This is a genomic window from Geoglobus ahangari, assembly GCF_001006045.1.
Classification (GTDB): Archaea; Halobacteriota; Archaeoglobi; order Archaeoglobales; family Archaeoglobaceae; genus Geoglobus; species Geoglobus ahangari.
The window spans coordinates 980,959-1,090,033 of record NZ_CP011267.1 but is presented as its reverse complement, the minus strand read 5'-3'; the positions used below and the strand labels follow the sequence as shown (position 1 = coordinate 1,090,033).

At 54.5% G+C, this 109,075-nt stretch carries 120 protein-coding genes, 7 tRNA genes, 1 other RNA gene and 3 pseudogenes (2 of these 131 running past the window's edge); 58 read left to right on the top strand and 73 right to left on the bottom strand.

What is annotated here, in order from left to right; genetic code table 11:
* The 5 genes and pseudogenes from nrfD (GAH_RS06390) to GAH_RS06370 form a co-directional block, all read left to right on the top strand.
* A protein-coding gene (gene nrfD, locus GAH_RS06390) for an NrfD/PsrC family molybdoenzyme membrane anchor subunit (RefSeq protein WP_048095450.1) crosses the window boundary here: on the top strand, window positions 1–1,099 show its 3' portion. Its footprint begins 89 nt before the window's first position; the window shows 1,099 of its 1,188 coding nt (coding positions 90–1,188); its start codon lies off the left edge, out of view; it ends in the stop codon at window positions 1,097–1,099.
* A 151-nt stretch (window positions 1,100–1,250) separates the two neighbouring features.
* A pseudogene (katG, locus tag GAH_RS06385) lies at window positions 1,251–3,439 on the top strand (catalase/peroxidase HPI).
* 57 nt (window positions 3,440–3,496) lie between these two features.
* Window positions 3,497–4,195, top strand: a complete 699-nt coding sequence (locus tag GAH_RS06380) for a DUF72 domain-containing protein (RefSeq protein ID WP_048095449.1) — start codon at window positions 3,497–3,499, stop codon at window positions 4,193–4,195.
* Between the two features lie 25 nt (window positions 4,196–4,220).
* Entirely contained in the window at window positions 4,221–4,913 is a 693-nt protein-coding gene (locus tag GAH_RS06375) for a DUF554 domain-containing protein (RefSeq protein ID WP_048095447.1), read from the top strand.
* A gap of 5 nt (window positions 4,914–4,918) precedes the next feature.
* Window positions 4,919–6,283 (top strand): alkaline phosphatase family protein, encoded by a 1,365-nt coding sequence (locus tag GAH_RS06370; protein ID WP_245604107.1) that lies wholly within the window; start codon window positions 4,919–4,921, stop codon window positions 6,281–6,283.
* Window positions 6,284–6,326: 43 nt separating this feature from the next.
* Here GAH_RS06370 and GAH_RS10375 read toward each other — a convergent pair whose 3' ends face one another.
* From GAH_RS10375 to GAH_RS06350, 4 genes are read right to left on the bottom strand one after another with little or no spacing between them, the layout of a single operon-like run.
* Window positions 6,327–6,800 (bottom strand): TorD/DmsD family molecular chaperone, encoded by a 474-nt coding sequence (locus GAH_RS10375; protein ID WP_052747793.1) that lies wholly within the window; start codon window positions 6,798–6,800, stop codon window positions 6,327–6,329.
* Between the two features lies 1 nt (window position 6,801).
* Window positions 6,802–8,067, bottom strand: a complete 1,266-nt coding sequence (gene nrfD, locus GAH_RS06360) for an NrfD/PsrC family molybdoenzyme membrane anchor subunit (protein WP_048095438.1) — start codon at window positions 8,065–8,067, stop codon at window positions 6,802–6,804.
* Window positions 8,051–8,797, bottom strand: a complete 747-nt coding sequence (locus GAH_RS06355) for a 4Fe-4S dicluster domain-containing protein (protein ID WP_048096798.1) — start codon at window positions 8,795–8,797, stop codon at window positions 8,051–8,053. Before GAH_RS06355 ends, nrfD (GAH_RS06360) begins: the two co-directional genes overlap by 17 nt.
* 14 nt (window positions 8,798–8,811) lie before the next feature.
* The gene (locus GAH_RS06350) at window positions 8,812–11,508 is read right to left on the bottom strand and encodes a molybdopterin-dependent oxidoreductase (RefSeq protein WP_048095430.1); all 2,697 of its coding nucleotides are present in this window, start codon (window positions 11,506–11,508) and stop codon (window positions 8,812–8,814) included.
* 182 nt (window positions 11,509–11,690) lie between these two features.
* Between GAH_RS06350 and GAH_RS06345 the strand changes: the two genes are divergently transcribed.
* From GAH_RS06345 to GAH_RS06315, 7 genes are all read left to right on the top strand, one after another.
* Window positions 11,691–12,329 carry a PAS domain-containing protein gene (locus GAH_RS06345; protein WP_048095428.1) on the top strand — a complete coding sequence of 213 codons (639 nt, stop codon included), beginning with the start codon at window positions 11,691–11,693 and terminating at the stop codon, window positions 12,327–12,329.
* A gap of 66 nt (window positions 12,330–12,395) precedes the next feature.
* Entirely contained in the window at window positions 12,396–13,892 is a 1,497-nt protein-coding gene (locus tag GAH_RS06340; RefSeq protein ID WP_048095426.1) for a 2-isopropylmalate synthase, read from the top strand.
* Window positions 13,889–14,641 (top strand): YchF/TatD family DNA exonuclease, encoded by a 753-nt coding sequence (locus GAH_RS06335; protein ID WP_048095423.1) that lies wholly within the window; start codon window positions 13,889–13,891, stop codon window positions 14,639–14,641. The genes GAH_RS06340 and GAH_RS06335 overlap by 4 nt, the downstream gene beginning before the upstream one ends.
* 20 nt (window positions 14,642–14,661) lie before the next feature.
* Window positions 14,662–15,168 (top strand): TIGR00288 family NYN domain-containing protein, encoded by a 507-nt coding sequence (locus GAH_RS06330; protein WP_048096797.1) that lies wholly within the window; start codon window positions 14,662–14,664, stop codon window positions 15,166–15,168.
* The gene (locus GAH_RS06325; RefSeq protein WP_048095421.1) at window positions 15,152–16,069 is read left to right on the top strand and encodes an ATP-grasp domain-containing protein; all 918 of its coding nucleotides are present in this window, start codon (window positions 15,152–15,154) and stop codon (window positions 16,067–16,069) included. The genes GAH_RS06330 and GAH_RS06325 overlap by 17 nt, the downstream gene beginning before the upstream one ends.
* 14 nt (window positions 16,070–16,083) lie before the next feature.
* On the top strand, window positions 16,084–17,646 hold the full coding sequence (locus GAH_RS06320; protein WP_048095420.1) for a flippase-like domain-containing protein: 1,563 nt from the start codon (window positions 16,084–16,086) through the stop codon (window positions 17,644–17,646).
* Window positions 17,643–19,469, top strand: coding sequence for a DUF2298 domain-containing protein (locus GAH_RS06315; protein ID WP_048095418.1), 1,827 nt, complete (start codon window positions 17,643–17,645; stop codon window positions 19,467–19,469). The genes GAH_RS06320 and GAH_RS06315 overlap by 4 nt, the downstream gene beginning before the upstream one ends.
* On the opposite strand, the gene GAH_RS10715 is transcribed toward GAH_RS06315, so the two are convergent.
* The 15 genes from GAH_RS10715 to GAH_RS06245 form a co-directional block, all read right to left on the bottom strand.
* Entirely contained in the window at window positions 19,454–19,600 is a 147-nt protein-coding gene (locus tag GAH_RS10715) for a hypothetical protein (RefSeq protein WP_156967408.1), read from the bottom strand. The two genes, GAH_RS06315 and GAH_RS10715, sit on opposite strands and share 16 nt — an antisense overlap.
* A gap of 73 nt (window positions 19,601–19,673) precedes the next feature.
* On the bottom strand, window positions 19,674–21,086 hold the full coding sequence (locus GAH_RS06310) for a radical SAM protein (RefSeq protein WP_048095417.1): 1,413 nt from the start codon (window positions 21,084–21,086) through the stop codon (window positions 19,674–19,676).
* Window positions 21,083–21,568: an acetolactate synthase small subunit gene (gene ilvN, locus GAH_RS06305; RefSeq protein WP_048095416.1), complete on the bottom strand. Its 486-nt coding sequence runs from the start codon at window positions 21,566–21,568 to the stop codon at window positions 21,083–21,085. The genes GAH_RS06310 and ilvN overlap by 4 nt, the downstream gene beginning before the upstream one ends.
* 3 nt (window positions 21,569–21,571) lie before the next feature.
* Window positions 21,572–23,236: an acetolactate synthase large subunit gene (locus GAH_RS06300; RefSeq protein WP_048095415.1), complete on the bottom strand. Its 1,665-nt coding sequence runs from the start codon at window positions 23,234–23,236 to the stop codon at window positions 21,572–21,574.
* 162 nt (window positions 23,237–23,398) lie between these two features.
* Window positions 23,399–25,087: a Na(+)/H(+) antiporter subunit D gene (locus GAH_RS06295; protein WP_048095413.1), complete on the bottom strand. Its 1,689-nt coding sequence runs from the start codon at window positions 25,085–25,087 to the stop codon at window positions 23,399–23,401.
* Between the two features lies 1 nt (window position 25,088).
* Entirely contained in the window at window positions 25,089–25,334 is a 246-nt protein-coding gene (locus GAH_RS06290) for a hypothetical protein (protein ID WP_048095411.1), read from the bottom strand.
* Window positions 25,331–26,803, bottom strand: a complete 1,473-nt coding sequence (locus GAH_RS06285) for a monovalent cation/H+ antiporter subunit D family protein (protein ID WP_048095409.1) — start codon at window positions 26,801–26,803, stop codon at window positions 25,331–25,333. Before GAH_RS06285 ends, GAH_RS06290 begins: the two co-directional genes overlap by 4 nt.
* The gene (locus GAH_RS06280) at window positions 26,800–28,287 is read right to left on the bottom strand and encodes a monovalent cation/H+ antiporter subunit D family protein (RefSeq protein WP_052747792.1); all 1,488 of its coding nucleotides are present in this window, start codon (window positions 28,285–28,287) and stop codon (window positions 26,800–26,802) included. The genes GAH_RS06285 and GAH_RS06280 overlap by 4 nt, the downstream gene beginning before the upstream one ends.
* Complete coding sequence (locus GAH_RS06275) at window positions 28,284–28,685, bottom strand: sodium:proton antiporter (protein WP_048093523.1); 402 nt, start codon at window positions 28,683–28,685, stop codon at window positions 28,284–28,286. The genes GAH_RS06280 and GAH_RS06275 overlap by 4 nt, the downstream gene beginning before the upstream one ends.
* Window positions 28,672–29,130, bottom strand: coding sequence for an MnhB domain-containing protein (locus GAH_RS06270; protein WP_048095407.1), 459 nt, complete (start codon window positions 29,128–29,130; stop codon window positions 28,672–28,674). Before GAH_RS06270 ends, GAH_RS06275 begins: the two co-directional genes overlap by 14 nt.
* Window positions 29,123–29,929, bottom strand: a complete 807-nt coding sequence (gene mbhE / locus GAH_RS10370; RefSeq protein WP_052747790.1) for a hydrogen gas-evolving membrane-bound hydrogenase subunit E — start codon at window positions 29,927–29,929, stop codon at window positions 29,123–29,125. Before mbhE ends, GAH_RS06270 begins: the two co-directional genes overlap by 8 nt.
* The gene (locus GAH_RS06260; RefSeq protein WP_052747789.1) at window positions 29,913–30,461 is read right to left on the bottom strand and encodes a Na+/H+ antiporter subunit E; all 549 of its coding nucleotides are present in this window, start codon (window positions 30,459–30,461) and stop codon (window positions 29,913–29,915) included. Before GAH_RS06260 ends, mbhE begins: the two co-directional genes overlap by 17 nt.
* Window positions 30,458–30,769, bottom strand: coding sequence for a monovalent cation/H(+) antiporter subunit G (mnhG, locus tag GAH_RS06255; RefSeq protein ID WP_048095405.1), 312 nt, complete (start codon window positions 30,767–30,769; stop codon window positions 30,458–30,460). Before mnhG ends, GAH_RS06260 begins: the two co-directional genes overlap by 4 nt.
* The gene (locus tag GAH_RS06250) at window positions 30,751–31,032 is read right to left on the bottom strand and encodes a monovalent cation/H+ antiporter complex subunit F (protein ID WP_048095403.1); all 282 of its coding nucleotides are present in this window, start codon (window positions 31,030–31,032) and stop codon (window positions 30,751–30,753) included. Before GAH_RS06250 ends, mnhG begins: the two co-directional genes overlap by 19 nt.
* 109 nt (window positions 31,033–31,141) lie before the next feature.
* Window positions 31,142–31,216, bottom strand: a tRNA-Arg gene (locus GAH_RS06245).
* A 105-nt stretch (window positions 31,217–31,321) separates the two neighbouring features.
* On the opposite strand from GAH_RS06245, the gene GAH_RS10365 reads away from it, so the two are divergent.
* On the top strand, window positions 31,322–32,146 hold the full coding sequence (locus tag GAH_RS10365; RefSeq protein ID WP_052747788.1) for an AAA family ATPase: 825 nt from the start codon (window positions 31,322–31,324) through the stop codon (window positions 32,144–32,146).
* Here the strand turns inward: GAH_RS10365 and purB are convergent, their stop codons facing one another.
* Complete coding sequence (gene purB / locus GAH_RS06235; protein ID WP_048095402.1) at window positions 32,147–33,499, bottom strand: adenylosuccinate lyase; 1,353 nt, start codon at window positions 33,497–33,499, stop codon at window positions 32,147–32,149.
* Window positions 33,500–33,541: 42 nt separating this feature from the next.
* Entirely contained in the window at window positions 33,542–33,721 is a 180-nt protein-coding gene (locus tag GAH_RS06230; protein WP_048095401.1) for a hypothetical protein, read from the bottom strand.
* Window positions 33,722–33,805: 84 nt separating this feature from the next.
* On the opposite strand from GAH_RS06230, the gene GAH_RS06225 reads away from it, so the two are divergent.
* From GAH_RS06225 to GAH_RS06215, 3 genes are all read left to right on the top strand, one after another.
* Window positions 33,806–33,878 (top strand) — tRNA-Val (locus tag GAH_RS06225).
* A 70-nt stretch (window positions 33,879–33,948) separates the two neighbouring features.
* Window positions 33,949–34,317, top strand: a complete 369-nt coding sequence (locus GAH_RS06220) for a cell division protein SepF (protein ID WP_084632315.1) — start codon at window positions 33,949–33,951, stop codon at window positions 34,315–34,317.
* Window positions 34,314–34,925: a ZPR1 zinc finger domain-containing protein gene (locus GAH_RS06215; protein WP_048095399.1), complete on the top strand. Its 612-nt coding sequence runs from the start codon at window positions 34,314–34,316 to the stop codon at window positions 34,923–34,925. Before GAH_RS06220 ends, GAH_RS06215 begins: the two co-directional genes overlap by 4 nt.
* On the opposite strand, the gene GAH_RS06210 is transcribed toward GAH_RS06215, so the two are convergent.
* Genes GAH_RS06210 through GAH_RS06190 form a run of 5 tightly spaced genes read right to left on the bottom strand, consistent with a single transcriptional unit; the run spans window position 34,890 to window position 38,507 of the window.
* Window positions 34,890–35,852: a NapC/NirT family cytochrome c gene (locus GAH_RS06210; RefSeq protein ID WP_048095398.1), complete on the bottom strand. Its 963-nt coding sequence runs from the start codon at window positions 35,850–35,852 to the stop codon at window positions 34,890–34,892. The two genes, GAH_RS06215 and GAH_RS06210, sit on opposite strands and share 36 nt — an antisense overlap.
* Window positions 35,849–37,003, bottom strand: a complete 1,155-nt coding sequence (nrfD, locus tag GAH_RS06205; protein ID WP_048095396.1) for an NrfD/PsrC family molybdoenzyme membrane anchor subunit — start codon at window positions 37,001–37,003, stop codon at window positions 35,849–35,851. The genes GAH_RS06210 and nrfD (GAH_RS06205) overlap by 4 nt, the downstream gene beginning before the upstream one ends.
* Window positions 37,004–37,708, bottom strand: a complete 705-nt coding sequence (locus GAH_RS06200; protein ID WP_048095395.1) for a 4Fe-4S dicluster domain-containing protein — start codon at window positions 37,706–37,708, stop codon at window positions 37,004–37,006. It abuts the gene before it with no gap.
* A 9-nt stretch (window positions 37,709–37,717) separates the two neighbouring features.
* Complete coding sequence (locus GAH_RS10360) at window positions 37,718–38,185, bottom strand: cytochrome c3 family protein (protein WP_052747787.1); 468 nt, start codon at window positions 38,183–38,185, stop codon at window positions 37,718–37,720.
* A 31-nt stretch (window positions 38,186–38,216) separates the two neighbouring features.
* Entirely contained in the window at window positions 38,217–38,507 is a 291-nt protein-coding gene (locus GAH_RS06190; protein ID WP_048095393.1) for a hypothetical protein, read from the bottom strand.
* A gap of 255 nt (window positions 38,508–38,762) precedes the next feature.
* Here GAH_RS06190 and GAH_RS06185 point away from each other — a divergent pair, with 255 nt between their 5' ends.
* Window positions 38,763–39,797, top strand: a complete 1,035-nt coding sequence (locus tag GAH_RS06185; RefSeq protein ID WP_048095391.1) for an S-methyl-5-thioribose-1-phosphate isomerase — start codon at window positions 38,763–38,765, stop codon at window positions 39,795–39,797.
* On the opposite strand, the gene purF is transcribed toward GAH_RS06185, so the two are convergent.
* The 3 genes from purF to GAH_RS06170 are packed head-to-tail and all read right to left on the bottom strand — an operon-like array spanning window position 39,798 to window position 41,586.
* A complete protein-coding gene (gene purF, locus GAH_RS06180) occupies window positions 39,798–41,168 on the bottom strand; it encodes an amidophosphoribosyltransferase (RefSeq protein ID WP_048095389.1) in 1,371 nt (456 codons plus the stop codon).
* 7 nt (window positions 41,169–41,175) lie between these two features.
* On the bottom strand, window positions 41,176–41,355 hold the full coding sequence (locus tag GAH_RS06175; RefSeq protein WP_048095388.1) for a 50S ribosomal protein L37e: 180 nt from the start codon (window positions 41,353–41,355) through the stop codon (window positions 41,176–41,178).
* 9 nt (window positions 41,356–41,364) lie between these two features.
* Complete coding sequence (locus GAH_RS06170) at window positions 41,365–41,586, bottom strand: LSm family protein (protein ID WP_048095386.1); 222 nt, start codon at window positions 41,584–41,586, stop codon at window positions 41,365–41,367.
* Between the two features lie 67 nt (window positions 41,587–41,653).
* On the opposite strand from GAH_RS06170, the gene GAH_RS06165 reads away from it, so the two are divergent.
* Complete coding sequence (locus tag GAH_RS06165) at window positions 41,654–42,124, top strand: DUF1947 domain-containing protein (RefSeq protein ID WP_048095384.1); 471 nt, start codon at window positions 41,654–41,656, stop codon at window positions 42,122–42,124.
* 93 nt (window positions 42,125–42,217) lie between these two features.
* Here the strand turns inward: GAH_RS06165 and GAH_RS06160 are convergent, their stop codons facing one another.
* Window positions 42,218–42,883, bottom strand: a complete 666-nt coding sequence (locus GAH_RS06160) for a phosphoglycolate phosphatase (protein WP_048095382.1) — start codon at window positions 42,881–42,883, stop codon at window positions 42,218–42,220.
* Between the two features lie 45 nt (window positions 42,884–42,928).
* On the opposite strand from GAH_RS06160, the gene GAH_RS06155 reads away from it, so the two are divergent.
* From GAH_RS06155 to GAH_RS06120, 8 genes and pseudogenes are all read left to right on the top strand, one after another.
* Window positions 42,929–43,765 carry a tetrahydromethanopterin S-methyltransferase subunit H family protein gene (locus GAH_RS06155; protein WP_048095380.1) on the top strand — a complete coding sequence of 279 codons (837 nt, stop codon included), beginning with the start codon at window positions 42,929–42,931 and terminating at the stop codon, window positions 43,763–43,765.
* Complete coding sequence (locus GAH_RS06150; protein ID WP_048095378.1) at window positions 43,758–45,218, top strand: DUF2193 family protein; 1,461 nt, start codon at window positions 43,758–43,760, stop codon at window positions 45,216–45,218. The genes GAH_RS06155 and GAH_RS06150 overlap by 8 nt, the downstream gene beginning before the upstream one ends.
* Window positions 45,219–45,250: 32 nt before the next feature.
* Window positions 45,251–45,655 carry a pyridoxamine 5'-phosphate oxidase family protein gene (locus tag GAH_RS06145; protein ID WP_048095376.1) on the top strand — a complete coding sequence of 135 codons (405 nt, stop codon included), beginning with the start codon at window positions 45,251–45,253 and terminating at the stop codon, window positions 45,653–45,655.
* A 50-nt stretch (window positions 45,656–45,705) separates the two neighbouring features.
* Window positions 45,706–46,278, top strand: a complete 573-nt coding sequence (locus GAH_RS06140; protein WP_052747786.1) for a 4Fe-4S binding protein — start codon at window positions 45,706–45,708, stop codon at window positions 46,276–46,278.
* A gap of 22 nt (window positions 46,279–46,300) precedes the next feature.
* Window positions 46,301–47,128: a TatD family hydrolase gene (locus tag GAH_RS06135; RefSeq protein WP_048095375.1), complete on the top strand. Its 828-nt coding sequence runs from the start codon at window positions 46,301–46,303 to the stop codon at window positions 47,126–47,128.
* Window positions 47,129–47,216: 88 nt separating this feature from the next.
* Window positions 47,217–48,055 (top strand): annotated as a pseudogene (locus GAH_RS06130) (FTR1 family protein).
* A 23-nt stretch (window positions 48,056–48,078) separates the two neighbouring features.
* Window positions 48,079–50,337: a DEAD/DEAH box helicase gene (locus GAH_RS06125; RefSeq protein WP_048095373.1), complete on the top strand. Its 2,259-nt coding sequence runs from the start codon at window positions 48,079–48,081 to the stop codon at window positions 50,335–50,337.
* Window positions 50,334–50,675 carry a hypothetical protein gene (locus GAH_RS06120; protein ID WP_048095371.1) on the top strand — a complete coding sequence of 114 codons (342 nt, stop codon included), beginning with the start codon at window positions 50,334–50,336 and terminating at the stop codon, window positions 50,673–50,675. Before GAH_RS06125 ends, GAH_RS06120 begins: the two co-directional genes overlap by 4 nt.
* Window positions 50,676–50,688: 13 nt before the next feature.
* Here GAH_RS06120 and GAH_RS10895 read toward each other — a convergent pair whose 3' ends face one another.
* The 6 genes from GAH_RS10895 to GAH_RS06090 all read right to left on the bottom strand — a co-directional run bounded on the left by GAH_RS10895 (window position 50,689) and on the right by GAH_RS06090 (window position 54,670).
* A complete protein-coding gene (locus GAH_RS10895) occupies window positions 50,689–51,240 on the bottom strand; it encodes a hypothetical protein (RefSeq protein WP_218915463.1) in 552 nt (183 codons plus the stop codon).
* A 34-nt stretch (window positions 51,241–51,274) separates the two neighbouring features.
* Complete coding sequence (locus GAH_RS10790) at window positions 51,275–51,865, bottom strand: hypothetical protein (RefSeq protein ID WP_048095367.1); 591 nt, start codon at window positions 51,863–51,865, stop codon at window positions 51,275–51,277.
* Between the two features lie 100 nt (window positions 51,866–51,965).
* Window positions 51,966–52,655, bottom strand: coding sequence for a KaiC domain-containing protein (locus GAH_RS06105; protein WP_052747785.1), 690 nt, complete (start codon window positions 52,653–52,655; stop codon window positions 51,966–51,968).
* On the bottom strand, window positions 52,652–53,398 hold the full coding sequence (locus GAH_RS06100) for an RAD55 family ATPase (RefSeq protein WP_048095363.1): 747 nt from the start codon (window positions 53,396–53,398) through the stop codon (window positions 52,652–52,654). The genes GAH_RS06105 and GAH_RS06100 overlap by 4 nt, the downstream gene beginning before the upstream one ends.
* Window positions 53,398–53,958: a hypothetical protein gene (locus GAH_RS06095; protein ID WP_156967407.1), complete on the bottom strand. Its 561-nt coding sequence runs from the start codon at window positions 53,956–53,958 to the stop codon at window positions 53,398–53,400. The genes GAH_RS06100 and GAH_RS06095 overlap by 1 nt, the downstream gene beginning before the upstream one ends.
* Window positions 53,933–54,670 carry an RAD55 family ATPase gene (locus GAH_RS06090; protein WP_245603985.1) on the bottom strand — a complete coding sequence of 246 codons (738 nt, stop codon included), beginning with the start codon at window positions 54,668–54,670 and terminating at the stop codon, window positions 53,933–53,935. The genes GAH_RS06095 and GAH_RS06090 overlap by 26 nt, the downstream gene beginning before the upstream one ends.
* Before the next feature lie 123 nt (window positions 54,671–54,793).
* Between GAH_RS06090 and GAH_RS06085 the strand changes: the two genes are divergently transcribed.
* Window positions 54,794–54,867: transfer RNA gene (locus GAH_RS06085), tRNA-Pro, on the top strand.
* A gap of 10 nt (window positions 54,868–54,877) precedes the next feature.
* Here GAH_RS06085 and GAH_RS06080 read toward each other — a convergent pair.
* On the bottom strand, window positions 54,878–55,594 hold the full coding sequence (locus tag GAH_RS06080; RefSeq protein ID WP_048095357.1) for a MinD/ParA family ATP-binding protein: 717 nt from the start codon (window positions 55,592–55,594) through the stop codon (window positions 54,878–54,880).
* 118 nt (window positions 55,595–55,712) lie between these two features.
* On the opposite strand from GAH_RS06080, the gene GAH_RS06075 reads away from it, so the two are divergent.
* Together GAH_RS06075 and GAH_RS06070 are read left to right on the top strand one after the other, a co-directional pair.
* Entirely contained in the window at window positions 55,713–56,636 is a 924-nt protein-coding gene (locus GAH_RS06075; protein WP_048095355.1) for a DUF7490 domain-containing protein, read from the top strand.
* Entirely contained in the window at window positions 56,615–56,821 is a 207-nt protein-coding gene (locus GAH_RS06070) for a hypothetical protein (protein WP_048095353.1), read from the top strand. The genes GAH_RS06075 and GAH_RS06070 overlap by 22 nt, the downstream gene beginning before the upstream one ends.
* Here GAH_RS06070 and GAH_RS06065 read toward each other — a convergent pair.
* Window positions 56,818–58,098 carry a TrpB-like pyridoxal phosphate-dependent enzyme gene (locus GAH_RS06065; protein ID WP_048095349.1) on the bottom strand — a complete coding sequence of 427 codons (1,281 nt, stop codon included), beginning with the start codon at window positions 58,096–58,098 and terminating at the stop codon, window positions 56,818–56,820. The genes GAH_RS06070 and GAH_RS06065 overlap by 4 nt on opposite strands.
* A 182-nt stretch (window positions 58,099–58,280) precedes the next feature.
* Between GAH_RS06065 and GAH_RS06060 the strand changes: the two genes are divergently transcribed.
* The 4 genes from GAH_RS06060 (at window position 58,281) to GAH_RS06045 (ending at window position 61,541) form a co-directional block, all read left to right on the top strand.
* A complete protein-coding gene (locus tag GAH_RS06060) occupies window positions 58,281–58,457 on the top strand; it encodes an indolepyruvate ferredoxin oxidoreductase subunit alpha (RefSeq protein WP_048095347.1) in 177 nt (58 codons plus the stop codon).
* A gap of 60 nt (window positions 58,458–58,517) precedes the next feature.
* A complete protein-coding gene (thiC, locus tag GAH_RS06055) occupies window positions 58,518–59,804 on the top strand; it encodes a phosphomethylpyrimidine synthase (protein ID WP_048095345.1) in 1,287 nt (428 codons plus the stop codon).
* 69 nt (window positions 59,805–59,873) lie between these two features.
* Window positions 59,874–59,958: transfer RNA gene (locus tag GAH_RS06050), tRNA-Leu, on the top strand.
* Between the two features lie 41 nt (window positions 59,959–59,999).
* Window positions 60,000–61,541, top strand: coding sequence for an amino acid permease (locus tag GAH_RS06045; protein ID WP_048095343.1), 1,542 nt, complete (start codon window positions 60,000–60,002; stop codon window positions 61,539–61,541).
* On the opposite strand, the gene GAH_RS06040 is transcribed toward GAH_RS06045, so the two are convergent.
* The 3 genes from GAH_RS06040 to GAH_RS06030 form a co-directional block, all read right to left on the bottom strand.
* Window positions 61,538–61,720 carry a hypothetical protein gene (locus GAH_RS06040; RefSeq protein ID WP_048095340.1) on the bottom strand — a complete coding sequence of 61 codons (183 nt, stop codon included), beginning with the start codon at window positions 61,718–61,720 and terminating at the stop codon, window positions 61,538–61,540. The genes GAH_RS06045 and GAH_RS06040 overlap by 4 nt on opposite strands.
* A 49-nt stretch (window positions 61,721–61,769) precedes the next feature.
* A tRNA-Leu gene (locus GAH_RS06035) sits at window positions 61,770–61,852 on the bottom strand.
* A 117-nt stretch (window positions 61,853–61,969) separates the two neighbouring features.
* A tRNA-Tyr gene (locus GAH_RS06030) sits at window positions 61,970–62,072 on the bottom strand.
* Between the two features lie 127 nt (window positions 62,073–62,199).
* Here GAH_RS06030 and GAH_RS06025 point away from each other — a divergent pair.
* On the top strand, window positions 62,200–62,724 hold the full coding sequence (locus tag GAH_RS06025) for an HD domain-containing protein (RefSeq protein WP_048095339.1): 525 nt from the start codon (window positions 62,200–62,202) through the stop codon (window positions 62,722–62,724).
* A 46-nt stretch (window positions 62,725–62,770) separates the two neighbouring features.
* Window positions 62,771–64,624: an ATP-dependent protease LonB gene (gene lonB / locus GAH_RS06020; RefSeq protein ID WP_048095337.1), complete on the top strand. Its 1,854-nt coding sequence runs from the start codon at window positions 62,771–62,773 to the stop codon at window positions 64,622–64,624.
* Here the strand turns inward: lonB and GAH_RS06015 are convergent.
* The 4 genes from GAH_RS06015 to GAH_RS05995 all read right to left on the bottom strand — a co-directional run bounded on the left by GAH_RS06015 (window position 64,607) and on the right by GAH_RS05995 (window position 68,785).
* Complete coding sequence (locus tag GAH_RS06015) at window positions 64,607–65,350, bottom strand: alpha/beta fold hydrolase (protein ID WP_048095336.1); 744 nt, start codon at window positions 65,348–65,350, stop codon at window positions 64,607–64,609. The two genes, lonB and GAH_RS06015, sit on opposite strands and share 18 nt — an antisense overlap.
* A gap of 23 nt (window positions 65,351–65,373) precedes the next feature.
* On the bottom strand, window positions 65,374–66,264 hold the full coding sequence (locus GAH_RS06010; protein ID WP_052747783.1) for a DUF166 domain-containing protein: 891 nt from the start codon (window positions 66,262–66,264) through the stop codon (window positions 65,374–65,376).
* A 41-nt stretch (window positions 66,265–66,305) separates the two neighbouring features.
* The gene (rqcH, locus tag GAH_RS06005) at window positions 66,306–68,237 is read right to left on the bottom strand and encodes a ribosome rescue protein RqcH (protein ID WP_048095333.1); all 1,932 of its coding nucleotides are present in this window, start codon (window positions 68,235–68,237) and stop codon (window positions 66,306–66,308) included.
* Between the two features lie 251 nt (window positions 68,238–68,488).
* Window positions 68,489–68,785, bottom strand: coding sequence for a nucleotidyltransferase family protein (locus tag GAH_RS05995; RefSeq protein ID WP_084632311.1), 297 nt, complete (start codon window positions 68,783–68,785; stop codon window positions 68,489–68,491).
* Window positions 68,786–68,949: 164 nt separating this feature from the next.
* Between GAH_RS05995 and GAH_RS05990 the strand changes: the two genes are divergently transcribed.
* The 8 genes from GAH_RS05990 (at window position 68,950) to GAH_RS05955 (ending at window position 77,688) form a co-directional block, all read left to right on the top strand.
* The gene (locus GAH_RS05990; RefSeq protein ID WP_048095330.1) at window positions 68,950–69,873 is read left to right on the top strand and encodes a replication protein A; all 924 of its coding nucleotides are present in this window, start codon (window positions 68,950–68,952) and stop codon (window positions 69,871–69,873) included.
* On the top strand, window positions 69,870–70,541 hold the full coding sequence (locus tag GAH_RS05985; RefSeq protein WP_048095328.1) for a hypothetical protein: 672 nt from the start codon (window positions 69,870–69,872) through the stop codon (window positions 70,539–70,541). The genes GAH_RS05990 and GAH_RS05985 overlap by 4 nt, the downstream gene beginning before the upstream one ends.
* A 1-nt stretch (window position 70,542) precedes the next feature.
* The gene (locus tag GAH_RS05980) at window positions 70,543–71,661 is read left to right on the top strand and encodes a pyridoxal phosphate-dependent aminotransferase (protein ID WP_048095327.1); all 1,119 of its coding nucleotides are present in this window, start codon (window positions 70,543–70,545) and stop codon (window positions 71,659–71,661) included.
* A gap of 30 nt (window positions 71,662–71,691) precedes the next feature.
* Window positions 71,692–71,940 (top strand): phosphoribosylformylglycinamidine synthase subunit PurS, encoded by a 249-nt coding sequence (gene purS / locus GAH_RS05975; protein ID WP_048095326.1) that lies wholly within the window; start codon window positions 71,692–71,694, stop codon window positions 71,938–71,940.
* A gap of 1 nt (window position 71,941) precedes the next feature.
* On the top strand, window positions 71,942–74,236 hold the full coding sequence (gene purL, locus GAH_RS05970) for a phosphoribosylformylglycinamidine synthase subunit PurL (RefSeq protein ID WP_048095324.1): 2,295 nt from the start codon (window positions 71,942–71,944) through the stop codon (window positions 74,234–74,236).
* 5 nt (window positions 74,237–74,241) lie between these two features.
* The gene (gene purQ / locus GAH_RS05965; RefSeq protein ID WP_084632415.1) at window positions 74,242–75,075 is read left to right on the top strand and encodes a phosphoribosylformylglycinamidine synthase subunit PurQ; all 834 of its coding nucleotides are present in this window, start codon (window positions 74,242–74,244) and stop codon (window positions 75,073–75,075) included.
* Window positions 75,076–75,078: 3 nt separating this feature from the next.
* Window positions 75,079–75,906 carry a DUF362 domain-containing protein gene (locus GAH_RS05960; RefSeq protein WP_048095322.1) on the top strand — a complete coding sequence of 276 codons (828 nt, stop codon included), beginning with the start codon at window positions 75,079–75,081 and terminating at the stop codon, window positions 75,904–75,906.
* 174 nt (window positions 75,907–76,080) lie between these two features.
* Complete coding sequence (locus GAH_RS05955; protein ID WP_052747782.1) at window positions 76,081–77,688, top strand: molybdenum cofactor synthesis domain-containing protein; 1,608 nt, start codon at window positions 76,081–76,083, stop codon at window positions 77,686–77,688.
* Here GAH_RS05955 and GAH_RS05950 read toward each other — a convergent pair.
* Complete coding sequence (locus tag GAH_RS05950) at window positions 77,664–79,037, bottom strand: phospholipase D-like domain-containing protein (protein ID WP_048095320.1); 1,374 nt, start codon at window positions 79,035–79,037, stop codon at window positions 77,664–77,666. The two genes, GAH_RS05955 and GAH_RS05950, sit on opposite strands and share 25 nt — an antisense overlap.
* Window positions 79,015–79,941 carry a GTP cyclohydrolase MptA gene (gene mptA, locus GAH_RS05945; RefSeq protein WP_048095319.1) on the bottom strand — a complete coding sequence of 309 codons (927 nt, stop codon included), beginning with the start codon at window positions 79,939–79,941 and terminating at the stop codon, window positions 79,015–79,017. Before mptA ends, GAH_RS05950 begins: the two co-directional genes overlap by 23 nt.
* Window positions 79,942–80,077: 136 nt before the next feature.
* Between mptA and GAH_RS10355 the strand changes: the two genes are divergently transcribed.
* Window positions 80,078–80,575, top strand: coding sequence for a type IV pilin (locus GAH_RS10355; RefSeq protein WP_052747781.1), 498 nt, complete (start codon window positions 80,078–80,080; stop codon window positions 80,573–80,575).
* A 122-nt stretch (window positions 80,576–80,697) separates the two neighbouring features.
* On the opposite strand, the gene GAH_RS05935 is transcribed toward GAH_RS10355, so the two are convergent.
* The gene (locus tag GAH_RS05935; protein ID WP_048095317.1) at window positions 80,698–81,312 is read right to left on the bottom strand and encodes a KaiC associated regulatory domain-containing protein; all 615 of its coding nucleotides are present in this window, start codon (window positions 81,310–81,312) and stop codon (window positions 80,698–80,700) included.
* A gap of 6 nt (window positions 81,313–81,318) precedes the next feature.
* Complete coding sequence (locus GAH_RS05930) at window positions 81,319–82,170, bottom strand: KaiC domain-containing protein (protein WP_048095315.1); 852 nt, start codon at window positions 82,168–82,170, stop codon at window positions 81,319–81,321.
* Between the two features lie 92 nt (window positions 82,171–82,262).
* Between GAH_RS05930 and GAH_RS05925 the strand changes: the two genes are divergently transcribed.
* From GAH_RS05925 to GAH_RS05920, 3 genes are all read left to right on the top strand, one after another.
* Window positions 82,263–82,553 carry an ArsR family transcriptional regulator gene (locus tag GAH_RS05925; protein ID WP_048095313.1) on the top strand — a complete coding sequence of 97 codons (291 nt, stop codon included), beginning with the start codon at window positions 82,263–82,265 and terminating at the stop codon, window positions 82,551–82,553.
* Between the two features lie 38 nt (window positions 82,554–82,591).
* An RNA gene (ffs, locus tag GAH_RS10560) (signal recognition particle sRNA) lies at window positions 82,592–82,903 on the top strand.
* A gap of 58 nt (window positions 82,904–82,961) precedes the next feature.
* On the top strand, window positions 82,962–83,756 hold the full coding sequence (locus GAH_RS05920; RefSeq protein WP_048095311.1) for a DMT family transporter: 795 nt from the start codon (window positions 82,962–82,964) through the stop codon (window positions 83,754–83,756).
* Here GAH_RS05920 and GAH_RS05915 read toward each other — a convergent pair.
* Window positions 83,753–85,657 carry a type II secretion system F family protein gene (locus GAH_RS05915; protein WP_048095309.1) on the bottom strand — a complete coding sequence of 635 codons (1,905 nt, stop codon included), beginning with the start codon at window positions 85,655–85,657 and terminating at the stop codon, window positions 83,753–83,755. The two genes, GAH_RS05920 and GAH_RS05915, sit on opposite strands and share 4 nt — an antisense overlap.
* A complete protein-coding gene (locus GAH_RS05910) occupies window positions 85,641–87,197 on the bottom strand; it encodes a type II/IV secretion system ATPase subunit (protein WP_048095307.1) in 1,557 nt (518 codons plus the stop codon). The genes GAH_RS05915 and GAH_RS05910 overlap by 17 nt, the downstream gene beginning before the upstream one ends.
* A gap of 184 nt (window positions 87,198–87,381) precedes the next feature.
* Here GAH_RS05910 and GAH_RS05905 point away from each other — a divergent pair, with 184 nt between their 5' ends.
* Complete coding sequence (locus GAH_RS05905; protein ID WP_048095306.1) at window positions 87,382–88,026, top strand: Yip1 family protein; 645 nt, start codon at window positions 87,382–87,384, stop codon at window positions 88,024–88,026.
* On the opposite strand, the gene GAH_RS05900 is transcribed toward GAH_RS05905, so the two are convergent.
* Window positions 88,023–88,328: a DUF5611 family protein gene (locus GAH_RS05900; RefSeq protein WP_048095305.1), complete on the bottom strand. Its 306-nt coding sequence runs from the start codon at window positions 88,326–88,328 to the stop codon at window positions 88,023–88,025. The genes GAH_RS05905 and GAH_RS05900 overlap by 4 nt on opposite strands.
* Before the next feature lie 50 nt (window positions 88,329–88,378).
* On the opposite strand from GAH_RS05900, the gene GAH_RS05895 reads away from it, so the two are divergent.
* The 4 genes from GAH_RS05895 to GAH_RS05880 are packed head-to-tail and all read left to right on the top strand — an operon-like array spanning window position 88,379 to window position 90,874.
* Entirely contained in the window at window positions 88,379–89,095 is a 717-nt protein-coding gene (locus GAH_RS05895; protein ID WP_048095303.1) for a proteasome assembly chaperone family protein, read from the top strand.
* A 5-nt stretch (window positions 89,096–89,100) separates the two neighbouring features.
* On the top strand, window positions 89,101–89,490 hold the full coding sequence (locus tag GAH_RS05890; protein WP_048096785.1) for a DUF473 domain-containing protein: 390 nt from the start codon (window positions 89,101–89,103) through the stop codon (window positions 89,488–89,490).
* Window positions 89,491–89,494: 4 nt separating this feature from the next.
* The gene (locus tag GAH_RS05885) at window positions 89,495–89,842 is read left to right on the top strand and encodes an Mth938-like domain-containing protein (RefSeq protein ID WP_048095301.1); all 348 of its coding nucleotides are present in this window, start codon (window positions 89,495–89,497) and stop codon (window positions 89,840–89,842) included.
* Window positions 89,843–89,875: 33 nt separating this feature from the next.
* Window positions 89,876–90,874: an L-threonylcarbamoyladenylate synthase gene (locus tag GAH_RS05880; protein WP_048095299.1), complete on the top strand. Its 999-nt coding sequence runs from the start codon at window positions 89,876–89,878 to the stop codon at window positions 90,872–90,874.
* Here GAH_RS05880 and GAH_RS05875 read toward each other — a convergent pair.
* Genes GAH_RS05875 through GAH_RS05850 form a run of 6 tightly spaced genes read right to left on the bottom strand, consistent with a single transcriptional unit; the run spans window position 90,871 to window position 94,076 of the window.
* The gene (locus tag GAH_RS05875; protein WP_048095297.1) at window positions 90,871–91,398 is read right to left on the bottom strand and encodes an NIP7 pre-PUA domain-containing protein; all 528 of its coding nucleotides are present in this window, start codon (window positions 91,396–91,398) and stop codon (window positions 90,871–90,873) included. The genes GAH_RS05880 and GAH_RS05875 overlap by 4 nt on opposite strands.
* A complete protein-coding gene (locus GAH_RS05870; RefSeq protein ID WP_048095295.1) occupies window positions 91,365–91,796 on the bottom strand; it encodes a hypothetical protein in 432 nt (143 codons plus the stop codon). Before GAH_RS05870 ends, GAH_RS05875 begins: the two co-directional genes overlap by 34 nt.
* A 35-nt stretch (window positions 91,797–91,831) precedes the next feature.
* Window positions 91,832–92,245, bottom strand: coding sequence for a DUF1641 domain-containing protein (locus GAH_RS05865; protein WP_048095293.1), 414 nt, complete (start codon window positions 92,243–92,245; stop codon window positions 91,832–91,834).
* Between the two features lie 6 nt (window positions 92,246–92,251).
* The gene (locus GAH_RS05860) at window positions 92,252–93,391 is read right to left on the bottom strand and encodes an NAD(P)/FAD-dependent oxidoreductase (protein ID WP_048095291.1); all 1,140 of its coding nucleotides are present in this window, start codon (window positions 93,389–93,391) and stop codon (window positions 92,252–92,254) included.
* A 25-nt stretch (window positions 93,392–93,416) separates the two neighbouring features.
* On the bottom strand, window positions 93,417–93,656 hold the full coding sequence (locus tag GAH_RS05855; RefSeq protein ID WP_048095288.1) for a sulfurtransferase TusA family protein: 240 nt from the start codon (window positions 93,654–93,656) through the stop codon (window positions 93,417–93,419).
* 27 nt (window positions 93,657–93,683) lie between these two features.
* Window positions 93,684–94,076 carry a DsrE/DsrF/DrsH-like family protein gene (locus GAH_RS05850; protein ID WP_048095287.1) on the bottom strand — a complete coding sequence of 131 codons (393 nt, stop codon included), beginning with the start codon at window positions 94,074–94,076 and terminating at the stop codon, window positions 93,684–93,686.
* Window positions 94,077–94,216: 140 nt separating this feature from the next.
* Between GAH_RS05850 and GAH_RS05845 the strand changes: the two genes are divergently transcribed.
* Window positions 94,217–94,981 (top strand): ATP/GTP-binding protein, encoded by a 765-nt coding sequence (locus GAH_RS05845; protein ID WP_048095285.1) that lies wholly within the window; start codon window positions 94,217–94,219, stop codon window positions 94,979–94,981.
* Here the strand turns inward: GAH_RS05845 and GAH_RS05840 are convergent.
* The 11 genes and pseudogenes from GAH_RS05840 to GAH_RS10935 form a co-directional block, all read right to left on the bottom strand.
* A complete protein-coding gene (locus GAH_RS05840; protein WP_048095283.1) occupies window positions 94,978–95,244 on the bottom strand; it encodes a MoaD family protein in 267 nt (88 codons plus the stop codon). The two genes, GAH_RS05845 and GAH_RS05840, sit on opposite strands and share 4 nt — an antisense overlap.
* 29 nt (window positions 95,245–95,273) lie before the next feature.
* On the bottom strand, window positions 95,274–96,332 hold the full coding sequence (locus GAH_RS05835) for a 4Fe-4S binding protein (RefSeq protein ID WP_048095281.1): 1,059 nt from the start codon (window positions 96,330–96,332) through the stop codon (window positions 95,274–95,276).
* Between the two features lie 132 nt (window positions 96,333–96,464).
* Window positions 96,465–97,553: a histone deacetylase family protein gene (locus GAH_RS05830; protein WP_048095279.1), complete on the bottom strand. Its 1,089-nt coding sequence runs from the start codon at window positions 97,551–97,553 to the stop codon at window positions 96,465–96,467.
* Window positions 97,550–99,049, bottom strand: coding sequence for a hydantoinase/oxoprolinase family protein (locus GAH_RS05825; RefSeq protein WP_048095277.1), 1,500 nt, complete (start codon window positions 99,047–99,049; stop codon window positions 97,550–97,552). Before GAH_RS05825 ends, GAH_RS05830 begins: the two co-directional genes overlap by 4 nt.
* Window positions 99,050–99,091: 42 nt before the next feature.
* On the bottom strand, window positions 99,092–99,733 hold the full coding sequence (locus GAH_RS05820) for an N-glycosylase/DNA lyase (protein WP_245603984.1): 642 nt from the start codon (window positions 99,731–99,733) through the stop codon (window positions 99,092–99,094).
* On the bottom strand, window positions 99,726–99,890 hold the full coding sequence (locus GAH_RS05815) for a 30S ribosomal protein S27e (RefSeq protein WP_048095275.1): 165 nt from the start codon (window positions 99,888–99,890) through the stop codon (window positions 99,726–99,728). Before GAH_RS05815 ends, GAH_RS05820 begins: the two co-directional genes overlap by 8 nt.
* Before the next feature lie 4 nt (window positions 99,891–99,894).
* Window positions 99,895–100,173: a 50S ribosomal protein L44e gene (locus GAH_RS05810; protein ID WP_048095274.1), complete on the bottom strand. Its 279-nt coding sequence runs from the start codon at window positions 100,171–100,173 to the stop codon at window positions 99,895–99,897.
* Window positions 100,170–100,724 carry a hypothetical protein gene (locus GAH_RS05805; RefSeq protein WP_245603983.1) on the bottom strand — a complete coding sequence of 185 codons (555 nt, stop codon included), beginning with the start codon at window positions 100,722–100,724 and terminating at the stop codon, window positions 100,170–100,172. Before GAH_RS05805 ends, GAH_RS05810 begins: the two co-directional genes overlap by 4 nt.
* Complete coding sequence (priS, locus tag GAH_RS05800) at window positions 100,724–101,788, bottom strand: DNA primase catalytic subunit PriS (RefSeq protein WP_048095273.1); 1,065 nt, start codon at window positions 101,786–101,788, stop codon at window positions 100,724–100,726. Before priS ends, GAH_RS05805 begins: the two co-directional genes overlap by 1 nt.
* Before the next feature lie 23 nt (window positions 101,789–101,811).
* Entirely contained in the window at window positions 101,812–102,651 is an 840-nt protein-coding gene (locus GAH_RS05795; protein WP_048095272.1) for a DMT family transporter, read from the bottom strand.
* Window positions 102,644–103,187, bottom strand: a pseudogene (locus GAH_RS10935) (molybdopterin-dependent oxidoreductase). Before GAH_RS10935 ends, GAH_RS05795 begins: the two are co-directional and overlap by 8 nt.
* Before the next feature lie 72 nt (window positions 103,188–103,259).
* Between GAH_RS10935 and GAH_RS05785 the strand changes: the two are divergent.
* From GAH_RS05785 to GAH_RS05765, 5 genes are all read left to right on the top strand, one after another.
* Window positions 103,260–103,916, top strand: coding sequence for an aspartate/glutamate racemase family protein (locus tag GAH_RS05785; RefSeq protein WP_048095271.1), 657 nt, complete (start codon window positions 103,260–103,262; stop codon window positions 103,914–103,916).
* Between the two features lie 35 nt (window positions 103,917–103,951).
* Entirely contained in the window at window positions 103,952–104,824 is an 873-nt protein-coding gene (gene argB, locus GAH_RS05780; protein ID WP_048095270.1) for an acetylglutamate kinase, read from the top strand.
* Window positions 104,825–104,828: 4 nt separating this feature from the next.
* The gene (locus GAH_RS05775) at window positions 104,829–105,593 is read left to right on the top strand and encodes a sugar phosphate isomerase/epimerase family protein (RefSeq protein WP_048095268.1); all 765 of its coding nucleotides are present in this window, start codon (window positions 104,829–104,831) and stop codon (window positions 105,591–105,593) included.
* 8 nt (window positions 105,594–105,601) lie between these two features.
* Window positions 105,602–106,105: a GNAT family N-acetyltransferase gene (locus tag GAH_RS05770; RefSeq protein WP_156967404.1), complete on the top strand. Its 504-nt coding sequence runs from the start codon at window positions 105,602–105,604 to the stop codon at window positions 106,103–106,105.
* Window positions 106,106–106,175: 70 nt separating this feature from the next.
* A tRNA-Ile gene (locus tag GAH_RS05765) sits at window positions 106,176–106,250 on the top strand.
* A 104-nt stretch (window positions 106,251–106,354) separates the two neighbouring features.
* Here the strand turns inward: GAH_RS05765 and GAH_RS05760 are convergent.
* The 4 genes from GAH_RS05760 to GAH_RS05745 form a co-directional block, all read right to left on the bottom strand.
* Window positions 106,355–106,759, bottom strand: a complete 405-nt coding sequence (locus GAH_RS05760) for a type II toxin-antitoxin system VapC family toxin (protein WP_048095263.1) — start codon at window positions 106,757–106,759, stop codon at window positions 106,355–106,357.
* Window positions 106,749–106,970 (bottom strand): antitoxin VapB family protein, encoded by a 222-nt coding sequence (locus GAH_RS05755; protein ID WP_048095262.1) that lies wholly within the window; start codon window positions 106,968–106,970, stop codon window positions 106,749–106,751. The genes GAH_RS05760 and GAH_RS05755 overlap by 11 nt, the downstream gene beginning before the upstream one ends.
* Before the next feature lie 71 nt (window positions 106,971–107,041).
* On the bottom strand, window positions 107,042–107,782 hold the full coding sequence (locus tag GAH_RS05750) for a hypothetical protein (protein ID WP_048095260.1): 741 nt from the start codon (window positions 107,780–107,782) through the stop codon (window positions 107,042–107,044).
* Window positions 107,783–107,841: 59 nt separating this feature from the next.
* Window positions 107,842–109,075, bottom strand: partial view of a bifunctional L-myo-inositol-1-phosphate cytidylyltransferase/CDP-L-myo-inositol myo-inositolphosphotransferase gene (locus GAH_RS05745; protein WP_048095258.1) — the 3' portion only. 26 nt of this gene lie beyond the right edge of the window; 1,234 of the gene's 1,260 nt are visible here — the last part of the coding sequence; its start codon lies beyond the right edge, outside the window; it ends in the stop codon at window positions 107,842–107,844.

Sequence of the window (109,075 nt, the reverse complement as noted above, 5' to 3'; positions counted from 1 at the left end):
CGTGTACCCGTACATAACAGGGCTCGTCGCCGGAGCGTTCATAGTCGCCTCGCTTGAGAGGATATTCAGGGTCGAGGAGGTCAAACCCACCTACAGGCTCGCCCTGCTCACAGCACTCGCGTTTCTGATAACCGCACCGATGCCGCTCATCGCCCACCTCGGACACCCAGAGAGAGCTCTGGAGATAATGTTCACGCCAAACACATCCTCAGCGATGGCAATGTTCGGGTTCGTCTACGCATGGTACCTGCTCGTCGTGCTTCTCATCGAGATATACTTCGACTACAGGAAGGACATAGTGACGTGGGCGAGGGAGAGGAGAGGAATCAGGGGCGCGATTTACAGGATCCTCACCCTCGGAGACTACGACATAAGCGACAGCGCAACGAGGAGGGACGAGAAGATAGTGAATGTCATAACTGTGATCGGTCTGCCTTCAGCGGCATTCCTGCACGGATACGTCGGGTTCATATTCGGCAGCGTGAAGGCGAACCCGTGGTGGAGCTCCCCGCTGATGCCCATAATCTTCCTGTTCTCGGCGATGGTTTCTGGAATTGCGCTGGTGCTCGCGATTTACGTCATAAGCTCAGTCATCAGGGGTGTCTCTCCGGACGTGAGGTGCGTTGACAAGCTCGCCAGCTACCTGCTCTACTCCTACATCCTCGACCTCGGCCTCGAGTTCGTGGAGTTCAGCCACGTCTTCTACACGAGGGAGGAGGGTTTCGAGGCAATACTGGCGCTGATAAACGAGAAGCTGTTCTTCAGCATGATAGTCGTGCAGGTGATTGTCGGAGCCATTGTGCCCGTCGCGATGATAGCCGTGGCAAAGGTGTTCAGGATGCCGGACAGGGCGAGGGTCGCTGTGTACACAGTGTCCGCGATTCTCACGCTGGTAGGCGTGTTCGCGATGAGGTGGAACGTGGTCATAGGCGGGCAGATACTGTCAAAGACCTTCAGGGGCTTCAGCTACTACGTCATGCCGCTGCTCGGCCCAGAGAGTGCCTCGATAGCCGCGGCGATAATGGTGGTTCCGCTGGTGATACTCTACGTGCTCGTGAAGATACTGCCGCCGTGGGAAGAGAGGGCTGAGACGGCATAAACTTTCCCCCAATTTTTTAACCAGATTTTTTAATGAAACCCTTCCGGCCATTCTGACAGGCAGGGCTTTCACCGAGACTTTGGAATCAGAAATCTTTTATAGTTGAAATTTCAAAACGTTGTTTATCGAAATTCGAAAGTGGTGTTTCGAAATGAAGGAAAAAATGGACAAACCAAGGAAAAGATGGATTACGGACTGGTGGCCAAACAGGCTGAACCTCAAAATTCTGAGGCAGAATCAGCCCGGCGCCAACCCCTATGGGGAGGGTTACAACTATATCAGAGAGGTCGCAGAGCTCGACGTTGATGCGGTAATCAGAGATCTGAAAAGGCTTATGAGGAACTCTCAGGACTGGTGGCCCGCAGACTTTGGACACTACGGGCCACTATTCATAAGGCTCGCCTGGCACAGCGCCGGCAGCTACAGGATTTTCGACGGGAGAGGGGGTGCGAGAGATGGTAGCATTCGCTTTCCGCCAAGAATAAACTGGCCGGACAACATAAACCTCGACAAGGCGATAAGGCTGCTCTGGCCGGTGAAGAAGAAGTATGGAAGGAGATTGTCATGGGCCGACCTGATAATCCTCGCCGGCACGGTTGCCCTTGAGGACATGGGCGTGAAGATCATCGGGTTCGGACTTGGCAGGGAGGACATATACGAGCCAGACGAGAGCCCGGACTGGGGAGAAGAGGAGGAGATGCTGACAGGAGAGAGAAGGTACGAGGAGGGCAAGCTAAAGGGGCCGTACGCCGCTACCGAGATGGGGCTGATATACGTCAACCCTGCAGGACCCGGAGGTGTGCCTGATCCGAAGCTGTCGGCCCAGGAGATAAGGGCGGTTTTTGCCAAGATGGGGATGAACGATGAGGAGACCGTGGCCTGATTGCAGGCGGCCACTCCTTCGGGAAGTGCCATGGCGCAGCCCCGGACAGATACCTCGGCCCTGACCCGAGTTCGTCGCCTGTAGAGTATCAGGGACTGGGCTGGAAGTTTGACCACAAGACAGGAAAGGGGCCTGACACGTTCACATCCGGATTTGAGCTTACATGGTCGCCCACGCCAACAAAGTTCGCGATCATGTACCTCAAACTGCTTTTTGACTACGAGTGGGAGATAGAGACCAGCCCGGCAGGAAAGGCCCAGTGGGTGGCCAAGGACGCTCCCGAAATAATTCCGGATGCACACGATCCCAACAAAAAGCACAGGCCGAGGATGCTAACTGCCGATCTGGCGCTGAGGTATGATGAGAGGTACGCCAGAATAGCCAGAAGATTTCTGGAGAACCCTGAAGAGTTCGAGAGAGCATTTGCGAGGGCATGGTTCAAGCTGACGCACAGGGACATGGGGCCGAAGCGGTGCTACGCTGGGCCGTATGTTCCTGAGGAGGAATTCATATGGCAGGATCCCCTTCCAGAGAGGAACCACGAGCTAATAGACGAGATGGACGTGGAGGGGCTGAAGAAACAGATCCTCGAGTCGGGGATGAGCGTATCCCAGCTCGTCTACACGGCATGGTCTTCTGCTGCGAGCTACAGAAACTCCGACAGGAGGGGTGGAGCCAACGGAGCGAGGATAAGACTGCATCCGATGAGGACGTGGGAGGTGAACCACCCGGAGGATCTTGAAAGGATAATATCCAAGCTCGAGAAAATCCAGCAAGAGTTCAACGAGGAGCAGGAGAGAAAGGGCAGCGGCAAGAGGGTTTCCCTCGCAGACCTCATAGTCCTCGGAGGGTGTGCCGCCGTGGAGGTTGCTGCAAAAAGGGTAGGCCATGACGTGCACGTTCCGTTCACGCCCGGTAGAGTAGACGCCACACAGGAGCAGGTTGAGGTGGAGTTCTACGAGAGGATCGAGCCATTTGCCGACGGATTCAGGAACTACTTCAGATACCCTGAGACCATAGACGAGGCAGACATCTACACAACACCCGAGTACTTCCTCGTCGACAAGGCCCACCTCCTGACACTCACGGTTCCGGAGATGGTCGTGCTCGCTGGAGGGTTGAGGGCGCTGGGGGCAGTTTACGGATACAGCAATCACGGCGTCCTCACCAACAGGCCTGAGACCCTCACAAACGACTTTTTCGTGAACCTGCTGGACATGAGCGTGGAGTGGAAAGCGAGAGATCAGCACAGATACCTGTTCGAGGGATTCGACAGAAAAACCGGGGAGGAGAGGTGGATCGCAAGCAGGGTGGATTTGATATTCGGTCACCACGACGAGCTAAGGAGCGTTGCCGAGGTCTACGCTGCCGATGATGGAGAAGAGAGGTTTGTCGCTGACTTCATCAGGGCATGGGACAAGGTCATGAACCTCGACAGGTTCGACCTGAGGACCTGACAGTTCTGAGCCCCGAAGAGCAACCTTTTTCTCTTTTTTGACAGATTCAAATCTGCAATGATAAGGGTTGGCTGCTGCGGTTTTCCAACCTCTATGGAAAAGTACTTCCAGATGTTCGATGTCGTTGAGGTCCAGAAGACGTTTTACAAGCCTCCAAGGCCAGAAACTGCCGCGAGGTGGAGAGAAACTGCAGGAGAGGGATTCGAGTTTACGGTGAAGGCGTTTCAGGTCATAACCCATCCCCCGTCCTCCCCAACGTACAGGAAGGCGAGGCTGAAGGTGGATGATGGCGGATTCTTCAGGCCGGTAAAGGCCGTCTTTGACGCATGGGAGAGAACGAGGGAGATCGCCAAGGTGCTGGAGTCGAGGATCGTAGTGTTTCAGACCCCAAAGTCGTTCAGGGAAAGCGAGGAGAACATAAGAAACATGAAGGAGTTCTTCAGCTCAATTGAAAGGGAGTTCGTGTTCTGCTGGGAGCCGAGGGGGTGGAGGAGCGAGAGGGTGAGGGAGGTTTGCGAGAGGCTCGACCTCGTGCATGTTGTCGATCCATTTGTCGAGAGGAGCGTTTACGGTGAGCTGAGATACTACAGGCTGCACGGGTTCAACTACAAGCACAAATACAGCGACGAGGAGCTGGAATGGCTTGCAGAGAGGGTGAGGGGAGAGAGGGGGTGCTACGTGATGTTCAACAATGTTCACATGCTCGACGATGCGACAAGATTCTCCAGAATTCTTGAGGGTTTCGAAAGGAAATAAATAGCCTGACGGACAAGGGGTTGCAATGATCGGCACGCTGATAAACGTCGCCTCCATTGTCGTCTTCAGCCTCATCGGGATAGCCATAGGGTCGAGGATTGGAGAGGAGATGAAGGAGTACCTGATGAAGGTTCTCGGCGTGGTTGTCCTGATCATCGGCATTGAAATGGCCTTCAAAACCTCAAACTTCGCCCTTCTAACGGTCACGATACTCGTTGGTTCAGCTATTGGCAGTGCGATGAGGATAGAGGAGAGGCTCGAGGACTTCGGCATGAGGATAGAGAGGAGGTTCGAGGGGTCGAGGTTCGCAGAGGGGTTTGTCGCCTCCACGATACTGTTCTGCGTTGGCTCGATGGCAGTGATAGGGCCAATACAGGAGGCGCTAACCGGGGACTTCTCCCTGCTCATAACGAAGGCAATGCTCGACGGCATAGCCTCCCTCGCCCTCTCCTCCGCCCTCGGAATTGGTGTTGCGTTCTCTGCAGTTCCAGTTCTGCTCTACCAGTCGTTCTTCTTCTTCGCAGCCTTGGGCGTGAGGGAGTACGCCACGGACTTCCTGATCTCCGAGCTAACCGCGGTCGGAGGAGTGATGATTGCCGCCATAGGAATAAACCTGATGAGGCTGACGAACATGAAACCCGGAAACATGCTTCCAGCACTCGTCATCCTGCCAGTTGTGCTCAAGCTGTTCTCACTCGCAACGCAGGTGATGCCGTGAAGGTGATGCTCACCGTCATCATTGACGGCGTGAACAGGGAGGTTTACGAGAAGCTCCTCAAGTCGGGGAAGCTTCCGGCTATAGAGGAGCTCACGAAGAGCGCGGTGAACATCAGGAACTGCTACTCCTCTTTTCCATCCGCCACCGTCACCGGGCACACGTCCATAGCCACCTCCTCCCTGCCATCAACCCACGGAATAGTGGGGCAGGCATGGTTCGATAGAGAAAGGAGAGAGTACATAGGCTACGATTTCGAGATAACGATGCCTGACAACTGGATTGACGCCAAGGCCAACCTGAACGACAGACACATCCTCGGAGAGACGTGGTTTCACAGGGCGAAGAGGATGGGCTTCAGGACGTTCAGCGCAGACCTCGTCAGAAAGGGTGCCGACCTGAAGATGAGCTTCATACTCCCGGGGGAGGATAGAGACATAGCGATCCCGAAAAAGCTCTTCTTCCTGAGGAGGTTCGCGAAGCACACCTCGGTCAAGAGAGCCAGCGTGGCAAAAAAGCTGCTCCTCAAGGCTTTCCCATTCCACGTCCTGCAGCACGAGGTAGTTACGAGAAACGCAATCAAGGCCGTTAAGGCAGGGTACAACTTTGGCATAGTGTGGTTCATGGAAACAGATGCGTCAAGCCACATATACGGGCCGGAGAGCATGGAGGGGATTGAGGGGAAGCCCTACATGTACGACTCCTTCGAGGACGCCATGAGGGACGCGGACGAGGAGATAGCGAAGCTTAAGAGGGCGCTCAGGGACTACGAGCTCTACATAAACATAACCACCGACCACGGCCAGAGCAGGCTCTGTGAAAGCGAGGACTGCCACGTCAGCCTTTCTGCAGAGATGGAGGAGCAGGGAATAAACGCGTTCACGAGGATAGATCCCCATGAATACGAGACGAGGGTTGGCAGGAAGGCACAGGTCGTCGTTGCACCGAGTGGCCCGAGGATGGCCCACATATACCTGCTCGACCGGGGAATTTCCGTGGACGTTCAAGACTTCCTGAGGGACTGCAGGGCCGTGGAGTTCGTGTTCTGGAGGGAGGGCAGGGAGATATTCGTGGATGATGGCAGGGAGGTTTCAAGACTCGAGGAGTATGAGTTTGGCAAAGACTATCCGAGGGCCGCTGAGAGGGTGAGGGGGCTTCTGGAGAGCGAGAGGAGCGGGGACTTCGTGGTCACCGCAAGGAAGGGGTACGAGTTTCAGGTGTCGAGCTACAAGGGTGCGCATGGCGGGCTGAACGCTGAAGACTCGACAGGCTTTGCAGTGATTCACGGCAGCAGATACAGGGAGGAGTGGATGGAGGAAGGGCTCATAACCGATGTCCTCAGAATCGCCTTGAGCAGGTTCGAAAACTCCTGAAAACGAGTGAGAAAAATTAAAGGTTTTGAGCAGGAAGTTCCGCTCAGAACTCCTTCAGCAGCTTCTCCAGCTCCTCGGCGAAAGGCCCGTAAATCCCCGAGTTCTTCCTGACCCTCTCCGTGAACTCGAAGACCCACTCCTTCATCCTTCTCGCGAACTCCTCGTCCCCCGTGAGGGCGAGGAACTCCAGCTCGACGCTTATGTGGTCTGGCGGCTCACCCTCGAAGCTGTACTCGAGCCCGTGGTTCCTGTAGATGTCCTCCACCTCTATGCTCGCGTTCCCGTATAGAGAGCCCTCGCGGTAGTAGGATTCGTAGGGAGGGCAGGTCAGCGTGGGAAAATCGGTCACGAATAGCCTCGTGTACTCAGTCTGAAGCTCCTCAAGCGTGTGAGACCTCAGACTTTCAACGAGGTGGGCATACTCCGGAAGGTGAGACGCGAGAGCCTCAATCTCCCCGAGCGTCTTTTCGGAAGGGTAGGAAAAAACAAGGGAAAAAAATCTGAACTTCTCGTTCATCTCATTCCCTCACAGGCAGCGCCCTCAGCAGTCCGAGGAAGACGAAGGATATCAATGCGAACACTCCGACGGTTATTGCTATCTCAACCGGCGATGGGACGTAGTTCCAGTAGGAGACGAAGATCGGCTGCGGGTTGAAGAGGGTTCCCCTGACCTCTCCGACGGCTATTGGATACTGCCACTCGAATGACTCGCCGGCCATGACAACCGGCACCCTGAACGGGATCAGGTTGTATGCTGGAGGGATAAGCAGGTACCTGTGCGCGAGGATACCTATGTTGACTGCGAGGCTTCCGGCAACGAGCCCCTGAACGCTGTCGTACTTCTTCGCGAGGATGATGATGCCTGCAAGCAGGAATATCGCCTCGATGGCGTGTATGTGCAGGTAGTCCCTGAAGACGAGCATGAGCGCGTCATACTCCTTGCCGTTGTCCCACCACTGCCTGATGAAGAAGTCGTTGTAGTACATGAAGAGCAGCGCCACGGCAGAGAATGCAGAGATCTTCGCAAGAAGCCTGTAGGTCGGCTTCAACTCGTCCTTGAACCCGTAGACTATCAGGGACGCGATTATCACGACCGCAGGTCCGGCTGTGAGAGCTGCGGCGATGAACGTTGGTGCAAGCAGACCTCCGTACCACCATGGCCTCGAGAGCTGGGTCGCGAGAACCCATGCGGTGACTGTGTGTATGAGGATGGCGAACGGCAGCGCTATCGGCGCGAGCATCTTAGCCCTTCTCTCCGACTTCCTCCTCAGCATCTCGAGCTGCTCTGACGTGAGGTTGGGCTTCTTCAGGATCGTGCCAACGAGCGGAAGGCTGATTCCCCTCTCAGCGATCCTCGGCTCGAGCTGCACGTACGTGTAGACTGCAGAGAGGAATGCGTAGGTCGAGAGGACGAGGAAGTCCCAGGGAAGCAGCGACTTGGGGTTCGGATAGAGGAACATGTTGAATATCCTGTCCGGCCTTCCGATGTCGGGCAGAACCATGATCATTGCCGCGACAGCGAAGATGAACGCTGAGAGCGAGGCAACCGGAGCTATCGGCTTGAGCTGCTTGACACCGAAGATGTTTATTGCCGATGAAACAACAAGACCACCGGCTGCTGTACCGACGTAGAATGCCCACATGGCAATGTAGAGTCCCCATGAGAACGGGTTCCTCATGTTGGTCAGTATGAGTCCCTTCTGGAGCTGGTAGATGAACGCCACTATTCCGATTATCGCGAGTACTCCGAGTACTCCCATCGCAAGATCATATTTCCTTCTCATACCTCACACCTCCTCTACCCTCCTTCCTCGCAGGAGGTATGTAAAACACCTTGGGCTCGGTGCCAAGGTCCTCGAGCAGCCTGAAGGCAGACCTGTCCTTCAGAACCTTCGAAATCTCGCTGTTGGGGTCATCAAGGTCGCCGAATATTCTCGCGTTCCCCGGGCACCCCCTGACGCATGCCGGAGCGAGGCCCTGATCAACGAACTGCACGCAGAACGTGCACTTCTCAACAACGCCCCTCGGCCTCTTCTTGGTGTAAACCAGCCTTCCGTCCTCAGTTCTGTGATCCTTCGGGTAGCCGTACTTGTAGTCCTTGTCCGCGAACCAGTTCTCGTCGAAGCCTGCTCTCTCGAACCCCTGCCTGAAGTTCTCGTCCGGGTCCTGCCAGTTGAACTGCCTGACTCCGTATGGACAGGCGGTGATGCAGTACCTGCAACCGATGCACCTCTCGAAGTCAACGAGGACGAGCCCGTCCTCCCTCTGCCATGTCGCTCCGACAGGACACACCTTCACACACGGAGCGTTCTCGCAGTGCTGGCATGGAACCGGCAGAAAGACCTCAGAGAGGTTAGGATACTCTCCCACTGGAACCATGTGCTCCTTCGAGCCAACGGTCTCGACCCTCTGCCACCATGTGCCCGGTGGCTGGGCGTTGACCATCTTGCAGATCACGGCACAGCTCCTGCAGCCTATGCAGCGGTTGAGGTCAATAACCATGCCGTACCTCACCATCTGCACTCACCTCACACCTTTCTAACATCACACGCGCACTCATTCCATGCCGTCGTGGGCTCCCAGATTCCCGGCACGAAGTAGGCGAGGTGCACCGCCTTGATCCACGGGAAAGTCAACGTGTTATAGGAGTCGCCCCTGAGATACCTGCTCCACCAGCCCTGCTCGAAGATGATGACCCTCGGGTGGATTCCGGGGTCTATGACCGCGTAGCCCCTCACCTTGCCCCTGTCGTTGTAGACCTCCACCAGATCTCCGGGCTTGATTCCCTTCTCCTTCGCAGTTTCGGGGTTCATCCAGACCCTCGGCCTGAAGTCCTGGAGCTCGAGCATCGTTATGTTGTTGCTGTGCGTTGAGTGCACCCTGTAGAGGGCGTTTCTCGTTATGAAGGCGTACTTGTACTTGTTCTTGGCCTGTGGGTTGACCTTGTACTCCGTATCGACAAACGGATCCTTGTGCACCGGCAGGGTCTCTCCAAAGTCTATGAACACGTCCTCCTCCTTGTAGAACTCAATCCTACCCGACTTCACAAACCTCGCCGTCTTGGCGAGCGGTGCTGGGAATGACGGTGGCGGGAACGGCTTCTTCTCGTGAATCTGCTCCCAGAACGGGATCTGCCTCTTGTCTGGAGTCGGCAAGTTGAGCCTGATCGCTCCCTCCTTCAGCAGCCTCTCGAGGGTTATGCCCTTTGTGAGCTCGTGCTTGCCGAGCATGAGCTCGGTTGCCTTGAGGGATGCTTCGTGGGCTATCTCCCTCGCGAGCTTAAGGCTCCAAGTTCCGTTCTTCCTCGCGTTCTCCTCCTTCTCGAAGAGGGCCGGGTCTGGGTAGAACTCAGCGATCTGAGCCTTTAGCTCCTCGTCATTCCACTTCGCCACCATCCTCTTCGCCAGCTCCTTGAATATCCAGATCTCGGGCATGCACTCGAACAGTGGCTCTATGGCCGGCTGCTGCATCTGGACGTACGGGTGCAGGATCGTGGCGGTCAGCTCGTACTTCTCATACCAGGCAACACCCGGAAGGACAACATCCGCCCACTTGGTTGAAGTTGTGGCCTGGAAGTCTATCGCGAGGATGAACTCCAGCTCTCCGGACTTGGCCATCTCCTTGAGTTTGTTGGCCATGTTGTGCTGGTCGAACGGGTTGTTCCACCCGAACACGAAGGCCTTGACATCGTTCTTCGGATACGGGGTCTCGCGGTTGTACTTCTTGAACTCTTCGCTCTGCCTGTACTCCTTGTTCATCCAGAGCAGGTATGTAACCCAGTTGGTCTTCCTGCCCTTGAACAGCCACCACATGCCGAGCGGCCAGCGAATCTTGAACTGTCCCGCATAGGTCGAGATTCCGGCACCCGGCTTGCCGATGTTCCCGGTCAGGGCGACGATCAGGGCGAGAGCCCTTCCCTTCAGATCGCCATGGAACCACTGGTAGTTGCTCGCACCGTAGATTATGTGGAGCGGCTTTGTTGTGGCCATCTCTCTGGCGATTCTCCTGACCAGCTGGGCGTACTCGGCCTTGTCCCTGCCAGGCGGTGTGATGATCTCCGCAACCCTCTCGGGGGTGTACTCGTTCGTGACGAGCTCCTTGATCATCTGGAAGACCGGCTTGACCTTGACAGTGGTTCCGTCAACGAGCTCAACCTCGAACTCTCCCTCAAGCGCCGGTTCAAAGTCCCTCTCGAGGGTCTCCGGGTTGACGATCTTGAGCCTGCCCTCGTTGACGTCGTAGACCACGAACAGATCTCTGTACTCGGGGATCTCCTTTTTCAGTTTCTCAGCCTCATCCTTGAGCTCCTTGACCTCGTAAGCCCTGAGCCTCTTGTGGTTATCCAGCCTGACGAGAATCGGCATGTCCGTGTAGGACTTTATGAAGTCCTCGTCGTACAGCCTCTCGTTGATTATGACGTTCGCAATTCCCAGAGCGAATGCCGCATCGGTAGACGGGTTGATCTGGATCCACTCGTCAGCCTTTGCCGCAGTTGGGGTGAAGTTCATGTCGATCATTATCACCTTGGCGCCCCTCTCCTTGGCGATGTTCAGGAACTTGGCGTCGGGCAGCCTCGTAACAAGGATGTTCGAGCCGAAGACGGCAATGTACCTCGAGTTCACCCACTCGAGGGACTCGAACTCCTCGGTCTGGACTCCAAACGTCTGGGACCAGAACGCCGGCAGATCGCCGTTCATCGTGTATCCGTGCAGCACGCTCCAGCCGAACATGCTCGCGAGCCTTATCGCGGCTCCCTTGTGCACGTAGCCTGTTCCCGGAACCTGAATCGAGAGCGCTATGCTGTCAGGCCCGTACTTCTTCATCACCTCAACGAGCTTCTCCGCAGCGTAGTCCAGAGCCTCATCCCAGCTGACGGCCTTGAACTTGCCCTCCCCTCTCTCACCGACCCTTATGAGTGGCTTCTTCAGCCTGTCTGGACCATAGATCAGGTTGACCATCGACTGGCCCTTCAGACAGCCTCTGGGGTTGTAGTCGGACTCAGGATAGTCCGCAGCCTGAATCAGCGAGGTTATTCTCCCCCTGTACACCATCGCATGATACGCGCACGCTCCCGTGCAGTTCGGAGAGCAGGTGGATCTGACCATCTTTATCTCGTCGCTTCCAGCGCTCTGGGATGATGCGAGCTGGAAGTACCTGCTTGCAACCCCTGCAGAAATCGCTCCGAAGGCACACAATTTCACAAAATCTCTTCTCGTTACGTTCATGTTTCACCTCCTCTAAAAAGCCTCTGGATTTCCGAATTCATGCGAGAGGTTCCCAGAGTTTCACCTCCGAACCCATATTTACACCGTGGCTTTAAAAAATTTCCGATGTTTCAGTTAATTTTATGTGAGATTACGTAAAAACCCGAAAAAAATTTATATATCTGTGAACCCACTTGAATCCTGTGTCGTGGTCGCTGACAGATAAAGAGCTGAAGATTATTTCAATTCTGAAAAGCGGAAAAAAGATGAGCGCCAGAGAGGTAAAAAGAGAGCTGGAAAGTGATGGTATAAAGGTACCTTACACTACAGTCTCTTCAGCTCTTGAAAAGCTGTATAGCGAGGGAATACTCGAAAGAAAAGAGGTCAGGTCGAGAGGAAGGTATGGAAAGAAGTACCTCTATTATCTGAATGAAAATATAATGGCGCTCGATTCCTCCGACCCGCTGGCCGAAGTTATAAAAAACGTGTTCACTCCGGCAAACGTAATTCATTCAAATGATTCCGTGGCTTTTATAGACAAAAAAGGTATTCTCACGTTTTTGTACGGCAACAGTAAGATAATTAACGATAGCGGAGTTATTGGGAAGAGCGTGGAGGAGCTCCACTCAAAGGTAACCGCCAAGTTTGTCAGGCAGATTTTCGAGGAGCTGAGGAACAGGAAGAAGGACGTGTTCAGGAGAACCGTCACGCACGAGGGAAAGGAGTACGAGAAGTTTTACTGCGCCATCCGCTCGTCTGATGACGAGTTTCTGGGAGTGCTCGTCATAACCCGCCCGGCGGAGGAAAGCAAGAAGCTCCCGCCCGAGGTCATTTATCCGTAATATTAACGCGAAGGTTCGATTTTGTGAGACCATAAATTTTTATTTAGAAGCTTCAATTGTGGAAGCATGCGAACCGTCAAAGTATTCGACACCACGCTGAGAGATGGGGAGCAGACGCCCGGAATATCCTTTCCCCTGAGCTACAAGATCCAGATCGCCAAGCAGCTTGACAAGCTCGGAGTTGACATCATAGAGGCTGGTTTTCCTGCTGCAACGCAGGGGGAGTTCGATGCAGTTAAGGAGATTGCGAGCCTCGGGCTTGACTCAAAGGTTTGCGGTCTCGCGAGGCTCGTTAAGCATGATATCGACAGGGCGATTCAGGCTGATGTTGATATGGTTCACATCTTCATCTCCACCTCAAAAATCCAGATCGAGCACACGGTAAAGAAGAGCAGGGAAGAGATAGTAGAGATGGCGGTTGAGGGCGTGGAGTACATCAAGTCCCACGGGGTTGAGTGCATGTTCTCGGCCATGGACGCGACGAGGACGGAGGTCGAGTACCTCAAGACGATCTACAAGGCAGTTGAGGAGGCCGGAGTGGACATAGTTAACGTCCCAGACACAGTTGGCGTTGCAACCCCCTTTACAATGTACGAGTTGATAAGGGAGCTCAGGGAGCACCTGAAGGTTCCAATAGACGTGCACTGTCACAACGACTTTGGTTTAGCGGTGGCGAACACCTATGCGGCCGTGAAAGCCGGAGCAGACGAGGTGCAGGTGACGGTGAACGGGATAGGCGAGAGGGCAGGAAACGCGAGCCTTGCGGAGGTCGTTATGCTCATAACGGCGGTGGAGGGGCTAAAGACGAACATAAAAACGGAGTACTTGGTAGAGACTGCGAGGCTCGTTGAGAGGCTGTCTGGAATAAAGCTCCCGCCCAATACGCCGATAGTTGGCGAGAACGCGTTCAGCCACGAGAGCGGAATTCACGCGCACGGTGTGCTGAGCGAGGCTGCTACGTTCGAGCCCGGGCTCATAACTCCAGAGATGGTGGGCCACAGGAGGAGAATAGTCATAGGGAAGCACGCCGGAAGGCACCAGATAAAGAAGATGCTCGAGGATGCAGGGTATGCGGTGAGCGAGGACATTCTGACGAAGATCGTCGAGAAGGTCAAGGAGCTCGGAGACAAGGGCAAGAAGGTTACCGACTTGGACGTGATAACGCTCGCAGAGGTTCTGATGGGCGAGGTCAGGAAGGAGGAGAGGGCAATAATTCTGGACGAAGCAACTGTGCTCACGGGCAACAGAATAACCCCAACTGCAGTTATTAACGCGGAGGTGGACGGAAAGAAGAGGGTGACCTCCGCAATAGGAGTTGGGCCTGTTGATGCCGCGCTTAAGGCGGTGGCTGAGCTCGTGGGTAAGAGCATCAGGATCACGGAGTTCAGGATGGATGCGATAACTGGCGGGAGCGACGCTCTCGCGGAGGTTTACGTGACGGTCGAGGACGAGGACGGCAGGAGCTTCACCGCAAGAGGAGCCGGGGCGGACATCGTCATGGCGAGCATCGACGCGGTGATAAATGCCGTGAACTACCTGATGAAGATGAGGAAGAACAGATGATGGAACTCGCAGACGTGCACTGCCACCTGAACTTCGACAGCTTCAACAGGGACAGGGATGAGGTTATCAGGAGGGCCAAGGTCGCTGGAGTTGTCTTTCTGATAGACTCCGGCTTCGACTACACATCAAACGAGAGATCCCTGCGCGTTTCCGATAACTACGAGGGCTTCGTTTTCTCCACACTCGGATTCTCGCCGAACCGCATAGGCAAGTCCGACCCGAGGTACGTTGCAAACCAGATAGAGGAGAACAGGGACAGGATAATCGGCGTGGGAGAGGTGGGGCTCGACCTGAAGAAGGCGAAGACCAGCTACGAGCAGCAAAAGGAGATCTTCCTCCAGTTCGTTGAGCTGGCGGAGGAGCTCGAGCTCCCCCTGATAATACACGCGAGAAAAGCTGAGGAGAGAGCATTCGACCTGATAAAGAGCAGGGATGTTACGGCAGTGTTCCACTGCTACACAGGAAGCACATCTCTTGTTGGCAGGATAACAGATGCGGGGCACTACATCTCCCTCTCAACCCTTGTCTGCTTCTCGGACAACGTGAAGAGGATAGCCGAGGTTGTAGATGTCGACCACCTGCTCCTCGAGACCGACAGCCCGTTCCTCTCCCCCGTCAAGGGGAGGAACGAGCCCGCCAACGTAAGAATGGCCTACGAGACAGTTGCCAGTTTGCAGGGTGTTGGTGTGGATGAGCTCGCCATCAAGCTTATAAAAAATGCAAGGGAAGTTTTTGATGTAGACATCTGATTGCATCTTTGGTGGTGATCATGCCGATAAAACCATCCATAAACGTGTCAAAGATACAGAAGTTCAAGAAGGTGCTCTCCTCGAGGAAGGAGAACAAGAAGAAGATAGGCGTGCTCGTTGACGGCCCGAACATGCTCAGAAAGGAGTTCAACCTGAACCTCAAGGAGATCAGGGAGATCCTGTGCGAGTACGGAGACATAAAGATAGCCAAGGTCTTCCTCAACCAGTACGCCGGGGACAAGCTCGTGGAGGCCATAGAAAATCAGGGGTTCGAGCCCGTAATCACCTCGGGCGATGTTGATGTCAGGATGGCCGTCGAGGCGATGGAGATAGTTTACAACGACAGCATTGACGTTCTCGCCCTCGTTACGAGGGACGCGGACTTCAAGGCGGTGCTGAAGAAGGCCATGGAGGTTGGGAAGGAGACGATAATCATAGGCGCCGAACCCGGGTTCTCCACAGCCCTGAAGAACTCGGCAGACATAGCGATAGTTCTCAACGAAGAGGAGTATGAGGAAGAGGAGTAGGCTGTTCATCTACGAGCACGGAGTCTGCGAGGAAAAAATCCCCGACAGCATCGCTGTTGAAGGCCTTGCGATGTTCAAGAGCATGCTCAGCTTTTCCAGATACTACGACCTCGTCTCATACATCAGGCCGGAGTTCTCCGGGATGTTTCCCTTCCCCACCGAGTTCTCTTTTCGCGAGTGTCTTGAGTCGGCAGACGCCGCGCTGATAGTCGCCCCGGAAAACGACCTCACCCTCCTCAAGCTGGTCAGGGAGGTGGAGCGGGCTGGGGTGGAGAACCTCGGCTCGTCGAGCAGAGCGGTGGAGATAACGTCAGACAAGTGGAAGACCTACAGGAAGCTCAAAGGGAAGGTCAGCGTCCCCGAAACTTCACTGAAAGATCTCTCCTGTGATTATCTCGTGAAGCCAAGGGTCTCGTGCGGCGGAGAGGGGATAAGGAGAGGCGGGGAGGTTCCGAAGGGGTTCATAGCTCAGGAGCTCATTGAGGGGAAGAGCGTAAGCGTCAGCCTCCATCTTGGGGAAGACATAGAGGTTCTGAGCGTCAACGAGCAGATTCTGAGCGGCTTCGAGTACAGGGGGGCAGTTGTCCCGGGGGAGTGGAGAGATGACGTTATCGAGGAGGCTGTGAACGCAGCCTCGGAGATTAAGGGCCTTAACGGCTACGTTGGCGTTGACCTCGTGGTGGCAGATGTCCCATACGTCATCGAGGTGAACGCAAGGCTGACCACCCCAAGTGTCGCTTTCGAACTCGCCTACGGGATGAGCTACGCCGACATGCACCACAGAATTTCTGCGGGAGAAGGGCTGAGAATCACCCCGCTGAGGAGAGTTATGCTGACGAAGGGAAGAGGAGAGGGATACGTTTCCTTCAACGGCCACTCCATAATTTTAAAAACAATCTGACCAATCCCCATACAATGCTTTCAGTGATCATCCCAGCACACAACGAGGCAAAAAGACTCGAGAGGAGCGTCGAGACACTCGCAAAGTACCTTCAGGATAATTTCAGCGAGTTCGAGATAATAATAGCCGAGGATGGCTCCACGGACGGAACAGACGAGATAGCGAGAAGGCTTGCCGAGAAGTATGAATTCGTAACCCATCTGCACAGCGATGAGAGGCTGGGCAAGGGAAGGGCGGTTTTTGAGGGAATAAAGAGGGCCAGATACCCGATCGTCATCTACATGGACGCCGACCTCTCCACCGACGTCTCACACATCAAGGATCTGATCCGGGCTATCGAGAGTGGCTACGACATCGCGATCGGTTCGAGGCTCGTTAAGGGCAGCGAAACAGAGAGGCCATTCTTCAGAGAGCTTCCGTCGAGGATATACAACCTCCTCGTGCGAATTCTGCTTGGCTCGAAGGTTAGAGACCATCAGTGCGGGTTCAAGGCGTTTAAGAGGGATGTGGCTCTAAGGCTGGGAGAGAAGGTGAGGGACAACCACTGGTTCTGGGACACCGAGCTTCTCGTCCTCGCCCAGAGGGAGGGGCTGAGGGTTAAGGAGATTCCGGTCAGGTGGAGGCACTCCGACGACGGGAGCGTGAGTGTCCTTAAGACGTCTGCCTACCTCTTCTCCAGACTCCTCAGGCACTCGGAGAGGGGGTTTCTCTACTTCTCAATAGCCGTCACAGTCCTCATATTTGCCAGCCTGATTTACGTGGCCAACCCAGAGAAGCTGATGTACGCTCTCAGGAGTCTGGACGTCCGAAAAATCGGGCTGGCCTTCATGATCTACCCGCTTTCGTTCATCCTGAGAGGCGTGAGGTTCGAACTCCTCATGAAGGACATTAAAGGGGGAGTGAGTGTCTGGTACGCGGTCATGGCCACGTCCATCAGCCAGACCCTCAACGTGATAACCCCAGTGAGGATAGGAGATCTCGGCAGAGCTTACGTTTACGCGAAGAAAGACGTGCCGTACCAGACGAGCTTCAGCGGTCTCGCGGCGGAGAGGATATACGACGTCATAGCCATCCTGATAATAGCGTTCGCCAGCATAGTCTTTGTTGGCGCCGAGTACTTCGACATGCTAATTTACGCCCTCGCGTTCCTCGGCCTGATAATACTGGGGGTTGTCTTCCTGTCGAGAACGAGGGGGTACGTTGCAAGGGTTATGGAGGACGCTAAGAGCCTGATATTCTCGAGGAAGGCCGCGGTGTTCGTTCCGCTCTCAACAGCCATCTGGCTCATAGACGTCCTCGTCTGCTACATCATACTCACATCCTTCGGCCCGGTAAAGCTCTACCTCCCGGCATTCGCCGTTGCGATGGGGAATGTTGTTAAGATCTTGCCACTCACACCGGGAGGCGTGGGGACGTACGAGGCCACGCTCACCCTCATACTCTCCTCCGCCATCTCGAGTAACGAGGCGCTTGCGGTTGCGATAGCCGACCATGCGGTGAAAAACATCTCCACCCTCGTCCTCGGCCTCGCCTCGTCGGTGAAGCTTGGAGTGAGCCTGAAGGAGATGAGATCGTGATCGAAGGGATAGCCCTGCTCGTCCTCGCGCTCGTACTCCTCTCCAACACGTTTAAGGACTACCACATCTCCAAGCTACTATCCATAGTGGTCATCTCCTTCCTGACCTACGTTCTCGGCCACTTCACCAGCTTCACCACAGCATTCACACTTTCCACGATCTTTGTGGTATTCTACACGCTGTTCAGGATCGGGAGGGAGTCTTTCAGACTCGATAGAGAGAACGAAGCGGTGTTCCTGATCTCCTTTGCTTTCTTCCTGTTCCTCAGGAGCCTCGTCCCGGACATAATCGGGGCTGAGAAGTTCATGGACTCCGCTTTCCTGAATGCTGTGTTAAATGCCGACCGCTTTCCTCCCCCGGACCCGTACTTCGCTGGAAAGAGGCTGGACGTTTACTACTACTTCGGCTCCGTCATTTCAGCCGTAATAGCGAAGCTCACCCTCACTCCCCCGTGGTACGCGTACAACATAGCGATGGCGTTCGTTGGGGCGATATCGGTCTCAACCCTGCACGGGTTCCTGAGGGAGAGAGGGACTGGTGCCATTGGACTCGTTCCCCTCATAGCCGGCCCGCTGTATGCGGTTTACGAGCTCCTCAAACACCTCTCCTCAGGAAGTCTTCCGAGGTACCTCTTCTACTGGAACTCCACGAGGATAATACCAGACAGTACGTTCGGGAACGTGATAACCGAGTTCCCATACTTCAGTTTCATACACGGGGACCTCCACGCCCACGTGGTGGCGATACCGCTCAAGATACTGTTCATCGCCATCCTGTACAGGTTCTACAGGGAGAACGAGTACTCATGGGCCATACCAGTTATGAACTTCGCTCTATTTGCAACAAACTCGTGGGACGCTCCTGCATTCTTCCTACTATCCGCAGTGCTGATGCTCCTCAAGGACAGGAACTACTGGCCACACGTCCTCGCATCAGCCCTGCTGATGCTCGCCTTCAAGCTCGAGATGAGGGTCAGCGCACCCGTGTTCATAACCATGGAGTTCAGCCCCCTCTCTTCATTTCTGCTGTTCTGGGGGCTGCTGCTACCTCCCCTCTACTACAGGTACAGGGACGAGATAAGGGAGAGGCCAGCAATCCTCCTTTCTGCGATACTCTCACCTCTGATCCCGGCCTTCCTCTTCGCCCCTCCAGCGATATACTCTCTCAAGAAAAGAGAGTTCGAGGACGTGCTCGTGATTTTCGCGGCAATCTTCATCCTCGCATGTGAGTTTGTGGCAATAGACTTCAGGATGAACACGTACTTCAAGTTCTACCTGCTCTCATGGGTTCTGCTGATCCCGGCCATTTCCATGGCGATCAGGGATCTCTACCGGGAGAGGAAGAGGGTCGCCATCGTCCTGATCGCCCTCATGCTTGTCTACCCAGCTGTTGCAACGCCCGTGAGGCACTACAAGGCCGAGCTCACGCTTGACGGCCTCAGGTTCATGGAGAAAAGTCACCCCGGGGACTACGACGCGGTAAGGTGGCTGTACGGGAAGAATGCGGTTATCGTGGAGGGCGTTGAGGGGAGCTACACGTACAGCGGCAGAATTGCCTCGTTCACCGGCGATCAGGCGATCATAGCCTGGCCGAACCACGAGGTGCACTGGAGGGACAACGGTGAGGAGATAGCGAGGAGGATGGGGGACGTGAGGACCATCTACACATCGTCCTGCGAGATAGCCCTCGAGATAGCGAGATCGTACAACACCACCTACATCGTTTACGGAGAATACGAGAAAAGCCTTTACGGAGAGCAGAACTTCTCATGCATGGAGAAGGTGTTTGAGAGCAGGGGAACCGAAATCTACAAAGTGGATTGAGTGTCCAAAGCCGTGTTCAGAAAGCACACTCTTCCGTTAAAGCACACACCTCCGCTGCCCACCCAGTAGCTGCACGCATACCAGTCGCACTCGATGGGCAGCACCTTCCTCTTGTATTTCTCGCACATCATGGGAGTGAAGGGTTGTCTAATGCTGGATATATCTTTTTCTGTAAACAATGTTGCACAAGAGAAAATCAGATGCTCACCCAAACCTCTCCATGACGAGCTCAAACTCCCTCCTCAGCCTGCTCTTCCTGTACCCCATCTCAATCCTGTCCCACGGCAGCTCCTCGTCAGGAGGCAATGGCTCAAGGAACTCAGAAGCGCGCTTGAGGATTTCCGAGGGTCTCGCTCCCCCTGCGATGAGCTCTCCAACGCTCTCATCCCCCCGGGAGATTATGGTCTGCACGGCAAACCTCTCCACGCTCTCAACGTCAACGTCCGCGACTCTCCTGAGCCTCGAGAGCAGGAACTTCCTCTTCCTCTTCAGCTCCCTCAGGTTCTCCCTGACGTCCCTTTCAGGGTCTCCCCCGTAGGGCAGCCACTGAAACGGGGTGTGGGGCTTTGGCACGAGTGGGTTTGCGGAGACGCTTACCTTCTTGCCCATCCTCCTTATCCTCTCCACCATCCTAACTATCTCCTCCAGATCCTCCTGCTCCTCTCCCGGCAGTCCGAACATGAAGTACAGCTTGATCCTCTCAGCACTTTCTGCGATCTCCACCGCACTGATGATGTCATCTTCCGAGATTCCCTTGTTCAGCGCCTCCCTCAGCCTCTCACTGCCAGCCTCGGGTGCGAGGGTGAGGGTTCTCGTCCCCGAAATCAGCTCTGCCATCTCCTCGTCAAACCTGTCGGCCCTTATCGAGGACGGGGAGACCTCGAAACCCAGCTCCCTCAGACCCGAGACAATCTCCTTGAACTCCGGGTGGTCGGTGGGGGAAGGGGCGACTATGGCGACCTTGTTAGCAAGCTTCCTGTTCTCCTCCGCGAACTCGAGAATGCTCTCCGCACTCCTCCACCTCGCAGGTGAGTAAATCTGCCTCACCACGCAGAACCTGCATCCTCTCGGACACCCTCTGCCGATCTCCACGATCAGCGCTCTCCCGTAAGCTCCCTCGCCGATAATCTCGCTCCTCATCTCGCTGTCGAGCTCCACCCTCCTTCTCCTGTACGAGTGGGGAACCAGCCCCTCGACAGCCCTATCCTCAACCACGTCCAGCACAGCGTTTTCAGCCTCGCCAACGAACAGCCTGTCGAAGATCTTAGCATAGGGGAGGGGGTTCTGGATTACGCACGGCCCTCCAGCGACGCTTCTTCCGGAGAAGCCGCTTTCTCTCAGAATCCGAACCGCGTTGAAAACGTCCTCCTCATACTGGATGGAAAAGAGGGCAACCTCGAAGTCCTTGAGGGGGGTGGCGTTCTCAACACTCCTCAGCCCGTCGAACACGTCTGTGTAGAACCGCTCCGCGAGGTACTTCTCAGAGCGGTTCACCTCGAAGTAGAGCCTCTGGATTCCGAGGTTGGAGATTCCCCCAACGTACCTGTTCGGGTATACTACCGCAACCCTCCTAAGACCCTTCGAGTAGCGCTTAAAAAAAGGGTTGAACTCGGTCATTCCATTGACTTGCTGCCCCTCTGCATCGCGATCTTCCCTGTCCTCGCGACCTCCTTTATGCCGTACTGCCTCATGAGGTCGATGAACGCGTTGACCTTGTCCTCGTCTCCCGTTATCTCGATTATGAAGGACTCCCTCGAGACGTCAACTATCCTCGCCCTGAAGATGTTGGCGATCTCAATTATCTCCCCCCTCGTCTGAGGGGTCGTCGCAACCTTTATGAGGGCCAGCTCCCTCTCCACTGCGTTGCTTGAGACGTCGCTGACCTTTATGACCTCTATGAGCTTGTTCAGCTGCTTCGTGACCTGCTCTATTGTCCTGTCGTCGCCCGCAACAACTATGGTCATCCTCGAGATCCCTTCCTTCTCGGTGACTCCAACCGCGAGGCTCTCAATGTTGAAGCCCCTCCTCCTGAACAGACCCGCAACTCTCGCGAGCACTCCGGGCCTGTTCTCAACAAGCGCGGCTATGGTGTGCCTCATAACTCACACCTCCTCGTCAATAACCTCGTGCAGCGCTGCTCCGGCTGGCACCATCGGGTAGACGTTCTCGAGCCTGTCAACCCTGAAGTCTATCACCACCGGCGCGTCTATCTCGAACGCCTCCTTCAGCGCATCCTCGACCTCAGACGGCTTTTCGACCGTCATGCCAACAGCTCCAAATCCCTCGGCGATCTTCTCGAAGCTCATCTCCTTGCACCTGAGGCATGTTGCTGAGTAGCGCTCGTCGTAGAACAGCTCCTGCCACTGTCTGACCATTCCGAGGAACATGTTGTTGAGGATCACGACCTTCACGTTTATGCCGTAGTCAACGCAGGTTGCAAGCTCCTGAATGTTCATCAGGAAGCTACCGTCTCCGGCAATGTCGACGACCTGCTTGTCAGGGAACGCCGTCTTGGCACCCATCGCAGCTGGGAAGCCAAAGCCCATCGTTCCAAGACCACCGGAGGTTATGAACTGCCTAGGCCTATTGACCTTGAAGTACTGGGCGGCCCACATCTGGTTCTGCCCAACTTCCGTGGTTATTATGGCATCCGGAGCGAGCTCCCATATCTTCTCTATGACGTACTGGGGCTTGATCTTCTCGTCCTGCCTGTACCTCAGCGGGTAGGCCTTCCTCCAGCCCTCCACCTTTTCCTCCCATTCCTTCCTCTTTCTGTAGGTTATGTGCTTTATCAGCTCCCTCAGAACGAGCTTCGCGTCACCGACAATCGGCACATCGACGTCGACATTCTTTCCAATCTCGGCAGGGTCTATGTCGATGTGGATTATCTTCGCGTTGGGGGCGAAGTCGGAGACCCTGCCGGTCGTCCTGTCCGAGAACCTGATTCCAACCGCTATCAGCACATCCGCTTCCTGAACCGCGTAGTTTGCGTACTTGGAGCCGTGCATCCCGACAAAGCCGAGGCTCAGGGGATGGGTTTCCGGTATGGCGCCCTTGCCCATCAGGCTTGTGGCGACGTAAGCGGGAATCGTCTCGGCCAGCTTTGTCAGCTCTTCACTGGCGTTTGAGAGCACAACCCCTCCTCCGGCCAGAATCACAGGCCTTTCAGCTTTCGTTATCAATTCCGCGGCCTTCTTTATCTGCCTCGGATGCCCGGCGTACTTCGGCTTGTAGCCGGGAAGCTCTATCTTGTCGGGATAGTCAAACTCGACCTCGGCAACGGTGACGTCCTTAGGAAGGTCAATCAGCACTGGCCCAGGCCTGCCCGTGGAGGCGATGTGGAATGCCTCCTTGACTATCCTGAGGAGATCGTTCTCGTCAGTGACGAGGTAGTTGTGCTTGGTTATCGGCATGGTTATGCCGGTTATGTCCGCCTCCTGAAACGCATCGTTTCCGATCAGGCTTCTCGCAACCTGCCCGGTCATAACGACTATGGGCGAGGAGTCCATGTAAGCTGTGGCTATTCCGGTGACAGTGTTGGTCGCTCCCGGGCCAGACGTGGCAAACGCAACACCCGTCCTTCCTGTCGCTCTCGCGTAGCCGTCTGCAGCATGCACGGCTGCCTGCTCGTGTCTCGTGAGTATGTGCCTTATCTCAGAGTCGAAGAGGGCGTCGTAAACCTCGATTATTGCTCCTCCCGGTATACCGAAGATATGCTTCACACCTTCCTTCTCCAGAGCCTTGACAATGGCATCAGCACCTCTCATAAAACCACCCACCACTAATCAGAAGATTCAGTGTACTACTACAAGCAAAAAGAGGTTGCAGAGTTCTGCTATTCTGCTGCACTTTCGCATTGACCCATCATTCGGGTATGAATTTAAATAGTTTTTCATGCGCCCCAAAAAATACCCGAAAAATTTGGGAGGTCAGGTGGCTATGAAGAGGAGCAGGTAGACGGCGAAGACCAGGCAGACTATGAGCACGCCATAGCCAGCGCTGAGCTCCTTGAGCCTCATGCCCGCGATGGCCTTGAACCTCGACGCTGCTTCAAGGAACCTCCTGTCCAGCTCCTTTGAGAACTCCGTGAACCTGATGCTGTAGTAGATGAAGTAGTTGCCCAGAATTCTGGGCAGCCAGTCCGTGTCGAGGACGATCTTCGCCTCTCCCCTGAGCTTGTCCCTCATGAGCCAGAATGCAAAGAATGTGAAGAGCAGCAGCTGGCTCATGGCGATTACCTTGGCCGGAGCGTACGGGTGGTACTCGACAGGATACGGCAGGAGGGAGTAGAGGATCTCGTATCCGGGGTAGATTCCGAAGAAGATGTTCAGCAATGCGAGTATCGCCATCCCAGCGAGCATGTTCTTCGGCGGCTCCCTCGCCTCGATCTCCGGCTCCTTTGAGAACCACACGTTCCAGGGCAGCTTCAAACCCGTGTGCAGGAACGTTCCGACGCTCGCACCCTCGAGCAGCAGCCACACCAAGGGCAGATGAGCTTCAGCTGAGGCGTACACGGTCATGTTCTTGCTCACAAACCCGCTGAAGAGCGGGAAGGCTGAAATGGAGAAGGCTCCGACCATGTACAGCCAGAAGGTTATCGGCATGTACCTGTAAATCCCTCCGAGCTCTGTGAACTTGCTCCTGCCGGTGACGTGGATGACCGCACCCATTCCCATGAAGAGCAGGGCCTTGTACAGGATGTGGGTGAACGCGTGCGAGGTCGCTCCGTTAATCGCCATGGCGGTGCCTATTCCAACCCCCGCAACCATGTACCCTACCTGAGAGATGATGTGGTACGACAGCAATCTCCTTCCATCGTTCTCCAGAACGGCGAAGATAACTCCGTACATCGCCATTATCGCGCCGAGCCACATCAGAATCTCTTCCCCAGCAAATCCCCTCGCGAGGGTGTAAACGGCGGTCTTCGTGGTGAATGCTGTAAGGTAAACGGCCCCGGTGACAGTAGCTTCAGGGTAAGCGTCAGGCAGCCATGCGTGCAGCGGCGGGACTGCTGCGTTTATTATGAAGCCGAGCAGTATGAGGTAGTAGGCGAGGCCGGTTGATGGGCTGAAAAGCGTGAACTCCGTACTTCCAGTCTGGAGGACGTAGAGCACTATGCCTGCGAGCAGGCACAGACCGCCGAACAGGTGCCAGAGCGCATATCTGAACCCCGCATTCTCGGCCTTCTTGGTCCTCCTGAACCAGATCAGGAAGAGGGACGCGATGGCCATCATCTCCCAGAAGACGTAGAGGGTGAAGACATCACCCGCAAAAACCGCTCCGAGAGCGCTGCCAACGTACATCATCGCCGAGAAGTGCTCGAGCCTGTCTGCATGTAAAGCATAGACGTTCATAGCGATTGCCGCGAGGGAGAAGACGTAGGCAAAGACCATTGCGAGCTTGTCAACCCTCGCGAGGACGAGCTCGTAGTCGAGGAAGTGGATCTTCAGAGTTGTGAACGGGATCGAACCGAAGTAGCCAAGGGATGTCAGCAGGAGTATCGCGAGGGAGGTGAGAGGGAGCAGCAGGAATAGTATCTGCTCGACCCTCCTCGACTTTACGAATGGAATCAGGAGGGCTCCGAGGATTATGACGATGCCGGGGTGAATCCAAGCCATTTTACCTCACCTTCCCTATTCTCTCGTAGTAGTCCTCGTCCTTCATTATGAGCTTGCCAATGGACTTTGACACAACGACGAGCAGAACGCACATCACAAAGCCATAGACTGCGCTGAAAGCCGGAACCTCCCAGGAAAAGTGGTGCTTAGGATGTGCTATAAAGTAGTAGGCAATGTCCGACAGTATCAGTATTCCCGCAACTGCGTAGAGGTACTTCATCCACCTCTCTGCGCTGAGTTCGATCATATTCCACCACCCCAGACGTTGTTAACCGCAACCCTCGCCAGCTCGAAAACGTTCAGAATGTCGGGGTTCAGGAACAGGATTACCGAGAACAATGCGGTGATGGCGAGGGGCACCACCATGTACAGGTGGTAGAGTCTTCCCCTCTCGTCGTACTGACCATCGGGCTCCCTAAAGAAGGCGTTCTTGATTATCGGGAAGAAATAAACCACGTCGAGGAGCGAGGCGGCAAGTATTGCAGCGAGGGCGATCAGGTTGTTTGCATCTATCGTGCCGAGGGCTATGAACCACTTGCTTATGAACCCCGCAACTGGAGGCAAACCGCTCATTCCGAAGGCTCCGATTGAGAATGCGGCAAAGGTTACCGGCATAGCTCTCCCAAGCCCGTCAAGCTGACTCACCCTGTCCTTTCCGGAGATCACCGCTATCGCCCCGGCGCAGAGGAAGAGGGTGATCTTCATGTAGCCGTGGAACGGAATGTGCATTATCGCTCCGGCAAAGGCCAAGGGGTTCAGCATCGCCGCTCCGACGAGAATGAACGAGAGCTGGTTTATTGTGGAGTAAGCTATCCTCCTCTTCAGGTTGTCCTCCCCTATTGCGAGGATGTTCGCCACGATCATGGTGAATCCCGCTACGACCGCGAGGATTGCGCCGAGGTTGAGAGATGAGGCGAGGTCGGGGCCGTAGACGTAGTAGATGACCCTTATCACCCCGAACACTCCGGCCTTAACAACCGCGACAGCATGCAGTAAAGCGGAGACAGGAGTTGGAGCGACCATGGCTGTGGGAAGCCAGGAGTGCAGGGGCATGTAGGCGGCCTTCACGAAACCGAGCAGGTAGATGATGAAGAGAATCCTCAAGACCTCCGCTGGCCCGTTGAGGAAGCCTCCCGCCTGGAAATCCGTGGTGCCTGTGAGCCAGTAGGTTATTGCCAGCGCAACAAGCAGGGCCGCTCCAGACGGCAGGAGGTAGGCGAGGTACCTCCTTCCGCCGGATATCGCCTCGGACGTCTCTTCATGGGCAACAAGCGGGTATGTGCAGATTGTGAGGAGCTCGTAGAAGACGTAGAACGTGAGCAGGTTCTTGGAGAATGCTATGCCGAAGGCGGAGAATATTGCGACGGCGAAGCTGAAGTAGAATCTCGTCTGTGCGTGCTCGTTTAAGGCGCGCATGTAGCCTATGGAGTAGATGGAGACCAGAATCCACAAGGAAGATGACGTGATGGCGAATATCATTCCGAACGCATCAACCCTGAAGGCGAAGTCAAGCCCGGGGGCTATGTGGAAGAGCGTAACCTCGACCGGAGCTTTCATTACTTCCTTTGACAGCGGAACAATGGCGAAGAAGCTAACAATGGAGGCGATGATTGTGACACTCTCTCTCAGGTTCGGGTACCTGCCGGTGAGCAGTATCAGGAGCGAGGCAATGCCGGGAGACAGCAGGGCAATCAGCACGAGCGTCTCGGCGTTCATGGCACCACCCCTAAGGTTTTCGCAATTGAGTCGAGCATCGGCATTCCTGCACCGCTGAGCCAGAACAGTCCGAAAGCTATGGTGAGGAACGCGAGGAACAGGGCAGGTAAGAGCATCTCAGCCGGAAGCTCGTCCCTCTCCTGCTCGTGGTGATGGTCGCCCTTCATGTACATCGTCTCGATGACCCTCCAGAAGTAAACCAAGCTTAGGAGGGAGCTCGCCACCATGACAAAGATGTAGGCGATCTGCCCGGTTTCGAGGGAGGCGAGGATTATGTAGAGCTTCGTCACGAAGCCAACCGTCGGAGGGATGCCGATCATCGATATGGCTGCTATGGTAAACGCTGCTGCCGAGAAGGGCATTTTCCTTCCAATTCCGGCGAGGTCGTCTATCTCCCTGAACCCGAACTTGTAGATGAAACCGCAAGCGACCATGAAGAGCGTCGCCTTCATTATGGAGTGGTTGAGGAGGTGCACGACGGCAGCGCTCAGCCCCCACTTCGTGTGGAGGAACGTTATGGCCAGAACAATGTAACCGACGTGGGAGATGGAAGAGTAGGCGAGCATCCTCTTCAGACTCTTCTGCATTATGGCGAAAACTGAACCGAGAATTATCGCCACGGCAGCAATCCAGGCTATGAGAGTCCACACCTGAACGAACTTCTCGAGGAAGCTGACCGTGAAGACGGAGAAGACAACCCTTATCAGGGCGTAGGCGTTTATCTTGGCCATTGCGGTCGAGATCAGCACGGTGACCGCTGACGGAGAGTGCTCGTACGCGTCGGGCTGCCACGTGTGGAATGGGAAAAGGGCCATCTTTATAGCAAGGCCTATGAAGTAGAACACAAAGGAGGCCTGCACGACCCTGTTCTCGTAAACGAGGGATAGCAGGATTCTCGCATCGAGCATGTTCAGGGTGCCGGTCTCAGCATAGAGAAATGCCGTGCCGAGCAGGTAGAAAGAGATTCCCACAGTTCCGAGGATAAGGTAGTTGTACGATGCGACGAAAGCCTTCCTACCGGCCATGGCGATCAGAGCATATCCCGCAAGCGAGGCAATCTCGAGGAAGACGAAGAGGTTGAAGAGGTCTCCGGTAACGGAGACGCCGACCATTCCAGAGATCATAAGCTGCCAGAGGGTGTAGAAGTAAGGCCACTTGCTCTCCTCGACCTCCCTCTCAACAACCCTCCTTGCGTAGATGGTCGCGAGGAGGCTGAACACGAGCACCACTGACAGCATGTAGGCCCCGAGCTCGTCGATCACATACTCTATGCCCCAGGGAGGTCTCCAGCCACCCAGCCAGTACCTTATCAGCCCGTTTTTGAGGAGGTAGTCCAGCAGGATTGCGGAAAAGATGAGCTGGACGATTATGGTTGCGAGGGATATATAGTATCCCGCCCTCCTGCTGAATATACCTGATATCAGGATCGTGAAGGATGAGAGGAGCGATATCGCGACAATTACCACCGGCAGGTGCTCGATCATTCTACCATCTCCCTCAGCTCTTCTTCGTCAAGCGTCCCGAACTCCCTATAGATGCGTATCATCAGGGCAAGGGCTAAAGCGAGCGTTGCTGCTGAAACGACTATGCCCGTCAGCACGAGGACGTGGGGGACTGGATTGACGTACATGTAGCCGTGCTCTATTCCCTTCTCCCACACTATCGGCGCTGTTCCGCTTTTAAGCCCGAGCGTGTTCTCTATATCTCTCCCAACGTCGGCCATTGATATAAAGAGCAGGAATATGGCTGTCTGGAATATGCTCAGCCCAATTATCTTCTTGACGAGGTTGTTGTAGACTATCGCCCCGTACAGGCCAATCAGCATGAGCACGACAAAGCTCCAGTAGTTGTAGCGCTCGAGGAACAGCTCAATCACGTCCATCCTCATCACCCTTCCACACGAGGTCGAAGAACAGCGAGGTGAAGCTCGCAGCCACGGTCATCCCTATACCCACCTCAATCACGTCCGCGATCAGGATTCCCCTCGCAACAGTGTGGGGCACGAACAGACTGAGGAACGTTGCCGAGTAGTTCAGGAACTCCGCAAAGCCGAGACTGTAAATTATGGTCAGCATGCCGACTCCAGCGTAGATGTAGAGGCCGAAGCTCTTAAAGGCCGTGTTCCAGCTCTCCGGAGCCTTCTCCCTGCCTTTCTCTGCCCCGAAGGTTATGGCATAGAGTATGAAGGAAGCGGCAAGAATAACACCGCCCTGAAATCCGCCTCCCGCACCCTCCGTGCCGGTCATCACGTAAAAGCCGTAAAGCTGGATGAACGGGAGCATGGTTCGTATGGTCGTCTTGATAACCACGTTTATGTCATCACTCAAGGTATCCCCTCCTCAGTAGTGCTGCAACGCTAACAGCAGCTGTGAAGATGACGACCGTCTCTCCGAGAGTATCGTAGCCTCTGTAATCCGCAAGACCGGCGGTGACCATGTTGGGCGTGTTCATCTCCTCCTCGCACTTCTCCTCCCACCTGACCGGTATTGAGTACCTGTAGACCTTCAGCTCACCGTTTGACGGCTCAATGAAGTAGAGCTTCTCCAGATTGGGGAAGAACTTCTCGTTCTTCTCAATCAGCACCTCCCAGCCGTGCTCCTCTTCGTTCCACACCACCCTGTAGGTGCCGTCCTCAAGGGGCGGCCAGTTGTTGGATGTCGTGTAACCCAGAGACTCTATCCTGCTCTTGATCTCTTTCGGCAGAACGCCGCTCTCGAGTTTGGCTGAAAGCCCGCGGTCCTCGAGGCTGAATAGCTCGATCCACTTGTTGGGAGGAGATTCCGGATCTCCAAAGGGGGGCATGTCCTCGACGACGTAAATGAATAAACCTGCGAGCATGAAAACCGCCATTGCCCCGACAACGGCCTTCGAGGCGTTTATCCTGCTCGTGTCGAACCTCCTGAGCCTTGTGAGGCTCGCTACCATCAGCGCAGTTGAGGCTCCAGCACCTATCGCAGCCTCCGTGAATCCCACATCCACTGAGTTCATCTGAACGTAGATGCACGCCATGACGAACGTGTACGTGCCGAGGATGGCGATGGATGCGAGCAGATCCCTTACTATTAAAGCTGAAACCGCAGACACTATCAGGAAGATTATCAGGGCGATATCAAGCGGAACTATCATGCTGACCCTCCATAAAGACGTGAGCTATCTTGTTCTGCATCGTCTGATCAACAATAAGCGGCTCGGCTAGTTTCCTGTCTATGGCGTGAACCACAAACTTCCCCTTCTCCGGCTCAACAAGGATGGTTATCGTTCCCGGAGTCAGGGTTATGGAGTTAGCCATGAACGTCAGAGCAAGGTCACCCCTAAGCGGGGTTTCAAACTCCACGACAACCGGATCGAGAGGCATTTTCGGGTGTATGGCCCTCCACGCAACGTCCAGATTGGCGAGGACTATCTGCCAGAGCTCCCAGGCTATGTAGGGTATTGCTCTCGCGAACTTCACGTGCCACTTCCTGCTGAGGTCAAATATCACGTTCCTTGAAAGGTAGGTGGTGAGCAAAGCTGCAGCAAGACCCTGTGAGATGTGGATGGCGTTGAAGTGTCCCGGAGCGTCGGGAGAGATGGCCCAGGCTGACAGCAGAACCCAGAACCCGAACATCACCACGAACGTCAGCACCAGCGATATTCTCCTGTCAAGGTTCTCGCTCATCGGGACTCCTCCTTCTTCCACATCTTGACCCCGGTCAGATACGCGGCCTTGATCAGCGCGTGAGTGCCCACAGGATTGGCGAGCAGTATGAAGAAGGACAGGAAGAGCAGCTTGACCGAGAGGAAGGAGAACCCCTCGTACACCATGAAGCCCAGAATTATGAGCACCTCTCCGAGCGTGTCGCACTTGCCTGCCGCATGCAGCCTTGTGTAGAAGTCTGGGAATCGAATGATGCCGAGGGCTCCGGCTATCATGAAGAACACGCCGGAGAACATCAGCAAAGCCGAGACTACGTGTAGGGCTTCCATAGCTCTCCCCTTTCTATGTATTTCGCAACAATCAGCGTTCCAACAAAGTTCAGCATCGCGTAGGTCAGAGGGATGTCAATGAAGATCGGCCTTTCGAACAGGTAGCCGATGACAACAAGAAGCACCACAACCTTTGTGCCTATTACACTTGTCGCCATCAGCCTGTCGAGGGTTGTGGGCCCCCTGAAAACCCTGTACATCGTCATGAGAATTGAGACAGTTATGAGAATGCCGACAGCGAGGAAAACGTCGAGCATCTCCATAGTGGATTTTAACATCTATAATCACTATAAATAGCTTTCTAAAAGTTTCCGCGATTCAGGGGAGAAAAAGTAGCGATTTTTTGCTCGCCCGGATGAAAAATTAATCAAGCGGACCCGCCGGGATTCGAACCCGGGATCTACGGCTTAGAAGGCCGTCGCTCTATCCAGGCTGAGCCACGGGCCCCCAGAGATGGAGCTCAATCAGGATTTATGAACTTTGTGGTGGCGGATCTGAATAAAAGCGCGGAGGCGAGAAAGGAATAAAACCAGAGAGGTGGCAGACCAAGTGATGGGAGCATCTGTTCTCATAGTGGGCCTCCAGCAGCACGACTCGGGAAAGACCACGTTCGCCACAGCACTGCTCAGGTACCTCTCAGGTGAGGGGGTTGATGCGGAGTACCTGAAGCCCGTCTCGGCCTTCAACGTGTGGCGTGACTACGACGCCCTGAAGGAGAGCGTGAGGGTCGGATTTCCCGTCAGCGGGGACGTTCTGAAGGTTGCGGAGAGCGTGGGAATTTCAGAGAGGCTCGAGGAGGTTAACCCGGTATGCGTCGTAATGTCGCCTGTAGATCCGGAGAAGGTTGGCTGGAGTGGGATGGCGATGGTGTCCCTCAACACCCAGATCGTGGCGGTTAGGGTTACCGAGAGAAGCGGGAAGATCGTGCTCTACGAGGTTGAGAGGGGCTGGAACAGGTTCCCGGATTTTCTCAGCAAGGAGTGGGGTGATTTCAGTGGAGTTGACGAGGTCAGGGAGGTTGGCTACGAGGAGTTCGAGGAGATCATGTCCAGAGCGAGAGCACACTGCGACTTCTGGGTTGGAAGGGTGGCGAGGAGGCATGAGGTGAGCGTTGTAGAGTCGTCGAGCAACGTCTCAGCCCCGAGCTGCAGATCGCTCAGCGTTGACGTGGTTGTGGCAGTTACTCCCGGCAGGGTGTTCGTGGTTGACGGAGAGAGGTACTCAAGGGCGGTCGAGGTTGCAGGATACGTCAGCGACCCGTGGAAAGTCCCGGCCCTCGAGGTGCTCGAGCTTGCAAGACCTGAAAAGAGCTTTCCCACAAGCCCGGGAAAAATTGGGGAAGATGCTCTGAGAGCTGTTGCAGATTACCTGCTGTGATCACCGCCTCGATTCCAGCAGCTTCCTCGCCCTCTCAACCACCGCATCAATCCTCTCGAGGGCGGTTCCGAGGTAGTTCTCAGGCTTCAGAAGCTCCTCCACCTCATCGGGCCTGAGATACTTCAGGATCTGCTCGTCTTCGAGAACCACGTCCTTCAGAGGTCTTCTCTGCTCATAAGCTTTCATGGCGCATCTCCTCAGCATCTCGTGAGCCTCCTGCCTCGACACGCCCCTCTTCGTCAGCGCGATCATCAGCGCCTCGCTCATGTTTATCCCAAGCTGCCTCTCCAGATTCTCCCTCGCCTTTTCTGCGTCAATTTCGAGGTTTCTCATCAGCCTTATGGTCTTGGTCAGTATGTGGTCAGCAAGAACCGTCGCCTCTACGAGGATTATCCTCTCTGCAGATGAGTTGGTCAGATCCCTCTCCTCCCACAGGATTGCCGACTGGTGCTGGGGCTCAACAAAGCCCCTGATGACCCTCGCGAGCCCGCAGATCTGCTCGCTGTCTATGGGGTTCCTCTTGTGCGGCATGGTCGAGCTTCCGACCTGCTTGCTCACGTCAAACCTCTCGAAGACCTCCTGCGTCTCGCTCCTCTGCCACAGCCTCACGTTCAGGGCGATTTTCTCGAGCGTGGTGGACAGGTTGGCGAGGAACTCTACATACTCGCAGTACACGTCCCTCGGAATTATCTGGGCGCTGATCTCTGCGGGTGTCAGGTTCAGGTACCTCATCACCCTCCTCTCTATCTCGAGGCCCTCCTTTCCGAATGACGCCTGAGTCCCGACAGCACCGCTCATCTGCCCAACCAGAAGTCGCCTCTTCATCCCCTCAAGCCTCTCAAGGTGCCTCATAACCTCCGACAGCCACACGGCAAACCTGAACCCGTAAGTGATGGGGAGCGCGGCCTGACCGTGAGTTCTGCCGAGGCAGATCGTGCTCCTGTGCCTCACGGCCATGTCGGCCAGAACCTCGATCAGCCTGAGCAGCTTTGATTCGAGGATCTTGACGCTGTCCCTGAGCTGCGTCGCCACCGCAGTGTCGATTATGTCGTTCGAGGTGGCGCCGAAGTGCACCCACCTGCCAGCACTTCCGGCCACTTCTGCCACAGCCTTGACGAGGCTCATGACGTCGTGCCTGATCTCTGCCTCAATCTCCCTGACCCTCTCGGGGGATATGCTCCTTGCGTTCTTTCTCACAGCCTCGTACTCCTCCCTGCTGAGGTAACCCATTTCCGAGAGAACCCTGAGAAGAACGACCTCAACCCAGATCATCCTCTTTATCCTGCTCTCCTCGCTCCAGATCCTCTTCATCTCGTCGGTGCCGTACCTGTAGTCAATGGGGTGAACGATCATGAGAAGAGTTGGACGGGAGAATATAAAGGTTTACGGGAAAAATTAAAAGATCAATCTGTTGTCAAAGTCCTTTACCGCGTCCTTAACGCAGTAGAACTCCCTGCCGATCTTCTTGAGGTACCTGCACCTCTTTCCGGTGTACCCTGAGATGCAGAGCTGACAGTCCTCGGGATAGACCTTCTTTATGCCTATTCCGAGATTCTCTATTCGTGAGCTCAGCATAATTCATCACCATGACCTACTTGGACTTCATATCATAAAATTCTTATTCTGCAGGTCACCCCATAGTTATAGCCCTTCAAAGCCGGGTCCGTGGTCTAGTGGTTATGACGCTGCCCTTACGAGGCAGTGATCCCCGGTTCGAATCCGGGCGGACCCATGAAAATTTCTCAGAGTGCGATGTGAAAGCTTAAATACTAATTCTCCCCAAATTCATTCAGGTGAGTGTCATGGGAATTATGGAGAAGCTCTTCGGCAAGCAGGAAAGAGTTAACGTGGACGAATACGAGGAACTCGATCTCAGCGAGTTCGAAGCCGAGCTTGAGGGAGACAGCGAAACGTACATCAAGGTGGCAGAGATCACGAGCCTCAACGAGATCCCCGAGGTCAGGAGGCAGGTTTACGATGGTAACATAGTCATAGCCGACGTGGCGTTTCTGAAGCACGACAAGCTCACGCTCGACAGAGTTCTCAAGGATCTCAGGCAGCTCGCAGAGGATGTTCACGGCGACATCGTGGGGCTTGGTGAGGACTACGTGATCATAACCCCCATGGGGATAAAGATCGACAGGAACAAGATCAGAGGAACTAGGAGATGATACCCTGCCCGGTTTGCGGAGAGGAGCTTAACGTTGTAACCGCAACCTACGACACACCATATTTTGGAAAGCTGCTGATAACCTCAATAAGCTGCCGGTGCGGATTTAAGCATTCAGACTCTTTTGTCGCCGAGATAAAGGATCCGGTCAGGTTTACGATCGAGGTCAACAAGAAGACGCTGTTCTCCAAGGTAGTGAGGTCAACCTCCGGCACAATAAGAATCCCGGAGCTCGGACTCGCGATGGAGCCCGGGCCGGCGAGTCAGGGGTTCATAACCAACGTCGAGGGAGTGCTGATGAGGTTCGAGGACGTTGTTGAGATGGCCAAGAGGTGGAACTCCGACGATGCGGATGCTGTCGAGAGGTGCAACTTCATACTCGAGAAGCTCAGACTCGCCAGAGATGGAAAGGAGAGGCTCACGATAGTCCTCGAGGATCCGCACGGGAACAGCATGATAATCAGCGACGAGGCGTTTATGGAAAAAATGAGTGAAGTTGAGGCCAGATCGCTCAAGACCGGCCTGACGGTGGTGGAGATCACCGGCGAGGACTACCTGAAGAGGGTGGTGGACTCAGCTTCCGGTGGGGAAGAGACCGATGTGACATAGGTTGCACTTCTTCTCATCCACCACGGGCTTGTGCTCCGGCTTTTCGTGACATGAGACGCAGTCTATCTTGAAGCCGTTGACATGGATTGAGTGCATCTGCAGATCCGGTATCGAGACGTTGGTCACATCCCTTATATGGCATTTCTTGCAGTTCAGGCTCATGTTGCCGTAGAACCTTATGATGTTCTTGTGGCAGAACTCGCACTTGATGTCCCTCTTGAGGTGGAGCGAGTGGTAGAAGACAACGTCCTTGAAGTACACCTTGTCCGCCGGATTCTTGTGGCACGACGGGCACCCCGTGATGGGTATGCCCTCGGGAGTCTTGTAGAAGTGGCAGACGAAGCAGGTGGTGTCCTTCACGGCTATGTGGCTCCCGATGACGATCTCCCTGTGGCAGCTCACGCACTCGAGCTTGAGGAACCCTCTCTTGTAGCCGTCAAGGTGCTTGTTGTGGCTGAAGGACAGGTTCTTGTACCTGAGCGCACCGATCTCGGTTATGTCCTTGTGGCAGTGAAGGCAGTTCTCCGAAGAGATGTTGGCGGGCAGGTTCACATACGGCGGCTGCTTTGCCGTCAGAACCGAGAGAGAATGATACGCCCCTTTCAAAAAGTCCACAGGATTGCTGCCGTAGTGACAGAGGTAGCACTTCACCCCCCTGTGGGTCGACTCCTCCCAGCTGTGGAAGTAGTACTCCATCTGGTGACAGGTTGTGCACAGCTCAGGATCACTGGCGTATTCGATTGCTATCAAAACCACGTTTCCGAGGATGAAGACCCCTATCAAAAAAAGGGAGATCAGGTACTCCGGAGGTCTCTTCTTGACCTCCACCAGCCGGTCTCCTGACTTCTTGAACTCCTTTCCACACACCTCGCACTTATACTCCTTCGTGTCGTTTTCCGTCTGACAGAACGGACATACCCATTTCATAACTCAGCCCTGAACTTCTTTTCGTACGGTGGGAATAAGTATGCTACGATTGGCAGCATGGCCAGTGGTGCCATCAGTACTGCAAGTGCTGCGAACAGTCCCTCCCTTCCCCACAGCGGTGGAGTGTAGGAGACGAAGCCTCTCAGGCTGTAGTCTATCAGCTGCGCGCCTATGACCATGTTCCATCTCATCGCGAAGACGACGACGAGTATGGTAATCGAGGCTATGGCTATGAACGCCGTGTTTATCTTGCCAACGTTACACTTGTAGCAGACATACTTGAGGAACAGGAGGGCCTCGAGGGAGCCGATCACCTGAATCGCGAGTGGAATGGCGAGCTGAGTTGACGCGAGCTTGATGACCGCCCAGGCTATGTCCTCCTTGTATGCGTAGAGTATTGTGTTTATCGTTTCCAGAGCAAAGGCCGCGAGCATGAAGTAGAAGACGTAGTTGGCCACGGTCGAGATGACCTCGGGCTTCCTCTCCACCCCGTAGACTCTCGTGAAGACGAGGTATAGCAAGAGAACCATCGCACCTCCAGCAGCAAGTCCACCGAAGACAAAGCTCACCGGCAGAATCGTGGTGTTCCACCACGGGTTGGACTTCACAACACCGAAGAGGAACGAGACGTAGCTCAGACACCACGCCGCAATGAGCTCAACCCCAGTCAAGATCTTTATCACCTTCTTGTCGACCCTCCTTGCCTCGTCGCTGATGTCGTAAACGCCTAACGTAAGGATCTTGAAGAGCAGTCTAATTACCGGATTCTCCTCACTCATCGCTCTCTTGACTATATCCACCCTAAAAAGGAACCACATTTCCCCGAGCAAAGTGAATAGCTCTGTGAGATAGACTATACCGAAAACTGCCATGACGGAGCTGTAGTTTGGAGTCACATAGATCTCGAATGCCCTCTGTGGCTGACCGAGGTCGAGGAGCAGAGGCAGGAGAGCAGAGAGAACGAAGGGCAAACTCGACATCACAACAAGCTTTTCAAGATCCTTCAGCTCCTTCCTCCAGAACTCAGCTATGGCATATACCGTGACCATCCCCGTGATGATGCTGACAATGTACGGATAGACAACTATGAGAATTCCCCAGAAGACCTCGTGGTTGGGGTAAACGAATCCCTCAACTACAGTGGTGCTCACTTACCACACCTCCCATCCGATGTTTTCATAAAACACCTTGGGCCTCGTGTTGAGCTCGGGCTTCAGTATCCTGACGTTCCTCTCCCTCAGAACTTTCTGGATGTGCTCGTCGGAGATCTTTCCGAATATTCTCGCTCCTGTTGGACACACCGTCACGCAAGCGGGCTTCATCCCCCTCATGATCCTGTGGTAGCACCACGTGCACTTGTCCACAACCCTTTCGTGGTGGTTGAAGTACCTCGCTCCATAGGGGCAGGCCTGAATGCAGTACTTACACCCTATGCAGTGGCTCTTGTCGATCAGCACCACGCCCTCCTCGGTTATCCAGGTCGCGTTTACCGGACAGACCTTGACGCACGGAGGCTTGTCACAGTGCATGCAGAGCTTCGGGACGAAGTATGCCCTCAGAATCTTGTCCTTGTCTATGTCGAGCTCTTCAAACCCGAACTCACCGCCATGCGGTGACTCGACGAAGACGTTTTCGAGCTCACCATCAGACGTCACGACATACCTCTCGACCCACGTCCTGTACTTTTCCTCCGGGACGTGGTTCTCAGCCCTGCAGGCCCTAACACAGCTACCGCAGCCTATGCACTTCTCCGAATCAACAACATAAACAAAAACGTCCTCACTCTTGGCAGGTTTCATGAAAAATATGACTGCTGAACCCGCAACAACTCTCTTGATGAACTCTCTCCTCTTCATGCGATCACCTCAGATAAACCACGGGTGGTGCGGGTCGTGGCAGGCGACACACAGCCTTCCCTTCCCGTGCTCCTCCCAGTCGTACAGTATCCTTATCGTGTTGGGATCCCTGCCGATCGTTGGCTTGTGACAGCCAAGGCAGAACTCCCTTGAGTCGTCAACCTTCATCTTCGCTGCAGGGTGATCTCCGGCAGGCCCGTGGCAAGTTTGGCAGTCGAAGTTGTGCTTCCCCTGATTGCTCTTCTCGTAGATCTCAGCATGGCAGTTGCTGCAGTACTCCCTTCCCTCCGCGTGCACTGGCTTTTTTGCCAGCTCCTTCTGCTCACCACTTATCCCGTACATCCCCTCCACGCCGAGCAGCTTGTCAGCAAGTCCGGGATAAACCTCCTCTCCCATGGCGCGGAGGGCGAGAATAACAGCAACAAAGATGATAAGAATGTTAACAAGAACGAATAGCGCTCTAAACAAATGCTTCATGCATATCACCAAAAAACAAAATTAAAAAAGTTTAAGAAGTTGTCTCTTCCTTCTCGGTTGTCGAAGTGATGGTCTGTACCGCCACTGCGACCACTGAGATCGCTGTCAGTCCAACGATGCCGATCATTGAAGCGAACATCACTATTGCACCGAACCAGCCCATGTTGCCGTACAGCGCGTCTACGAGCAGCACTCCGATTATTGGGAACAGCAGTGCAAGTGTGAAGACCCCAAGGAGCTCCCACTTCTTGACGTATGACAGTAGCAGGTTAGCAATTCCTCCGAGCACGCCGACCAACACAACGATCATTACCTCATTCATATGCATTCACCTCCAATTAATACTTGGTTTTCAAAATATTTAAAGGTTTTGAAATGTTGATACAGGAAATAAGGCTGATGAAAAACCGAAAATTTAAATCAGGCGGAATATCTTCACTATTTTTCATTTAAATTATATGTTGAAAATAATTAACAACGTTAAATAACTGAATGTATTGCCGAGTATTAACAAGAAACACCGCTGCCCCACCAAGGTCAGCAAACGTAATATACCCGCAAAACCCGCACACCAGACATGAGAACGATATTCTGGGAGGAGAACGCGGTAAAGATGATAGACCAGACCAAGCTCCCGGACAGCTTCGAGATTCTCACCTGCAAAACCGTTGAGGAGCTTGGAGAGGCTATAAAGAGGCTATCCGTCAGGGGAGCTCCAGCTTTAGAGGCCGCGGGCGGTTACGGTGTAGCCCTTGCCGTTCACGAGAGGAGTTTCTCCAGCACTGACGAGCTGAAGGAGCACATCAGGAAAAGGGCAGAATACCTCGCATCAACAAGGCCCACCGCGGTGAACCTCTTCGTCGGCATAGAGAGGGTTCTGAAAAAGGCCCTCGAAGGAGAGAGCATTGAGGAGATAAGGGAGATAGCGGTCAGGGAGGCAAACAGGATTGCGGATGAGGACGTCGAGAGGAACATGAAGATGGGCGAGATTGGTGCGGAATTGCTTGAGGATGGAGACGTCGTCATGACGATCTGCAACACTGGCAGGCTCGCGACGGTTGACTGGGGTACCGCGCTAGGTGTGATAAGGAGCGCTGTTAAGCAGGGGAAAAACATCAGGGTTATCGCCTGTGAGACGAGGCCTCTGAATCAGGGATCGAGGCTTACAACATGGGAGCTCATGCAGGACGGCATTGACGTCACCCTAATCACCGACAGCATGGCAGGGATGGTTATGCAGAGGGGCATGGTGGACAAGGTGATAGTCGGGGCGGACAGGATTGTTAGAGATGCGGTGTTCAACAAAATCGGAACCTACACCCTCTCCGTGCTCGCAAAGGCTCACGGGATTCCGTTCTACGTGGCTGCCCCGAAGACGACATTTGACTGGGGTAAGGAGGCGAAGGACGTGACAATAGAGGAGAGGAGCAGGGAGGAGCTCGTGTACTGTCACATAAAGTGTAGAAACAGCCTGATAGCACCGAGGGACGTGAAGGTCTTCAATCCGGCATTCGACGCCACCCCCCTCGAGAACGTGACGGCCATAGTGACCGAGTACGGGATAATCTACCCTCCATATGAGAAAAGTGTCCCAGAAATTCTGAGGCTGTGATCAGCACCTCCTGCAACCAGCAGCCTCGCTGACATCCACGGGGTAGTCTGCGGTGAGGCATGCAAGGCAGAGATCCTCTTTTTTCATTCCCACCGCCTCGACGAGCCCGTCAAGGCTCAGGTATGCGAGGCTGTCCGCGTTTATCTCCTCCCTTATCTCCTCCACGCTCTTGCTTGAGGCTATGAGCTCCTCTCTCGTGGACATGTCTATGCCGAAGTAGCATGGGGAGATTATCGGCGGGCTCCCGACCCTGAAGTGCACCTCTTTCGCTCCAGCGTTTCTCACCATGTCAACAATCTTCCTGCTGGTCGTCCCCCTGACTATGCTGTCGTCAATCAGCACCACCCTCTTCCCATCAACGTTGCTCTTGACCGCGTTCATCTTGATCTTCACTGAGAGCTCTCTGACACTCTGGTTTGGGAGAATGAAAGTCCTACCAACGTACCTGTTCTTTATGAGGGCCTCGAGGTACTCTATGCCCGACTCCTTGGAAAAACCTATGGCAGATGTCGTCCCGCTGTCCGGGACTGGAGACACCATGTCCGCCTCAACTGGGCTCTCCCTCGCGAGTATCCTGCCTATCTTCTGCCTGACATCATAAACGCTTATCCCGTCAATTATCGAGTCGGGACGGGCGAAGTAGATGTACTCGAAAACGCACAGCGCTTTCCTGTCAGATCGCTCAACTCTAACGAACTCCATCTCCCCCTCCCTGATAACCACAGCTTCTCCTGGCTCAACGTCCCTGAGAACCCTCGCACCAACAGCATCAATCGCACAGCTCTCGCTGGCGATTACGTAGCCAAAATCCCCCTCTCCGACGATGAGGGGCTTGAAGCCGAGAGGGTCGCGGTACCCAATCAGCGTGTCGTTTATTGCCATTACGAGGGTGTAGCTGCCGCTGAGCATCTGGGAAACAGACTTGAGAGCGGAGACGACGTCGCCGTTGAGCAGCTGCTTGGATATCAGCTTTGCAATGACCTCAGTGTCAGAGTCTGTGATGAACACCGCTCCTCCATTCTCGAGCTCCTCCCTGAGCGACTGGTAGTTGACGAGGTTTCCGTTGTGGGCTATTGCAAGCGCGCCACTTTTCGTCTTCACCAGAAGGGGCTGGGCGTTCTCTATCCTGCTCTCCCCGGTGGTCGAGTACCTGACGTGGCCCACAGCTATGTTTCCCCTCATCTCATTGAGCTTCTTCTCGTCAAACACCTCGCTTACAAGCCCCATCCCCTTGTGGATGTGGATGTAGTCACCAAAAACGGCAATGCCAGCAGACTCCTGACCGCGATGCTGGAGAGAATAGAGGGAAAAGAAGGCGAGGCGGGAGGTTAGGTTCTCATCCCTGCAGAATACCCCAACAACACCACACATCTCAATCTCAGTACCTGTCCTTCTTCTTCCTGACCCAGTTGTAGCTCCTAATCCTCTTGCTCCTGCCAAATCCGCATGCAGCGCAGTAGCCCTTCCTCCTGTGGAACGAGACCCGTCCACACCTTCTGCACTTTATGTGAACGATCTTCCTGCCCCTCTTACCCATTGCAGCCGTTCCGTCAGACATTGCACCACCTCACTGCGATGGAGAAACGAAAACGACGGTATCTCCCCTAATAACCACACTCCCGAGCTTCTTGATTACCTCACCGTCCTGAATCTCCTCAGCATTGATCAGCACGAGGTTCATGTGAATGTCGTAACCGTCCAGTATCCCCCTGAACTCCCTTCCACCCTTAAGCCTTACCAGCACAGACGTGTTCAGCGACTTGTTCAGCACATCAAGAGGCCTTGCCATTTTTAATCCTCCGTGAACTTTTTATTCCCCATTGGTTCGTGTGTATAAAAAAATATCGGATGGTGCCATGAAGAGGCAGAAGCTCAGGAAGAAGGAGACCAAGAGGGTGCTGAAGGAGGTTGAGGAGAGAACCGGGGTAAAGATCGAGGGAGAACTCGAGAGAGTGGAGGTTGCCGGCAGGGTCGTGCTCCTGCTGAATGAGGAGCCGGTGCTGCTTGAGCATGACGGCAGGCACTACTTCACGGTCTACGGCATAATGAAGTTCAGGCCGGAGAGGGGAATGGTGGTCGTGGACGAGGGAGCGGTGAAGTTCGTGATGAACGGAGCGGACATCATGAGGCCCGGGATTGTAGAGGCTGACAGCAGCATTCAGGAAGGCGATTTCTGCTACGTTGTCGTTGAGAAGAAGCTGACGCCCCTCGCAGTTGGAATCGCTCTCACAAGCGGCGAGGACATGGTTGGAGACAGGGGAAAGGCTGTTGAGAACATACACCACCTGAACGACAAGATCTGGAGGTTCTTCTTCAAGAGGGAGTGAGCCTCAGAGCCGTGGAGGCTCATCACCCTTCAGAATGTTCAAATTTCATCATCGGCTGAAGAGTTTTGGAGGCTCTGAAGAAAAACGTTCTGCTCATATCAGCCCCAGAAACTCGAGGGCCTCAACAACCCCATCCCCATTGGGCTTCGACGTGACTATGTCCGCTACCCTCTTTAGCTCCACATCTGCATTCGCCACGGCAACACCTATCCCTGCAACCTCGAGCATGTCTATGTCGTTGTGGGAATCGCCGATCGCAACGAACTTCCCCACATCCAAGCCGAGGTGGTCTGCCACATACCTCAGCGCCTTACCCTTGCTGACCTCTGCATCAACGATGTGGTAGGCGAATCCGGAGTCGAGGATCCTGACGCCCATGCCCTCCACCATCCTCTCCGCCTCTTCCCTCGGAAACGTTCTTCGAAGGCAGATTTCGGACTTCCTGAAGGCATCATCTAAGAGCTCAACCTCATACCTGCTCCTGATCACCTCCAGTGCCCTGTAGCACTTCTCCTTGTCCCCAAGCACCACATCATCCCCGTCATACTCGAACCTCACAACCCCACCGTTCTCGCATATGACCGTGTCCGAGACGCCTATGAGCTTCGCAGCCGTCCTCGCGAAGCACGGCATGTTTCCGGTTGCGAGCACCACGGGAACTTTCAGCCTTCTCAGAGCCTCTACGGCCCTGCAGTTCAGGCTCCTCTTTTTATCGGTAATCGTGCCGTCAATGTCCACTGCCACGCCTTCGATCTCCATGGAAAAAACGAAACGTATTAATAATTTTAATTTTCCGCTTTTTCCATGCTCGGTCTCGATTTCAGCAGAACAGTTCTCATCGGCAGCATATTCTACTCACGCCACAGGATTGTTGAGGACCACAACAGGGGCATATTCGACAGGGAAAGGGCTGAGGAGCTCGTAAAGAGGCAGGAGGAGCTCTCGGATCACTACGGGATAGACGGAATACTGGATGTTGTCGCCGAGACTGGAGAAGCAATTGTGAAGTACCTCGAGTTCGTGGCCGACGTTTCTGACAGACCCTTCATCCTCGACGGGTATGTTGAGGCGAGGACTGCCGGGTTGAGGTATGCCATGGAGGTTGGGCTGGTTGACAGGGTCATCTACAACTCCATCAACCCGATAAACACCAAGGACGAGCTCGAGCTGATAAAGGAGGCGAAGGTGAGAAGCGCGGTCATATTCGACTACGACCCTTCCTACACATCCCCAAGCAGAAGGATACTCCTCCTGTCTGGAGACGGAAGGAAGGAGGGCCTGATATCGAGGGCCAAAAAGCTCGGAATAGAGAACATGCTCATAGACGTGGTGCCAACAGACATAAAGAGCCTCGGCGAGGTCATCGAAACCCTGCTCCTCGTGAAGTCCACTTATCCCTACCCAGCCGGCTGTGGCCCGGCAAACGTCAGCTACTACATGGCTGACTACCTGAAGGAGGAGCTCGACACACAGGTGCTCGTGAGCAGCGTTGACAGCGCCGCCCAGCTCTTCAGCGACTTTCTGCTCTACGGCCCAATAGAGAGGGCTGAGATCGCCTTCCAGAGCGCATACATCGTGGAGGAGATCAAGGAGGGTATGGGGATGAGAATACACGAGCTTCTGGGTGGTGGCCATGATTGAGGAGGTTGCCGAGAGTGCCCTGAGGCTTCAGAGGGAGGCCGTTAAAGCAATAGAGCGGCACAGGTTCGACAGGTTCGAGTTCAGCCATGCGGAGGGCTTTGTCAATGCAGTCAGAGAGATGAAGGCATTGGAAGGGCAGAGCGATGAGGCCTTCCAGCTTTACAGGAGCTCGCTGCTGATCCACTACGACACCCTCACATCCCTAACTCCAACGATCCAGCCTTTTGAAAGCGCGTTCCTCGAGTGGATGCAGACTCCCGTCGCATTTCAGAGACTCATGGAGCTTGACAGCTCATTTAAAGAGAGCGTCGAGATTCTTGCAAAAACCGTAGATGAGAACGACGAAATAATCTCGCTTGAGGCGATGAGACTTGCAAACGGATTCTACGGAGTCACATCTGCCAAGGACTTCGCAGCAATTCCCGGCTCAACCCTCAGCGTCCTCGCCAAGGTTGTGGAGTGGGCGGGGATAGACAGGGAGCACGCGAAGACGATCCTCGCAGCAAAATCATGGGGTCTGCTCACCTCCTACGTCTTTGGGGACACGTTTCTCAGGATCTTCAAGGAGACGGGAGACATAAACAGGGCGGTAAGCGCTGAAAAGAGGGCGATGAAGGAGATGCTTCTCCAGCCCGTAGAAACGCAGGTCAACATAATGAGGAGCTTCGGATTCAGCTCCTTCGACCCGGTGGAGTACTACAGGAGGTACACGGAGAAGTTCACTCCCTTCATAGACTCCGCTTTCAGAGAGGGCGTGCACCCGGCCAACATTGTGGTGCTGCCAACCCATGTAGGAGACGTTGGACACCACATAGGGTGGCAGTACTACAGCATCTGCAGGGACGAGATGAACATGGAGGTGCTGAGGGTGCACTACTCCCTCCTCGAGAATAACATCAGGAGGGCAATTGAAGGTGGGCATGTGAAGAGCATCTTCGACCTCTCGACCCTCTTCACCGGAATATCGGCCGCGTACATCTACAGGCTGCTGAGCGACGAGGGCTTCACGGCAAACATGCTCACCAGACTCTTCACCGAGCGGTTCTACCACTCCATAATGGCGAGGCAGTTCGAGAGGTACATGGTGAACGAGCTGCATGTGAACGACTTCCTTGACTTCGCCTCGAGAGGTGAGAAGATCGGAAGGGCCGGATGGAAGGTGAAGGGCTACGAGATAGACTTCACACCTCTCGCGAACTCGAGGATGCTGAACTCGGGAGAGATGTACGCCTTCCCGTTCTGCGTCACCTCGACGAAGTTCGCCTCGCTCATGAAGTTCATAGACATGCCGTGCCTCCTCGCCCCGGAGCCGCCGAGCATAACCGTGATGGTCAACGCCATAGCCATGAACCCTGAGAAAGCATTTGCACCGGTGAACCTCTGCAAGGGGTGTGCGACGGCAGAGATCCAGCCCAACAGGTGCCTGCTCTGCAAAGCTCAGAGCGTGATCTGAAAATTTTTATAATTTCCCGCAGGCTGATGTTCATGAGGCTTGAGGACATTCTCAGGATGTTCGAGGGCGACTGCTCATCCAGACTGTTCTGGATCTCCACGTGGGATGGAAAGCCCCACCTCGCCCCCGTTTGCTTCGTAAGGGTGATGGACGGGAAGATAGTCGTGGCATACAACTTCATAAAAAAGACGTCCAGAAACGTGGAAAGAACTGGAAAGGCTGCCATAGGATTTGCCGAGAGGGGTGAGGAGGGATTCTTCGGATACATGGTCAAGGGGAGAGCGTGGATGGACTACGAGGGAGAGTACTACAGGGAGATCAAGGAGTTCGTCGAGAGCGCGAGCGGGGGCAAGCGAACCCCCGTTGGGGCGCTTGTTATAGAGCCCGAGGAGGTGTACTCTCTCAAACCCGGAAACGAGAGGAAAAGGATAATCTGACCGAAGAACTTAGGGAGCAGAGTTAAACCCCGGAAGGGGAAAATGGAACCATGGAATCTGGCTTTGAGATTGTGTTCTGCAGGCAGTGCAGGAACGCCCTCTCAGACCTGAGATCAATCGAAGGAGACATCATGGCAGTTGTGTCGGAGAGCAGTTACACGGCAAGAATGAGCCACGAGAGGATAAAGGCCGGGTTCTCAGCGTGCCCCAACTCATGCTCATCCCCCCAGATCAAGGATTTTGGCGTTATAGCGTTCATAACTCCAGAGCTCAACCCCGAGCTGTGCACCTCATGCGGAAGATGTGCTGAGGCTTGCAGGGAAAATGCCATAGACTTCGATGAGTTTCCGGTTTTCAACGAGAGGTGCATTGGCTGCGGGGACTGCGTGAGAGCCTGTCCTTCCAGAGCGATTTCGGGAAAGGTGAGGCTGAGGGTGCTCGCCGGGGGCAGGCTCGGCAGGCATCCGAGGTTCGCAGAGGTGGTTGCGGTCGTGAGTGGTGGGGAGGAGGTTCTTGAGATCTTCAGAAAGGTCGTTGAGATAAGTGAAGAGCAGGGGAGGAGGTTCAGCCACATTGAGGGGTGCGTGGAGGTTCTGAGGGACAGGCTTGGGTTGAAGTTTTAAAGCGCAAGGGTCACGGATTGCCATGATCGTCACGGACAACCACATGCACCTGTACAATCACCTGAGGCTCAAGGCTCTGAAGCAGTTCAAAAACGCTGGAGGAACTCACGTCCTGCTTGTCTCCCTTCTGAGCCATCACTACGGCGTTTTTCCGAAAAGCGGAGAGGACTTCAGGGAGATCTTCGACCAGCACATCGAGCTCGTGAGGAAGGCTAATGAGATAGTCAGGGCGTATGCTGTCCTATCAGTCCACCCCGCTGAGATCACGATCCTCGCCAAGAGGTGGGGGGTGGACAGGGCGGCAGAGATAATGAAGGAGGCTCTGGAGATTGCCGGAGAGTACGTGGCAGAGGGGAAGGCGATAGCGATAAAGTCCGGCAGACCCCACTACGAGGTGAGCGAGTACATCTGGAAGACGAGCAACGAGGTCATGATGCACGCCTTTGAGGTCGCAAGGGATGCCGGATGTGCGGTGCAGCTGCACACCGAGAGCTACACAAGAGAGGGGATGGAGGAGATCGCAAGGCTTGCAGACAGGGCGGGTTTGAAAAGAGAGAGGGTTGTCAAGCACTTCTCCCCCGCCAGAGTGGACGAGTTCGAGGAGCTCGGGATGTTTCCCTCGGTTATAGCGATGGGTGACAACGTGCTGAAGGCAGCGCAGCAGGGCGACAGGTTTCTGGTGGAGACGGACTACATAGACGACAGGGACAGGCCAGGCAGCGTTCTCGGGCCAAAGACCGTGCCGAGAAAGGTGAGGGAGCTCCTGCAGAAGGGATTCGACGAGGACTTCGTGATGAGGATCTGCAAGGACAACGTCGAGAAGGTGTACGGGATAGAGCTGGAGATGTGAATCTCGGCGTTTCATTTTTTGTAGGTAATTTTAGGGCAGCCAAAAAACTTAAATAATTAGGCTCACCTAAAATTTAACGGTGTTTAAGATGATGGGGCAGTTCGTGATAACGCTGAGGGAGGGATTCGAGGCGGCGCTGCTGGTGGCGATACTCGTGGCATACCTGAGAAGGAGCGGAAAAACAGCGGAAGTGAGGTATGCATATACAGGAGCGCTGATTGCAATCGTTCTCGGCCTGATTGCCGCGCTCGGGTTGGTTCTCACCGCCGGTGCTCTGGGAGAGGAGCAGAAGGTGCTTTTCGAGGGGGCTGCGAGCTATCTTGCCGTGGCCGTTCTGACGTACATGATCGTCTGGATGTCGGGGAAGAACGTGAGGGAGGAGATCGAATCCAGGGCCAGCTCGAGAATCAGGTGGGGCATTGCTGCCATAGCCTTCGTGTTCGTGGTCAGGGAGGTCTTCGAGACCGTGCTGTTCCTCACGCCATACGCCACCAGAGATGCGCTGGAACCCTTGCAGGAGCGGGAGCGGGAATTGCCGCGGCACTTTTGCTGAGCCTTGCGGTGTTCAGGCTCGAGTACAGGATGGACATGAGGAGGTTCTTCTACGTGACCGGAATTCTGTTAGCGTTCATAGCCTCTGGCCTCGCAGGTTACGGCACACACGAGCTGATAGAGTTCGCTGAGGAGAAGGGATACAAGTCGTGGCTGTTCGAAGAGGCATACGCGCTCGGCATCGACGCCAGCAACCCCCTCCACCACAAGGGAGCGGTTGGGAGCGTACTCGCAGTGATGTTCGGATACTCTGCGAGCATGGAGTGGCTCAGGGTCTTCGTCCAGTTCGGATACCTGCTTGTCACTCTCCTCCTGATCCACAGAAGGTACAGCGCCAGCAAGGTGAGGGCTGAGAGGCCGACCCCATCCTTTTAAATACTCCCTCCCATTCTCTTCTGATGGAGTTCATCTCTCACCCACTGATTAAGCCAAAGACCGTGGAGAGAAGGGGCTACCAGCTCTCACTCGCCGCTTCAGCCCTCCTTGACAACACGCTGATAGTTCTGCCAACGGGACTCGGAAAGACGGTTGTCGCGCTCCTCGTCATAGCGTCACGCCTCCTGAACCACGACGGGAAGGTTCTCTTCCTCGCCCCGACCAAGCCCCTCGTTGAGCAGCACGCGGAATTTCTGAGAAGGACGCTGAGAATTGACGAAAGCGAGATAGTGGCGATAAGCGGGGAAACTCCTCCTGAAAAGAGGCCGGAGATTTATGGGAAAGCGAGGGTCATCGTCTCCACACCTCAGGTTGTGGAAAACGACATCCTGACCGGAAGGCTGAAGCTCGACGACTTCGTGCTCGTGATATTTGACGAGGCTCACAGGGCTGTTGGGAACTACTCCTACGTCTTCATAGCCAAGGAGTACATGCAGAGGGCAAGGAACCCCCTCATACTCGGGATAACCGCCTCGCCGGGAAGCGACATCGAGAGGGTGAGAGAAGTCATAGGCAACCTGTTCATAAAGAACCTCGAGATCAAGACGGAGTACGACCCAGACGTGAGGCCCTACGTGTCCCAGAAGGAGATAGAGTGGGTCAAGGTGGAGATGCCAGAGGAACTTCAGGCTGTGAAAAAGGGGTTCGAGAAGTCGCTTGAGATGCGCTACAGGAAATTCCAGAGGCTCGGACTCGACATAGACATCTCGAACGCAACGAAAAAGGAGCTCCTCGCCCTTCAAGAGGCCCTGCAGACTCAGGCAGGGGAGACGGGGGAGCAGGTTTATTTTGAGGCACTCTCCGTGCTCGCTGAGATAATGAAGATCCAGCACGCCATAGAACTCATAGAGACGCAGGGCGTTGATGCCCTGAAGAGGTACCTGAAGAGGCTGTTCAGGGAGGCTAAGGGAAGGGGCAGCAAGGCCTCGAAGTCGCTCTTTGAAGACCCGGTTTTCAGAGAGAGCATGATCAGGGCACTGAAGGTCAGCGTGGAGCATCCGAAGATGAGGAAGCTCATCGAGATTCTCAGAGAGCAGTTCGAAAGGAAGCCGGACTCGAGGGTGATTGTTTTTGCAAACTTCAGGGACACGGCAGACAAGCTCGTGGAGGTGCTGAGAAGGCACGGCTTCAAAGCGGAGAAGTTCATCGGTCAGGCAAACAGGGAAGAGGACAGGGGGATGAGTCAGAGGGAGCAGCTGGAGGTTCTCAACGCGTTTAGGAGCGGTGAGGTCAACGTGCTCGTCTCGACGAGCGTTGGTGAGGAGGGGCTCGACATCCCTGCAACAGACCTCGTTGTCTTCTACGAGGCCGTTCCGTCGGAGATAAGGGCGATCCAGAGGAAGGGGAGAACCGGGAGGGGCAGGGAAGGAAGAATCGTCGTGCTCATAACCAAGGGGACGAGGGACGAGGCATACTACTGGGCGAGCGTGAGGAAGGAGAAGATGATGTACGACATGCTCTACAGGCTTAGGGACGAGATACGGGCGAGAGAGAGCGACTACAGCCTGAAGAGGTTCATTCAGCTCGAAGAAGAAACTCCAAGGCTCGTGATCTACGCCGACTCGAGGGAGATGAGGAGCGGGGTTGTGAGGAAGCTCAGAGAGAAAGGTGTGGATGTGATTGTCAGGAATCTGGAGGTCGCAGACTACGTGCTGAGCGAGAGGGTTGGCGTTGAGAGGAAGACCGTGGACGACTTCCTCGACAGCCTTGTGGGCAGGGAGAGGCTGTTCTCCCAGATCATGAACCTGAAGAGGAGTTACCAGAGGCCGGTGGTGATAATAGAAGGGGAGAGCATATACGGAAGGAGGAGGGTTAACCCGTCATCCGTGAGGGGTGCAATAGCGACGATAGCGATTGACTTCGGCGTTCCCGTGATATTCACGAGGAACGAAGACGAGACGGCCGACTTTCTCGTCTCCATAGCGAGGAGGGAGCAGGAGATAAAGAAAAGGGACGTATCGCTGCATGCAGACAAGACCAAGCGCAGCTTAAGAGAGGAGCTCGAGTACGTCGTCTCTGCAATTCCGGAGGTTGGGCCCGTGATCGCGAGAAACCTGCTCGAACACTTCAGAACGGTGAGGGCAATAGCCAACGCGAGCGTTGAGGAGCTGATGAGGGTGCCCAAGGTTGGAAGGAAGACGGCCGAGAGGATCTGGAGATTCTTCAACACCCCATACAGCGAGGAAAGCTATATACATGAGGAGGAGGGAGAAGAGACATGAAGCCGAAGGTTCTCGTTATCGTCTCAAGCGGTAGGGCTGAGAAGGAGAAGGCCATGACGGGGCTCATGTACGCTGTAAACGCCACCAAGCACGGGTGGGCGGACGTGAAGCTCATCCTGTTTGGCCCTGTCGAGGAGCTTGTGGCCGAAGGCGATCCGGACATCCTCACGATGCTTGAGATGTTCGCGAGGGAGAAGGGAGAGGCACCGCTGGCCTGCAAGAGGATCGCGGAGATGAAGGGCTACGAAGACAGGATGGGGCAGAGCGTCAGGCTCGAGTACGTCGGGAAAATAGTTTCGGAGCTCATAGCAGATGGCTACACTCCGCTCGTCTTCTGAAATTTAAAAAGAATCACCCGACAGGTACCCTGAACCTGTCGGGAAAGATCACCTTATCCTGATGGATTCTCAGGAAGTCGTATCCGTGGCAGTCCTGACAGCCTACGCCCCTGTCCATGTGTATCTTCAGCAGGTTTCCGCCGCTGGGTGAGAACGGGTCTGGGTAGCCGTGGCACGATCCGCAGTCCATCTTCTCCAGATCGTAGTCCTTGTGGCACCTCTGGCAGTCTGAGTACTTTGAGTGGTGGAGGTCTGCGATCTCATTAACCACGTCATTGCCCTGAGCGTGGCAGTACTGGCAGTACTTCACACCATCAATATGTCCGGGAATTTTGTCGGCCTGAGGCACGTACTGCCTCTTGGAGTTGAGGTGACAGTTCTCGCAGACAGGGCCAGCCTCCGACGTAACCTCAGATGCCGAGCCCTGCTCCTGTGCTGGAGTTGCTGTGGGAGTGGGTGTGGGCGTTGGCGTTGTGACTGGAGTTGGAAGGGGTGTGGGGGTTTTCTCAGGCGGCTTTTCAGAAGGCTGTGCGCACATCGAGGTGACTGCTATCAGCGAAATCACAAAAAATAATAGGGTTTTGGGTTTCATAATCTCCTTACTCTACAAACGAGTCGGCAGCCTTGTGGAGGCCGGGTATGTCGGTTCCGTGGCAGACCGTACAGTACTTGCCTCTCGGCAGGTGGATGTTGACGAGGTTGCCGTAGCTCGGCTTTGTAGCATCTGGATAAGCGTGGCAGTTCTCACAGACGCTCCTGCCCTCCTCTATCGGCTTGGGTATCTGGATGTTGTCCGGAGGCCCGTGGCAGATGCTGCAGTCGAGGTTGATCGTTCCCGGCCCGACGTGGATCGTGTGCGGGTTGCTGCCGTGGCAGTTGGCGCAGTACTGACCGCCGTTGATGTGCGGCTTGTACTCAGCGGCTTTCGTGTGGCAGACGGTGCACTCGACTACCGGTGACTTTGAGGCCTCAGTTTTGCTTGGCGTTGCGGTTGGTGTGGGTGTCGGGGTCTTTTCCGGTGTCGGTTTTGGCGTTGAGGTCTTCTCAGGGGTCGGTGTGGGGGTCTTCTCCTCCTTGGTCTCTTCCTTTACCGGAGTTGGTGTTGCCTTCGCTTTCTCCTCCTGAGCACATCCAAGAATAAGTGCCCCCAGAACAAGAAGGGACAGCAGAATAACCATTCTCCTCTTCATACTCTGACTGTAAAGGGGAGAATATATTAATGTTGCGATTTAGCGGTCAAACTGAACCCCCAGAAGACCCCTCCAGAAGCAAGGGAGCCTGTGCACAGACCTACATTATTTCGGCTTCTTCAAAAACCTCGATGCCCGAACTCGTTATTGAGTATGGCCTCGGTCTCCTCGAGTGGTTCATCCGTCTCATTTTCACAACCTCTATGGCGAGTATGGCCTCCTCAAGCTCGCTCTCCCTGATGATCCTCAGGGAGATCAGCCCGTCTGAGACGTACTCGATTATTCCGTATTTCGAGCTGAATGGGTTTGTCCTGTCGCACTCGCTCGTCAGGATGGCCGTGACCCCCGAGGACTTCACGAGGCTCCTGACCCTTGCGAGCATCCTGTACCTTCCGGCATCATCATAAAGCGTCTCGAGGACGGATATCGAGTCGATGAGCATCCTTGATGGCATTATGTCGTCCACAAGCATCTTGACCTCGCTCTCAACCCTCTCGAGGCTCCTCTTAACGTCCTCAGCCTCGAGTCTCATGACCACGATCTGGTCTTGAAAATCGGAGAAGTGCATGCCGAAGCTCTCCGCCGTCTGAATCACACTCTCCTCGTCCTCGTCGAAGCTGATTATCACACCCCTCTCCCCGTTCTTCAGCCCCTCGTAGATGAAGTGGAGGCCAAGCGTTGTCTTCCCAGTCCCGTACTGGCCAACGACCGCAACCATGTGTCCCCTCGGTATCCCGCCGCCCAGCATCACGTCCAGTCCCCTTATTCCCGTGGAGAGGAGGTGCATCATATCACCCTCTCGTATGTGGTGACCGCAAAGCCCACCCTCGGGTCGGTCCTGATCTGCAGCCTCGAGACCTTTTCCCTCTCCAGCATCGGCATTATTCCGAGGAGCTTCCGGAAGTGCATCCACCTGCTCAGGCTTCCCTTCTCCTCAACCCACTCAAAGACAGCTATGCCGTCAGAGGAGCTCAGAAGCTCGTTTTCCCTTCCCGGATCGAGGACGCTGGAAGTCAGGAGAGCGAGGATGACGCAGTCCTTTCTCAGACCGAGCTTCCTCAGGCCGTTCAGGAGGTCAACGATGTCCTCCCACTCAAGCCTTCTCCCAGACAGCCTTACGAGGTCCGTGACTGAGTCGAGAACCACGACACTCCCGTCTTCCAGAGAGTCGAAGGTCTTTATCAGCCCGGAGAGAATGTCGTCCCTCCTTCTCAGGGACTCTGCTGAAGCTTTCCCGGAGACCCACTTCATGGGGATTATGCTGTCCTGAAAGTACAGCTCAGCCAGACTCACGATTCTCACACCTTCAAGCACGCTCTGCCCAATTTCCGGGTACATCAGCTGCACTTCTCTCCTCACATCCTCCTCCGTGGCGGTAATGGATATGACGAGCCTCTCCCTCTCACGATTCCTGTGGAGCATGCTGTAGGCAAATTCCCTCCCGCCAGCACCCGGAGCCTCGAGCACGTAAACAAGACCGGGATACACTCCTCCATGCCTGTCAACCACCTCTATTCCGGTGAGGAACCTCATCACTCCACCTCGATGACGGAGTCGCACATGAGGGAGAGCTGAGCAAGGTAGGGTGGCTCGATCTCGTTCTCAACCACAACGATGATGGCCTTGAACCCCTTGAGCCGGATCCTGCCTGTGAGCTGCCTCATGAACTTGATCAGGGTCTCAGGGGACTTGTAGAGGGATATTGTCGAGAGGGAGTCCATGTAAACGAACCTGAGATCTGAGTTCACCATGTTCATTGCCTTCTCCACGTAAACGGCGATCTGCACCGGGTTGGGCGATTCGATGAAGACGCACGCTCCTTCACTCGGCACAGTCCCCGTAAACGGCTTTGTTGCACAGTCGACGAATATCAACCTGTTTACGTTGACACCCTCCCTCTCGAGCTGCTTCTTGATGGAGAAACACGGCTTGCTGAGGGAGACGTAGATCCCCTCGGAAACCGAGGTCAGGAACCTGAGCACGTCATAAACAACGTTAAAATACGACCTGACGGGAGTCTTTATTAGGATTACCTCATTCCCCCTGCTTATCTCCTCAAAGACGCGCTTACCCAGACTCGTAGTGGAACTCATAGCTGACCCTGACATACCTGCCCTCCTTCAGCACTATCCCGTCGTCAGTTATCTCGTAGGGGATCCAGTCAAGGGGATGGCCAGTTCTATACTTCTTTATCAGCCTCATGGCCCTCGCATACCCGTTCGGGACTCTGAGTATGTCGAGGTGTATGACGCACTCCGAGAGAGCCTTTGCCTCTCCGAACTCGCCGTAAAGGGGTGCCTCCTCAACGATGAGGGCAGTCACATCGCTGTCGTAGCAGAGGTCAGAGAAGAACTTCAGCGCTCTCCTGTAAAGCACGGGATCGGCAAAAGCCTTCTCCACGCTCGTCACCGAATCGAAGACGAGCCTGTCAACGTCATCGAGCTTTCCCCTGAAGAGTGAGGAGAAGACGCGGTTGAAGTTCTCCTTTGTCAGAGGGAGCAGATCTCGAACGTCAATATCGAGAAAGATCCAGTCAATCTTGTCGTAACAGTCCTTCATGAAACTGAAGTTGCCGAGATAACTCTTGCAGCTGTTTTCGGACATGGTCGTGAGAATGTATGCCACATTCTCCCCTTCCCTCACACCCTCAGCAGCCCACTGAGAGGCGAGAATCGTCTTGCCAACACCATTCCTGCCAACCACGAGATTGACAGTGTCCCTATCGAGGCCGCCACCGAGCATATCGTCAAGCTTGTCAATGCCAAACTTCGCAAGAGCCGGACACATGTTCTGTCTTTCGATCAACCCATATTTAAGAATTATCCAGAAAATATTATTTTCAGGTGTTTAATTGAAGTCATCAGAATCAATGCGCTCTCCAATCGGAGAATATTTAAACCCAGTTCAAACAAATGGGTGCCAGAACACGGGGCCGTGGGGTAGCCTGGTTATCCTTCCATCTTGGGGGGGTGGAGACCCGAGTTCAAGTCTCGGCGGCCCCATCTGAAATTTTTACACCATTAGCTGTGCGATCTTCTCAGCCATGCCCTCGAAAGACCTCTTCGACCTGGCCAGCCATCCCGGCACTGGAGTGTGAAAAATCGTCCTGCCGGAGGTGTAGGCCCTTCTGATAAACGGATCGTACGGCACAGTGCTGAAAACATCAGTTGTTTCGAAGTACCTCGACCCCCCGGATCTGCACATGTTGACGATGAAGCCCAGATGGGGTTTTCCAACACCCTGCACGAGTTTCAGGACCCTGAGGGCGTCAGAGTGTGATGCCTTGAAATCCGAGGTCACAATAACGACAGCATCAGATGCCTTGAGCGGCAGGACCACATATTTCGACAGTCCCGGAGGCATGTCAAGCAGCAAGATGTCATAACTGCCTTTAAGACGGTTAATCACGTCGCTAAGCAGGTTCAGGTCGATTTTCGCCTTGAGATCCACTAGCGACTCCGATGGAATTACGTCGAAGGCCGCATCTCTCACCCAGACCTCTCCCACAATATCATCGATGCCCGCATCTCCGGACATGTAGTGAGTCAGGGTTCTCTCCGGAACCACGTCGAGAAACAGGTGGAGATTCGGCAGAGCAAAGTTCGTGTCAATGAGCACAACCCGCAGTTCTCTGAGAGCAAGTGCTGCAGCCAGATTGACGGCCACGGTGGTTTTACCAACACCCCCCTTGCCAGAGGGAAACGCCAGCACCAGCGATTCGCCACCCATCCAGTTCAGAGTTCAGGCGAGGTATTTAAAAATCTGCTGGGTTCAAAAACAGACGATTAAAGATAACAAAGATCACTATTTCGAAGAATTTTTATTTACCTTAACACCAGCTAACTTCATGAACATCAAACAGTACCTCGCAGCAATCTCCGTGCTGCTCGTACTGGCCATCGCAGTCTCCCTCATGCCGTCAGGCAAGCCACAGCCATCACGAGCGTACATAGAGGACGTGGAGATGAGGGCGCTCGACGTCAACTCCAGCCATGTCACTCTCCAGTTTAAGGTGAAGATATCCAAGCCGGAAAGGCTGGAGAACCTCTCGCTCATCGTGAAGTTCACAGACATGCAGACAAATCTGCTCGTCAGCGAGTTCTCGAAGCCCATTCCAGAAAGGACGAAGAGCGACTACACCGCGGTTCTAAACTGCTCGGTGAGCAAGAGTTACAACTACAGGGTCAGGGTTCTGCTCGAGCAGGACGGGGAGACTCTGTCAATGAGGGAGATGAGGATGTACGGGCTCTCGTCGCTTCCACCTGCGGAGAAGTCGGTGGATGTGACTGTTAGGGATGTGGACTTCAGGCTTCTGAACAAGACGGACGAGTTCGTGAGGGTTAGGGTCACGTATTACATAGACACACCCAGAAACAGCACCGTGGAGTTCCACCTGAAGGCCGTGCAGCTCGAGTCGAACGTCATGGCAGATGATCAGTGGGTGAAAAGGGAGCTGCAGAAGGACAGGACGAACCTCGTGTCTTTCGAGCTGACGCTCAGAGACGGGTACAACTATAGGATCGTGCTCGAGCTCTGGAATGCCGGATATCTCGTGAAGTCCTGGAGCCACGAGCTCAGGCTGAATCCCGGGAAGAGTCAGGAGAGCAAGGTTGAGGAGGAGAAGGGGTTTAGAGTGGAGGACTTCATAACCGAGACGAGGGTGCCGGTTCCAACCCCGTATGAAGAAAAGAGGCTCGCCTCACCGGGATTCGAGCTCCTCACACTCGGGATTGCAGGTGGTGTTGCCCTATGGATGAGAAAGAGGCGGTAAACAAGACCATGCTCGTGCTCGCAATAGTGCTGACCTTCGTCGCGGTGATAGGGCTCTACTTCAACATAACTGCCCTGATAAACACCTACCTCGACTACAGAAAGGCCATGGCCGTGAGCGCGATCTTCAACCTTGGACTGCTGATCACGGGGCTCTTCATTATGGACAGATTGAGAAAAAATTAGGATAGCTTCCCCTCCATGAAGTCCTGATACGCCTTCAGATCGAAGTGCCCGTGGCCGCTGAGGTTGAAGACTATGACCTTCTCCTCTCCCTTTTCCTTCGCCTTAAGCGCCTCGTCTATCGCCACCTTTATCGCGTGAGTTGACTCGGGGGCGGGGACTATACCTTCAGTCTCGGCGAAAATCTTGCCGGCCCTGAACGTGTCCAGCTGAGCCACAGCTCTCGCCTTCACGATCCCGTGCTTAACGAGCAGGCTAAGCGTTGGAGCGTCTCCGTGGTACCTCAACCCTCCGGCGTGGATTGGCGGTGGGACGAAGTCCTTACCGAGCGTGTACATTTTCAATAGCGGCGTCAGTCCGGCGGTGTCTCCGAAGTCGTACCTGTACTCTCCTTTGGTAAGCGTGGGGCATGACTCCGGCTCCACGGCTATGAACTCTACGCCGTCCTTCCTTATGAACGGGTACACAAGCCCGGCGAAGTTGCTCCCTCCTCCGACGCACCCGATCATGATGTCGGGCTCAACCCCCGCGATTTCGAGCTGCTTTTCAGCTTCGAGCCCGATCACCGTCTGATGTAGGAGGACGTGGTTCAGGACGCTTCCGAGGCTGTAGTTGGTGTTGTCGTTCTTAACCGCATCCTCCACCGCCTCGCTTATCGCTATTCCAAGGCTCCCGGGGCTGTCAGGATCCTTCTCGAGTATCCTTCTGCCGCTCTCTGTCAGGTTCGACGGGCTCGGGATGACCTCGGCGTTCCACAGCTCCATCAGAACCCTCCTGTACGGCTTCTGGTGGTAGCTCGTCCTGACCATGTAAACTCTGCACTCCATGTCGAAGAGCCTCGTCGCGAAGGCGAGGGCCGATCCCCACTGTCCAGCCCCCGTCTCGGTCGTCAGTCTCTCAATTCCCTCCTTAGCATTGTAGTACGCCTGAGCAACGGCGGTGTTTGGCTTGTGGCTTCCCGGCGGGCTTGTGCCCTCATACTTGTAGAAGATCTTCGCCGGGGTTTTCAGGTACTCCTCGAGCCTCGTAGCCCTGATGAGCGGGGTGGGCCTCCAGAGCAGGTAGATGTCGCGAACCTCCTTTGGAATCGGAATGTACCTCTCCTCGCTCATCTCCTGCCTGATCAGCTCCTTCGGGAATATCGCCTCGAGCTTCTCCGGCTTCATCGGCTCGTTGGTTTCCGGATCGAGCGGTGGGGGAAGGGGTTCAGGAAGGTCGGGCAGAATGTTGTACCATCTGTCGGGCATCTCGTTCTCGTCGAGCATGATTTTCTTCTCCATACCTCACCGGAAATGATCCACACTATTTAAGCTTTTTCCTTTCACACGAGAAAAATCCCGGAAAATGGGAAAACGTTTCAGAGTTGTGCTACACCACCTCAGCCCGATCTCCGGTAGTGCGGATTTGAATCAAACGCTCAAGATACCTCAACCGATATTTAGCCTGCTGTAAAGCGACTGTTATGCCAGCGGTAATTGATGCTTCGAAGTGTGATGGGTGCGGAGCGTGCATTGAGGCGTGTAAGGGTGACGCGATCTCGCTCAACGGTGGAGTGGCTGTTGTTGACGAGGACGCTTGCATGGAGTGCGGAGCCTGCGTGAGGGCTTGTCCAAACAACGCGATAAGCGTGGAGTGGTAGCTTTTCTCCAGCCTTCATTTTTGCAAAGCATTTTTATTCTCCCTCAAACTTCGTTGAATTATGGAAACTCTCGTCGAGATGGCAAGGAAGGGCAGCCATCCCGAATGGTTGAAAGAAGTTGAGAGATACGAGGGTGTTGAGTTAAGCAAAATCCTCAGGCTCATCGCTGATGGAAAGGTTGTGGTTCCCCGGAACATTTTGAAAGACGACTCATTCAGACCGAGGGCCATAGGCAAGATGATGTCCACAAAGATAAACGCCAACGTTGGCACGTCCGCAGACTACGTCAACCTTGAGGAGGAGCTGGAGAAGGCGAGGGTCGCGCAGAAGTACGGTGCGGATGCGATAATGGATCTGAGCAGCGGTGGAGATCTGGACTACATAAGGAAGAGGATGATGGAGGTCGTTGAGGTTCCGTTCGGCACCGTGCCGATCTACCAGCTGGCGAGGGAGAAGAGCATATACGATGCCGACGAGGACGACTTCTTCAGGGTTGTGGAGAAGCATGCGAAGGACGGAGTGGACTTCATGACCATACACGCCGGGGTCAATCGAGTGACTGTTGAGAGGTTGGAGAAAAGCGACAGACTCCTCGGTGTTGTGAGCAGGGGTGGATCTCTCACCATCGCGTGGATGAAGCACAATGACGCTGAGAACCCATACTACAGGGACTTCGACTACCTCCTCGAAATACTGAGGGAGTATGACGTGACTGTCAGCTTAGGCGACGCCTTCAGGCCCGGGTGCATCCACGACGCGAGCGACAGGGTGAAGTTCACCGAGTTCATAATTCTCGGAGAGCTCGTCGAGGAGTGCAGAAAGGCAGGGGTTCAGGCGATGGTCGAGGGGCCCGGACACGTGCCGATAGACGAGATAGAGACGAGCGTTAAGGCCATGAAGTATGCCACAAACGAGGCTCCGCTCTACCTGCTCGGCCCTCTCGTCACAGACATTGCTGCTGGATACGACCACATAGCCGGGGCGATAGGCGCGGCTATTGCGGGGATGCACGGGGCTGACTTCATATGCTATGTCACTCCCGCTGAGCACCTTGCGCTACCAACTGTCGAAGACGTGATTGAAGGGTTGATAGCGTCCAAGATTGCAGCCCATGCAATAGACCTCGTAAAGGAGGGGCAGCGGGAGAGAGCGAGGAAGGTGGACTACGAGATGAGCCTCGCACGGAAGAGGCTGGACTGGGAGACGCAGTTCAGGCTCTCGGTCAATCCAGAAAGGGCTATGGAGATCCACGCGAGAAGGGAGTCCAAGGGAGAGACTTGCTCCATGTGCGGCGACCTGTGTGCCATAAAGACGATAAACGAGGTTTTCGAAGGCAGGGCAAAATGAAGAGCCCTGAGACCTCCATTTTCACACCACAAACTTCATAAACCAGATTTAAGACCTGATAATTGTAACGCGGGGGTTGCCGAGCCAGGCCAAAGGCGGTGGACTCAAGATCCACTCCCGTAGGGGTTCGTGGGTTCGAATCCCACCCCCCGCACTCCGGAAAAACTAATAAACTATTCTGGCAGCCTAAGCTGGATGGCAAAGCGTGAGAGGATAAGCTTCTGGGAGGCATTCAGCATAGGCGTTGGGGGGATGATTGGAGGAGGGATTTTTGCTGTTCTCGGACTGAGCATAGAACTTTCCAAGGGTGCTGCTCCGGTAGCGTTTCTTCTCGCAGGCCTCGTGGCTCTTACGACGGCATATTCATACGCAAGGCTGTCGGTGAGGTATCCGAGCGAGGGGGGAACAATCGAGTACCTCGTCAGGGCGTACGGCTCGAGCGTGCTGTCGGGAGGCCTGAACGTCCTGCTGCTCGCGAGCTACATAGTCATGATAGCCCTCTACGCCTACGCTTTTGGGAGCTACGCTGCGAGCGTCATCTCATCCAGCCCGGTGGTTAAGCACGCCCTAATCACTGCCGTGATACTCGCGTTCATAATAGTCAACGCATATGGCGCGGTTGTCAGCGGGAAAACCGAGGACGCGCTCGTGGGGTTTAAGCTTGCGGTTCTCCTTCTCGTAGCCGGCTCTGGAATGATGTTCATCGACTGGAGCAGGCTGTCTCCCGCGACTTGGCCGGACGGAATCACGATTGTCGCGGGAGGCATGATAATCTTTCTCGCATATGAGGGCTTTGAGCTTATAGCGAACACGGCACAGGACGTTGAAAACCCGTCAATGCTACCGAAAGTCTTCTTTTCTGCCGTAATTGTCGTGATAGCAGTCTACGTCATGATCGCTCTGGTAACCGTTGGAACGCTGCCATTCGACGTGATAATCAGGGAGAGGGACTACGCGCTCTCTGCGGTTGCCAAGCCGACTCTCGGAAACCTCGGATTCTGGCTCGTCACCCTCGCCGCCCTCGCCTCAACGAGCTCCGCGATAAACGCGACACTATACGGAACCGCGAGAGCGAGCTACATGGTTGCGAAGTACGGTCAGCTTCCAAAGGTTGTGGAGAAGAGGGTGTGGAAGGAGGCTTTCGAGGGGCTGATACTGATAGGCGTGTTTTCGGCAATCCTCGCCAACACTGCAAGCCTCGAGTCGATATCCACAGCAGGAAGTGGCGGCTTTCTGATCGTCTTTCTGGCCGTGAACCTCGCGGCCCTGCTGATTCTGCTTTACAGAATGATTGAGCTCTCCCCGAGAAACCTAGAGGTGCTTGCGACACTGATAGCCGCATCCTTTGCCGTTGAGTTCGCGTACAGATCGCTGACGGGCAGGAAGATTGAGAAGTACGTGGACGACCGCCTCAGAGAGAGGGAGGAAAACATCAGAAACTGGGAGAGCTGGATCGGGAGGGTTGTGGACAGGGTGGCGGAGAAGTTTGAGGATGCTGAAGTTTACCTCGTCGGGAGCGTCGCAAGGAACGAGATTCACAAGGCCAGCGACGTGGATCTGCTGGTGCTGACCGAGAACCTGCCGAGCCGTGAGGAGAAAGACAGGGTTGTTGCGGAGCTGAAAGAGGGTCTCACAAAGCAGCATCCCGTTCACATCCACTTCGTCCACAGCAGGGACAGGGACATGGCACTCAGAAAGGCCAGGCAGTACAGGGTGCTCAGAAAGAGAGAGGATTAGTCCTCCTTTTTCCTGAAAATTTTCTTGATCTCTATGTCCCAACTCCTCCTCGCGTACTCCCTTCCAAGGCTTCTCCTGTAATCTGCCCTCAGCTGAGCCTCGGCAAGTTTGTCGAGCAGCTCGTCCGCATCATCCGGGACGAGTTTCCCATCAACTTTTTTCCTGTCACTGGATGTCACATGATGTTTTATGCTCCACCTTTAAATTAAGGTTCCGGAATGTTGAGCATGCGGGGGGTGGGATTCGAACCCACGAAGGCCTGCGCCACGGGACCCTAAATCCCGCGCCTTTGACCGCTCGGCAACCCCCGCTTCCAGCCCGCACGTCTCTCCAACTGAGGTGAATCTGAGAGGATATTAAGTTTTGTGGTAACAGAGCAACCAACACGAGTGAGCAAAAAGAGGGGAGAGGAGGGAACCAAAAGTAAATGGTCCCGCCTCCCGGATTTGAACCGGGGACCACGGGATCACTGCCCCCCTGCAGGGGCAGGGCAGACTACAGTCCCGCGCTCTACCACTGAGCTAAGGCGGGATTTCAATCACCTCAGACAAAAATTCTGTTTAAAAATCTTGTGGGAGGGTTGGGTGTGGTTTAATGGAGAGGAGATGTGGGTGGCAAAGTTTTTAGGGCGACTGTCACACATCTCTGCGGTGATCGGATGCCCCACGACAGCGATCACGTCGAGAGGGTCAAAAGACTCGCCCTTTTCATAGCCGAGCGAGAGGGTGGGGATCTGGAGGTCATAAGGACTGCAGCGGAGCTTCACGATGTTGCGAGAGACGAGGACAATCACGCGATCAGGGGAGCGGAGGTGGCAAGGAAAATCCTGATGGAAAAGGGGCATGACGAGAAGTTCATCGAAGAGGTATGTCACTGCATCGAAGCCCACTCGTTCTCGTCTGGAATAGAGCCCAGAACACTTGAGGCGAAGATTTTGAGCGACGCGGACAAGCTCGACGCAATGGGGGCGATAGGTGTTGCGAGGGTTTTCATGTATTCAGGGGAGAGGGGCAGAAGCATAGAGGACACGCTCAGGCACTTTGAAGAGAAGCTGCTGAGGCTCCAGAGCATGATGCACACAGAAACGGGAAGGAAAATTGCCGCGGAGAGGCACAGGTTTCTCGAGGAGTTTTACAGGAGAATCAAAACCGAGCTTCGATTGGAAGACATACGTGATATCTAAAAACTTGGTTAATTATTTAAATACCCTCCCGACTACTTTGAAGCAAATGGTGGAAAGCGTTGATGAGCTTGTCGGCAACCTGAAATTCGAGACGACCAAGGAGATAAAGGTCCCGGAGCGCCTTATCGATCAGATCATAGGGCAGGATCACGCTGTAGAGGCTATCAGGAAGGCCGCCGTGCAGAAAAGGCACGTGATGCTCATCGGTTCACCCGGTACCGGAAAGTCGATGCTCGCCAAGGCGATGGCAGAACTCCTGCCAAAGGAGGAGCTCGAGGACATCCTTGTGTACCCGAACCCGGAGGATCCAAACCAGCCCAGAATCAGGACAGTTCCAGCCGGGAAGGGAAAGGAGATCGTGGACGCTTACAAGCAGGAGGCAATGAAGAAGGAACAGGCAAGAAACATGTTCCTCTTCACCCTCGTGTTCTTCATCATCGCCTACTCATTCCTCCAGAACCAGATCCTCTGGGGCATCATTGCTGCAGTGATGATATTCATGCTGGCCCGCTACATGCTGCCGAGGGAGGAGAAGAACGTCCCCAAGCTGCTCGTCAACAACGCTGGCCGGGAGACTGCCCCATTTGAGGATGCAACCGGTGCTCATGCCGGTGCGCTCTTTGGAGACGTCAGGCACGACCCCTTCCAGTCTGGCGGGCTTGAGACCCCTGCCCATGAAAGAGTCGAGGCTGGGGCCATCCACAGGGCCCACAAGGGTGTGCTGTACATCGACGAGATAAACACGCTCACGATAGAGTCCCAGCAGAAGCTCCTGACCGCGCTGCAGGAGAAGAGGTTCCCGATCACAGGCCAGAGTGAGAGGAGCAGCGGTGCGATGGTCAGGACTGAACCCGTGCCGTGTGACTTCATACTCGTCGCGGCAGGAAACCTCGACGCCCTCTACGGAATGCATCCTGCGCTGAGAAGCAGGATAAGGGGCTACGGATACGAGATCTACATGAACGACACGATGGAGGACACAGAGGAGAACAGGAGGAAACTCGTCAGGTTCGTTGCTCAGGAGATCGTGAGGGATGGCAAGATACCCCACTTCACGAGAGATGCCGTTGCGGAGATAATAAAGGAGGCGAAGAAGAGGGCTGGCAGGAGGGGACACCTGACGCTCAGGCTGAGGGAGCTCGGCGGAATTATCAGAACGGCAGGGGACATAGCGATTTCCGAGGGCAGCGAGTACGTTACGGTCGATCACGTGCTCAAGGCCAAGAAGATCGCGAAGAGCATTGAAGAGCAGCTGGCCGACAAGTACATCGAGAGAAGAAAGGACTACAGGCTATTCATAACCGAGGGCATGACGGTTGGCAGGGTCAACGGGCTCGCGGTGATTGGTGAGTCTGCGGGAATAGTTCTGCCGATAATTGCCGAGATAACGCCGGCGATGAGCAAGGAGGAGGGCAGGATAATCGCCACCGGAAGGCTGCAGGAGATCGCGAGGGAGGCGGTGATAAACGTCTCCGCCATAGTCAAGAAGATAATCGGAAAGGACATGTCCAACTACGACGTCCACATACAGTTCGTCGGAACCTACGAGGGCGTAGAGGGAGACTCGGCAAGCATAAGCATCGCAACCGCGGTCATCTCGGCTCTCGAGGGAATCGAGGTCGACCAGAGCGTTGCCATGACCGGCAGCCTGTCGGTAAAGGGAGACGTGCTCCCGGTCGGAGGTGTGACCCAGAAGATAGAGGCAGCGATTCAGGCCGGTCTCAAGAAGGTTATAATCCCCAAGGACAACATAGATGACGTCCTGCTCGACTCCGAGCACGAGAACAGGATTGAGATAATCGCGGTCTCGAGAATAGACGAGGTGCTCGAGCACAGCCTTGTTGACTGCGAGAAAAAGAAAAAGCTGCTTGAGAAACTCAGGTCACTCAATTCCGTCTGAAAACTCTTTTACTATTTTGTTGAACTCCGCGGGCTTCTCCACCATGACCATGTGGCCTGCGTTGTGGATGATTGCAAGTTTCGACCCGGGGATGTGCTCCCGCAAAAACTCCGAGTACTCGAGAGGGGTCATTACGTCCGCGTTCCCGCACACGATCAGCGTAGGTACGTCAATCCTCACCTCTCCCTTCCTGTACTTGTCTTCGATGTTGAAGGCATCGCACAGTCTGAAATCCTGAATGAGCAGCTCCTTTCCGGCCGAGAGCATCATCTGCCTCGCCTTCTCTCTCGCCTTCTTGCCCTCAAAGTCCTTGGCAAAAAGCCATTTGGTGAGCTTCTCAACCATCCCCTCGAAGTTCTCCTCAAGCCCCTGCAGCAGCTTCGGATTTACTGGCAGCTTCGGGCCGGTGCCTATGAGGATCAAACCTCTCGCCTTTCCACCTTTCAGCACGTACTCCTGAGCTATTGCCCCGCCCATCGAGTGTCCCGCTATCACCGGGTTGATGCCAAGCTCGTCAACGAGGTCGATTAGGACTTCAGCGTAATCGCCCACACTCTCAACGCTCATCTTCCCGCTCCTGCCGTGGTTTGGCAGGTCAACGGCCATCGCGTTCAGGGCAGAAAGCTGCCTCTCCCAGACCTCAGAGCTCATTCCAGCGCCGTGGATGAAGAGAATCTCCCCCTCACCCTCTACGTAAACCTCAACCCCGCCAACGTTCACGTGCATGAAAAGAGTGAAATTTTAAAGGATTAATAGTTTGCCTTACTTTTCTTCCCATCCCCGTAGATTATCCAGTGGATGTGCTCGGGGATGTCCTCATCCCCTTCATAGCCGAGAGCCTGATTCACCGCATGCCTCACGGCATATCCAGCTATGTGGAGGATCGTCTCGTTGTACTCGTTGTCCCTCTCCATACTTCCCGTGCACGGGTAGCTGTGGTGCGCTTCGGCCACAACGTCCCATAGCTCTCTCATCGTCTCGAATTCAAGCTCCCTGAGCTTTATTCCCACATACCACGCACACCCGCACGGCTGGCTTCTGATAATCCTGACGCTCGTTATCCTCTTCCTGCCGTTGTTCTCCTCGACCTCAATCTCGAACTTTGGATATCCCTGCCCCATCTCCCTGATGAAGCGGTTTATGGTTGGATGCTCCGGGCTCTCCCTGAGAATGCAGAAGGGCTTCGGGGCGGCAAACTCGAGGCCCAGCTCGTTGCATTTCTCCTTTATCTGCTTGGCAAGTCCTGCGCTGCACCACCTCGGCTCCTCGACGGGTACTATGTATGCCTTGTAGCCGAGCTCTGCAAGCTTTTCGGGAAGGGCGATGAGGATGTCCGGGTGGAGGTTTATGGCTATCGCGATGTCTGCCTTGGGAATCTCCTTGGGCAGGAACTCGTCTGCATCCTCAATAAAGTCGGGCATGTTCATCGGGTCAATCATTCCGAACGTGGCGACGATGTTCTTCGAGAAGCTGTAAACATTCTCCTTGCACTGCACACAGCCATCAATGCTGCACGCGCCGAAGGATGGACAGGAGTTCCTGTAGTTCATGAGGTTCGCGATGAACCTCTCACCGAACTCACCGTGGTAGAATACCGTGAGCTTCAAATCAGACTTGAACTTGGGCTGTTCCGGTTCCATAGTGAAAATCTGCGTGAAAACATTATTATCATTTTCCCGAACTATTTAGCCTCCACGATCCTCGACCTTCCCGGAGGCAGGAACTTGGCAACCTCGTCTGGAGTGGCTATGCTCCTGACTATGTGCTTCTCCTCATCCCCTGCAACCTCAACCAGCTTCTTCGCAACCTGAATGCTGAACTGGTTGAAGTCCACATCTCCGATCTCTATCACCACGTAGTGGTCGCAGTGCTTCCTCACACCCTCAACCGGCCCGCCCAGAAGCCTGAGGTTGGATATATCCACGCCGATTGCAGCTTTCATCTCGACAGTCACGTAGTTTCTCTTACCCTCTATGAAGAAGCTCCCCTTCGGCAGGTACTCTCCCGGCCTTGCGGCTCTCTTCACCTGCTCGGGCTTGACGTAGTATACATCCCCGCTGTGCTTGCCCTCCTTCCAGAGGGCGGAGTATATGCCCGCAAACTCCGCGGCCTCCCTGATGCTTCTCTCTCCCGCCTCCTGACCGTTCTTCAGTATGGTTGCGCTTCCCCCCGGCATCTCCGTGTGGAAGAAGAGATCTCTGCGCTCCATGTGCTTCGAAACGACCTCTTCATTCATCTCCGCGTTTCTGCCACCTATTACCAGAAATCCCTCCGAGGTTACGTACCACCTGTATCTCTCGTACCACTCCCTCTTCCTCGCGACCCTTATGCTGGACAGCATCTTCCTCTCTTCCACCTCTTCCGCCCTCTTCAGCTCCTCCTTGGTCTTCTCAATGGCCTTAAGAACTCCCTCAAGCTTCTCCCTGAACCTCTTGGCCCTGCTGTAGTATTCTTCGGCAATCTCCGGGATTGACCTGTTCAGCCATAGCCTGATCACGTGTCCGTCCACCTCCACATCCACAGCGTTCTCCCTCGGAACCACGCCCTTAACTTCTTTCAGCTTTCCGGCTCTCTGCTGCTCTCTGATGATCTTCTCAATTTCATCCCATCCCCTGCTCTCCCTCGCTTTCAGAAAGGCCGAGTGTATTGCCTCGATCTTTGTGTAGTTCTCGTAGATGAGGTCACCTATCCTCCTGTTCAGCTCCATCTCCCTTTCAAACCTCTCCTTTGCCTCTATCTGGCTCTTCAGCCTTGCGTTCAACCTCTCCAGAACCTCACTCTTCTTCTCTCTCTCCTCAACCCTCTCGACGGTTTTTGCTGAAAAGAAGCTGTCAATCGCCATCCAGTACTTCTCGAAGTACTTTTTCTCATAGCCAGAGTACTTCAGGAGCTCGACGGGCTGGTAGTCCAGATACTTCCCGTTCTCGAGGACTATGTGCGGCCTTATCTCTTCAGGCTGGAATAGCCTCCTCATCTCTCTCACGATTCTCTCGAGCTCCTCATCCTCAAGCTCACCAGCTTTTTTGCTCTTGTCAACCCCGGCTCTCTGGAGGATCTCCTCGGCGTAAAGCCCCCCGGTTCCGAGCTTTGACGCTATTACCCTAACAATCTCCCTGTCGTCCAGAATCCCTCTGAGGTCTTCAGCGCTCTCAATGTCGAGGGGCGTGACTCTCTTCTCCGGAAACCTGTACGTCTCGCCAACCCTCACTGTATGCTTCAGCGGCATTATTACTCTGTAGTTCTCGTCTGTGAGGATAACGTTCCCCTTTGAGAACAGCTCGGCCACAACCCTCTTCCTCTCCTCCCTTTCGAACGTCAGGATCACGACCCTGTCGAAGTCGTGCTGCTCCACAGCCGTTAACCTCGCGTTCTCGAGGTGCTTTCTGAGCAGCATGGCAAAGGAGGAGGGGAAGCGGGGCGCCTCCTTTGGAAACTGAGTTGGGTGAAACCGCGTTCCCGCCTCTATGACGAGGTCTATCCTGCCCTTCCCTCTGAGCTTTATCCTGATCTCGTTCGGGACGTGGTGGTAAACCTTGTCCACCCTCGCCCCGATAACGTCTTCCTCAATCTCTCGCAGAACGATGGATATGTCGAGAGATGACATTGAGCGCATGCCAGAAGTTTTCTGCAAGGGCTTATAACATGTTTGACCGGACTGCATCTTTCAAGGGAACTCATCCCAAAAATCGGATTTTTCAAAATCTGTTAACCAGAATCGGGTGTGTCATCCTCTATTTCTTCAAGCATCCTGAAAAGCACATCCTTAAGTTCTGGCAACTGCTCCCTTATTATGACCCAGACAATATCGAGATCATCTTCTCAATTGCTTCGAGCATATCTTGAATGAAGAGCTTCGGGCTTCTCTCAGACATACACTATCCCCTTTTCAATTGACTTCCAGAGCAAGGGTTTGCTCATAACCGCTTTCTTTGTGAGGATGTCTACTTTCACTCCGAGCAGATCTTCAAGAAACTCCTTCAAATCCACAATTTCCCACCCTATTGGCTCGCTGAACTCCACTATTATGTCCACGTCGTGGATTACCTCTTCCCCTCTTGCGAGAGAGCCAAAAAGACCAATACTCTTGATCTTGAACCTCTCTTTCAGTATGCCTTCATTATCCCTGATTTTCTGAACTACATCATCGAGCTTCATAACCATCTCAGCTCATAGCTTAATGAATCAAGAACTTCTTTAACTTTTTCCCACCTGCTTTTTCAATTTCAGAAGAGGATTTCAGGAATGTTGTCGATCGCGTCCTGTTTATCCAACATAAACACCTCACTTGAGAAAAGCTTATCATGTTGTGCTGGAATCTACTCTCAATGAGCCGAGCCGAAAAGCTTACAGACCAGATTCTGGAGAGGTTAAAGGGCAGCAACGTCAAGGTGAAGAGAGAAGACATTCTCAAGAGGATGAAGCTCCTTGTTGAGGAGTTCAAGGTTCCCGAGAGTGAGGCTGTCAGAACGATAATGAATTACCTCGTCAGGGAGTATGGTGTCTCGAGGGAGGAGCTCTTCGAGAGGGAGTCCCCGCTCATAAAGATCTCGGAGATAACGAAGCCCAACCAGTGGGTGAGCCTGAAGGCAAAGGTGGTTCAGCTCTGGGACTCGAACTCGCCCAACGTCTCTCAGGTTGGGCTTATTGGCGACGAGACCGGGATAATAAAGTTCGTGATCTGGGCAAAGGCCGAGATGCCTGAGGTAGAGGAGGGGAAGAGCTACCTGTTCAAGAACGTCGTAACCGACAGCTTTCAGGGGAGAATGCAAGTCAACGTGACGAGGACGAGCAGGATAGTGGAGGTTGACGAGGACATCCCCCTCCCGCCGAGGGAGATCGAGGTGATAGGCGCGCTCATCGCGATACAGCAGAACAGCGGCCTGATAAAGCGATGCCCCATGTGCCACAGGGTTCTGGTGAAGGGAGTGTGCCAGCAGCACGGGAAGGTTGAGGGCTACGATGACCTCAGGATAAAGGCGGTTCTTGATGACGGCGAGAACGTCTACGAGGTGATACTGAACGAGGACAACATAAGGGAGCTCACGGGGATAGGGCTGGATGAGGCGATAAGGATCGCTCAGGAGAACCTCGACAGAAACGCGGTTCTTTCCGAGCTGAAGTCACAGCTGCTCGGGAGATACTTCAGGGTAAAGGGGATAAGGGGAGGAAGGTACCTGCTCGTAAAGGAGATCTCCCTCCACAGGCCGGAAGTTGAGGATTTTGAGGAGATTCTGGAGGCATTGTCATGATGCGGAAGAGAGAGGTGGCGAAGAGGGTTTTCGCATACGAGCTCGTCAGATCAACGTACCAGATTCAGGAGGAGGACTCGCCCAAGTACATTCTCACTCCAACAGGCGAGAGAGCCAACAGGATCTTCAGCGTGGCCGTGCTGCTCGACAAGGAGGAAATTGGCGCTGACACGAACTTCTGGAGGCTAAGGCTCACAGATCCGACAGGAACGTTCTACGCCACCGTCGGCAGGTTTCAGCCTGAGGCACTGGAGGTCGTCAGCGAGATAAACGTGCCGGAGCTCGTTGCGGTTGTTGGAAAGACGAGGGTTTTCGAGGGCACGAGCAGGAAGCTCGTCTCCCTGAGGCCTGAGAGCATAGCTGTGGTGGATCTGGCCGTGAGGGACTACTGGGTTCTCGAGACCGCGAAAAGGACGCTTGAGAGAATAGAGGCAATGGAGAAAAGAGAGGGCGAGGACGTGGAGCTGGCGTGGCAGATCTACAACCCGGATCTTAACGAGTACAGGGAGATGGTGAAGAAGGCGCTTCTGACGGTCAAGGAGGACGTGGAGGTCATGGAGAAGATTGAGAAGGCTGAGGAGGAGGGCGAGGAAGAGGAGGAGTTTGACTTCACGGAGTTTGAGTTCGAGGAGGAGGAGTTTGATCTGACAGACCTGCTGGAGGATTAGCATGCCGGCGAGGAGGGTCTCTGAGATCTCCACGTCAATGATCAGAAGGATGTTCGAGATCGTTGAGAGGGCCAAGAAGGAGGGCAGGGAGGTAATCAACCTGAGCATCGGAGAACCCGACTTCGACACCCCGCCGGAGATAATCGAGCTGGCATACGAGTACATGAACAAGGGTTACACCCACTACACCTCCAACATGGGCCTCGAGGAGCTCAGAGAAGTCATCGCCGAGAGGTATGGGGTTGAAAGCGGTGAGGTGATGATAACTGTTGGAGCAAGCGAGGCACTGCTGAACGCCTCCCTCGCCTTCATGGAGGAGAACTCGAAAGTTGTGCTGCACACACCCTCATTCCTCTCCTACTTCACCTACGTGAAGCTCTGCTCCGCAAGGCCGGTGGAGGTAAACACCTCTGACAGTAATTTCCTGCTTCAGAGCGAGGCTGTTGAGGGGGTAATGGACAGCAGCGTTTCAGCGCTCATCCTGAACTTTCCAACAAACCCGAGCGGTGCGGTGATGGGGCAGAGGGAGATTGACGAGGTCTACGAGATCGCTGAGGATCACAGTGCGGTGGTGATCAGCGACGAGGTCTACGACAGGATCTACTACGACAAGAAGCCGGGAACGCTTGCAGGAAAGGAGAACGCCGTGGTGATAAACGCGTTCTCAAAGACACTTGCAATGACCGGATGGAGGATAGGCTTCGTCATCGCTGAGAAGGGCCTGCTCGACCAGATGCTAAAGGTTCATCAGGTGAACGGCGTTTGCGCTCCTGCCTTTGCCCAGAAGGCTGTTGCTGAGTACCTCGCAGACGGAAAGGACAGGGAGTTTGTCAGGGACATGGTGGACGAGTTCAGGAGAAGGAGGGACTTTGTTGTCAGAAGACTTGGAAAATACTTTGATCTTGCTGTCCCCGAGGGGGCGTTTTACGTGTTCGCGAAAGCGTATGAGGGCTTCGTGGAGGAGCTGCTGATGGAGAAGGGTGTTGCACTAACGCCCGGAACGCCGTTCGGCTCGGGATTTGACGATTACTTCAGACTCTCCTACGCCACGTCAATGGAGAACCTGAAAAAAGCTGTTGAGAGGATTGAGGAGTTCATGGAGGAGAGGGCAAAAGGCTAATTTTTTATATTTTCCTCCCAAGCTAAGCCCATGAACTTCACCGCCGATGTCTACATAAGCCTTAAGAAGGGTGTTGTGGATCCTGAGGGTGAGGCGACCAAGAAGGCACTGAACCTGCTCGGATTCAGGAACGTGAAGAGCGTCTCTTCTGTGAAGGTCTTCAGGATAGAGCTCGAGGCCAAGAGCAGGGAGGATGCCGAGAAGATGATCGAGGAGATGTGCGAGAAGCTGCTCGCAAATCCGGTCATTCAGGATTATTCCATAAGGTGGGTTGATTGAGATGTTCCGCCTTCTCTACTCGAATCCGGAGGTCTACGAGGTTGACATTCTGAACGCTGGTGATGAGGATCTCCTCAGGATAAGCGAGGAGATGGGGCTCGCCCTCAACCTCGACGAGATGAAGAGGATACAGGACTACTTCAGGAGGGCTGGCAGAAACCCCACAGACATAGAGCTTCAGTCTCTCGGGCAGGCGTGGAGCGAGCACTGCTGCTACAAGAGCTCCAAGTACTACCTGAAGAAGTACCTTCTGGGGTTCAGAACCGACTACGTAATCTCCACGTCAGATGATGCAGGAGTTGTTGAATTTGATGATGAGCACGCATACGTCATCGCGTTCGAGAGCCACAACCACCCCTCGGCCATAGAGCCGTACGGCGGTGCCGCAACGGGCATTGGGGGGATTTTGAGAGACGTGGTGTGCATGGGCGCTCAGCCGCTCGCACTCATCGACCCGCTGTTCTTCGGGAATCCGGACATAAAACACGAGGAGCTGCCGAGGGGGACGAAGCACCCGCTCTACCTGCTCTCGGGAGTTGTTGCGGGCATAAGAGACTACGGCAACAGGGTGGGCATTCCGACCGTAGGAGGGATGGTCTTCTTCGACGACAGCTACCTCACGAACTGTCTGGTCAACGTGGGATGTGTGGGAATAGCGAGGAAGGACAGGATAATTCCCAGCAGGGTTGGTGGAGAGGGAGAGATAATCATCCTCGCCGGAGGGGCAACTGGAAGAGACGGCATTCACGGCGTGACATTCGCCTCTGCAGAGCTTGACGAGAGCAGCGAGGAGGAGTCGAGGAGCGCTGTGCAGCTGGGCAACCCGATAACCAAGGAGCCGCTGATGCATGCGTGCCTCGAGGCGGTGGAGAAGGGGCTCGTTTCAGGGATGAAGGATCTGGGCGGAGGAGGGCTGAGCGGCGCAGTGGGAGAGATGAGTCTGGCAGGAAACTGCGGTGCTGTTGTGTGGCTCGATAAAGTTCACCTGAAGGAAGAGGGGATGAAGCCCTGGGAGATCTGGGTGAGCGAGAGTCAGGAGAGGATGCTCCTCTCAGTCAAGCCCCAGCATGTTGACGACGTGCTCTACATATTCTCCAAGTGGGATGTGACCGCGAGAGTCATAGGTGTCACGACCGGGGACAAGAGGCTCAGGGTGTATTACGGAGACAGGCTCATTTACGACATGGACATCGAGTTTGTATCGGGAGGGGTGGAGTACTGCAGGAACTACACGGTCAGAAAGCCTGAAGAGACTTACAGGGACGAGATCAGGGATGTGGGCAATTATGAAGATCTGATCCTGAAGATGCTCTCCCATCCAAACGTGGCGAGCAAGGAGTGGGTGATAAGACAGTACGATCATGAGGTGAGGGCGAACACGATCCTGAAGCCCCTTCAGGGTGTTACCGGCTACGAGGGGCATGGTGATGCCGCGGTCATAAAGCCAACGGAGTCGTGGAGGGGGCTGGCCATAACTGCAGATGTCAACCCGTGGATGACGAGGATAGACCCGTACTGGGGCAGCGCAAGCTCATTCGACGAGATGGTGAGGAATCTGGTGGCGGTGAACAGCAGACCCCACAGCTTCGTGGACTGCCTCAACTTCGGAAACCCCGAAAAGCCCGAGAGGATGGGTGAGTTTGTCGAAAGCGTGAGGGCGCTGGGCTGGATGTCCAAGGGCTTTGGGATTCCCGTGGTGAGCGGAAACGTGAGCCTCTACAACGAAACGCCGTACGGAAGCATCGCCCCCACACCATCCCTCATAGGAGTTGGGATAGTGGAGGATGTCAGGAAGGCGATCACCGCGGACTTCAAGAGATCCGGCTCTGCAATCGTCCTCGTTGGAGAAACCCGGCCGGAGTTTGGAGGAAGCATCTACTCGAAGGTTACAGGGCTTGAGAGCAGCAGGGTTCCGAGGACCGATCCTGAGAGGCTCAAAAAGTACAGCGACGCGATGCTTCAGGCTTTCGAGAGGTTCAGGGTGCTGGCATGCCACGATGTCTCAACCGGCGGAGTTGCCGTGGCTCTGGCTGAAATGGCGTTTGCGGGCAGGGTGGGCTTTGAGGTTGGGCTGAGCGACTACGTGGAGCTGTTCAGCGAGAGCAACACGAGGTGGGTGGTCGAGGTTGCGGAGAGTCAGGCTGAGAGCTTCGTAGAGTTCATCACCGCTCTCGGACTCAAAGCGAGGGTAATCGGAAGCACGGGTGGTGACGAGCTGAACTTCGGCATCGTGAGGCTCGATTTTGAGAGGGCCGAGAATGCGTGGAGAACCGGGATGAGCAGGTACGTGGGGTGATGTGGATGGACAGGGACGAGATTAGGGTTGCGGTTCTGAGGATCGAGGGGACGAACTGCGAGGACGAGACTGTGAAGGCCTTCAGGATGCTTGGCGTTGATGCTGAGGCGGTTCACCTGAAGCAGTTCTACAGCGACATGATAAAGGACAGCGAGGCGAGGACGATATGGGACTACTCCTGCATAGTCTTCCCCGGTGGTTTTTCAGCTGGAGATTACGTGAGGGCCGGAGCGATTTTCTCGGCGAGGGTTAAGAGCCTCCTCAGGCACGACCTCGAGATGTTCATAAGGGAGGGATATCCAGTTCTCGGCATCTGCAACGGCTTTCAGGTTCTTGTCGAGCTTGGCGCTCTGCCCGGCTTCGACGAGGACAGGCCGATAGCTGAGAAGCCCGAGATGGTTCTGGCGATAAACAACTCCAACAGGTTCGAGTGCAGGCACAGCTACCTGAAGCATGAGAACTCGGGCAAGTGCGTTTTCACGAGGAAGTATGGCAGAGAGGAGATTGTGGTCTTCCCCGTCGCCCACGCCGAGGGCAAGGTGGTCTTCCCCATTGGCAGGGAGGAGGAGTACCTGAACACGCTCGAGGAGAACGACCAGATAGTCTTCAGGTACGTGGATCCGGATGGGAATTACTCCGGCTATCCGTGGAACCCCAACGGCAGCTACTCCAACATAGCCGGGATATGCAATGTAAAAGGAAACGTCTTCGGACTCATGCCCCACCCCGAGAGGGTCGTGCATCCGTGGCAGCATGCGGACTGGACGAGGGTGGAGAGGAAGGAGGGTGACGGACTGAGGGTCTTCGAAAGCGTTCTGGAGTATTTAGAGAGGTTCTGAGCGATGATACTGCTCAGAAGGGTGGAGAGCTACGAGAAGGTCGGAGAGTTCGTGAGAGAGGCATTCGAGCTGTTCAGTCCTAAACTCGAGAGCGAGGTGCTGGTGAAGCCCAACTTCCTCCAGTTCGAAAGCCCGGAGAGTGGCTGCATAACCCACCCGGAGGTTGTTAAGGCAGTCATTGACGTGCTCAGGGAAAGAGGGCATGAGGTGGTGGTCGCCGAGGGCGGGTTCTACAGGGACAGCGCTGACAAATGCTTCGACGAGTTTGGGCTGAGGGAATTAGCGGAATGCGTGAACATCAACACCGAGGAGCTTGTCAGGGTGGAGGTGAACGGAAAGGCGCTGAAAGAGGTCGAGGCCGGAAAAAACATTTTGAAGGCGATGAACAGCCCCTTCATCAGCCTCCCGAAGATGAAGGTTCACACCCTCGCAGTCACGACCCTCGGCATAAAGAACAACATGGGGTTCCTGAAGAAGCCGGCGATGTACATGCACCTCAAGATCCACCAGAAGCTTGTAGATTTGCTGCACATCCTGAACCCAGCCCTGACGATTGTTGACGGGGTCATTGGCGGTGCGGGAAGTGAGTCCAGCACCACACCTGTGCATCACGGCGTGATGGTGGCGGGGGACAACGTCATAGAGGTCGATGCCGTCTCCTCCTACCTCATGGGGTTCGAGCCGGAGAAGATCGGATACATAAGGAAGGCCAGCGAGGAGTTCGGAGTGGATCTGGAAAACATAGAGGTCCGGGGCGATGATCCCGATGAGCTCAGGGTGGACTACAGCAGGAACTTCCTCGGGAGGGTGCTCGGAAAGTTCAGCTGGTGATCACGGATATTAACCTGCTTTTCTTCATCCCACCACAACGATTAAATCCGAACCGGACTGTAGCACGTTTTCGACTCGCCATCATATGACGCGGTTTCGAGAAGTTGCAGGGCGCCTTTCATAACCGGTGCACTATCGAAGACACTTTAAAGAATGTGCTGCCAAAATGAGAACATGCGCAGGCTCATTGAGGCTGAGACAGCCAAGGAGATTCTCTCGCAGGTCAGAATTGGCTACTCGGTGAAGGAGGTTGCGATCACCGAAGCTCTTGGAAGGGTTAGCGCGGAGGACGTTTTCAGCCCCATAAACATCCCGCCCTTCAGGAGGAGCACGAGAGACGGCTTTGCTGTGATCAGCGAGGATGTGTCGCTGGCAAGTGAATCCAGCCCTGTGAAGCTTGAGGTTGTTGGGAAGGTTGATGCCGGAGAAGGCACGTCCCTGAAAATCGGGCGTGGACAGGCCGTTGAGATTTCAACCGGAGCGGTGATGCCGGAGAACGCTGATGCTGTAGTCATGGTTGAGAACGCGAGGGTTGAGGGCAACGTTGTGTGGGTGAAGAAGGGAGTCTCGCCCAAGGAGAACGTGATGAGCGCCGGCTCGGATGTGCAGGAGGGTGAGGTGCTGGTTAGGGCTGGAGAGGTAATAGACACGCTGAAGCTCGGGCTCCTCGCAGGGGCCGGATACGGGAGGGTGAAGGTCAGGGAGATGAGGGTCGGAATAATCTCCACCGGAAACGAGCTCACCATGCCGGGAGAGGAGCTTGAGGCCGGGAAGATTTACGACGTGAATACCTACACAATCTATGCCGAGCTGAAAAAGCTTGGAGCAACCCCGGTTATTTACGGAATCGCGAGGGATGACAGAGAAGAGATGGAGGATATTCTGGAGAAGGCTTTAAGCGAGTGTGATGCAGTCATCACCTCTGGCTCGACCTCGGCGGGAAAGGGGGACATCCTTTACAGAATTGTTGAGGAGAAGGGGGAGATGGTGTTCCATGGCGTCAGGGTGAAGCCAGGCAAGCCGTTCTTTTTCGCCAGAGTTGATGAAAAGCCCGTTTTCGGGCTGCCGGGATTTCCAACGTCCTGCCTCACCATATTCCTCGAGTTCGTCGCCCCTGCAGTAGCAAGGAGCCTCGGCTACAGGATAAGGAGGAGAGTCGTGAGGGGCAGGCTGGCCAAGAGGATATACTCGGAGGGCAGGAGGGAGCTGATGCCTGTGTTCGTGGTTGGGAACAGGATTTACCCCGTAGAAAAGGGATCCGGAGCTATAACGAGCCTGAGCGAGGCCTCGGGCTACATGGAGATCGAGGAGGGAGAGGAGATCATAGAGAGGGGGAGCGAGAGGGAGGTGAGGCTGTTCGGCAAGGTTTACGACTACGCCTTTGCCGGCATAGACGTGTTCGACCTCCTTGAGCTCGACGCAGAGGTGAAGGGGATGTACATGTCGCCGGAGCTTGCCCTTCTGGAGTTCTCGAGGCAGAGCGTAGATGGAGTGTTCTACCCTGACGGGGAGTTCGAGTTCGGGCTCGTGTTCGCGGGCAAAAAAGGCAAGACCGGAGCCGTCTCGGGATACGGGGTGAGTGCGGACTTCTTAGCCAAAAACCACGCTCAGCTCGTGAACCTCTTCAGGCTCGGGAGGCTGGACGGAATTTACCTGCTGAGGCCGTTTGCGGAGAGGTTCGGAATTGACGGAGAAGAGGTCGGAGAGGTGGGCATAGGATTCAGATCAACGCCGGAGCTTGAGGGAGTGATAGGGGATCAGCTCAGGCGCCTCAGCAGGTAGAAGCCAGCGAGGAGGGCAATTCCAAGGAGGGTGAGGGAAATTGCCGGGCTGATCTCGCTCCTCCCCTCCCAGTCCCCTTCAAACACGTCCTTAAGGAACCCGCTCACCTCGTCGCTCTCGATCACCACCGCTATTTCCCTGTTCAGCTTCAGCCCGTACTTGTTGAAGTTGGCAGAGGTGATCAGAACCTTTCCGTCCGTCACAAGGTACTTCGCATGCAGCTTGTCGAACTCCGGAGACCTGACCATCTTTGCCTCCACTCCCGGAAGAGAGCTGAGGAACTCGACAGCATCTCTGTTCCTCTCGTAGTCTGCCAGCATCACCCTGACCTCCACACCTCCCCTCGATGCGTTCAGAATCGCGCTCAGGAGCGGAGAGCTGTCGTCGAACCACTCGAGGCTGATGTACGGAACTGCGATGTAGAGGAAGTCCGTGGAGTTCTCGATGAACCCGAACACGGGGTTTGAGTCAGGCAGAACGTGAACCTCAACCCTTCCAGAGAACTCGAGCTCTCTGCCCCTCCCCTCCCTGTAGCTACCCTTTACGTCCGACACCTTCCCCGGACTGCTCTCGTACTTCAGATCGTGTTCGAAGACCTCTTTAAGCAGCTCAGCAACCTTTTCGCTCTCGAATTCGACGATTATCCCCCGGTTGTCCCACTTCCAGTTCTCGGTTGTTATCACCACGTTACTGCCAAGAACCGCGAACTTGTAGTGGAAGTTCCTGTAGGAGCCCTCGAGGAAGTGAAAGCGGTATTTCTTGGCCAGCACCATCTCCTCAGCTGGGATCCCTCCAACAGGGCTCGCGTCAACAGCAAACTCGAAGCTCCCGTCGAAGTTGTCCTTTGTGACTGTGTAGGAGGCTACGATTCCCTCGCCCCTCAGCACGTAGCTTGTAGGGGTGACCACAATCCTGCCACTCACGTTGTCCGAGACGGGCGGGAAGGATGACCAGTCCTCGTACCTGAAGTCCCACTTTCCACCCTCTCGGTAATAAATCAGGCCGTCATCGGTGAAAAAGCTGTAGTCGAAAACGTCTGCTCCATCTTCACACTTCAGGGTTATCTCCTCACCGCTGTTGGACAGCCTGATGCCCTCTGCATCCGGAGGAAAGCCGTAGTGGTCCACAAAGGCAGTGGCATTTCTGGCCACATAGTGAACGCCCGGGCCAAATGAGAACTCGTCCTCACTATCCGTCAGCGTGCAGTTCGTTTCGCAGGACACCTTCACGTACTCCCTGCCGTCATCTCCGTAGGGATTGGGCAGAACCTCAAGAATCTGGCATGCGATGGTGGGGTGAATGAGGAGAGTGGCGAGGAGGAGAAGCTTAGCCGTTCGAGGCAAGCTCATCCCTGAGCTCACCTATGGTGGCTTTCCTCTCCGCAACAACATCGTGCTGGTGTATGCTCTCTTCGTTCGTCTGCCTGAAGTATATGAGCACATCATCTGGAGCATCGGAGAATTTCTCAACCGCCGACTTCGCCATGAGTCTCACTGCGTCTTCCACAAAGCGGGGGTTGAAGTGAGCGTTCTTGACGACCTCCAGCTCGTCCCCCCTCTTGAGGATTTCGTAGATCTCGTAGCTCATCCCCGCCTTTGCGATCTCTATAACATCCTCAATCCTCGGCTTGAAGTCCTCCCTCACCTCAACCTTCACGAACCCCCTGCCGCGCTGGTTGTGGGAGGCGAACGGGATGATGCGCATGATCTCGGATATCTGATCTGGGGTGAAGCCGGCCTTTTCAAGCTGCTCCGCTGAATAGGCGCGTATGAGCTCCTGAGCGCACGGGCACACGGTTATGCCGTAAACCTCCGCTCCGACGAACACCTTCTGCCTGCCATCCCTCCACTTTTTGGCCTCGCTGAATATCTTGACGACCTCCTGAGTCTTCTGCTTTGAGAAAGGGGTTTTCTTCTTCAGGATGTACTCGGCCTCCATCAGAACCTCCGCCTTGGTCGCGTACTCATGCCTGTCAAGAAGCTCGTTGACTATCCTGATGTTCAGGTCCTCTATGTTCTCCACCGGGTTCTGGGTGAGGTTCTCTATGACCTCATCCACCGCCTCGAAGTTCCTGCTCAGGTTCACGCCCTTCCTTGTCGAGGGGAGGTCAACAAAAACGTCGAAGGTGGAGATGAGTATGACGGGCCTTTTCCCTTCTCTTTTAACCTGAACGAGCTTTCTTATGCCCTTGGCCCCGACCCTGCTGAGACCTATCTCCACATCGGGCTTTGCGAGCTGAACGTCCGGTAGCATTGGGACAGGGTTCTCATGAAAGTTTATAATTTTACCTTTTTTGACACCCCATCATGAGTCACACGATAATCATAATAATGGGAAAAACTTAAATACATGTTAGTTGTAATAATGACTTGCAGAAGAGGTGATGAGAATGAGGTGGTTTAGAGACGAGAAAGGTGTATCGCCTGTGATAGGCGTGATCCTGATGGTGGCCATAACCGTTATACTGGCGGCAGTGATTGCGAGCTTCGTCTTCGGGCTCGGAAGCAAGGCGCCAAAGAGTGCTCCACAGGCACAGCTGACACTTAGCGACGCTTCAGACACACTCGACACCACAGATCAGAACCAGACCGTGTTTAAGATCGTGCACAACGGAGGAGAGGAAATCAGACTCGATGAGATCAAGATATTTGTCTATGACACTTCAGATAACTTGGTCAGCGAACTCACGTATTCGAGCAGTGGGTTCACAGACTCACAGGGAGTTTTAACGAATTCTACTGCAGTTGACGTCGTATTCGCTCCAGGAGAGATAATTGTCTTCAAAGAAGACGGTACTGGTGACTTTGACCCAGGAACATACAGAGTCAAAGTTCTCCACACCCTGAGCAACAACTTCATACTCGACGCGCAAGTGACTGTGAACTAAACCAAAATATCCATTTTTAAATATTTTCTGAATTTTTAGTTATTCATTTCTGCTTGCGTTTTGAAACTTTAAAAATTATGAAATACGATGGAAAAATAAGACAAGGCAGGCTGCTAAACCCGTTACGCCGCAGCCCGCTTTATCGCACTAAGCAACTCCGCCGGACTTTTAACCGGATACTCTATCCTTTCCAGCAGCTCCTCGATCCTGTACTCCCTGCCCTTCTCCTTCACCACTATGCCCTTCAGCCTCTCCATCAGCTCATCCTTTCCGGCCGGGAAGTGCATGCCCCTCAGCCTTGAGAGCACAAGCACTGCCCATGCGATCTCCAGAGTCTCGATGACGTCCTGATCCATCTCAACCTCTTCCTCGTCGAGGGCTCCGCTCTCCTTGAGCTTCCTGTACGCGAGCTTGGCTATCCCGCCGGCAATGTGCTCCTTCGGTCTGTCCTCCAGCTCGCCCCTTATGTACTCGAGAACCTTCTCCTCGTCTGCGGTGGCTATGCTCTTCACTGTGTTCTCAGTTATGCCAAGCTCTCTCGCGATCTCGGAGTAAGTCTTGAGAGCCTCGTTCTTCAGAACCACAACGTATGCTGCTTCAGCAAGCGACGGAAGCCACGTTAGATTCCTGTACTCGACGAGCCTCCTCAACCCGCCGAGGAGCTCGATGCTCTTCATGAACACCTTCTCCGCCATCCTATCCACATCTCCACCCTTCGGCTTCGCGATAACCTCCATCCTCCATCACCCCCTTGACCTCATCTTGATGTACTCACTCAGAGGTGCCACAATCTCTATCAAGCCAGCATCGGTTATCTCAAACACCCACGTCCTGCTGTCGTGGGCCGTCATCCTGCAGCCGTCGATTCTTATCGTCCTGAGAACCTCGCCGAGCGGGAGTCCGTAGAGGTTCGCGTCCCATCTCGACTCTATCAGCTTCTTGTCCAGAACTATCGTGCCATCCACAATGTGCGCCACAGCCAGTCCGCCGGCAGCCTCCGCAGACTCGGAAGCTTGAGCTGACCTCTTCTGGGAGATCAGTATGCCGGTCTGCCTGAACTTCTTCAGGAAGTTGAACACCTGCCTGACGATCTGCCTCGCCATGACCTCCTTGTGCTCGTAAAGGCCGGTGATGCTGTCTATGATTACGTTGGTGCACTTCTTCTCCTTTATGGCGTAAGCCATCGTGTCGAGTAATGCTTTCACATTCTCCCTGAGCTCGTCGCTCTCGGCAGCATCTATCACGACCACATTCTCCTCAACCTTCGAGAAGTCAGCACCCATCGCCTCGGCCTTCTGCTTCAACGCGGTGTAGAGAAAGTTCGCTGGACTTTCAACGGTCACAAACAGAACCTTATACCCGTGAGATGCCTGAGTGACGGCGAACTGTTCCGCAAACACGCTCTTGCCGGTATCAGGGACTCCGGTTATGTTCATCACCGCGAGGTGAGGGATTCCTCCAAGCGGTTTTTTCACGTACTTGTCCCCCTCCCTCTCGACCCTGTAGAACATCTCGTCAAGCTTCGTGCCGGTCGGAATTCCGAAAAGCTTTGGAGCTTTGGACTCGAGTTCCCTTAGCTCATAGTATCGTGACATATTATATTATACGCCTCAAGAATATAAAAAACCATCGCAACCTGAAAAGCTTAGGGGCAAACATTTAACCCCGTTTCAGCCAACTCAATCATATGAAGTTCGATGAATGGATCTCGGCAGACTCACCCGAAAAGGCCGAGGAGTACAGAAGGAGATTCAAGATGGCCATAGCCAACTCGATAAGAAGGAAGATCCTCCTCGAGCTCGATGAGGGAAGCAAAAGCGTTGACGAGCTCCTCTCAAAACTGAACGTTGGGGAGAAGGTCCTGAAGTACCACCTCGACACGCTCGAAAAGGGGTCATGCATAAGGTATGCTGGAGACAGAGTTGAGCTGACTGAGGAGGGCAGGGTTCTTGCAAAGCTGGTGAGGGAGAAGATGTAGGCAATTAAAGTTTTATACCACTTGCACAGATTAACATACGGTGGGCTAGGCCGGGGGGCTCGGCGTCCCCTGTGACCCGAAACCGTCGTCATGCGGGGGCCGAAGCCGAAGGAAGGCCCGGAGGGCGGGAGGCGAAAGCCCCCGGCCTCGTAGAATCTCCGTCCCGGAGGGCCGGCGGTCACGGCCGGGCTTCCCGGAGGGGATGTCCGCCGTGTTTGCCGGGGGAACCGGCCCAGGCCCGGAAGGGAGCAGGCTAACCCCGGACGTTCGGCGCTTCCGGGGGTGCGGAGAGGATGGGGCCGGGGGAGATAACCTCCCGTCCGAAGGGTCGACCGGAGGCGCGCCCACCACTCCTTGTCATTTTATGGCTCAGAAATAATAAATACGGGTTGCGTGAAGTCCTCCTGAATGAGGGGAGAATTAGCGGTACTGCTGTCAGCGATACTGATGGGGACCCTTCCGTACTTCATAAAGTCGCTCCAGCTCTCCCCATTTTCCGCCACGTTCTACAGGGTGAGCGTGGGGTTAATGTTCGTCGCCCTGTTCATGCTCATCAGGAGAGAGAGGCCGGTGTTCGGGAAGGAGCTCGCATTGCTCGGAGTGCTGAACACGGGAGTCGTGTTCTTCTACATAACCGCAATAACCCACCTCAGCGCAGCCACGGCAGCGCTCCTCCTCTACATGGCTCCCGTCTACGTGATGGTCTTCGCGATGGTGAAAGGAGGGGTCACGAGAACCTCCATTCTGTCCCTCGTTCTGGGGATAACAGGTCTGTACCTGCTCCTCAGCCCTGAGAAGGAGCTAAACGTTGGAATAATCTCTGGATTCATCTCCGGGCTCGTCTATGCGGGAGCGTTCATCATGCTCAACAGGCTCGGGAAGGTTTACAGCCCCATTCAGATAACGTTCTCGAACCTTCTCATAGGCGTTATTCTGCTCGCACCCCTCTTCAGGTTTGAGTTCGGAGATCCTATCCTCACCCTCGGCCTCGGCCTGATACCGACGGCCATTCCCTTCATCCTCCTGAGCTACGGGATGGGGAGAGTTAGGGTTGAGAAGGGGCCGGTCATCGCGCTGATAGAGCCGGTCACCGCCGGTACGGTCGGATTTCTCGCGTTCCACGAGGTTCTGAGCGGGGTGCAGCTCTTCGGAGCTCTGCTCGTTTTGTGTGCGGTGTTTCTCTCCCTCAGAGAGGGAAGTTAGATGAACATCGTGAACAGGACGTAGGCGAAGATGACCATGATCAGGGAGTGCTTGACGCCTGACGAGAAGTCCCCCTCCCCCATCACTCCAGCAACAAGCCCCGCGAACAGCCCCTGAAAGACCGCAGCATGCATGAATATCGCCTTGTAGAACTCCTCGTCTATCGACGCCATTCCCATGAACCCCCCACCCCCTGCCATCTTCGCGGTGCTCTCAGCGAGGACTGAGAGGAAGGTGGAGGAGATTATGTAGACGATACCTATGAAGACGAAGAAGGAGATGTAGATGATCATCACGTACATCGACATGTTCTTTATCCTCTCCCTCCGCAGCAGCTCAGCGTTGCTCGCGTCCTTCGCGGAGATTCTCAGAACCTCAGTGACGTTGGGCGTGCTTCTGAGCGATTCAACGAGCAGAACTATCGTTCTGGTCAGCTCGAACGTCCTGAGCCTGTTGGCGAACCTTATGAGCGCGTCGACGAGGCTGACGTTCCACTCAAGATCCTTCTCGATCTGCTCGATCTCCTTCTTGAGCGGGCTTGTGTCAGTTCTCGCGAGGGTTCTGATGGCCCTCGAGACAGTCATGCCGCTCTCGTTCATCGAGGCGAGCCTGTTGAGGAACACCGGAGTGAGCTTCAGAACCATGTTGACTCTCCTCTTGGAGATCTGGTAGACTATCGCGTAGGGGAGGAGGGCGATCACTATGGCTATGAAGATGTAGTCGTCAACGTTGAAGAGCCAGTTTATGGTCGGGGTGAACGGGTAGAGCATGAACCCGTATATCATGAAGGCGATCGCGAGGGGGACTGAGACCGCGAAGACCGAATAGGGGTAGTTCATGAGGAGGTACTTCGGGGACATCTTCCTGCGCGTCATCCACGACTTCCACTTCTTCATGACGTTCTCGTCGATCTCCCTCCTGATCACATCCTTCTCCTCGATGAGCGGGGCCTTTCCGGACTCAATCGGACTGATCAGCTTTATCACTACAGCAAAGAAGAACGCACCAACAGGGATTATCATGTAGACGACCGCGTAGAGGAGGTTCGTGTCTCCCTCTCCCATCACGGCCATGACCGTCTGGATTATAATCAGAAACAGCGGCCCTGCAACGAATGCAGTTATGTAGCTTTCAGCCATTAAGCTCAGGAACTCGAGGAAGTTCTTCTGATCCTGCCTCGCCATCTCGAGGTAGTAGTCTGCCCTGTCCCTGAAGTAGCCCGTCACGTCTCCACCGCTGTCTATGATCGTTATGAGCCCCTGTATCAGGTCGGCCAAGTTCTTGGAAGGTGTGAGCTCCATCGCCTTGGTCAGCGCAGACCTCAGATCCTCTCCCAGCTCCTCAATGTCCATAATTATCCTGCCGAACTCCTTCGCAAGCTCGTTGTAAACATCCTCGTAGCTCGCTATGGACTTGAAGATCTGGATGAGGGGCATCCCTCCGAGGCTGAGGGAGTACATGAACGTCACAGCATTCGGGAGAAGCTTGTCTATCTTGCTCTTCCTGTCGCTCACAATGTACCCCGGATATATCTTGAACATGAACTGGCCGAGCATGTAGAACAGCACCGCGATCAGAACCGCGAGGAAGGCGCTTATGAATATCTTCCTGTACTGGAGCCAGAAGCTCAGGAAAGGCTCCGGGAAGTATATGTCGAATCTCGGAATCTCGGCAAAGAGGTAGACCATCAGGGCTATGATGGCGCCGATTATCAGGCCGATGACGGCCATTATGACTGAGAAAAGCATCTGGGTGGCTATGTAAACATCCGGAGGTATGTTGATCATCGCCTGCTGGAGCTTCTGCCCCAGCTCGTAGTAGTTCGTGAGATTCCTCCTCGCCCTGTCTCCAAACCACCTGTAGGCGAGCTTCGTGAGGGTGTTCTCATTCCTGAATACCAAGGCTCCTCACCACCTTCTCGGGATCAATCTGGTAGGTCTGGATTATTCTCGCTACCTCTCTGAACTCGCGGATGTTGTTGTCGAGCATGTACTGGAGGACTTTTTCGCGGGTTTTGAGCTCCTGTTCGAGCTCCTTTCTCGTCCAGCTTCTCAGGGTTCTTATCTCCTCGAGGGCCTTTGAGCTGCCGACCATCACGTGTTCGTCCTTGGTCGAGTCCCAGGCGAAGACGGTTGTTGTTCTCATGATCTTGGTGTGGGGGTCGACGCCTATTATCTCTGCGATCTCCATGTTCCTCCTCACCCTCTTCCTGCCCAGGAAGACCTGGGCCTGGATGCTGACTATGTCTAAGGCTTCTATCATTGCTCTGGGGACGTTTATGGGTGGGTTTTCCAGCCTGTGGATGACTCCATTAACGCTGTCGGCGTGGAGAGTTGAGTAGGTGGTGTGGCCCGTGCTCATTGCCTGGAAGAGTGTCAGTGCTTCCTTACCTCTGACCTCACCGACTATTATGTACTCGGGCCTCTGTCTCAAAGCCGCTCTGAGCAGGTCGTACATGTCTATGGTCTTCCCGCCCTCTCTCGTCACTGCGGGAATCCAGTTCTCGTGGGGGAGCATGACCTCCCTCGTGTCCTCTATGGTGACTATCTTGGAGTTCTTGGGGATGAAGAGGGAGACGGCGTTCATGGAGGTGGTTTTTCCGCTCGCAGTTCCTCCGGCGAAGATCAGAGACTTTTTGTTCTCTATGCAGAGCCAGAGGTAGGCCATCTGCTCGACGCTGAACGTTCCCCAGGCGATAAGGTCTATTGGTGTTACAGGTTCATCTCTGAACTTTCTTATGGTGAAGGTGGATCCGTGGTCTGTTACTTCTCTTGCCAAGGTCATCTGGATTCTGGAGCCGTCTGGAAGTGCTGCGTCGAGCATGGGCTCGGCTATGCTTATGTGCTTTCCAGACATCTGGGCGAGCTTGATGACGAAGTTGTCCAGCTCATCCTCACTGAAGGTGATGTTCGTTCTCAGGTTCTGGTAGTTGCGGTGGAAGATGTAGATGGGCTTGTTGTAGCCGTTGCAGGAGATGTCTTCTATCAGGCGGTCCTTCATGAGGGGGGTGATGGGGCCGTACTCGACGAAGTCGTTCTTCAGATGGTAAAAGACGGTGTCAAACTCCTCCTCGCTGAGATCAAGCCCCATCTCCTTCACAAGCTTCCTCGCGTTCTCCTCGAGGTGCGAGACCCTGTCCTCAACCTCGGGCTGGAAGTACTCGACGATGGAGTGCTTCACAACGTAAAAGACGGAGTAGAGGTAGTCGTTCAGCACCGGCTCGATGACGTGGTACTCATACTCCCCGCTCTCAGGGTCGAAGACGATTTGAATCTTGGAGTGCGGCTCCTCTATCCAGTACTCCTCCACAACCTCAAACCTACTTTCCCCGGCAGCTTCAACCTCATCCCGAGTTTCCACAGCCTCTTCATCACCTTCCTGCGGCTCCTGAGGCTCTTCCTCCTTCTTCCTCCTTAGCCCGAGGCTGAGCTTGAGCTTCATGTCAATCGAATGATTATTATCATCAACACTATTAAACTTTTCCGTCGGAAAAGTTATTCAACTGGCACGACAGAGAATGGATGGGCCCCGGGAACCCGACGGGACTGAGAAGCATGAGGTCCCGTGGCTCAGTGGGCCCACATCTGTTAGAAAGACTTATATCACGAAAACCTGAGTTTGATGTATGATAGAGGTGCTGTCAAATCCAAAGAAATTCTTCGAAAACCTCGACAGTTTTGGGATGAAGGTGCCCCTGCTCGTGATATTCGTTATGGCAATACCCTCAGCGGTCATACAGTACGAGGTTCTCAAGGCAATAAAGCCTCTCCTCCCGCCGGAGATGTCCCAGCTTGGAGATGTCCTGCCGCTGATAGGCATTTTCTCGATAATACCGACATACATAATCATGCTGATACTCTTCCTCATAATCTCGGGGGTAATCCACCTGATCTCCGGGGCCTTCGGAGGAGAGGGTGAGTTCAGGAAGACCGCCACGGTCGTTGGATACGGGCTGATACCCTACGCAATAGTCTCGTACATCCAGATGGCGATCTCGATCTACAGCCTGAGTCAGGCGGGTGAGTTCGCGAGCATTCAGGAGTTCATAGCCTACATGACCGACTGGAACAGGATCGCCTCCTCGGCCATAATCTCAGCCGCTGGAATCGTGTGGAGCATAGCGATATGGAGCCATGGGATAGCCATAGTGAGAAAAATAGAGTTCAGGAAGGCTCTGATTTCCTCCGCAATACCAGCGCTGCTCTACCTCGCCTACACAATCTACACGCTCTACAGCCTGCCGAACGTGGGAAGCATGGGAGGGATTTAGTCCTCAACCTCCTTCATCATGTGCTTCTTTCTTTCCTTTGCCGTGTAGCCCGTGAGCTCGTCCAGAAACCTGTTGTACGTTCTCAGGGTCTCCATCGCCGTCTCGCTGTCAACGTTTGGGTTCGTTCTGCTCTCGGCCTTGAGCCTCTTTCCATCGAGCCAGAGTCTGAGCTCCTCGATGGCCTTGTACCTCACCACATAAACGTCTCCGTCCTTCTCAAAGCTGCCGAAGTACTTGACTATGAGCTCCTCAAGCCTTTCAGGAGTGGGCTTGTAACCCCTCTTGAACCTGTACTCGCGCATGCCCAAGACACGGCAAAAAGTATAATATAGTTTTTTCCAGAAACGTCATCATGGATGAAACGAGAATCTACGCTGAGAAGATAGATGTTGAGAACCCAGTCATTCTCACGAGCTTTCCCGGCATAGGACTCGTCGGCACGATAGCCACTGGTCACTTCATCGTGGAGCTCAACCTTGAGCCTGTTGGAGTGGTTGAGTCGAAGCTCCTTCCGCCCATAGCGACCCTCAACGAGGGGATAATCCAGCCTCCCATAAGGATCTACCAGTGCTCCGAGAAGAACTTCGTGCTGATCCACTCTGACGTCCCCATACATCCGAGCATAGCCTACGAGCTGAGCTCGGCAATAATAGACTGGGCAACCACGATAAACGCAAAGAGGATCGTCTCCCTCGCAGGCCTCACCACGTTCGAGGACAAGAAGAGGGTGTTTGGGGCCGCGACGTCAAAAGAGGTGCTCGACGAGATAAGGGAGCACGTGGAAATATTCAGGACGGGGACGATAAGCGGTATAGCCGGAAGTTTGCTTAACGAGTGCTTTGCAAGGAAGTTCCCGGCATTCGCGCTGCTCGGAGAGACTGGTGGGTTCAACCCCGACCCGAGAGCTGCTGCAGAGGTGATAAACACCCTCAACAAGATATACAGCTGGGACATAAGCGTGGAGAAGCTGATAAAGGAGGCGGAGTTCATAGAGGCGCAGATGCAGAAGCTTGCTGAACAGACCCAGATGCAGGAGACAAGGGAGGAGTACCACCCGATGTACGGGTGATGGCCATGAGGTGCTACATAATCTCCGGCATATCGAGGCAGGTTATTGAGGAGATTCTGAGGGGAAACCTCAGGACTCTCGAGCTGAGGAACGTCATAAACGTCGCAACCGCGCTCAATACGAAGCTTGGCGACTGCGTGTTCATAACCACAGCCAAGAACGTCGATCTGGGAAGAGGGGTCACGGGAATAATTGCCGAGGTTGAGGGGAAGGAGATCGTTTCGCATTCCACGTTCTTCGCAAGGAACGACTACTTCGAGGAGTGCGAGATGACGGTTGTCAGGCTCAGGGTCAGGCCGAAGGCGCTCGGCAGGCTCGTGCAGGTCTTCAGAAAGGATCTGCTGAGCCCGGTGGAGGGAGAGGCCATACAGGTGGACCATTTCCTCGCAAGGTGATCTGATGGCCATAGTCGAGGAGTACGAGTTCGGCAGGATAGTCATCAACGGCAGGGAGTACAGGGAGGACGTGATAGTCCACAGAAACGGAGTCGAGGAGGGATGGTGGAGAAAGGAGGGACACAGGGTCAGCCTCGACGACATCAAAAGGATCATGCAGCTCAACCCCGAGGTCGTTGTCTTCGGAACGGGCGCATACGGCAGAATGAGGGTGGACGAGGAGGTCAGGAGGTTTCTGAACGAGAGGAGTGTGGAGGTCATCGAGGACGAGAGCTTCTCGGCGGTCAGGATATTCGAGAGTCTGCTCAGGTCTGGCAGAAATGCTGTCCTCGCCATACACCTCACCTGCTAAACTATTTTTAACCCCGCTCGCCAACAAGGAGCGGTGAGGGTAATCAGGGTTGCCCCGGAGAGGTTCCGGGACGAGGAGCTCGAGCCGGCTGCAGACATCATAAGGCAGGGAGGGCTTGTAGCGTTCCCAACCGAAACCGTCTACGGCCTTGGGGCAGATGCGCTGAACGAACGGGTTGTGAGGAGGATATTCGAGGCCAAGGGAAGACCGTCTGACAACCCGCTGATAGTCCACGTCTCTAGCATCGAGGAGGTCTACAGAATCGCGAAGCCAAACAGGGTAGCGGAGAAACTCATGGAGGAGTTCTTCCCCGGGCCTCTGACCCTCGTAATGGAGAAGAGAGAAGCTGTGCCGGAAGTGACGACCGGAGGACTGAGAACCGTGGCTGTCAGAATGCCCAAGCACAGAGTAGCTCTGAAGCTGATAGAGCTGTCCGGAACACCCATTGCCGCACCATCGGCCAACAAAAGCGGAAAGCCGAGTCCAACAAGAGCGGAGCATGTGATGGAGGACTTCGAGAGCGAGATTGAGTGTGTCATCGATGCCGGCAGGACTGAAGTTGGACTGGAGTCCACCGTAGTCGACACCACCGTCTACCCTATAGAGATCCTCAGGCCCGGGGCGATAACGAGGGAGATGCTGGAGGAGCTATTTGAGGTGAGGGTGGCCGGGAAGAGCGATGTGGCGAGGAGCCCGGGGATGAAGTACAGGCACTACTCCCCCGAGGCGGACACGATAGTCATCGTTGGGGAGAAAAGGAGGGAGGAGATCAAAAGGCTCGCACACAGGCTTGCCGGAGAGGGGAGGACTGTGGGAGTGGCAGCGATGAACGGGGAGGAGTTCGAGAGCGTTGCCCCACACGTCTACGACCTCGGAGCCAGCCTCGAGGAGTTTGCGGAGAGGCTTTTCGACGCCCTGAGAACTCTCGACAGGTTTTGCGACGTCATAGTCGTCGAGGGGGTGGAGCAGAAGGGAATAGGGCTGGCAATAATGAACAGGCTCTCCAAGGCCGGGAGAGTGTACCGGGTTTAGTAGGCGTTGTAGAGCTTTTCTTTCCTCAGGTACTCGCCCCTGTCAATGAGGTTCTCTACCACAACCCTCTCCTCCTCTGCCTCAAGCATCCTCACGCCATCGAGCCTCGCCCTTCCAAGGCCAAGCACGTCTCCATACTTGTTCACCACGAACACGACGTCGTTCTGCCTGACGTCCCTGTCAACATCGAGGACAGAGGATGCGAACCCATCCCTGCCGTACAGGAACAGCATCTCTCCCTTCTCTCCAACAAAAACGCGCTTTCTGTTTCCAGCGAGCATGCTCGCCCCTTCTAAGGTGAGCCTGAGCCTCCTGCTCCCGATCTCTCCAACCTTCACCCCGAGGCTCCTGAGGTTGGCAAGGCCTCTCAGCTCCCACGCATCTTTTGTGCACACAAACAGCTCCCTTCTCTCGCCTTCAACCACAAAGAAGACGTGTGTCCTCAGAAAATTATCGCGGCCGAAAAACCTGAGGGCGTTTCTGAGCACCTTCAGTTCCTTCTTCCTAAGCTCTCTGACTTCCATATCCACTCACGCATCGACTGGACGGCCTTCTTCATGGACGAGTAGTCCCCGTCAATCCTGAACGACTCGACCGCGTTGATCATCACCGCCTCCCCAACCCTCTCACCGAGCACGTCCCTGTGCTCTCTCCCGAGCACGACCTCTCCCATCCTCGACAGGCGATAGGCTGAGGAGCCGTGGCTGATCCCGACGACCCTGAAGGATTTCTTCAGAAAGTAGGGCTTCTCCCTCGAGCCGAAAAACCTCAGCTTTATCCTCGACTCCTCGGCAATCAGGGAGGTGTTCATCTCGAGGGCCTTGTCGTTTATCCCCACTTCCCTCTCGCCAATCTCCTCACTGAATCCACCCAGCTTTGAAACGTATAGGTCCGCAACAACCTCTCTCGGGTACGGGTACATCAAAAAATTTGGTTGAAAAAGGGAGGTAATAAAGGTTACGCCCTCTCCCTCAGAGCCTTTCCGAGGGCCTTCGCGACGTTTATCAGAAATCCGAGAGCGTACTTGACGTCCGGATCGTTCAGAGCTTTGAGAAGCCCGGTTACGCCAACGGGCTCAGGCTCCTTGTCGCACCTGCAGATCGCATCTCCCACCGCGTCAATCAGCCTGAGGGCGTTGTCGCTTGTGAACTTCGCGGAGATGAGCCCGAGGTTCGCGACGAGCTCGGCGTTCTTCTTGATGATCTCATCGCTCAGCGTGTCCTCAGCGACCTTGACGAACGACGCAAGATCCGCGAGCGTGTCTATCGCTCCGGTCTTCTCGAGCATTATTATCTTGTCTATGAGCCTCTCAATCGCATCCTGATTCTCCACAAGCTTCTCAACCAGCTTTTCCGTCCTGTCCTCCATCATATCACCTCACAGCAGACCTCTCGCGGTGAGCCAGTACGCCTTGTTGTAGGCCATCTTGACGAAGTGCACGAACTTGCTCGGCATGACGGGCTGGGGCGGTGTGTAGTAGTCGAACCAGATGTACGTCGCCTCCTCCCATCCGGTCTCTATGAAGCAGAACGCCTTTCCGTTGAACATCGCAGTTGGCTCTATGCCCTCAATCTCGGCTGCGAGGTTCTCCGCAACGACCTCAGCCTGGAAGTGCGCGACGCTGCCTGCCTTGCTCACCGGCAGGTTCGTGGCATCTCCAAGAGCGTACATGTTCTCGTAGCCCTCAACCTTCAGCGTGTACCTGTCTGTGGGGACCCATCCTCCCTTGTCTCCAAGACCGGAGTCCTCGACCACCTTCGCACCCCTGTGGGGCGGGATGGCTATCAGCAAATCGTAGCTCTCCTCCTCACCCTCGAGCGTGATGATCTTCTTGTTCTTGGCGTCAACTTCAAGCGGGTTGAAGAACGTCTTGTACTGTATGCCCCTCTCGTCGAACATCGGCTGGATCATCTCCACGACCGGATCCATCGTGAAGATCTTGTTTATCGGGTAGGTGTAGAGGATCTCGCTCTTGTCCCTCAGGTTTCTCCTCTTCAGGAAGTCGTGGAGTATGAAGCTAACCTCCATCGGCGCGACGGGGCACTTGTGCGGAACGCCCATGACGCTCACGACCACCTTTCCTCCGGTGAACTTCGCGAGAGCCTCCCTGAGCCTCACCGCACCCTCAAAATTGTAGAACCAGTGTCCACCCTCCTTAAGGCCCGGAATCTCTTCAGGCACAACCCTCGCTCCGGTGGCGATCACGAGGTAGTCGTAGTCGTAAACGCCGTTCTCCGTCACGACCCTGTTGTTCTCCGCCTCGATTTTTGTAGCCCTGTCTATCACTATGTTGACAGCCGGATCGAGCAGCTCCCTGATGTCCCTCTTGAGCTCGGCCTCTCCGAGCCTGTTGAATATCAGGTACAGAAAACCGGGCTCGTAAACCTGATACGGCCTGTCAGTTATGAGCGTAACCTCAACATTACCGTCTCTGATTTCTCCCCTGATCTTGGGGACGAGGTAGTTCGCCGTGAGGGTTCCGGCTACACCTCCGCCGAGAATTACTATCCTCTTCATCGCATCACCTCAAAAAAGGAAAAAATTACTTGGTCTTCTTTACCACGATTCTCCAGTAGCCGTCAGCCTCGAACACGCCAATGAGCTCGTGGCCGGCCTTCTTGACCCACTCCGGGATGTCCTTGGCCGAGCTCTCGTCGCTCGACCAGACCTCGATGACCTTGCCGACGTCCTCCTCCTTTATCGCCTTTATGAGCTCCATGAGCGGCCCGGGGCAGTAGCTGCCTCTCGCGTCTATGACCCTGTCAGCCTTCACATCCTCCATTTCTATCACCCCCTTTCAGCAAAAAATTTAGATGAAGAGCACCTGCGCGTCCTCGACCATTCCAAGGAACGCCGAGACACCAACAACGTCGTCGAAGATGTCCACGAAGTCGTCGATCTTCAGCTTCAGCATGTCCATGATCATTCCGCACGCGTACATCTTCAGGTTCCCTACCTCCTTCGCCTGCCTGAAGGTGTCGATGAAGAGCGGAGCTCCGCTCTCGATCATTCCCTTGCCGAGCTCTCCAGCGGTCTTCCAGGCCTTATTCTCAACAACGTCCTTCTTGAAGGCCATCAGTCCGTCCATCGTCGCGAAAACAATTACTTCCGTGCCAAGAGTTGACGCCACGCTCGCGATTATGCTCGCGGCCTGTATCTTCTCAAGCTCTCCGCTTGCCAGAACTATTGCCAGCTTACCCATTCTCTCACCTCAATCAAATTATGATTATAACCATATAAATGTTCCCGGTTTTTGAAAACCTGTTCAAAACATATGATTAATCGGTATGAACCAGCGAGTTGAAGCGCAAGTTAAATAGCCGGTGCTGGCAATAAAAAACCATGGAGGATAAGGTGTTCGTTTTCACAATCGGAACAGCCGGGAGCGGAAAGTCATACTTCACCTCCTCTTTCTCAGACTACCTTGACTTCAAGAAGATAGACCACGCGATAGTCAACCTCGACCCCGGGGCTGATTTCCTGCCCTACGAGCCGGATGTTGATGTTAGGGAGTGGATAACCGTCGATGACGTGATGGAGAAGTACAACGTGGGCCCCAACGGGGCGCAGATCGTCTCGGCAGACCTCATAGCCACCAAGGCTGAGGACATCTTGGACGAGCTCGACCTCTACAGCGCAGACTACGTGCTCGTCGACACTCCCGGCCAGATGGAGCTGTTCACGCTGAGGAGCAGCAGCGAGATAATAATTCAGACGTTCGGAAGGCAGAACTGCGTTTCCGTGTTCCTTTTCGATCCCGTTATATCCCAGAGGGCCTCGGGCTTCACCTCGATGGTGTTCATGTACTCCTCTGCAGTTATGAGGCTGAACATCCCCCAGATCCCGGTGCTGAGCAAGGCAGATCTGCTGCCAGAGCACGACGTGAAGAGGATACTCACGTGGAGCAGGGACACGGATGCCCTTTACGATGATGTCTCCAAGGAGAAGGGACTCTCGAGGGATCTGTTCCACCTGCTGAGGGAGGCGGGGCTCATAAGGCCCCTCATACCCGTGTCGGCCAAAACCGGAGAGGGTATGGACGATGTCTACGACATAGTTCAGGAGATATACTACGGTGGAGAGGATCTCGAGAGCATGAGGTTCTAACCGCCGGCAATCGGGGGGAATATCGCAATCCTGTCCCCTTCTCTGAGCTCGGGGATTTTCTCCATGTCCTTCACATTTCTTCCGTTGATCAGGATGATCCTGTCGTCCCTCAGGGTGCCGTCCTCCTCGTAGACCTCGCGGTAGAACTCCTCCCCGAACACCTCACAGGCCTTTCTCACGGCCTCTTCGAGCGTTCTCGCGTCAACCTCAGCCCTCTTTCCGTACCTCTCCCTGAGGGTTGCGAAGAGCTCGATTACCACCATGTACAAAAAAAGGGTTTGGGAGCTATTTATCAGTATCTCTCCACGATCTTTATCGAGCCCATCGGGCAGACGCTCTCACAGAGGCCGCAGGTTGTGCACCCCTCGAGCTCGACCTCACCCCGTATCGCGGACATCTCCGCGTCCTTGGCTATCTTGCAGACCGCCTCGCAGAAGTGGCAGCCTATGCACGAGTCGTCAACGCTGACCAGAGCCCTGATCTCGTGGTAGTCCCTCCTCTTCTCTGGCAGGTGTATCTCGGTGTAGCGATCTGAGACGTGTCTGACGATCTCTATCGCGTCTCCGGGGCAGTACTTCTCGCACTTCCCGCAGTAGTTGCAGGCATCGCTGAAGACGACAACCTTCCCCTCACCGTACTCGTAGCCTATCGCCGAGTTGGGGCAGATGTTCATGCAGATGCTGCACTCCTCCCCAAGGCACCTCTCTGCAATAAACCTCTGCTCCCCCTCGAAGAGCCTGTTGACATGAATGGCGTCGAACTGGCAGACCTTCTCACACGTCAGGCAGAGGGAGCACGAGTCCGAGATCTGGATGTCCCCGCTTATCGCGTACTCCATGCTGAGCTTGCAGGAGTCGCAGTGTATTTCTATCACGTCTTTCGGACAGGATGCCTGACATATCTGGCAGTATATGCACTTCGACTCGTCTATGACCGGCTTTCCTCTAATGAGCCTGACGGCATCGGTGGGGCAGAAGATGACACAGTTCCTGCACTGGATGCAACCCTCTCCAATTCTGATAAAGCCGTTCCTGACCTTCTCCTTCTCAAGCCTCTTCTCAACGTCTATGGCATCCCTCGGACAGTTTTCCGCACATATGCCGCAGTAAACGCACCCCTCGACCTCGACCTTCGAGTAGTGCATCCTGTCGAGTATCTTCTGGTAGGGGGAGGAGTCGAGGTGGAGGGCACCATACTGGCAGTAAACGGTGCAAACTCCACAGTCAATACACCCTTCTATCTCCGCATGATAGCCTGACTCGATTTTGTAAACGTTAATTGCCGATTTGGGGCACGTTATCTCACATAATCCGCATCCGACGCAGTTCTCGGCCCTAAACGAGACTGTCATGATTCTTCAGGGAGATCTATGTTATTTAATAGTTGCGGTATTGCATAAAATTGCAAACAAATAAATACAAATTAGCCGCATAATAATTTATAATTAAAATCGTCAATTGCAGAAAGAAAAATCGTCAGAAGTTCAGAGGTCGAGCCTGAGGGAGTCCCAGTACTTGGAGTGTATCTTTCTGACCTCCATCACATTGTCCCTGACCTTCTGCATCGCGTAGCTCTTCTTCCTCCACTTCAGCTCGGCCAGATACTCCTCGGGCTCCCTGATGTGAGAGATGTCAAGTCCTGCCATCGCGGAGATTATGGCGAGGTTCGTGTAAGGCAGGGCCTGCTCAACGCTGTACCCTCCCTCCAGAACCGCCACCAGCCTGCCATCACACAGCTCCTCGGCCAGGCCAACAGCCCTCTTCATTATCTCTCCATATCCCCTCGCAGTCAGGGCAAGCCCGGTTATCGGGTCGGTGAAGTGGTTGTCCTGACCTGCAGAGATGGCGATGAAGTCGGGCTCGAATTCTCTCACCACGGGCTCAATCACATTGTCCAGCACGTACATGTAGCCCTCATCCGAAGTTCCCGGCGGCAGGGGGATGTTGATCGTATATCCTTCCCCCTTCCCCCTCCCGACCTCGTAGGGGTAGCCCGTCCCGGGGTAGAGGGGCATCTGGTGTGTTGAGATGAAGAGCGCCGAGTCGTCCTCGTAGAATATCTCCTGAGTTCCGTCGCCGTGGTGGGCGTCCCAGTCGAGGATCGCCACCCTCTCAAATCCGTTTTTCTGGAGCCACCTGACCATTATCGCCATATTGTTCAGGTAGCAGAAGCCCGCTCCAGTATAGGGCTTCGCGTGGTGTCCCGGAGGCCTGATCATCGCAAAAGCGTTGTCCACCTCGCCATCAGCAACCGCCTTGGCCGCCCTTATTGCCCCACCGGCCGCAAGCATAGCCACGTCAAACAGCCCGATGGGGATGTTTGTGTCGAAGTCTATGAACCCTCCCTTCTCGCTTTCCCTTCTCAAAAACTCAACATATTCAGGAGTGTGAACCTCGAGCACGTCCTCAAGGCTCGCCTCGAATGGCTCGAGCATCACAATGTTGTCCATGTCGAAAATTCCCTCCTCCATTAGCTGGTCGAGGGTGTAGGCGAGCCTCTCCCTCCTCTCAGGATGAGTTGGGCTCTGCTCATGCTCCAGATACTTTCGGTGATAGACTATACCTGTCCTCATACCGCATCACAACACAGCCCCGGCCTTATCTGCACCACAACATCGGCGATCTTGCCCCTCTTTATGCCCCCCCTCACTATTGAGAAGGAGTTGAAGTAGACCACGTCAACATCCCTCACATCCCTCTCGTGGGCGCCATACTCAACAGCAAGCTCCCTCGCCCTTTCAACCGCCATCGATATCAGCTCCTCGTCATCTGGATGGCCGGAGATTCTCTCGATCTGCTCAGAATCGAGCTCTCCGTTGAATATGGCCACCCTCCTCTCGGTGTCAAACCTCGCGTAGAGCGTGAGGCTGACCCTCGACACCGCAACCCCCACAGCGTTCGCTGACTCGTGGTGCATTGGAATAACATACCTCTTTCCGGACTTCTCAGCAATCTTGGGAATCAGGTACCTCGCGAGATAACCTGTGCCTATTATGAGATCCGAATCAACACCCGACACGACCTCAGCGACCCTGTCAGTGTATGCCTCAACCTCCCTCTCCGCAGCACTCTCGTTCAGAGCATCTCTCGACCTCCTGTGATCTCCGATCTCCTCACCCACAACGTTCAGCAGGTCTGTGAGCGTCGCGTATTTCCCACCAAACGCCAGTGGCTTGTCGAGCCTGTAGGGCTTCAGCTCCCCGCTGTAGAGGCTGTCCCCGCCAAAAGGGATCGAAACGCTCCTCACACACCTCACGTGGGTCTTCATGCCCTGTATCCTGACCTTCTCCTCAACCTCTGGTGCTCCGTTCCTGAGAAGTAGGATGTCGGTCGTGGTTCCGCCTATGTCCACGATGATGGCGTTCTCCTCTCCCGTCAGGTACCTCGCCCCGTATGCGACCGACGCTGGACTTGAGTTGTACAGCTCGGAGGGATTCCTCATGGCAACCCTCCACGGGATTATGCCACCGTCCCCCTTGTAGTAGAAGAAGTCCTCGGTGAACCTCCTGATGCTGTTTGTCAGCTCCCAGACCTCCCTTGAGATCTTGGCGTTGATTATCGTCGTGTTTATCCTGAGGGGAAAGTTTATGTGCCCGACGTGGTGGCTCAGAGCCACGCTCTCCTCGCCAACATACCTCCTCACAACCTCAAGCGCCCTGTGCTCGAGCTCCGGATTCCTGACCGAGAACTTGCCAGAGATTGCAACAGCATCAAACTCCCCGCTCTTCAAAGCCATCTCAACCTCTGCAGGGTCTATGTCCTCGACAACATCGCCCCTGTGGTTCACGTAGCCCTTCAAAACCACCCCGTAATTCTCGTAGTTGAGCCCCGGGCCGGGGAAAACGAGGGACAGAACCTTCACCCTGTCAAACTGACTCGTGAGGATGTTGAGGGGTAGGGAGGTGCTTATAACAAGCCTCGATCTCCTGAGGTCAACCCTCTCCTCAACATCGCTCAGTATGCGGGTTATTCCATACTCGTTGGGGTACTTGAACGTCTGGAGGTTGCCGTCCTCGTCTATGTAGGCCACGTCAGTGTTGGTGCCGCCGACGTCGATGCCAACGATCATCGAGTGCTGAGGTGCACGAGGATATTTAATTATTGACATTCTTCACTTCAGCACCCTGCCGGTCTTCATGTACCACATGTAAAGATCGAGAACGCCCGGCTTCATGCCTGCCATTTCCGAGAGCTCGAGGAACTTCTGCTCGATCTCGAGGTACCTCCTCCTCGTCATGGTTCTGGGAACCTCGATCATCCCGTGCTGGGCCATGAGCGCGAGTATGTGCCTGTCCAGTATCGCAACGTCCAGATACCCGACGTTCCTGAGGAAGTGGCTTGCCTCCTTGTATCCCAGCCCCTTCACGTCCCTGACGAGCCACTCCCTCGCCCCGAAGACTCCGCCAACCTCAATCCTCTCAAGCACGATCTCCTTTATGTTCGCGTACTTCCTTGCATTAATTATGAACTCGGCCCTCTTCCTCCAGAACCTGTGTCCGGCCTTTCTCAGCTCCTCCTCAAGCCTGTTCCTCGGCAGGGTCAGGAATCCCTCGCCAACAGAGCTCTGAATCTTTATTCCAAGCTCGGCTGAGCTGTTGGCCGTTAAAATGCAGAAGCAGAGCTCGCTGAACCACTCCTTGTCGCTCTTGCTGTTGAACTCGAGAAACTCCGAAACCCTTCGGTCTACAATCTCCCCTATTTCCCCCTCAAGGGATCTGATTCTGGAAATGAGAGAAAAAATTGAATCACTCAAGCGCCTGAAGCACCTCGGCCTTCAGCCGGGCTTTTCCGCCTGTCGGCTCAACAAGGGTTCTCCCGCAGACGAGACACTTCACGTGGGTGGAGGCGTGGTCAAAAACCACCTGCTCGTTCTCGCAGTCCGGACACTTAACCTTCAGGAACCTGCTCATACCATCACCCCACAAGGTCGAACCTCTTGGCCCTCCAAGTGGGGCGGTGCTCGGCCTTACCGCACTCGGTGCACCTCCACCTTATGTTCACCCTCTTTGTGGGCTTATCCCCTCCGGGAACCTTGCTGAACTTGCCGAGGTTGCCGACCTTGCCCCTCCTCTTCTTCTGCCTGTTGATCCACCTGAGAGAGCTCTGCTTACCCTTGCTTACCTTCTCCACCTCGTGAACGGTATGCCTGTTACAGTACTTGCAATACGTCCTGACCTTTTTTGGGTACTTCATCTTTTCACCTCTATTTTTTCAGCAACACCACTATTTATCAGGGCGTTAGCATTAAGGGACGGAATTAATACCACATCCTCCTTTCTCAATTTATATGTTTTTCCGTCAACACCCTCAAACTCCGGAATGTCCTGCTTGATTCTCAGGAGAACCCTGTCAGACTCCTCCGCTGGCCTTGCCTCCTCAATTCCCTCCCCCTCGACCACCTGCTTTTTGTAGTCCATCAAAAGCTCAACCAGCCTCTCGTAAAACTCTCTCTCAACCCCGATCATGTTCTCCCTGCCCTCGATTCCGCTCTCGGTTCCGCAGACCTCCGCCCATGCAAGATTGATTATCTTTATCGTCCTCATCTCGAATATCCTCTTCTGCAGCCTCTTCATCGTTCTGAGCTCCTCATCAACCCTTGCAAACTCCTCGTCGCTTGCCGACTTTCTGAGCTCGCTCAGCTCGTCTATCCTGCGCTTTATCTGGATGTAGAGATCCTCGTCTATCTTCTGAATCCCCTCCCTGCTCTTCTCCAGCAGTATCAGCAGATCATCAATGTTCACCATCACCACCCGTACAGAGCGACGTTCCTGCATATCAGGTAGAGGGCCGCAAACTCCGGCAGGGTGTGCTTCCCTCTGCTCAGCCTGAACTCCTCCCCCATTAACCTGAACCTCACTCCGGTTTTAACCCTTACCCTCACCCCCTCATCCCCAAACGCCACCGCATCTTCAAATGGATCAAAGCCCTCAACCTCGTCCCTGCTTAGGGGCGTGACCCTGAGGGACGTCTTCCCGTGCAGGGATCCGGGAAGCCTTATCAGCCTCTTCACATCCGCCGTGACAGGTGGATCAACGTGTATCCTGAGGTGTTCCACGCACCTCCTGAAGAGGGCTGGAAGCTTTCCCCTCACGGGCTTGGGCAGCTGTCTGAAGTCCCCGCCGTAGATTTTCTCCCTGTTTGCTGGGAAAACCGTTTCAAGTCTCTCTGCTGTGCTCTTTCTCACTCCCAGAACCTCCATCACCTTTCCTTTCTCTATCGCCCTCTCGATTATCCTCGCCATGCACCTTCCAACCCTCAGGTGCTGGGAAGTCTGGGGGAGAGTCTCGCTGAACTCAACGCCCTCGAGCATCAGGTAGTCGACGATCTCCCTCCTCTCACCGCTGCCCATCTGCCGGAACTCCTCGTCGTGAACGTGTATGTGATATCCCCTGCCTCCCGAAAAGACGATCGTCATGTCCTCAACGCCAAAGTCCTCCTCGAGCAGGTCGTAGAGCCTGATGATCTGCCTCTTTGCTCCCTCCAGACCTCCCTTTGGGAGGTGGTCTGCGTCAATGTCGAAGATTAAATCTGCCCCCTTCCACCCCTTGTCGTCCATCCTCTCCGCCCCGGGGTTCTCGTAGTAGGCGGAGGAGTAGTAGGCGTGCAGGGGAGGGTTTTTGATCACATAGCCTCTAAACTCTATGTCGCTCTCAAACGCCATGTGCCTGTTCATGACGAAATCCGGAAGGGAGTCAACGCTCACGAATGCCCACTCCCTCTCGGCGAAACCCCTTGGAAGGGGAATTTCTGCCCTCGCGTAGTACTCCGAGAACTTCTGGCGGAGGAACGACTTGGTGATCGTGTCCACAGCAATTCTAAGGGTGAGCTGATTTAACTCTTGCTCCTGACCACGATGATGATTCCGGCCATCACCATCGCACCGCCGATGACCGTTAGATATGTTATCTCCTCCCCGAGCAGGAAGTATCCGGCGAGAATCGAGACCACGGGTATGGCCTGCAGGAACACGGACGCTTTGGAAGCCTCCTCCCTGTTCAGGAAGTAGTACCAGCCCTGATACGAGAAGTAGGTCGGGAAGACCACAGACAGAACAGTCAGCAGATCTGCCCTGAGAACGCTGTGAAAGGACGTGATCGCGAAGGGAATGAGCGGCACAGAGCCGAGAACCATCACATATGACGTTAGAACCAGAGGGTCGTACTTCCTCATCAGAACCTTCCCGCCAACCGTGTATATTCCTGCAGAAAGCGTGGCGATGAGGACGAGGAGGATTCCCGTCAAATCACCCCCACTCTCGGGGTGTGAGAGAACGTAAACGCCAAGCAGGGCTATCACTATTCCAGCAACCTTGGCGAGCGTTATCCTCTCGTCAAGGAACATCGCGGAGAATATCAGGACAAAGACGGGGGACATGGCAATTATGAGGCTCGCCACGCCCGATGGGATGAACATCTCCCCAGCATTTAGCGAGACGTGGTAGATCGCAACCCCGAACACACCTATAAATGTGACCTTCAGGAGATCGCTCCTCTCGATCCTATACCTGCTGTGGACTATTGTCGCGATGAACAGTGTATCGGCCACGAGGAACCTCAGGAAGGCGAGCTCGTAGGGTGTGAGGCTCTGAACAGCGTACTTTATTGCCGTGAAGGCAAGCCCCCAGAAAAGGATCGTGAAGAAGAGCACGACCCACTTCAGCCTGTCACCCATCCCTCCTCTGCCCCTCCCAGACGTTGCCAACAATGTGGTAGCCTCTCTCCTCCCAGTACCCGCCCTCAGGGCTGTCGGTGAACACAAGCTCGCAGACCCACTTCGCGCTCTTCCAGAAGTACAAATCCGGAACCACGAGCCTCACGGGAAAGCCGTGCTCTGCTGGCAGTACATCGCCGTTCATCTTTAAGGCGAGAAGTGGCCTCTCGAAATACTCAACCGGTATGACTGTCGTGTAATCGTCAAGAGACCTCACCAGCACGTAGCTGGCGTTTGTGGGCTTCGCCATCTCCATCACTGTCCGAGCCGGAACCCCCCTCCCACCTTATTCCGAGGACGCTCCACCCCTCGACGCAGTGTGCTGGCACCTCAACCTCCACACGCTCCATTTCCATGAGAGAGTCATAGGTTAGGGTGAGGCTGTTCTCAACCCTGCCCGTGACCTTGAGGGAGTAAGAGGAAATGTCCACGTCAGGAATGCTGGATACGTTGAGCACCGGCAGATCGGGGATTTCCTTCTGACCGGGAGGTAGCATGTCACGTGCTCGATTTTGATGTTTTAAACCCTTTCCCCAAAGGTTTTTCACCGCACTCTCGCATGTTCAGTCATGAAGAGGATCGGACTCATCGGCGGGCTGAGCCCTGAGTCAACGCTCTACTACTACTCGGAATACATAAGGCAGTCGAGAGAGGTGCTGGGAGATAACAGGTACCCGGAGATGATAGTTTACAGCATAAATTTCGGGGAATTCCTCTCGTCAGACTGGGAAGGAAGGTGGAGAATTCTGAGCAACGCTGTCAGGTCACTGGAGAGGGCTGGGGCGGAGATTCTCGCCATAGCATCCAATACGCCCCACAAGGTGCTTCCGGAGCTGAAGAAGATCACGGATCTGGAGTTCGTGAGCATAATAGACGCGGTGGCTGAGAAGGCTAAAGAGGAGGGATACAGAAAGCTCCTCCTGACCGGGACAAAGACAACCATGACTGAGGACTTCTACAGGAGGGAGCTGGAGGAGAGGGGGTTTGAAGTCATTATCCCGGACGAGGTGGACGATATCCACGAGATAATATTTCAGGACCTTGTATTCGGGAGGTTTGACAGGAAAGAGAGGCTTGTCGAGATAATCAACGGCTATGATGCTGATGCAGTCATACTCGGCTGCACCGAGCTTCCTCTGGCAGTGAAGGAAGGAGACGTGAAGATGGGACTTATAGATTCGGCGAAGGAGCACGTTAGGGCTATGCTGCGGAAGGCTCTCGAATAATTAACTTTTTAAAATTGCGGAACCCAGTTTGAACCATGGAAAAGGTCAGCGTTCTCGTTGAAGCGCTGCCGTACATCAGGGAGTTTCACGGGCAGACGATGGTGATAAAGATAGGCGGGCATGCGATGGTGAGCGAGGATGTTCTGGAGAAGACGGTCAAGGACATACTCCTCCTCTACTTCGTCGGGATAAAGCCCGTTGTCGTCCACGGTGGCGGGCCGGAGATAAGCGAGAAGATGAAGAAGTTCGGCATACAGCCGAAGTTCGTTGATGGGCTCAGGATAACCGACAAGGAGACCATAGAGATAGTCGAAATGGTTCTCGACGGGAAGGTGAACTCCAAGATCGTCTCATACTTCATCAAGAATGGGGGAAAAGCGGTCGGAATGTCTGGGAAGGACGGGCTTCTTGTCGTTGCGAGGAAGAAGAAGGTGAAGAAGAAGGTTGGCGAGAGCGAGGTCGAGGTTGACCTCGGGTTTGTCGGTGAGACGGAGTACGTGAACCCGGGAATTCTCGAGATAATAATTGACAACGGCTACATACCCGTGATCTCCCCTGTGGCGATAGACCTGAACGGCAACGTGTACAACATGAACGCCGACATTGTGGCAGGTGACATAGCCGGAGCCCTGAAGGCGAAGAAGCTCATCATGCTGACCGATGTGGATGGGATCTACAGGGACAAGGACGACAGGAGCAGCCTGATCTCGAAGATGAGCAAGGATGAGCTCGAGAGAATGCTGAGGGAAGGAAGGCTGGACGGGGGCATGATTCCCAAAGCTGAAGCGATAATAAACGCCCTGAACAACGGCGTTGAGAAGGCCCACATAATCAACGGCTCGAAGGAGCACTCAATTCTGATAGAGCTGTTCACGAAGGAAGGAATCGGGACGATGGTCTACAGGTGACAGAATGAAGCTCGGCTTCCAGCCCGACATTGACCACTCTCTCGAGGAGGCGTTTGAGTTCGGCAGTGAGAACGGCTTCACCCATCTCGAGCTCCTGATGGACCACCCCAACTTCCACTACGAGAGGCTCGACGCCAAGGAGGTCATGGAGCTCTCCCTGAGCTACGACCTCGAAGTCCTGATTCACGCGTCTGCAATAAACACGAACTTCCTCGCCATAAGCAGCGAGATGAGAGAGGCAAGTTACAGGGAGCTTGAGAACACGATGATATTCGCCGAGAAGTGCGACGCAAAGGTAGTGACCGTGCACATAGGCTGGAACCCGGGGTTCATAACCGCGAGAGGTTTCGTGTTCAGGGAGGAGTGGTACGACAGGCACAACGAGAGCGTTCTGGTGGAGGAGTTTCTGCCGTTCGCGGAAAAATACGAAACCCTCGCGATAGAGAATACTATAGGGATCACGGGCGGGATAAGGAGGGGGCTGGAGAGGATTCTGAACGAGACAGATGTTAGGCTAACCTTCGACATAGGCCACTACAGGGTGAAGGAAGGGCACGACCTGTTCCTGAACAACTTCGACAGAGTCGTGAACGTGCACCTGCACGACAACAGGGGAGAGTACGACGAGCATCTGAAGCTCGGCGCCGGGAACACTGACTTCTCCATAATCCCAAAGAGCTACAGGAACTACCTGACCCTCGAGCTGAGGGATGAGGACGCGATTCTCGACTCGAAGGAGTTCGTTCTGAAGTCCGGGCTCTGGATGTGAAGAAGGTGATGAAGGAAGTAGAGATACGGGAAGCGAGCCCAGAGGACTATGAGGGAGAGAAGTACGAGTTCGTGTACAGATGGCTCTCGGATGTCTCCGAGTTCCTGTACTTCGCCCCAAGCGAGGACAGGATGGATGAGGACAGGGCAAGATTTCTGGAGCTTTTGAGGTCGGGCAGGGTTATCGTCGCCGTGGCTGGAGATGGGAGGGTTGTAGGACAGTGCTCGCTGATAAGGCTCAACTCCCCCAAGCTGTCCCACGTGGCCAATGTTGGCATAGCCGTGGCCAGAGAATACCAGAGGATGGGCATCGGCAGGGCTCTGCTCGAGAAGGCTGAGGAAGTGACGAGGTCAGAGGGCATCAAAAAGATAGAGGTGGAGGTTGTTGAGGAGAACATTCCATCCCTCTCACTCTTCCGAAAAATGGGCTACCATGAGGAGGGCGTGAGGAAGAAAAAGTTCAACCACAGGGGAAAGCTCATCAACGTCGTGTTGCTCGGGAAGTTTCTCTGAAACGACTTGTCGAGTGGCTACCAAAAAATTCATAAACACTCCTGTCGGTGTTCAGATCGTCTTTCTTCGAGGGCCCGTGGCTCAGCCTGGTTAGAGCGTGCGCCTGATAAGCGCAAGGTCCGGGGTTCAAACCCCCGCGGGCCCATATTTCTGATTTTTGTACAATTCTCAATCTGCGAATCCCTGAAAGGCCCTTGGCGGCTATCAAAAAGCAACATAAAAATCCCTGCAGAGCAGGATGCTTTACCATCAACCTCCCAAAATTTCAACCTCAAGCTCCAAAAAGCGCCCTATAATCTCAAAGTCTCTGTCCAGAGTTAGTAGCTTCTCGTTCTCTCTTATCGCAATTGCCGAAATCATGATGTCGGCATCATTAATCTCAAGCCCGTTCTCCCTCAGCTTAGCCCAGATTCTGGCAGATATTTCCGAGTCCCTTTGAGTGAAGGGCAGAATTTCAATTTCGCTGAGAAGAGCAGCTATCTGATTCCACTCGTAATCTCTGCCTTTTTTGAGCATGAGATAAAGCGCACCTCTCTGCAGCTCGTATGCCGTGATGGATGTAATTCTGATGCTCTCACTTATTCTGGCGCTCAACTCCTCGAAGAAGTCTCTGTCCCTGAGGATCCTGATGAGTGCAGAAGTGTCAAGTATCAATGTCCCTCACCCTGAACCTTTTCCTCTCTTCCATCACAATCCTTTCAAGCTCATCATCCTCAAGGACTCCAGCATATCTTTCGAGAATCTCCAGTCCATTCTTTCTTCTCTCCTCGATGAGCCTGAGTATAACATCAGAAAACGACTCCTTACCCCTCTTCAACCTCTGAAGCTTCTCGTAAACCTCATCCCTCACCATGATGTTTTTCATGTATGAATGTATGTATGAAAATTTAAAAGCCTGCCGATCATTAAAAGATTTTTGCACTATGCACCAAAAACTCAGCCACCAATCAATTTACTAACCTCAGCAAACTCAACACTTACTTTGACCCCGTACTCCTCCTCCACGTTACGTGCAAGCCTCTTAACATCAATAGAAGGCTTCTTTTCAGTTCCAAAGACGAGCAGAAGCTCCACATCTCCTTCAGACTTTGCTCTGTAAACCGACGCAGCCTTTACAAGCTTGTCAAGTGCATCTCTCACAGCTTCCTCCGTGGTGTCGAAGAGAACCTCAATTAGCACAACACCGCGTTCAGTGGCCATTACACCATCAAGAACAGTTTTGCCCACATTCACCATTCTCTTTATGATGGTCCCGTATTTTCGCTCCAAGTATCTCAGCACCACTTCTTCCATCCCGATCGTCTCAAGACTTGCTCTTCCATTTCTGAGCGCCGCTACTCCAGGTTTCAACAGATTCTTGCTAAAGGGCAGTTCTTTCAGGTAGTCAAAGTAACTCTTTGCCCCTTCTCCACCACGCAATATTGCTGCAAGCTTCAGAAGAAAGTCAGACTTGGTCACACCCGTTGCAACTATAAAGATCACTGCCAGATAAACGGTAACATCCCCGGCCAAAAGAGAGAGGGAGACGAGAAGAATTATGCTGGCAATTTTAACGGGCCTCGACATGTCCAGATCTCTTACGAATAAAGCCAGCACAAGTATTACGACGCCAAAATAAAACCCGACCATGCCAGCAACATCAGGCCTGCCAAGCACTTGTAAGATGTTGTTGATCATACCACCTAAATGTCCATGATAAAATTACTTAAATGTTTACAAAAACATATCCAAAATCCTCAATTCTTCCGAGCTGCTTTCACAACCATCTCCCCCACCCTGCCAAACGTGATTAGAGCGAGCAGAGCAAAAAGGTAGACTGTAGGCAGATATGGGTAGAGCAGACAGAAAACCATCACGAGAAACACCCTCTCATCTCTCTTCCCCGGAACTCTCACCCTGATCTTCCTGTAGATGCTCTCTCCAAAATCCGCCCTGTATTTCTCAGCCACGTAGCTCACCATGAACGAGCCAAAGATTGCGAGCATGGCCACAAAGAACTCCTGAGGAGTTCTCAGCGTGGCATAGGCCAGAATGGAGAGAAAGAGGAAGTCCACCACCCTGTCGAGGATGGAGTCCACCCACCCTCCGATTTTCAACGTCTTCATCGCCACCCTCGCGATCTCACCATCCACCCCGTCGAGGATTGAGCTTAGCTGGTATATCAGTCCGGCAAGGGGGATGCTGACAAGCACGGAAAGGGACGAGATAACTCCCACGAGGAATGAGAGGAGCGTGGCGTGGTTTGGGGAGATCCTGTTTACCAGCATCCTCGAGATCCTCGTGGAGATCTTCCTGTTGATGTGCTTTGAAATGAAGCCGTCCTCACCCTTTACGGCGAGGCTGAACAGAGCCTTTTCTGCCCTTCTCACGTCATCGGGAGTGTCCACATCCATCCAGAGCCTTCCATCCACGCGATGGATCTTCAGTCCTGCCCTCTTCACGATCTCGGACAGCTCGACAGCTTCCCGCTCTCTCACGAGCTCTTCCGCGTGATCGAAGATGGAGTCGTCCAGAACGAAAAAGCCAGTATCAACGCAGCAGAAATCTTTCAGGTGCTTCCCTATGTCCCTCACCCTGCCATCCTCAACCACAACCTTCGTCGCCTCATCAAGGCTCACGTACCTCGGCTCCCCATCGCAGACCAGACCTTCCCCCTTCAGAGCCTCCCTCACGAAGTCCTCGCCGAAAACGTGGTCACCCATCGCGAGGACAAACCTTCCGGACACGTGATTTCTGGCGAGATACAGGGAGTAGCCGTTTCCCCTCTCAGGAGAATCGTTGACCACCAGCCTGTAATTAACCCCGATCCTTTGCAAAAACTCCTCTATAGCCTCTTTGTTTTTACGATTAACGACGATCACGAATTCGTCAATTCCATGAGTTCTGAGGAGTGTGATCGTCCTGTAGAGGATCTCCCTCCCGCCCACCTTGACGAGGGGCTTTATCCTGCCCCTCATTCTCGTGGCGAGT

Coding starts and splice junctions, on each gene's coding strand:
- GAH_RS06380 (WP_048095449.1), top strand. CDS start 3,497: ATGATAAGGGTTGGCTGCTGCGGTTTTCCAACCTCTATGGAAAAGTAC.
- GAH_RS06375 (WP_048095447.1), top strand. CDS start 4,221: ATGATCGGCACGCTGATAAACGTCGCCTCCATTGTCGTCTTCAGCCTC.
- GAH_RS06370 (WP_245604107.1), top strand. CDS start 4,919: ATGCTCACCGTCATCATTGACGGCGTGAACAGGGAGGTTTACGAGAAG.
- GAH_RS10375 (WP_052747793.1), bottom strand. CDS start 6,800: ATGAACGAGAAGTTCAGATTTTTTTCCCTTGTTTTTTCCTACCCTTCC.
- nrfD (WP_048095438.1), bottom strand. CDS start 8,067: ATGAGAAGGAAATATGATCTTGCGATGGGAGTACTCGGAGTACTCGCG.
- GAH_RS06350 (WP_048095430.1), bottom strand. CDS start 11,508: ATGAACGTAACGAGAAGAGATTTTGTGAAATTGTGTGCCTTCGGAGCG.
- GAH_RS06340 (WP_048095426.1), top strand. CDS start 12,396: ATGCGAACCGTCAAAGTATTCGACACCACGCTGAGAGATGGGGAGCAG.
- GAH_RS06335 (WP_048095423.1), top strand. CDS start 13,889: ATGATGGAACTCGCAGACGTGCACTGCCACCTGAACTTCGACAGCTTC.
- GAH_RS06330 (WP_048096797.1), top strand. CDS start 14,662: ATGCCGATAAAACCATCCATAAACGTGTCAAAGATACAGAAGTTCAAG.
- GAH_RS06325 (WP_048095421.1), top strand. CDS start 15,152: ATGAGGAAGAGGAGTAGGCTGTTCATCTACGAGCACGGAGTCTGCGAG.
- GAH_RS06320 (WP_048095420.1), top strand. CDS start 16,084: ATGCTTTCAGTGATCATCCCAGCACACAACGAGGCAAAAAGACTCGAG.
- GAH_RS10715 (WP_156967408.1), bottom strand. CDS start 19,600: ATGATGTGCGAGAAATACAAGAGGAAGGTGCTGCCCATCGAGTGCGAC.
- GAH_RS06310 (WP_048095417.1), bottom strand. CDS start 21,086: ATGACCGAGTTCAACCCTTTTTTTAAGCGCTACTCGAAGGGTCTTAGG.
- ilvN (WP_048095416.1), bottom strand. CDS start 21,568: ATGAGGCACACCATAGCCGCGCTTGTTGAGAACAGGCCCGGAGTGCTC.
- GAH_RS06300 (WP_048095415.1), bottom strand. CDS start 23,236: ATGAGAGGTGCTGATGCCATTGTCAAGGCTCTGGAGAAGGAAGGTGTG.
- GAH_RS06295 (WP_048095413.1), bottom strand. CDS start 25,087: ATGGCTTGGATTCACCCCGGCATCGTCATAATCCTCGGAGCCCTCCTG.
- GAH_RS06290 (WP_048095411.1), bottom strand. CDS start 25,334: ATGATCGAACTCAGCGCAGAGAGGTGGATGAAGTACCTCTACGCAGTT.
- GAH_RS06285 (WP_048095409.1), bottom strand. CDS start 26,803: ATGAACGCCGAGACGCTCGTGCTGATTGCCCTGCTGTCTCCCGGCATT.
- GAH_RS06280 (WP_052747792.1), bottom strand. CDS start 28,287: ATGATCGAGCACCTGCCGGTGGTAATTGTCGCGATATCGCTCCTCTCA.
- GAH_RS06275 (WP_048093523.1), bottom strand. CDS start 28,685: ATGGACGTGATTGAGCTGTTCCTCGAGCGCTACAACTACTGGAGCTTT.
- mbhE (WP_052747790.1), bottom strand. CDS start 29,929: ATGATAGTTCCGCTTGATATCGCCCTGATAATCTTCCTGATAGTGTCT.
- GAH_RS06260 (WP_052747789.1), bottom strand. CDS start 30,461: ATGAGCGAGAACCTTGACAGGAGAATATCGCTGGTGCTGACGTTCGTG.
- mnhG (WP_048095405.1), bottom strand. CDS start 30,769: ATGGAAGCCCTACACGTAGTCTCGGCTTTGCTGATGTTCTCCGGCGTG.
- GAH_RS06250 (WP_048095403.1), bottom strand. CDS start 31,032: ATGGAGATGCTCGACGTTTTCCTCGCTGTCGGCATTCTCATAACTGTC.
- GAH_RS10365 (WP_052747788.1), top strand. CDS start 31,322: ATGGGAGCATCTGTTCTCATAGTGGGCCTCCAGCAGCACGACTCGGGA.
- purB (WP_048095402.1), bottom strand. CDS start 33,499: ATGATCGTTCACCCCATTGACTACAGGTACGGCACCGACGAGATGAAG.
- GAH_RS06230 (WP_048095401.1), bottom strand. CDS start 33,721: ATGCTGAGCTCACGAATAGAGAATCTCGGAATAGGCATAAAGAAGGTC.
- GAH_RS06220 (WP_084632315.1), top strand. CDS start 33,949: ATGGGAATTATGGAGAAGCTCTTCGGCAAGCAGGAAAGAGTTAACGTG.
- GAH_RS06215 (WP_048095399.1), top strand. CDS start 34,314: ATGATACCCTGCCCGGTTTGCGGAGAGGAGCTTAACGTTGTAACCGCA.
- GAH_RS06210 (WP_048095398.1), bottom strand. CDS start 35,852: ATGAAATGGGTATGTCCGTTCTGTCAGACGGAAAACGACACGAAGGAG.
- GAH_RS06200 (WP_048095395.1), bottom strand. CDS start 37,708: ATGAAGAGGAGAGAGTTCATCAAGAGAGTTGTTGCGGGTTCAGCAGTC.
- GAH_RS10360 (WP_052747787.1), bottom strand. CDS start 38,185: ATGAAGCATTTGTTTAGAGCGCTATTCGTTCTTGTTAACATTCTTATC.
- GAH_RS06190 (WP_048095393.1), bottom strand. CDS start 38,507: ATGAATGAGGTAATGATCGTTGTGTTGGTCGGCGTGCTCGGAGGAATT.
- GAH_RS06185 (WP_048095391.1), top strand. CDS start 38,763: ATGAGAACGATATTCTGGGAGGAGAACGCGGTAAAGATGATAGACCAG.
- purF (WP_048095389.1), bottom strand. CDS start 41,168: ATGTGTGGTGTTGTTGGGGTATTCTGCAGGGATGAGAACCTAACCTCC.
- GAH_RS06175 (WP_048095388.1), bottom strand. CDS start 41,355: ATGTCTGACGGAACGGCTGCAATGGGTAAGAGGGGCAGGAAGATCGTT.
- GAH_RS06170 (WP_048095386.1), bottom strand. CDS start 41,586: ATGGCAAGGCCTCTTGATGTGCTGAACAAGTCGCTGAACACGTCTGTG.
- GAH_RS06165 (WP_048095384.1), top strand. CDS start 41,654: ATGAAGAGGCAGAAGCTCAGGAAGAAGGAGACCAAGAGGGTGCTGAAG.
- GAH_RS06160 (WP_048095382.1), bottom strand. CDS start 42,883: ATGGAGATCGAAGGCGTGGCAGTGGACATTGACGGCACGATTACCGAT.
- GAH_RS06155 (WP_048095380.1), top strand. CDS start 42,929: ATGCTCGGTCTCGATTTCAGCAGAACAGTTCTCATCGGCAGCATATTC.
- GAH_RS06150 (WP_048095378.1), top strand. CDS start 43,758: ATGATTGAGGAGGTTGCCGAGAGTGCCCTGAGGCTTCAGAGGGAGGCC.
- GAH_RS06145 (WP_048095376.1), top strand. CDS start 45,251: ATGAGGCTTGAGGACATTCTCAGGATGTTCGAGGGCGACTGCTCATCC.
- GAH_RS06140 (WP_052747786.1), top strand. CDS start 45,706: ATGGAATCTGGCTTTGAGATTGTGTTCTGCAGGCAGTGCAGGAACGCC.
- GAH_RS06135 (WP_048095375.1), top strand. CDS start 46,301: ATGATCGTCACGGACAACCACATGCACCTGTACAATCACCTGAGGCTC.
- GAH_RS06125 (WP_048095373.1), top strand. CDS start 48,079: ATGGAGTTCATCTCTCACCCACTGATTAAGCCAAAGACCGTGGAGAGA.
- GAH_RS06120 (WP_048095371.1), top strand. CDS start 50,334: ATGAAGCCGAAGGTTCTCGTTATCGTCTCAAGCGGTAGGGCTGAGAAG.
- GAH_RS10790 (WP_048095367.1), bottom strand. CDS start 51,865: ATGAAGAGGAGAATGGTTATTCTGCTGTCCCTTCTTGTTCTGGGGGCA.
- GAH_RS06105 (WP_052747785.1), bottom strand. CDS start 52,655: ATGATGCACCTCCTCTCCACGGGAATAAGGGGACTGGACGTGATGCTG.
- GAH_RS06100 (WP_048095363.1), bottom strand. CDS start 53,398: ATGAGGTTCCTCACCGGAATAGAGGTGGTTGACAGGCATGGAGGAGTG.
- GAH_RS06095 (WP_156967407.1), bottom strand. CDS start 53,958: ATGAGTTCCACTACGAGTCTGGGTAAGCGCGTCTTTGAGGAGATAAGC.
- GAH_RS06080 (WP_048095357.1), bottom strand. CDS start 55,594: ATGGGTGGCGAATCGCTGGTGCTGGCGTTTCCCTCTGGCAAGGGGGGT.
- GAH_RS06075 (WP_048095355.1), top strand. CDS start 55,713: ATGAACATCAAACAGTACCTCGCAGCAATCTCCGTGCTGCTCGTACTG.
- GAH_RS06070 (WP_048095353.1), top strand. CDS start 56,615: ATGGATGAGAAAGAGGCGGTAAACAAGACCATGCTCGTGCTCGCAATA.
- GAH_RS06065 (WP_048095349.1), bottom strand. CDS start 58,098: ATGGAGAAGAAAATCATGCTCGACGAGAACGAGATGCCCGACAGATGG.
- GAH_RS06060 (WP_048095347.1), top strand. CDS start 58,281: ATGCCAGCGGTAATTGATGCTTCGAAGTGTGATGGGTGCGGAGCGTGC.
- thiC (WP_048095345.1), top strand. CDS start 58,518: ATGGAAACTCTCGTCGAGATGGCAAGGAAGGGCAGCCATCCCGAATGG.
- GAH_RS06045 (WP_048095343.1), top strand. CDS start 60,000: ATGGCAAAGCGTGAGAGGATAAGCTTCTGGGAGGCATTCAGCATAGGC.
- GAH_RS06025 (WP_048095339.1), top strand. CDS start 62,200: ATGCCCCACGACAGCGATCACGTCGAGAGGGTCAAAAGACTCGCCCTT.
- lonB (WP_048095337.1), top strand. CDS start 62,771: ATGGTGGAAAGCGTTGATGAGCTTGTCGGCAACCTGAAATTCGAGACG.
- GAH_RS06015 (WP_048095336.1), bottom strand. CDS start 65,350: ATGCACGTGAACGTTGGCGGGGTTGAGGTTTACGTAGAGGGTGAGGGG.
- GAH_RS06010 (WP_052747783.1), bottom strand. CDS start 66,264: ATGGAACCGGAACAGCCCAAGTTCAAGTCTGATTTGAAGCTCACGGTA.
- rqcH (WP_048095333.1), bottom strand. CDS start 68,237: ATGCGCTCAATGTCATCTCTCGACATATCCATCGTTCTGCGAGAGATT.
- GAH_RS05995 (WP_084632311.1), bottom strand. CDS start 68,785: ATGGTTATGAAGCTCGATGATGTAGTTCAGAAAATCAGGGATAATGAA.
- GAH_RS05990 (WP_048095330.1), top strand. CDS start 68,950: ATGAGCCGAGCCGAAAAGCTTACAGACCAGATTCTGGAGAGGTTAAAG.
- GAH_RS05985 (WP_048095328.1), top strand. CDS start 69,870: ATGATGCGGAAGAGAGAGGTGGCGAAGAGGGTTTTCGCATACGAGCTC.
- GAH_RS05980 (WP_048095327.1), top strand. CDS start 70,543: ATGCCGGCGAGGAGGGTCTCTGAGATCTCCACGTCAATGATCAGAAGG.
- purS (WP_048095326.1), top strand. CDS start 71,692: ATGAACTTCACCGCCGATGTCTACATAAGCCTTAAGAAGGGTGTTGTG.
- purL (WP_048095324.1), top strand. CDS start 71,942: ATGTTCCGCCTTCTCTACTCGAATCCGGAGGTCTACGAGGTTGACATT.
- purQ (WP_084632415.1), top strand. CDS start 74,242: ATGGACAGGGACGAGATTAGGGTTGCGGTTCTGAGGATCGAGGGGACG.
- GAH_RS05960 (WP_048095322.1), top strand. CDS start 75,079: ATGATACTGCTCAGAAGGGTGGAGAGCTACGAGAAGGTCGGAGAGTTC.
- GAH_RS05955 (WP_052747782.1), top strand. CDS start 76,081: ATGCGCAGGCTCATTGAGGCTGAGACAGCCAAGGAGATTCTCTCGCAG.
- GAH_RS05950 (WP_048095320.1), bottom strand. CDS start 79,037: ATGAGCTTGCCTCGAACGGCTAAGCTTCTCCTCCTCGCCACTCTCCTC.
- mptA (WP_048095319.1), bottom strand. CDS start 79,941: ATGCTACCGGACGTTCAGCTCGCAAAGCCCGATGTGGAGATAGGTCTC.
- GAH_RS10355 (WP_052747781.1), top strand. CDS start 80,078: ATGAGGTGGTTTAGAGACGAGAAAGGTGTATCGCCTGTGATAGGCGTG.
- GAH_RS05935 (WP_048095317.1), bottom strand. CDS start 81,312: ATGGAGGTTATCGCGAAGCCGAAGGGTGGAGATGTGGATAGGATGGCG.
- GAH_RS05930 (WP_048095315.1), bottom strand. CDS start 82,170: ATGTCACGATACTATGAGCTAAGGGAACTCGAGTCCAAAGCTCCAAAG.
- GAH_RS05925 (WP_048095313.1), top strand. CDS start 82,263: ATGAAGTTCGATGAATGGATCTCGGCAGACTCACCCGAAAAGGCCGAG.
- GAH_RS05920 (WP_048095311.1), top strand. CDS start 82,962: ATGAGGGGAGAATTAGCGGTACTGCTGTCAGCGATACTGATGGGGACC.
- GAH_RS05910 (WP_048095307.1), bottom strand. CDS start 87,197: ATGAAGCTCAAGCTCAGCCTCGGGCTAAGGAGGAAGAAGGAGGAAGAG.
- GAH_RS05905 (WP_048095306.1), top strand. CDS start 87,382: ATGATAGAGGTGCTGTCAAATCCAAAGAAATTCTTCGAAAACCTCGAC.
- GAH_RS05900 (WP_048095305.1), bottom strand. CDS start 88,328: ATGCGCGAGTACAGGTTCAAGAGGGGTTACAAGCCCACTCCTGAAAGG.
- GAH_RS05895 (WP_048095303.1), top strand. CDS start 88,379: ATGGATGAAACGAGAATCTACGCTGAGAAGATAGATGTTGAGAACCCA.
- GAH_RS05890 (WP_048096785.1), top strand. CDS start 89,101: ATGAGGTGCTACATAATCTCCGGCATATCGAGGCAGGTTATTGAGGAG.
- GAH_RS05885 (WP_048095301.1), top strand. CDS start 89,495: ATGGCCATAGTCGAGGAGTACGAGTTCGGCAGGATAGTCATCAACGGC.
- GAH_RS05875 (WP_048095297.1), bottom strand. CDS start 91,398: ATGGAAGTCAGAGAGCTTAGGAAGAAGGAACTGAAGGTGCTCAGAAAC.
- GAH_RS05870 (WP_048095295.1), bottom strand. CDS start 91,796: ATGTACCCGTACCCGAGAGAGGTTGTTGCGGACCTATACGTTTCAAAG.
- GAH_RS05865 (WP_048095293.1), bottom strand. CDS start 92,245: ATGATGGAGGACAGGACGGAAAAGCTGGTTGAGAAGCTTGTGGAGAAT.
- GAH_RS05860 (WP_048095291.1), bottom strand. CDS start 93,391: ATGAAGAGGATAGTAATTCTCGGCGGAGGTGTAGCCGGAACCCTCACG.
- GAH_RS05855 (WP_048095288.1), bottom strand. CDS start 93,656: ATGGAGGATGTGAAGGCTGACAGGGTCATAGACGCGAGAGGCAGCTAC.
- GAH_RS05850 (WP_048095287.1), bottom strand. CDS start 94,076: ATGGGTAAGCTGGCAATAGTTCTGGCAAGCGGAGAGCTTGAGAAGATA.
- GAH_RS05845 (WP_048095285.1), top strand. CDS start 94,217: ATGGAGGATAAGGTGTTCGTTTTCACAATCGGAACAGCCGGGAGCGGA.
- GAH_RS05840 (WP_048095283.1), bottom strand. CDS start 95,244: ATGGTGGTAATCGAGCTCTTCGCAACCCTCAGGGAGAGGTACGGAAAG.
- GAH_RS05835 (WP_048095281.1), bottom strand. CDS start 96,332: ATGACAGTCTCGTTTAGGGCCGAGAACTGCGTCGGATGCGGATTATGT.
- GAH_RS05830 (WP_048095279.1), bottom strand. CDS start 97,553: ATGAGGACAGGTATAGTCTATCACCGAAAGTATCTGGAGCATGAGCAG.
- GAH_RS05825 (WP_048095277.1), bottom strand. CDS start 99,049: ATGATCGTTGGCATCGACGTCGGCGGCACCAACACTGACGTGGCCTAC.
- GAH_RS05815 (WP_048095275.1), bottom strand. CDS start 99,890: ATGAGCAGGTTCCTGAAGGTTAAGTGTCCGGACTGCGAGAACGAGCAG.
- GAH_RS05810 (WP_048095274.1), bottom strand. CDS start 100,173: ATGAAGTACCCAAAAAAGGTCAGGACGTATTGCAAGTACTGTAACAGG.
- GAH_RS05805 (WP_245603983.1), bottom strand. CDS start 100,724: ATGGTGAACATTGATGATCTGCTGATACTGCTGGAGAAGAGCAGGGAG.
- GAH_RS05795 (WP_048095272.1), bottom strand. CDS start 102,651: ATGGGTGACAGGCTGAAGTGGGTCGTGCTCTTCTTCACGATCCTTTTC.
- GAH_RS05785 (WP_048095271.1), top strand. CDS start 103,260: ATGAAGAGGATCGGACTCATCGGCGGGCTGAGCCCTGAGTCAACGCTC.
- argB (WP_048095270.1), top strand. CDS start 103,952: ATGGAAAAGGTCAGCGTTCTCGTTGAAGCGCTGCCGTACATCAGGGAG.
- GAH_RS05775 (WP_048095268.1), top strand. CDS start 104,829: ATGAAGCTCGGCTTCCAGCCCGACATTGACCACTCTCTCGAGGAGGCG.
- GAH_RS05770 (WP_156967404.1), top strand. CDS start 105,602: ATGAAGGAAGTAGAGATACGGGAAGCGAGCCCAGAGGACTATGAGGGA.
- GAH_RS05755 (WP_048095262.1), bottom strand. CDS start 106,970: ATGAAAAACATCATGGTGAGGGATGAGGTTTACGAGAAGCTTCAGAGG.
- GAH_RS05750 (WP_048095260.1), bottom strand. CDS start 107,782: ATGATCAACAACATCTTACAAGTGCTTGGCAGGCCTGATGTTGCTGGC.